Origin of the sequence: Streptomyces sp. WI03-4A (assembly GCF_033792105.1) — a bacterium.
Classification (GTDB): Bacteria; Actinomycetota; Actinomycetes; order Streptomycetales; family Streptomycetaceae; genus Streptomyces; species Streptomyces collinus_A.
This window is the reverse complement of sequence record NZ_JARAUO010000012.1, coordinates 1-111,988: the sequence shown is the minus strand read 5'-3', so window position 1 is coordinate 111,988 and position 111,988 is coordinate 1. Positions and strand designations below refer to the sequence as shown.

The window sequence follows — 111,988 nt, the reverse complement described above, 5'->3', positions numbered from 1 at the left end:
TCGGCTACGGCCATCCGCCGTGGATCTCCCTCTGCCTGGCCTTCTCGTTCGCCACCTACGGGCTGATGAAGAAGAAGGTCGCCCTCGGCGGCGTCGAATCGCTGGCCGCCGAGACCGCCGTCCAGTTCGTGCCCGCGCTCGGCTACCTGCTGTGGCTGTCCGCGCACGGCGGCTCCACCTTCACCTCCGAGGGCGCCGGCCACGGGGCCCTGCTGGCCGCGACCGGCCTCGTCACCGCGCTGCCGCTGGTCTGCTTCGGCGCCGCGGCGATCCGGGTGCCCCTGTCCACGCTGGGGCTGCTGCAGTACCTGGCGCCCGTCTTCCAGTTCGTGCTCGGCATCGTCTACTTCCACGAGTCGATGCCGCTCGCGCGCTGGGCCGGTTTCGCGCTGGTGTGGCTGGCGCTGAGCCTGCTCACGGCCGACGCGCTGCGCTCCGCGCGCAGGACGAGGGTGGTCGTGGTGTCGCCGCGCGTGGAGACGACGCCCGACTCCGCGCCGGTGGAGGCCTGACGGGGGCCGGCTGTCAGGGGTGGCCGTTATAACTGGGCCCATGCCGACGCAGACACCCGAACCGCTGCACTGGAAGCTCGTCATCGACGCGGCCGACCCGCACGCGCAGGCCGACTTCTGGGCCGCGGCGCTGCGCTACGAGGCCGAGGACAACAGCGCGCTCGTCGAACGGCTGCTGTCGTTCGGCGCGCTGCCCGAAGCGGCCACCGTCGACCACCACGGCCGCCCCGCCTTCCGGGACCTGATCGCGGTGCGCCACCCCGACGACCCGGTCGACCCGGACTCGGGCACCGGGCTGGGGCGGCGGCTGCTCTTCCAGCGCGTCCCGGAGGCGAAGACCGTCAAGAACCGGCTCCACCTCGACCTGCACCCCGGCGCCGGCCGCCGCGCGGAGGAGGTGGCACGGCTGGAGGCCCTCGGGGCGCGCGTGCTGCGCGAGGTGAAGGAGCCGGGCGGCGAGTGGGTGCTGATGGCCGACCCGGAGGGCAACGAGTTCTGCGTCCACTGACCCGCGGGTGAGCCGGCGCCCGCGCCGGGCCGGGCCGGTCAGGCCCGTTCGGCGCGGGCCGCGCGGTCGGTCAGGCGGACCATGCGGGCCCGCGCGGACCGCAGCGGGTCCGGGTCCTCGGCCGCGGGTCCCGGCTCCGCTTCGAGTTCGGTCCACAGCTCGATCAGCTCGCGGCCGAGCCGCAGGCCCTCCTGCGGATCGCGCACGGCCCGCCAGGCGGTGGCCGCGCTCTGCACGTTGCCGTAGGCCGCCTCCGCGTCCCCGGCCCGCCGGCGCAGCCGGGCGAGGTCCAGGCAGCGGTGGAAGGAGCGGACCGGGTCGCCCGCGAGGTAGGCGATGTAGGCGGTGAGTTCGCCCAGGTGCAGCACCTCGGGGTGGTGCGGGCCCAGCACACCGGAGGCCTCGGTGACCGTGCGGTCGGCGAGTTCCGCCGCGGCCTCGATACGGCCGTCCCGCACGGCCTCGTTGATGCGCGCCAGGGGCTCGGCGAGCAGTTCCGCGCCCTCGGCGGTCTCGGTCACGGGCTCGTCGCCGAGCACCTCCTCGGCGACGGCGTCGAAGCCGCGCGCGGGGGTGGGCGTTGCGGAACCGGCCGGCGCGGGCGCGGGGTCGAGCAGCGGCGCGGGAACCGGAGCGGCCACGGGCACCCGGCGAAGCTCCGGGGCGGGCCGGGGCGGGGCGGCGGGCTGATGGGCGGAGTCGGTGGCGGGCTCGGGCCAGGACACGGCAGCGGGCGCGGACCGCACGTCGACCGCGGGCTCGGGCCAGGCCGGGGGCGGGCCGAACTGTCCGGTGGGCTCCGGGGGCGAGCCCGTGGCGGAGGAGGCGACCCCGGTGCCCGTGGTGGAGGCGGCAGCCCCGGTGCTCGCGGTGGAGGTGCCGGGGGCGACGCGTACGGGGGCGCCCGCCATCCGGCTGGAGCCGTCCGCGAAGACCTCCAGCGGGACCACGCAACCGGCGCGGTCGTCGTGGATCGTGGCCCGTATCGGGGCGCCCAGGCTGATGGCCAGGCGCTGCAGGTGGTTCAGCACGGCCTGCTGGATGTCCTCGCCCGGAGCCGCGGCCAGCACCGTCCCGCCCACCGACGCGCCGCCCTCGCCGGACACCCGGACGTGCACCGCCGACGGGTGTCCCGCGGGCTGCTGCGCCCGCCTCTTCTCGAAGCTGAGTCGAGACATCGGTTCCCTCACTCCCCCGGCGTCACGATCCGGTCGTACGCGTCCTGCTGACCAGTGTGTCGGCTCGGCCCGGCTCCCGCGTCACCACGACGTCACAGCCTCGCACCAGCCGTACCCCCTGAACCCGCTTTGAGACCTCCTCGGGAGCTTGAGAGGCCTCGAAAACCCCTTGAGGAAAAGTGCTTGCGTATGCATAAGATGCACACGCCTACTTTCGCGGTACGACATCGCTCACTCTGGGGGTCCCATGAGCCGCCGCTTCCTGTTCGTCCTGGGCAGCGCCCGCCTCGACGGCAACACCGAACTGCTGGCCCGCGCGGCCGCCGAGCAACTGCCCGCCGACGTCGAACAGCGCTGGATCAGCCTCGCCGACCACCCGCTGCCCGACTTCGAGGATCTGCGGCACGACAGCGACCGCGTGCGCCCGTCCTCGGACACCGCCACCGGTCTGCTGCTTGACGAGACGCTCGCGGCGACCGACCTGGTGATCGCCTCGCCGCTGTACTGGTACTCGGTGTCCAGCCTCACCAAGCGCTACCTGGACTACTGGTCGGGCTGGCTGCGCACCCCGGGTCTGGACTTCCGGGCCGGCATGGCCGGCCACACCCTGTGGGGCGTCGCCGCGCTCGCGGACCGGGAACCGTCGGTCGCCGACCCGCTGGTGGGCACGCTCAACAACTCCGCCGCCTACCTGGGGATGCGCTTCGGCGGGGTGCTGCTGGGCAACGGCAGCGCGCCCGGGGACGTCGCCAAGGACACCGAGGCGCTGGCCCGCGCCAAGACCTTCTTCGCCCGCGAGGCACCGCTCGCCCGCTTCCCCCACCAGGACGCCTGAGCCCGGCTAGACGCTGATGTCCTTCGTCGTGAACCGCGCCCAGGCCGCGGAGCCGAACACGGCCGCGTACAGCGCCTGGAGGCCGAGGTTGCGCACCAGGCCGTCCCAGTAGACGGGGTCGCGCATCAGGTCGGCGAAGGACAGCCAGTAGTGCGGGAAGAGGTACGGCTGCAGGGCGTGCAACTGGGGTATCTGGTCCAGGATCTGGGCGGTGATGAGCAGCCCGACGGTCGTCGCCATCGCCGCGATGCCGCTGTTGGTCAGGGTCGACACGAACAGGCCGAGGGCGGCCACGCCGACCAGCGAGGCGGCGACCACGAGGGCGATCAGCAGCGCCCGGCCGAGTCCCTCGGCGAAGGTGATCCGGGTGCCGGAGATGGTCGTGAGGTCGCCGAGCGGGAACAACAGCGCCCCGACGGCCAGCGCGGAGACGGCCACGACCAGGGTGGCCAGAAGGCAGAAGGCCATGACCGTCGTGTACTTGGTGAGCAGCAGCCGGGTGCGGCCGGCCGGGGCGACGAGCAGGTAGCGCAGGGTGCCGCCCCCCGCCTCGCCCGCGATCGCGTCGCCCGCGACGACGCCGACCGCCATGGGCAGGAAGAACGGCAGGGTCGCGGCCAGCGCCGTGAACACCAAAAACAGGCCGTTGTTGGTGATCTGCGCCAGGAACGCCGGTCCCCCGCCGCCGTCCGGACCGGCCGACGAGCCGCCGCGCGTCTCCAGTTTCACCGCGATCCCGACCAGCACCGGCACCGCCGCCAGCACCGCGAGCAGCGCGAGCGTGCGCCGGCGCCGGAGCGTGATGACCAGCTCGCTGCGCAGCAGCCCGAAGGTCCACAAGGGACGGGTCCGGCGCACGGTCGGCGCCTCGGCCCCCGCCGCCTCAGCCCGCGACATCGAAACCCTCCCCCGTCAGCGCCACGAACGCGTCCTCCAGGGAGGCACGTTCGAGCGTCAGGCCGCGCACCCGGACGCCCGCCGTGACCAGCGCCGCGGTCACCTCGGCGAGGTCCCGCTCGGGCGGTTCACCGGTCACCCGGTCGCCGTCCGTGATCACATCGGCGACGCCCTGCTCCTTCAGCACCCGGGCCGCCTCGCCGGGGTCGGGGGTGGTCACCACCAGCCGGCCGCGCGCACCGGCCGCCAGGTCCGCGACCGCGCCCTGCCTGACCAGGCGGCCCCGGGTCATGACCGCCGCGTGCGTGCACACCTGCTCGATCTCGTCGAGGAGGTGGGAGGAGAGGAACACGGTCGTGCCGTCGGAGGCCAGCTCCCTGATCAGGGTCCTGATCTCGCGCATGCCCTGCGGGTCGAGCCCGTTGGTCGGCTCGTCCAGGACCAGCAGCCGGCGCGGCCGGAGCAGGGCGGCGGCCAGCCCCAGGCGCTGCTTCATGCCGAGCGAGTACGCCCGCGCCTTCTTGCCGGCGGCGGCCGTGAGGCCCACCCGGTCCAGGGCGGCCGCGGCACGGGCGCGCCGGGTGCGCGGGTCGGCGGTCGGGTCGGCGGCGTCGTAGCGCAGCAGGTTGTCCCGGCCGGACAGGAAGCCGTACAGCGCCGGTCCCTCGATCAGCGCGCCGACGTGCGGCAGGATCGCGCGGCCGGCCCTGGGGACGGGGCGGCCCAGGACGCGGGCCGTGCCCGAGGTCGGCTCGACCAGGCCCATCAGCATGCGGATGGTGGTCGTCTTTCCGGAGCCGTTGGGTCCGAGGAAGCCGAAGACGCTGCCCGCCGGGACGGTCAGGTCGAGACCGTCGACGGCGAGCTGTCCGCCCCGGTAGCGCTTGGTGAGGCCGCGCGTGGCGATGACCTGCGCCGGCGCCTCCTCCGGCTCGCGCCGTGCGGCGGACGGTTCGTCCATCGGCTCCCCCCCGACTCGTCGTGCCCGCGAAGGGCCGCTTCCCCCCGGTGCGGGATCACTTCCCCGCGTCGGCCGCCTTCACCAGCATCTCCTTGGTGACCGCTCCGGCGTAGACCTTGCCGTCGTCGGTGATCAGGGCGTTGACCAGGCGGGTGGAGAAGACCGTGCCCTTGCCGAACTTGCCCGAGACGTGGTCGCCGAGCGAGCCGAGGAAGCCGCCGAGGGCGCCGTCGGAGGAGCCGGTCGGCAGGCCGCCCTTGGCGCCGGTGTCGAAGGTGGCGATGGACGTCCAGCCCGTGCCGAGGACGGTGGCGCCCTCCATGCCCTTGCCGAAGCCCTGGCCGGCCCCCGCGAGGTCGGGCTTGCCGTCGGTCCGCTTGCCGTGGCCGAACTCGCCGAACTCCCCGTGCCCGGCCTTGTCCCCGGCCTTGCCCTCGGTGACCTTCGCACCCTTGGGCGGGGTGAAGTCGAAGGTGGAGGCGGCCGGCCGGTCGAAGGAGACCTGGGTGAAGCCCGCGTCGAGCACGGCGGCGCCGCCGCTCCTCGGGGTCAGGGTGAACTTCAGCGGCTGGCCCGTCTCGGCGTCCACCGCGATGCTGATCGCGCCGACGGTGGTGCCGGACTGCTTGGGCTTGATCAGCAGCTTGTAGGCGTCGCGTCCGGCGACGTGCGCGGTGCCGTCGACGGTCACAGACGTGGTGTCGTCGACCGACTTCAGGGCTTCGTCGGCGAAGTCCTTCGGCGTGGCCGGCCGCTCGGTCCGGTGCTCCTTGCCGGCTTCGGCGGCGGTGCCGTGGTAGACCTCGTTGCTCTTGCTGTCGTAGCCCCAGACGTCCTTGCCGTCGTGGATGAGGCTGTACTCGGCGCCGCTCTCCAGCAGCGACAGCTTCTGCCGGTCCGGGCCGTCTGCCGCGACCCGCAGCGTGTGCGTGCCGGAGACCAGTTCGGTGAGCTTGGCCCTGGGGTCGGCGGAGGAGCCGTCGCCGCCTCCGGCCGCGCCGGACGTCAGGCTGCTCTCCAGGCCGCCGAGGTTCGGCAGGCCGAGGTCGGTGGTGATCTTCACGGTGCCGGACAGCCGCTGCACGTCCGACTTGGCGATCTTGTCGATGAGCTGCTGGGCGGTGATCTTCGGCAGGTCGGGGTCACCGGAGTCGGCGAGCGCCGGGACCAGCCCGATCGTGGCCGCCGCCACCCCCACCACCGCGACCGGGACCACGTACCGGGCGGCCTTGCGGCGCCCGGTGCGCAGGTCCTCGTCCTGCGCGGTGCCCGTCGTGTCGTCGGATTCGTACGGTGCCATCAGTGCCTTACCTCCGTCGTCGGCGGCGGCTGTCCACGCGCTGGTCCACCTGAGCCGCCATTCTCACCCGAATCGGTGAGGAGTGGTGATTTCCGTGGTTTCCATCTGACCAAATCGGCCGTGAGGAATCGTCAGACCACGGAGCCAACTCGTGTACGCCTGCGGTATGACACGCGAGGGCGGTGCCCCCGCCGACCCGTAGGGGTCGAGCCGGAGACACCGCCCTCGCGGCGGGTACGGGGGCTCAGCCGGCCCGGTGCACGACCGCGTCGCACAGCTCCAGGAGGGCCGCCTTGGCGTCGCACTCCCGCAGCGGGGCCAGCGCGGCGCGCGCCTCCTCCGCGTACCGGACGGTGTCCCGGCGGGCCTGTTCGAGCGCGGGGTGCGCGCGGAGCGCGGCGAGCGCCTCGGCGTGCCGGGCGTCGTCGCTGAGGTCGGAGTCCAGCAGCTCGCAGAGCGCGGCGTCCTCGGGCAGACCCAGCCGGGCGGCGCGCTCGCGCAGCCGGAGCACGGGCAGCGTCGGGATGCCCTCGCGCAGGTCGGTCCCGGGCGTCTTGCCGGACTCGTGGGAGTCGGAGGCGATGTCCAGGACGTCGTCCGCGAGCTGGAAGGCGACACCGAGCCGCTCGCCGTACTGGGTGAGCACGTCGACGACCGTCTCGTCGGCGCCGGACATCATCGCGCCGAACCGGCAGGAGACCGCGACCAGCGAGCCCGTCTTGCCGCCCAGCACGTCCAGGTAGTGCTCGACCGGGTCGCGGCCGTCCGAGGGGCCCGCCGTCTCCAGGATCTGGCCCGTGACCAGCCGCTCGAACGCGAGAGCCTGCACCCGGACCGCCTCGGGGCCGAGGTCGGCGAGGATCTGGGAGGCGCGGGCGAACAGGAAGTCGCCGGTCAGGACCGCGACGGAGTTGCCCCAGCGCGTGTTGGCGCTGTCCACGCCGCGGCGCACGGCCGCCTCGTCCATGACGTCGTCGTGGTACAGCGTCGCCAGGTGGGTGAGCTCCACGACCACGGCCGACGGCACGATGCCGGGCGCGTGCCGGTCACCGAACTGCGCCGCGAGCATCACGAGCAGCGGCCGGAACCGCTTCCCGCCGGCCCTGACAAGGTGCTGCGCGGCCTCCGTGATGAACGGGACCTCGCTCTTGGTGGCTTCGAGCAAGCCTTCCTCGACAGCCGCCAATCCGGCCTGGACATCGGCTTCCAGAGCCTGGTCCCGCACGCTCAGCCCGAACGGCCCGACGACGGTCACGAGGGGTCTCCTGTCTGCTGGTGTCTGCTGCGCGATTACACGGTTTGTCGATAGGTCGCTGCCATCACTCAAGTCAGCGTATCCGGTCCTGTTTCGATCACCGATAGCGCCCACCGGTCCAGCCCGGGCGGTATCGGATCACGGCCGGTATGTTTTCGATCATCCGATAAGAACTGACATCCACGGACTTAACACCTCTTAGTCCATTTTGTCGCGAACCATATGGAGGGAGGATTACTTCTTTCGTGCCATGACCAGCAGATATCCCGAATCCCCCATGTCTGATTTGGTACGCTTTGCCATTTCGTGAGTTGGGTCACGTAGGCCACCTCACCCGAACGATCGCGCCACCACCGGTCCGCCCTTGCCGCAGCGGCCAGTTGAGGGTTGGCAACCGCAAAGGATCAAGCACCCCAAATGGCACAGATCAAGGTCAACTAGCGCTTTATGTGAATCCGACGCTTGTTCCGGACATGTGCTCTCGCATAGCTTCCGGGCCTGTCAGACGAACGCCGAATCCTGCCGCGTCTGACATCACCCATCGACGGACTCATTCGTAGGGCAGGAGCGGGGGACCCAGGTAAGTCGCCGGACCGGACGGCACATGTCGCGCCGGGACGGCTAGGGGTGAAGTCGTGCCTCCCCCCAGGGGCACGGCCGGGCACCTCCCCGCCCGAACCCGACAGCTCACCTCGCAGGCGACGGAGAGGATCTTCGCCATGCCCGCTGCCGCCCAGCGCCGTACCAACCGTCTCTTCCGCACGCTCGCCGTCGCCGGTACCGGTGCCGCCGTTCTCGCGCTCCCCCTCATCGGCGCCACCGCCGCCTCCGCCGCCACTCCCGCCGCCACGACCGTCTCCACCACGCCGGCCGGGTACCCCAACAACCTCGACGGCTGGATCCGCGAGTCCCTCGCGATCATGAAGGAGAAGGCCATCCCGGGTACCTACAACGGCATCTACCGCAACGTGATCCGTGAGTCGTCCGGCAACCCGAACGCCATCAACCTGTGGGACTCCAACGCCGCCGCGGGCATCCCGTCCAAGGGCCTGCTCCAGGTCATCGACCCGACGTTCAACGCGTACCACGTGGCCGGAACGTCCTTCAACATCTACGACCCGGTCGCCAACATCACGGCCGCCTGCAACTACGCGGCCAAGCGCTACGGGTCGATCGACAACGTCTTCGGCGCCTACTGACGGGCACCGGTGACTGATCACCACTGAGGTCCCGGTCAGCCGGCCGGGAACAGTCTTTCGAGGACGACGGCGATGCCGTCGTCCTCGTTCGACGTGGTGACCTCGTCCGCCACGGCCTTCAGCTCGGGATGGGCGTTGGCCATGGCCACCCCCCGCCCGGCCCAGTCGAACATGGGGATGTCGTTGGGCATGTCGCCGAAGGCGAGGGCCCGGTCGGCGGCGAGGCCCAGGCGGTCCGCGGCCAGCGCAAGACCCGTCGCCTTGGTCACACCGCACGGCTGGAGCTCCACCGTCCCCGGCCCCGACATCGTGACCGTGGCGAGCGAGCCCACCGCCGACCGCGCGATCGACGCCAACGCGTCGTCGGACAGCGTCTGGTGGCGCAGCAGCACCTTGCTGATGGGCTCACGCCACAGGTCGTCGCGCCGGCCCACCCGCACCGCGGGCAGGGTCGGGTGCGGCATCAGGTACCCCGGTTCGATCAGGGTGAGCCCGTCCACGCCGTCCTGGTCGACGGCCGCGTAGACCTGCCCCACCTCGGCCTCGATCTTGCCGAGCGCGGTCTCGGCCAGCTCCCGGTCCAGCCGGACCGACCACAGCATGCGGTCCGCCCCGGCGTCGTACACCTGCGCGCCCTGCCCGCACACCGCGAGCCCCGTGCAGCCGAGCGTGTCCAGCAGGGGCCGTACCCGGGGGGCCGGCCGGCCCGTCACCACCAGGTGCCGGGCGCCGGCCCGCGCCACCCGTTCGAGCGCGGCCAGCGACCGGTCGGAGACGGTGTCGTCAGCACGCAGCAGCGTCCCGTCCAGGTCGGTGGCGATCAGTGCGTATGCGGGGGGTACGGCCATGATCAGAGAATACGGATCCGGCGCCCCGCCGACTCACCGCGCTGCGGCCGGACTTGTGTGCTGACCGGCCCAAGTGGTGCCCGCCGCCTGCCCGATGGCCCTGCCCTCCGCGCCCGCCCGGCCGCTGCCGCGCACCGCCACAGGGCGGCGGGCGGCAGCGGCCGGGGAGCCGCAGGAGGCGCCCCCGGACTCAGCCGTGGGCGGCCGCCAGATGCCCGGCCAGCCGGGGCGAGGCGAACTCGGTGCCGCACACGAAGCGCATCACCGGACCGTACGAGGAGGCCGCGGGAAGGCCGGTGAAGTAGAGGCCGGGGACGGAGGAGACGTAACCGGCGCCCAGCCTGGGCGTGCCCCGGCTGACGGCGAGCCGGGTGCGCAGTCCGTGGCCGAGGAAGTCCATCGCCGCGATGTCCACGCGGTAGCCGGTGGCCGCGATGACGTGGTCGGCGCAGAGCCGCTCGGTGCCGCCCGCGTGGGTGCGGACGGTCAGGACGGGACTGCCGTCCTGCGCCTCGGCGGCCAGCACCCGGTCCACCTCCTGGACCTGCACCCTGCCCTCGAAGCGGTCGCGCAGCCACCAGGCGCCGAGCGGGCCGAGGACTCTGCGGACCAGGTAGTGGCGGGTGCGGTCGGGCAGGAAGCGGTAGGGGTGGGGGTAGTAGCTGAGCGCCCACAGGGACCAGGCCCGGCCGAACGGCGACTCGGGGCGCAGCCCCGGCTGGCGCCAGGGCGGTGCGCCGAAGGCCACCCGGCCGCGGCCGCGCGAGACCACGCGCACCCGGGCGCCCGCCTCGGCCGCGAGCACCGCCGTCTCCAGGGCGGACTGGCCGGCGCCGACGACGATCAGCTCCTTGCCGGCGAACCGGGTGAGGTCGTGGTGCTGGGAGCTGTGGGAGACCGGGGCCGTCGGCGCCGGTCCGTCGGCCGCGGCTCCCGCCAGCTCGGCCGGGAGGTGGTCGAGACCGGACAGGCCGGTGGCGACGACGACCGCGCGCGCGGTGAACGTCTCGCCCGAGTCCAGCTTGAGCGCGAACCCGCCGCTGCTGTCACGGTCGACGGAGACGACCCGGACCCGCTCCAGGCCGGGCAGCAGCTTCTGCTGGAACCACTCCCCGTAGGCGATGAAGGTCTCCACGGGGATGATGTCCTCGTCGGTCACCAGCCGGCGGATGCCCGCCGCGTCGCAGTAGTCGGCGAGGGTGTGGCCCGCCTGCGGGCAGTCGAGGCTGGAGGCGGCGGGCGTCGACTTCAGGAGCATGCCCGCGGGCATGTGGTCGCGCCAGCTGACCATGAGGTCGCCGAAGACGCGGACGGGGATACCGCGGGCCCGCAGATGGGCGGCGGTGGACAGGCCGAACGGCCCGGCCCCGATGACTGCAACCGGTCGAATCACGAAGTCCCTCCCCAGAGACACGGTGCGCCACCTTCGTGGCCTTGCCTACTTCGTGGTGGTGATGGTGCTGCCGCCGCGGCGGCTGGTCCGCCACAGCTGGTAGAGGTGCTTCGCGCCCGGGCGCACGAAGCGGGCGAGCATCGTGAGGAACGGCAGCGGGTCATCACCCGCGAACCAGGCCAGCTCCGTGCCGCTCGCCCTCGCCGGTGCGTGCGGCGTCGTGTAGCCGCTGCGGCGGTACGCGAGCAGGGCGGGCAGGTCGATGTTCTCCACGACGTAGCGGTGGCCGGCCCGCTGCTCCCCCTCCGGAACAGGGCGGCCGGTCAGGTGCAGATGCATCGCGCGGACGACGTCCACGCCCGACTCGTTCTCGAAGAGCCGGAACTGGGCGCCCACGCGGGGGTTGAAGTCGAGGAGTTTGTACTGCCCGTCGCGCCGGTCGAAGCGCAGGTCCAGGTCGATGATCCCGCTGAAGCCGATCTGTTTGATGAAACGTGCGGCGAGGTCGGCGAGTTCCGGGTTGTCGACGACGTAGGCGTTCGCCGTCATGCCCGCGTGCGGGGGCCAGGAGCGCACCTTGACGCCGGTGAAGAGGGCGAGCGGGGCGGAGTCGGCGTCGAAGCAGGCGTGCACGATCCAGTCCTCGGCCTCCTCCCTCGGCAGGTACTCCTGGAGGATCACCCCCGGGCGCTCGCCCCAGTCGCGGGCCAGGGTGAGCAGTCCCTCGCGGGTGGCGATCCGCGTCGTGCCGTTGACGGCGGGCCGTCTGCGCCGCACGAACGCCTCTCGGTTCTTGGCCACCACCGGGAAGCGGGCCTCGTCGGCGAAGGCGGCGATCTCCTCGTAGGACTCGGGGAACGCGGCCGACGGGCTCGCGACGCCGTGTTCCACGCACAGTTCGTGCAGGCCCTGCTTGCTGGCCAGCCGGCGCGGCAGCGCGGGGTCGACGCGCGGGAAGAGGAAGGGACCGGCCAGGTCGTCCTGGTGCTCGGCGATCAGGACGGCGGCCTCCTCGTCCGTCGGGATCAGGACGGCCGGGCGGCCGATCCGGCGGCCGATGCGCAACAAGCCCTCGACCAGGTGCCCCGGTTCCTCGGCCCCGGTCGTGGGCCAGACGAACGCGCGGGTGAGATAGCGGGAGGACGCCGCCGGTGTGTACGGGTCCTCGGTGATGGCGTACATGGGCACACCCAGCCGACCCAGACTGCGGATCGCGCCGACCCCGCCGTGGTGCAGCGGGTAGTCACCGAACTTGACGATCAGTCCTGGTACGTCACGGTCGGCCTCGCACGGCACGCTGACGGTGTTTCCGGCCACGGGTCCCCCCACGTGTCCCCCCTACGGAACGGACCCACCCCGTCCGTGTCCCCCAAAGGACGCTAAGCCGGAATTGCCCACTCCGACAAGACCTATCCGGACATTGCGAACTCTTTAGACATCAATCGAGCAACCATTCGAGGTCGGCGCCACGAGAGGGGTGGCACTGCCCAAGACCCGTGCCTCGGCCGTAACGTGTGGCCCGACCATATGGAACGCATCGCCATGCATGGCGCGGATGAGAGTGAGGCAGCACCCCATGCCCCCCTTCGACGTCCCCGAGGGCGACCCCTTCGGTCCGCACAACCTTCCCTATGGCGTGTTCTCGCCCTCCGGCAGCACGGAACGGAGGGTCGGCGTCCGGCTCGGTGAGCACGTCCTCGACGCGGGCGCCGCGGCCGCCGCCCTCGGCTCGCCCTACGTCTCCCTGCTCGCGCAGCCCACCCTCACCCCCCTCCTGGCCGCCGGGCGCACCGCCTGGTCGGACGTGCGGCGGGCGCTGACGGCCTGGGTCACGGTGCCCTCGCACCGGACGACGATCGAACCGCTGTTCCACCACCTGTCGGAGGTGACGCTGCACCTGCCCTTCGAGGTCGCCGACTACGTCGACTTCTACGCCTCCGAGAACCACGCCCGGAACGTCGGCCACATCTTCCGGCCCGACGCCGAGGACTCGCTGACGCCCAACTGGAAGCACCTGCCGATCGGTTACCACGGCCGCTCCGGCACCGTGGTCGTCTCCGGCACCGACGTCGTACGGCCCTCCGGCCAGCGCAAGGGCCCCGGCGACCCGGCGCCCGTCTTCGGCCCGTCGGTCAGGCTGGACATCGAGGCCGAGGTCGGCTTCGTGGTGGGCGTGCCCTCGCGGCTGGGCGACCCGGTGGCGCTCGGCGACTTCCGGGAGCACGTCTTCGGCCTGTGCCTGCTCAACGACTGGTCGGCACGGGACATCCAGGCCTGGGAGTACGTCCCCCTCGGCCCGTTCCTCGGCAAGTCCTTCTCGACCTCGGTGTCGGCGTGGATCACCCCGCTGGAGGCCCTGGACCACGCGCGCGTGGCGCCCCCGGAGCGCACCCACGACCTGCTGCCCTACCTGGACGACTCGGCTCCCGGGATCGAGCCGGGCGGCTACGACCTGCGGATCTCCGTCGCGATCAACGGCCAGGTGGTGTCCGAGCCGCCGTTCTCCACCATGTACTGGACGGCCGCCCAGCAGCTCGCCCACATGACGGTGAACGGGGCCTCGCTGCGCACCGGTGACCTGTACGGCTCGGGCACGGTGAGCGGCCCGCTGGAGAACCAGCGCGGTTCGCTCCTGGAGCTGACCTGGAACGGCCGCGACCCGCTCGAACTCCCGGACGGCAAGCGGGCGTTCCTCGAGGACGGGGACGTCGTCACGATGTCCGCGTGGGCACCGGGCGCGGACGGCACCCGGGTCGGCCTGGGCGAGGTCACCGGACGGGTCGTGTCGAGGTGAGCCCCGCCCCGTAGCGGGCGCCGGCAGGAGGCGGCGGTGCGCGGTGTCGGTACGAGGCGCCGGTACCAGGGGATTCGGTGCCGGACACCTGACTCGTGGCCCCTGTCCCCGTCATACTGGCGGGGACACGCACCACGTGACGCGCCGGCCGGTGTGTCGGCACCGCACCACCCGCCCCGCACGCCTCTCCGACCAGGAACCGGAGCCCCGGCATGACCGTCTGCCTGCTCCTGCTGAGCGTCGTCGCCCTGACGGCCGCCGTGCCGGCACCCCGCGCGCTGACCCGGGCGGCCTGGACCGAGCGGGAACCCGTGGTCGCGCTGTGGGTGTGGCAGTGCCTGGTCGCCACGGTGCTGCTGTGCTGTCTCACCGCGCTGGTGCTGGGCGCGGCGGCCGTCTTCCACACCGTCCGCGACCGCGTGTTCGCCCCCGCGCCGCCGGCGGTGACCGCCGCCTACGACCTCTCCGCGGCCCCGGTCTGGGCCGTCGCCCTGACCGTGCTGCTGGCCTGCGGGGCGGCCTGGACGACGGCGATGCTGACCCGGGAGCTGGCCGAGGTCCGCCGGCGCCGGGGCCGGACCCGGGCGCACCTGCGTGAGCGGGCGCCCGACCTGCCCGGGGGGCTGCCCGCGGCGCGCGGCCCGATGCTGGTGCTGGAGGACGAGTACCCGGACGCGTGGTGGATGCCCGGACACCCCGCGCAGCTCGTGGTGACCACCGGGGCGCTGCACCGCCTCACCGACCACCAGCTGGACGCCGTCCTCACCCACGAGCGCGGCCACGCCCGCGCCCACCACGACTGGCTGCTCCACCTGTCCACCGCGCTCGCCACCGGCTTCCCGCGCGTCCCGCTCTTCGCCCACTTCTGCGACCAGACGCACCGGCTGGTCGAACTGGCCGCCGACGACACGGCCTCCCGCCGCTGCGGTCACCTGACCACCGCCCTGGCCCTGATCGAGCTGAACCAGCACCGGGGCGTCCTGTCCTGCGCCTCCAGCCGGCGCCTCCTCGGCGAGCGGGTGGACCGCCTGCTGCAGCCGCCGCCCCGGCTGCTGCGCCGCCACCGGGCCCTGACGACGACGGTGGCGGCCCTGGTGCCGCTGCTGCCGCTGCTGATCACCTTCGCCCCGGGGCTGACGGCACTGACCTAGCCTGTACGGCCCCGGGCTCGGCCGTGCCGGGGCGCGCCCGGGGGCTACATCCAGTCGTCCGGCTCCGGCTCGTGCGGCTCGTCCTGCGGTTCGGGCCACTCGTCCGCCGGGTCCGGGTCCGCCGCGGACTGCGGCGCGGCGGCGGCCGGTGCCTGGCCGTCCAGCGAGTTCAGCACCGCGAGCACGCCCTCGCCGTACGTCGCCAGCTTCTTCTCGCCGACGCCGTTGACCGTGCCCAGGTCGCGCACCGAGCCGGGGCTGCGGGCGACGATCTCCCGCAGGGTGGCGTCGTGGAAGATGACGTACGCCGGGACGCCCTGCTCCCGGGCCTGTTCGGCACGCCAGGCGCGCAGCGCCTCGAAGGCGGGGAGCAGCTCGTCGGGCAGTTCGGCAGCGGCGGCCTTGGCCTTGCGCTCGCCCCGGCCGGAGGACGAGCCCGACCGGGAGGCGGTCGGCCGCTTCGGCTCCTTGCGCAGCGGCACCTCCCGCTCCCGGCGCAGCACCGCACCGCTGGCCTCGGTGAGGGCCAGCGTGCCGTACTCCCCCTCGACCGCGAGGAGTCCCTGTGCCAGCAGCTGCCGGATGACGCCCCGCCACTCGCCGTCGCTCAGGTCCTGGCCGATGCCGAAGACGGAGAGCTGGTCGTGGTCGAACTGGATCACCTTGGCGGTGCGCTTGCCGAGCAGGATGTCGACGATCTGCACGGCGCCGAACTTCTGCCCGCGCTCCCGCTGCAGCCGTACCACCGTCGACAGCGCCTTCTGCGCGGCGACCGTGCCGTCCCAGGTCTCCGGCGGGGTGAGGCAGGTGTCGCAGTTGCCGCATCCCGCGGCGGTGGCGTCCTGGCCGAAGTAGGCCAGGAGCTGGCCGCGCCGGCATCGGGCGGTCTCGCACAGGGCGAGCATGGCGTCGAGGTGGGAGGCGGCCCGGCGGCGGAACGCCTCGTCGCCCTCGCCGGACTGGATCAGCTTGCGCTGCTGGATCACGTCGTTGAGCCCGTAGGCCATCCAGGCCGTGGAGGGCAGGCCGTCACGCCCCGCGCGGCCTGTCTCCTGGTAGTAGCCCTCGATCGACTTGGGCAGGTCCAGGTGGGCGACGAACCGCACGTCCGGCTTGTCGATGCCCATGCCGAAGGCGATGGTCGCGACCACGACCAGGCCCTCCTCGCGCAGGAACCGCGACTGGTGGGCCGCGCGCGTGCCGGCGTCCAGGCCCGCGTGGTAGGGCACCGCCTCGATGCCGTTGGCGCTCAGGAACTCGGCGGTGCGCTCCACCGAGTTGCGGGAGAGGCAGTAGACGATCCCGGCGTCGCCCGCGTGCTCCTCCCTGAGGAAGGCGAGGAGCTGCTTCCTGGGGTCGGCCTTGGGCACGATCCGGTACTGGATGTTGGGCCGGTCGAAGCTGGCGACGAAGTGGCGGGCGGCCGGCAGGTTCAGCCGCTGGGTGATCTCCTGGTGCGTGGCGTCCGTGGCGGTGGCCGTGAGGGCGATCCGCGGGACGTCCGGCCAGCGCTCGCCGAGCAGGGAAAGAGTGAGGTAGTCGGGGCGGAAGTCGTGGCCCCACTGGGAGACACAGTGCGCCTCGTCGATCGCGAACAGGGAGATCTTGCCGCGCGAGAGCAGGCCGAGCGTGCTCTCCACCCGCAGCCGCTCCGGGGCCAGGTAGAGCAGGTCCAGCTCGCCCGCGAGGAACTCGGCCTCGACCATGCGCCGCTCGTCGAAGTCCTGCGTGGAGTTGATGAAGCCGGCCCGCACGCCGAGCGCGCGCAGGGCGTCCACCTGGTCCTGCATCAGCGCGATCAGCGGGGAGACCACCACGCCCGTGCCCGGTCTGACCAGGGCGGGAATCTGGTAGCACAGCGACTTGCCGCCACCGGTCGGCATGAGGACGACGGCGTCACCGCCCGCCACCACGTGCTCGATGACCGCCTGCTGCTCGCCGCGGAAGGTCTCGTACCCGAAGACCCGGTGCAGCGTGGCCAGCGCCTCGCTCGTGGTCGCGTCCGGTCCTTCGGTCGCCGCCTGCATCTCGCTGATCCCGCCCGTCGTGCTCATCGTCCGGTCCCCCGTGTCCTGTCTTCCCGTCCCCCGTGCGTCGTCGTCCCTCGACCGCTGCCTCCACGATAGGGGTCCGCGCCGACAGTGCCGGAAGTTGTCCACAGATGCGCATGGTTTGTCGTATCGGCCCATCGGGTGCGGTCCGGCGGTCGTCGCTGAACCGATCGGGTGCTTATCGGCAGCCGCCCATGGACCCATCGGGTGCTTCTGGAGGGCCGCCCGCCCCGGCACGGGAAAAGGCTGCTGGAGCGGGCCGGGAGGAGGCCCGCCCGCCGACGGATCACGTCGCGCGCCCCCCGAGGGGTGCGCGACTCCACCCGCGCCTGCCCCTAGGAGCCCCACCTCATGATCGCTCGTTTCGCAGGAGCCGCCCTCACCCTCGTCGCGGCCCTCGCCGTGCCCGCGTCCGCGCCCGCCCACGCCACCGGTCTCGACCCCGCCGTCGAACAGCAGCTCGGGGAGGCGTACGCGGCCACGGCGCGGTACGGCTACACGCCGTTCGCGGCCGCGGACGGCTACCGGGCCCGCGTCTGCCTGGCCCGCGCCCAGGGCGGCATGGGCTTCCACTACTTCAACGAGTCCCGCTTCGGCTCGCTGGACCCGAAGCGGCCCGCCGCGCTGCTCTACGAGGACGCCGGGCACGGCGAGCGCCGGCTCATCGGCGTGGAGTGGGTCATCCCGGTCAAGGGCAAGAACATGAAGCGGCCCCGGCTGTTCGGGCAGGACTTCCAGGGCCCGATGCCCGGCCACTACCCGGGCATGCCCACCCACTACGACCTGCACGTGTGGCTGTACAAGAAGAACCCCAGCGGCCTCTTCGCGCAGTGGAACCCGCGGGTGACGTGCCCCGCCTCGGCCGCCCCGGGCATGTCGGGCATGAAGCAAACGAACGAAGCCGACAAAACGAACGGCATGGACGACATGCAGGGAATGAAGGGCATGAAGGGCATGGCGGGTCGCTGACGTGCGACGGCCCCGGTTCCTCACCGGGAGGAACCGGGGCCGCGGGACAGCACCTCAGCGCACGAAGACTCCCGCCTGGCTCGCCAGGTTCAGGAAGTACTGCGGCGCCACACCGAGCACCACCGTCACCGCCACACCCACGCCGATCGCCGTCATGGTGAGCGGCGACGGCACGGCAACCGTCGGGCCCTCGGGCCGCGGCTCGCTGAAGAACATCAGCACGATCACCCGGATGTAGAAGAACGCGGCGATCGCGGAGGAGATCACACCGATCACGACCAGTGGGGCCGCGCCGCCGTCCGCCGCCGCCTTGAACACGGCGAACTTCCCGGAGAAGCCGGAGGTCAGCGGGATACCGGCGAAGGCCAGCAGGAACACCGCGAACACGGCCGCCACCAGCGGTGAGCGGCGGCCGAGCCCGGCCCACTTGGACAGGTGGGTCGCCTCGCCGCCCGCGTCGCGCACCAGCGTGACCACGGCGAAGGCGCCGATCGTCACGAACGAGTACCCGGCCAGGTAGAAGAGGACGGACGACACGCCGTCCTTCGACGTCGCGATGACACCCGCGAGGATGAAGCCGGCGTGCGCGATGGACGAGTACGCCAGCAGCCGCTTGATGTCGGTCTGCGTGATCGCGACGATCGCACCGCCCAGCATGGTGATGACCGCCACCCCCCACATGACCGGCCGCCAGTCCCAGCGCATGCCCGGCAGGACGACGTACAGCAGGCGGAGCAGCGCGCCGAACGCCGCGACCTTCGTCGCCGCCGCCATGAAGCCGGTCACCGGGGTCGGCGCGCCCTGGTAGACGTCGGGCGTCCACATGTGGAACGGCACCGCGCCCACCTTGAACAGCAGGCCCATGACGACCAGCGCGGTGCCGATGAGCAGCAGCGCGTCGTTGCCCATGGTGTTGGCGAGCGCCGGATCGACGTTGGAGACGGTCCCGTCGACGACCTGCGCGATGCGCCCGTACGACACCGAGCCCGCGTAGCCGTACAGCAGGGCGATGCCGAACAGGGTGAACGCGGAGGCGAACGCGCCGAGCAGGAAGTACTTGACCGCGGCCTCCTGCGACATGAGCCGCTTGCGGCGGGCCAGCGCGCACAGCAGGTACAGCGGCAGGGAGAAGACCTCGAGGGCCACGAACAGCGTCAGCAGGTCGTTGGCCGAGGGGAACACCAGCATGCCGCCGATCGCGAAGAGCAGCAGCGGGAAGACCTCGGTCGTGGTGAACCCGGCCTTCACGGCGGCCTTCTCGCTGTCGCTGCCCGGCACCGACGCGGCCTGCGCGGCGAAGGAGTCGACCCGGTTGCCGTGCGCCTCGGGGTCGAGGCGCCGCTCGGCGAACGTGAACAGGGCGACCAGACCGGCCAGCAGGATCGTGCCCTGCAGGAACAGGGACGGCCCGTCGACCGCGATCGCGCCCATGGCCGCGATGTGCGCCTTGGTGGTGCCGTACCCGTCGGCCGCCAGCGCGACGACCGCGGCGAACGCGGCGCAGAGCGCCACGACGGACACGAACACCTGGGCGTAGTAACGGGATCTCCGCGGGACGAAGGCCTCGACGAGGACCCCGACCAGCGCCGCGCCGATGACGATCAGGGTCGGCGACAGCTGCCCGTACTCGATCTTCGGCGCCGGGATCTTCGAGATCGGGTCGGCCGCGGTTGTCCACAGGCTGTGGACGGCTGTTGCGCTCACTTGGCCGCCTCCACCGAGGGCTTGGGGTCGGTCTTGTGTACGTCGGACATGGTCTGCTTGACCGCCGGGTTGACGATGTCCGTGACGGGCTTCGGGTAGACGCCCAGGAAGATCAGCAGCACGATCAGCGGCGCGACGACCACCAGCTCGCGCGCCCGGAGGTCGGGCATCGCCGAGACCTCGGGCTTCACCGGGCCCGTCATCGTCCGCTGGTACAGCACGAGGGTGTACAGCGCGGCGAGGACGATGCCGAAGGTGGCGATGATGCCGATGGCCGGGTAGCGCGTGAACGTGCCGACCAGGACCAGGAACTCGCTCACGAACGGGGCGAGTCCGGGCAGGGAGAGGGTGGCGAGGCCGCCGATCAGGAAGGTGCCGGCGAGCACCGGGGCGACCTTCTGGACACCGCCGTAGTCGGCGATGAGCCGCGATCCCCGCCGGGAGATCAGGAAGCCCGCGACCAGCATCAGGGCGGCCGTGGAGATGCCGTGGTTGACCATGTAGAGCGTGGCGCCGGACTGGCCCTGGGTGGTCATCGCGAAGATGCCCAGGATGATGAACCCGAAGTGCGAGACCGACGCGTAGGCCACCAGCCGCTTGATGTCCCGCTGGCCGACCGCGAGCAGCGCCCCGTAGATGATGCTGATGAGCGCCAGCACGAGGATGACCGGTGTCGCCCACCGGCTGGCGTCCGGGAACAGCTGGAGGCAGTAGCGGAGCATCGCGAAGGTGCCCACCTTGTCCACGACCGCCGTGATGAGCACGGCGACCGGGGCGGTGGACTCCTGCATCGCGTTGGGCAGCCAGGTGTGCAGCGGCCACAGCGGCGCCTTCACCGCGAAGGCGAAGAAGAAGCCGAGGAACAGCCAGCGTTCGGTGCTCGACGCCATGTGCAGCGAGCCGTTGGCGCGGGCCTGGACGATCTCCGTGAGCGAGAAGTTCCCCGCCACCACGTAGAGGCCGATCACCGCGGCCAGCATGATCAGGCCGCCGACGAGGTTGTAGAGCAGGAACTTCACCGCCGCGTACGACCGCTGCGTCGACGCCGCCTCCTCGCCGTGCTCGTGGGCACGGTCCCCGAAGCCGCCGATCAGGAAGTACATCGGGATGAGCATGGCTTCGAAGAAGATGTAGAAGAGGAAGACGTCGGTGGCCTCGAAGGAGATGATCACCATCGCCTCGACGGCCAGGATCAGCGCGAAGAAGCCCTGGGTGGGCCGCCAGCGCCGGCTGCCGGTCTCCAGCGGATCGGCGTCGTGCCAGCCGGCGAGGATCACGAAGGGGATCAGCAGCGCGGTCAGGGCGATCAGGGTGACGGCGATGCCGTCGACGCCCAGTTCGTACCTGACCCCGAAGTCCGCGATCCACGCGTGGGACTCGGTGAGCTGGTAGCGGGCTCCGCCCGGTTCGAAGCGGACCAGGACGGTGATCGCCAGCGCGAGGGTGGCGAGCGAGACCACCAGCGCCAGCCACTTGGCGGCGGTGCGGCTCTTGGCCGGCACGGCGGCCGTGGCGACCGCTCCGACGGCCGGGAGCGCCGCCGCCGCTGTCAGCAGGGGAAAGGACATCGGTATCAGACCGCCCTCATCAGCAGGGTCGCGGCGACGAGGAGTGCCGCACCGCCGAACATCGAGACCGCGTAGGAGCGGGCGAAGCCGTTCTGGACCCGGCGCAGCCGGCCGGACAGTCCGCCGAAGCCGGCCGCCGTGCCGTTGACGACGCCGTCGACCAGGGTGTGGTCGACGTAGACCAGGGAGCGCGTGAGGTGCTCGCCGCCGCGCACCAGGACGACGTGGTTGAAGTCGTCCTGGAGCAGGTCGCGCCGCGCCGCCCGGGTGAGCAGCGAGCCGCGCGGGGGCACGACCGGGACGGGCTTGCGGCCGTACTGGGCCCAGGCGATGGCGACGCCGACGACCAGGCAGACCAGGGTCGCGCCGGTCACCGTCATGGCGCTGACCGGGGAGTTGCCCTCGCTGTGGCCGGTGACCGGCTCCAGCCAGTGCAGGAAGCGGTCGCCGAGGTGGAAGAGGAAGCCGGCGAAGACCGAGCCGACGGCCAGCACGATCATGGGGATCGTCATGATCTTGGGCGACTCGTGCGGGTGCGGCTCGGCGTGCTCGCCGTGCTGCTCCGCCGCGGGCTCGGCGCTCGGCGCCTGCGGGGAACGGGTGGGCTGGTTCCGCCAGCGCTCCTCGCCGAAGAACGTCATCAGCATCACGCGCGTCATGTAGAAGGCCGTGATGGCCGCGCCCAGCAGGGCCACGCTCCCGAGGATCCAGCCCTGGGTGCCACCCTTGGCGAAGGCCGCCTCGATGATGGCGTCCTTGGAGTAGAAGCCGGACAGGAACGGGAAGCCGATGATGGCGAGGTAGCCGAGGCCGAAGGTGGCGAAGGTGATCGGCATGTACTTGCGCAGGCCGCCGTACTTGCGCATGTCGACCTCGTCGTTCATGCCGTGCATGACGGAACCGGCGCCGAGGAACAGCCCGGCCTTGAAGAAGCCGTGCGTGACCAGGTGCATGATCGCGAAGACGTAGCCGATGGGGCCGAGGCCCGCGGCCAGCACCATGTAGCCGATCTGCGACATGGTCGAGCCGGCCAGCGCCTTCTTGATGTCGTCCTTGGCGCAACCGACGATCGCACCGAACAGCAGCGTGACCGCGCCGACGACGGTGACGGCGAGCTGCGCGTCGGGAGCCGCGTTGAAAATGGCGCCGGACCGGACGATCAGGTAGACGCCGGCGGTCACCATCGTGGCGGCGTGGATCAGGGCCGACACCGGGGTGGGGCCCTCCATGGCGTCCCCGAGCCAGGACTGCAGCGGCACCTGGGCCGACTTGCCGCAGGCGGCCAGGAGCAGCATCAGGCCGATCGCGGTGAGCCTGCCCTCGGAGGCGTCACCGGTGTGGCTGAGGACCGGGCCGAAGGCGAAGGTGCCGAAGGTGGTGAACATCAGCATGATCGCGATGGACAGGCCCATGTCGCCGACCCGGTTGACCAGGAAGGCCTTCTTCGCCGCCGTGGCGGCGCTGGGCTTGTGCTGCCAGAAGCCGATCAGCAGGTAGGAGGCGAGACCGACGCCCTCCCAGCCGACGTACAGCAGCAGGTAGTTGTCGGCGAGGACGAGCAGCAGCATCGCCGCGAGGAACAGGTTCAGGTAGCCGAAGAAGCGGCGGCGCCGCTCGTCGTGCTCCATGTACCCGACCGAGTAGAGGTGGATGAGCGAGCCGACGCCGGTGATCAGCAGGACGAACGTCATCGACAGCTGGTCGAGGCGGAAGGTGACGTCCGCCTGGAAGCTGCCGACCGAGATCCACGTCCACAGGTGCTGGGTCAGCGTGCGGTGTTCGGCGTTCCTGCCGAGCAGGTCGGCGAAGAGGATCAGGCCGAACACGAAGGACGTGGCCGACAGGAGCGTGCCGATCCAGTGGCCGACGGCGTCCAGCCGCCGGCCGCCGGTCAGGAGGACGGCCGCTCCGAGCAGGGGCGCCGCGATGAGCAGCGCGATCAGGTTCTCCACGATTCTTCCGACCCCTTACAGCTTCATCAGGCTGGCGTCGTCGACCGAGGCCGAGTGGCGGGTGCGGAACAGCGACACGATGATCGCGAGGCCCACCACGACCTCCGCGGCGGCGACGACCATCGTGAAGAAGGCGATGATCTGGCCGTCGAGGTTGCCGTGCATCCGGGAGAAGACGACGAACGCGAGGTTGCAGGCGTTGAGCATCAGCTCGACGCACATGAACACGACGATCGCGTTGCGCCTGATCAGCACCCCGGTCGCGCCGACGGTGAACAGCAGGGCCGCGAGATAGAGGTAGTTGACCGGGTTCACTTCGACGCCTCCTCGGACCGCTTGAACGTCGTCGGCACGATCGCGGTCCGCTCCAGGCGCTCCTCGGCGCGCTGTTCCAGGGCCCGCAGGTCGTTGAGCGCCTCGGTGGACACGTCGCGGATCTGGCCGCGCTCGCGCAGCGTCTTGCTGACGGTCAGCTCCGACGGCGTGCCGTCGGGCAGCAGGCCGGCGATGTCCACGGCGTTGTGCCGGGCGTAGACGCCGGGGGCCGGCAGCGGCGGAATGTGCTTGCCCTCGCGGATGCGCTGCTCGGACAGCTCGCGCTGGGTCCTGGCCCGCTCGGTGCGCTCGCGGTGGGTGAGCACCATGGCGCCGACGGCGGCCGTGATCAGCAGGGCGCCGGTGATCTCGAAGGCGAAGACGTACTTGGTGAAGATGAGGGACGCGAGCCCCTCCACGTTGCCGTTCGCGTTCGCCTGGCCGGTGCCGTCGAACTGCGTCAGGGAAGCGTGCCCGATGCCCGCGAACAGCAGGACGCCGAAGCCGACCCCGCACAGCAGGGCCAGCCAGCGCTGGCCCTTGATGGTCTCCTTGAGCGAGTCCGCGGCCGTGACGCCGACGAGCATCACCACGAACAGGAACAGCATCATGATCGCGCCGGTGTAGACGACGATCTGGACGATGCCGAGGAAGTAGGCGCCGTTGGCGAGGTAGAACACCGCCAGGATGATCATGGTTCCGGCGAGGCTGAGCGCGCTGTGCACGGCCTTCTTCATGAAGACGGTGCCGAGGGCGCCCAGCACCGCGACGGTGCCGAGGATCCAGAACTGGAAGGCCTCACCGGTGGACGTGGTGTAGGCGGCGGCGAGTTGCTGCGCGCTCATCGGCCTGTCACCTCCCGCGAGGCGGGTTCCTGCGCGCCGGTGGTGGCCGCGGCCTCCTCGGGCTCCTCGCCCTTGGACACGGCGACCTGCCGCACGGTCCCCGGCGCCGCCTCGCTCACCAGGCCCCGGTAGTAGTCCTGTTCGTCGGTGCCCGGGAAGATCGCGTGGGGCGTGTCGACCATGCCGTCCTCGAGACCGGCGAGCAGCTGCTCCTTGGTGTAGATGAGGTTGGCGCGGCTGGAGTCGGCCAGTTCGAACTCGTTGGTCATCGTCAGCGCGCGCGTGGGGCACGCCTCGATGCACAGCCCGCACAGGATGCAGCGGGCGTAGTTGATCTGGTAGACGCGGCCGTAGCGCTCGCCCGGGGAGTAGCGCTCCTCCTCGGTGTTGTCGGCGCCCTCCACGTAGATGGCGTCGGCGGGGCAGGCCCAGGCGCACAGCTCGCAGCCGACGCACTTCTCCAGGCCGTCCGGATGGCGGTTGAGCTGGTGCCGTCCGTGGAACCGCGGAGCCGTGGTCTTGTGCTGCTCCGGGTACTGCTCGGTCAGCCGCTTCTTGAACATGGCCTTGAAGGTCACGCCGAAGCCGGCCACCGGGTTCTGGAAGCCGGGCTTCGTCTGCCCGGACTCCTTCGGCTCCTCAGCCATCGGACGCCTCCTTTCCATCCGTTGATCCGTCACTGACAGTGTCCGGTCCGCCACTGACAATCAGCTCGCCGTCGCGGCGCGAGCGGCGCCTGGGCACCGGGGGCAACTCCTGTCCGGGCAGCGGCGGTACGGGGAACCCGCCCGCCATCGGGTCGAACCCGGCCGGTCCGGCGGCGGCCGGCTGCTCGGCCCCCTTGCCGCCCTTCTCGCCCCTGTCGCGGAAGATGTCGGCGACGAAGGAGAGCAGCAGCAGGGCGAGGACGCCCCCGCCGACGTAGAGGGCGATGTCGGCGAAGTCGTAGTGCTCGTTGCGCAGCACCCGTACGGTCGCGACGAGCATCAGCCAGACCACCGAGACCGGGATGAGGACCTTCCAGCCGAGCTTCATCAGCTGGTCGTAGCGGACGCGTGGGAGCGTGCCGCGCAGCCAGATGAAGAAGAACAGCAGCAGCTGGACCTTGATGACGAACCAGAGCAGCGGCCACCAGCCGTGGTTCGCGCCCGCCCAGACGCCGCTGATGGGCCAGGGGGCGCGCCAGCCGCCGAGGAACAGGGTGGTCGACACGGCCGAGACGGTCACCATGTTCACGTACTCGGCGAGCATGAACATCGCGAACTTGATGGACGAGTACTCGGTGTTGAAGCCGCCGACGAGGTCGCCCTCGGACTCCGGCATGTCGAAGGGGGCGCGGTTGGTCTCGCCGACCATCGTGACGATGTAGAGGATGAACGAGACCGGCAGCAGCAGGATGTACCAGCGGTCCTGCTGCTGCTGCACGATCGTGGACGTCGACATCGACCCGGAGTAAAGGAACACCGAGGCGAACGCGGCGCCCATGGCGATCTCGTAGGAGATCATCTGGGCGCACGAACGCAGCCCGCCGAGCAGCGGGTAGGTGGAGCCGGAGCTCCAGCCCGCCAGCACGATGCCGTAGATGCCGACCGAGGCGACCGCGAGGATGTAGAGCATCGCGATCGGCAGGTCGGTGAGCTGCATCGAGGTCCGGGTGCCGAAGACCGAGATCTCGTTGTCGGCCGGCCCGAAGGGGATCACCGCGATCGCCATGAAGGCCGGGATGGCCGCGACGATCGGCGCGAGGACGTAGACCACCTTGTCCGCGCGCTTGACGATGAGGTCTTCCTTGAGCATCAGCTTCACGCCGTCGGCGAGCGACTGGAGCATGCCCCAGGGGCCGTGCCGGTTGGGGCCGATGCGCAGCTGCATCCAGGCGACGACCTTGCGCTCCCAGACGATCGAGAAGAGCACGGTCACCATCAGGAAGGCGAAGCAGAAGACCGCCTTGACCACGACCAGCCACCAGGGGTCGCGGCCGAACATCGAGAGGTCTTCAGCGGCGAGGTACGGGCTCATGCCTCCACCTCCTCGGGGGCTTCTTCGGCACGTGCCGCCGGGCCGATGCGGACGAGGGAGCCGGGAGTGGCCCCGGTGTCGGAGGCGATGCCGCCGCCGACGGAGTTCAGCGGGAGCCAGACCACCCGGTCGGGCATGTCGGTGATCCGCAGCGGGAGTCCGACCGTGCCCCGGGGGCCGGTGACGGTCAGGACCTCGCCGTCCGCGACGCCCGCCTCGGCGGCCGTGGCGGACGACAGCCGGGCGTGGGCGGCGTGCCGGGTACCGGCGAGCGCCTCGTCGCCCTCCTGCAGGACGCCCTGGTCGAGCAGCAGCCGGTGGCCGGCGAGCACGGCCTCACCGGCGGCCGGACGCGGCAGCGCCCTGGCGAACTCCCTGGGCTCGGAGGCCCGCGGGCCGTCCCAGGCGCCGAGCCGGTCGATCTCCGCGCGCGTGGTGCGCAGATCGGGCAGGCCCAGGTGGACGTCCATGGCGTCGGCCAGCATCTGCAGCACCCGCGTGTCGGTCGGAGCGAGGCGGCGGGTCATCTGCTCGGGCTTCAGGGCGGCGTCGAAGAAGCGCACCCTGCCCTCCCAGTTCAGGAAGGTGCCGGGCTTCTCGGCGACCGCGGCGACCGGCAGGACGACGTCGGCGCGTTCGGTGACCTCGCTGGGCCGCAGTTCCAGCGACACCAGGAAGCCGACGCTGTCGAGCGCCTCACGCGCGCGTGCCGGGTCGGGCAGGTCGGCCGGCTCCACGCCGGCGACCACGAGGGCCGAGAGTTCGCCGGTGGCGGCGGCCTCGATGATCTGGTGGGTGTCGCGGCCGTAGCGCGCGGGCAGTTCGGCCAGCCCCCAGACGGCGGCGACCTCCTCCCGCGCGCGCGGGTCGGTCGCCGGGCGGCCGCCCGGCAGCAGCGACGGCAGCGCGCCCACCTCGACGGCGCCGCGCTCACCGGCCCGCCGAGGGATCCACACGAGCCGGGCGCCGGTCGCGACGGCGGCGCGTACGGCGGCGGTGAGCCCGCCGGCGACCGCGGCGAGCCGCTCCCCCACCACGATCACGGCACCCTCGGCGCGCAGCGCCTGCGCGGCGGCCGTGCCGGAGTCCTCCAGGCCGACGCCGCTCGCGAGGGCGTCCAGCCACTCGGTCTCGGTGCCGGGAGCGGCCGGCAGCAGGGTGCCGCCCGCCTTCTCCAGGCCTCGGGTGGCATGCGTGGCGAGGGCGTAGACCCGCTGCTTGTGCCGCCGCCAGGCCTTGCGCAGCCGCAGGAAGACGCCGGGCGCCTCCTCCTCCGACTCGAACCCGACGAGCAGGACGGCGGGCGCCTTCTCCAGGGAGGTGTACGTGACACCCGTGCCGTCGAGGTCACGGCCCCGGCCGGCCACCCGGGACGCCAGGAAGTCGGCCTCCTCGCCGCTGTGCACGCGCGCGCGGAAGTCGATGTCGTTGGTGTCGAGCGCCACGCGCGCGAACTTGCTGTACGCGTAGGCGTCCTCGACGGTCAGCCGGCCGCCGGTGAGGACACCGGCCCGGGACCGGGCGGCGGTCAGTCCGCGCGCGGCCACCTCCAGCGCCTCGGGCCAGGAGGCGGCCTCCAGGACGCCCTCGGCGTTGCGCACCAGGGGGACGTCGAGGCGGTCCTTGAGCTGTGCGTACCGGAACGCGAAGCGTCCCTTGTCGCACATCCACTCCTCGTTGACCTCGGGGTCGTTGGCCGCGAGCCGCCGCATGACCTTGCCACGCCGGTGGTCGGTGCGGGTGGCGCAGCCGCCGGAGCAGTGCTCGCACACCGACGGCGAGGAGACCAGGTCGAAGGGGCGGGAGCGGAAGCGGTAGGCGGCCGAGGTGAGGGCGCCGACCGGGCAGATCTGGATGGTGTTCCCGGAGAAGTACGACTCGAACGGGTCGCCTTCGCCGGTGCCGACCTGCTGGAGCGCGCCCCGCTCGACCAGCTCGATCATCGGGTCGCCCGCGACCTGGTTGGAGAACCGGGTGCAGCGGGCGCACAGCACGCACCGCTCGCGGTCGAGCAGCACCTGCGTAGAGATGGGGACCGGCTTCTCGTAGGTCCGCTTGCGGCCGTCGAAGCGGGACTCCGCCTGGCCGTGCGACATGGCCTGGTTCTGCAGCGGGCACTCGCCGCCCTTGTCGCAGACCGGGCAGTCCAGCGGGTGGTTGATGAGCAGCAGCTCCATCACGCCGTGCTGGGCCTTCTCGGCCACGGGGGACGTGAGGTGGGTCTTCACCACCATCCCGTCCGTGCAGGTGATGGTGCAGGACGCCATCGGCTTGCGCTGGCCCTCGACCTCGACGATGCACTGGCGGCAGGCGCCGGCCGGGTCCAGGAGGGGGTGGTCGCAGAAGCGCGGGATCTCGATGCCGAGCTGCTCGGCGGCCCGGATGACCAGGGTGCCCTTGGGCACGCTGATCTCGGCGCCGTCGATCGTCAGCGTGACGAGGTCTTCCGGCGGGACCGCCGCCTCTCCTCCTCCGGAGGGAGCGCTGGTGGTCACAGTCATGCGTTCACCTCCGTGCGGTGGTCGGCCCAGGCCGTGGACTTGGCCGGGTCGAAGGGGCAGCCACGGCCCGTGATGTGCTGCTCGTACTCCTCGCGGAAGTACTTCAGCGAGGAGAAGATCGGCGAGGCGGCGCCGTCGCCGAGGGCGCAGAACGACTTGCCGTTGATGTTGTCGGCGATGTCGTTCAGCTTGTCGAGGTCACTCATGACGCCCTTGCCGGCCTCGATGTCGCGCAGCAACTGCACGAGCCAGTAGGTGCCCTCGCGGCAGGGCGTGCACTTGCCGCAGGACTCGTGGGCGTAGAACTCGGTCCAGCGGGTGACGGCGCGCACGACGCAGGTCGTCTCGTCGAAGCACTGCAGGGCCTTGGTGCCGAGCATGGAGCCGGCGGCGCCGACGCCCTCGTAGTCCAGCGGGACGTCGAGGTGCTCGTCGGTGAACATCGGGGTCGAGGAGCCGCCCGGGGTCCAGAACTTGAGGCGGTGCCCGGTGCGCATCCCGCCGCTCATGTCGAGGAGCTGGCGGAGGGTGATGCCGAGCGGGGCCTCGTACTGGCCGGGGCTGGCGACGTGGCCGCTGAGCGAGTAGAGCGTGAAGCCCGGGGACTTCTCGCTGCCCATGGACCTGAACCAGTCTTTCCCGTTCTTCAGGATGGCGGGAACCGACGCGATCGACTCGACGTTGTTCACCACAGTCGGGCAGGCATAGAGCCCTTCGACGGCAGGGAAGGGAGGACGCAGCCGCGGCTGGCCACGGCGGCCTTCGAGCGAGTCGAGCAGTGCGGTCTCCTCACCGCAGATGTACGCGCCGGCGCCGGCGTGCACGGTGAGTTCCAGGTCGAGTCCGCTGCCCAGGATGTTCTCGCCGAGGTAGCCCGCCGCGTAGGCCTCGCGCACCGCCTCGTGCAGCCGCCGCAGGACGGGGACGACCTCGCCCCGCAGATAGATGAAGGCATGCGACGACCTGATGGCGTAACACGCGATGACGATGCCCTCGATGAGGCTGTGCGGGTTCGCGAAGAGGAGCGGGATGTCCTTGCAGGTCCCGGGCTCCGACTCGTCGGCGTTGACAACAAGATAGTGCGGCTTTCCGTCTCCCTGCGGGATGAACTGCCACTTCATCCCGGTCGGGAACCCCGCGCCGCCGCGGCCGCGCAGCCCGGACTCCTTGACGTAGGCGATCAGGTCGTCCGGGGACATGGCGAGCGCCTTGCGGAGCCCCTCGTACCCCTCGTGCCTGCGGTAGACGTCCAGGCTCCAGGACCGGTCCTCGTCCCAGAAGGCCGACAGCACGGGTGCGAGCAGCTTCTCCGGGCTCGTGTCCTTGACCTCGGGTACCACGGTCATCACTCCCCCTCCTCGGCGGCGGGCCCGGCCGGGTGGGCGGGGTCGGAGGCCGATGTGTCCTGCGGCGCGTCATGGGAGCTGAGGTGCTCGGCCGGGGACGGCTCGTGCGCCTTGCCCTGCGGCTCCTCGTGCGGGCCTCCGCGCGGGTGAACCACGCGCGCGGGTGCGGTCTCTCCCCTTGCCAGGCGGAGGCCCACCAGCGACGCCGGTCCCGCGCCGCCGCTCTCCTCGACGGCGCCGGGCCGCTCGTCGGGGAAGCCGGCCAGGATCCGCGCGGTCTCCTTGAAGGTGCACAGCCGCGCCCCGCGCGTGGGCTGGACGGGCCGTCCCTCGCGCAGGTCGTCGACCAGGCGCTTGGCGCTGCCGGGGGTCTGGTTGTCGAAGAACTCCCAGTTGACCATCACGACCGGCGCGAAGTCGCAGGCCGCGTTGCACTCGATGTGCTCCAGGGTGACCTTGCCGTCGGCGGTGGTCTCGCCGTTGCCGACGCCCAGGTGCTCCTGGAGGGTCTCGAAGATCGCGTCGCCACCCATCACCGCGCACAGGGTGTTGGTGCACACGCCGACCTGGTAGTCGCCGGACGGCCTGCGCCGGTACATGGTGTAGAAGGTGGCGACGGCGGTGACCTCGGCGGTGGTCAGGCCGAGCATCTCCGCGCAGAACCGCATGCCGGTGCGCGTGACGTGGCCCTCCTCCGACTGCACGAGGTGGAGCAGCGGCAGCAGGGCCGACCGGGAGTCCGGGTAGCGCGCGATGACCTCGCGCGCGTCCGTCTCCAGCCGGGTCCGGACGTCGTCCGGGTACGCGGGTGCGGGCAGTCCGGGCATGCCCAGGCTGACGCCCCGCTCCGAGGAACTGGTGGTCACCGGTCGACGCCTCCCATCACGGGGTCGATGGACGCGACGGCGACGATGACGTCGGCGACCTGGCCGCCCTCGCACATCGCCGCCATGGCCTGCAGGTTGGTGAAGGACGGGTCGCGGAAGTGGACCCGGAAGGGGCGGGTGCCGCCGTCGGAGACGGCATGGACCCCGAGCTCGCCCTTGGGCGACTCGACGGCCGCGTAGGCCTGTCCCGGCGGTACCCGGAAGCCCTCGGTGACCAGCTTGAAGTGGTGGATCAGGGCCTCCATGGAGGTGCCCATGATCTTCTTGATGTGGTCGAGGGAGTTGCCGAGCCCGTCCGGTCCCAGGGCGAGCTGGGCCGGCCAGGCGATCTTCTTGTCGGCGACCATGACCGGGCCGGGCTGGAGCCGGTCGAGGCACTGCTCGACGATCCCGAGCGACTGGCGCATCTCCTCCAGGCGGATCAGGAAGCGCCCGTAGGAGTCGCAGCTGTCGGCGGTCGGGACGTCGAAGTCGTACGTCTCGTAGTCGCAGTACGGCTGCGTCTTGCGCAGGTCGTGCGGCAGGCCGGTGGAGCGCAGGATCGGGCCGGTGGCGCCGAGGGCCATGCAGCCGGCCAGGTCGAGGTAGCCGACGTCCTGCATACGGGCCTTGAAGATGGGGTTCCCGGTGGCGAGCTTGTCGTACTCCGGGAGGTTCTTCTTCATCTTCTTCACGAACTCGCGGATCTGGTCCACCGCGCCGGGCGGCAGGTCCTGGGCGAGTCCGCCGGGCCGGATGTACGCGTGGTTCATCCTGAGGCCCGTGATGAGCTCGTAGATGTCGAGAATCATTTCACGATCACGGAATCCGTAGATCATGATCGTGGTGGCGCCCAGCTCCATGCCGCCGGTGGCGATGCACACCAGGTGCGAGGAGAGCCGGTTCAGCTCCATCAGGAGCACCCGGATGATCTTGGCGCGCTCGGTGATCTGGTCCTCGATGCCGAGGAGCTTCTCGACGGCGAGACAGTAGGCGGTCTCGTTGAAGAAGGACGTCAGGTAGTCCATGCGCGTCACGAACGTGGTGCCCTGCGTCCACGTGCGGAACTCGAGGTTCTTCTCGATGCCGGTGTGCAGGTAGCCGATGCCGCAGCGGGCCTCGGTGACCGTCTCGCCCTCGATCTCCAGGATCAGGCGGAGCACTCCATGGGTGGACGGGTGCTGGGGACCCATGTTGACGACGATGCGCTCGTCGTCGGCGCGGGCCGCGGACTGGACGACCTCGTCCCAGTCGCCACCGGTGACCGTGTAGACGGTGCCCTCGGTGGTCTCGCGCGCCGATGCTGACTCTGTGCTCACGAGTACGACCTCCGCTGGTCCGGAGCCGGGATCTGGGCGCCCTTGTACTCGACGGGGATGCCGCCGAGGGGGTAGTCCTTGCGCTGCGGGTGGCCCTGCCAGTCGTCCGGCATCATGATCCGCGTCAGGGCCGGATGACCGTCGAAGACGATTCCGAAGAAGTCGTACGTCTCGCGCTCGTGCCAGTCGTTCGTCGGGTAGACGGGGACCAGCGACGGGATGCGCGGGTCGCTGTCCGGGGCGCTGACCTCGAGCCGTACGAGCCGGTTGTGGGTGATCGAGCGCAGGTGGTAGACGGCGTGCAGCTCGCGACCCTTGTCGTGCGGGTAGTGGACGCCACTGACGCCCGTGCACAGCTCGAAGCGCAGGGCGGGGTCGTCGCGCAGGGTGCGGGCGACGCGGACCAGGTGCTCGCGCTCGATGTGGAAGGTGATCTCGCCGCGGTCGACGACCGTCTTCTCGATGGCGTTGCCGGGGAGCAGTCCCTGCTCCTCCAGGGCGCCCTCCAGCTCGTCGGCGACCTCGTCGAACCAGCCGCCGTAGGGCCGGGCCGCGGGTCCGGGGAGGCGGACCGAGCGGACCAGTCCGCCGTAGCCGGAGGTGTCGCCGCCGTTGTCGGCGCCGAACATGCCGCGCTGGACGCGGATCTCCTCGCCGCCCTGGCCGCGCTGGCCGGGGAGGTTGGAGGCGGCGAGGTCCTTCTCGGGGTTCACCCCGTCCGCGGACCCGCCCGCGCCGTTGGTGCCGTTCGCGTCGCTCACCGCAGCAGCCCCTTCATCTCGATCGTGGGCAGGGCCTTGAGCGCCGCCTCCTCCGCCTCGCGGGCCGCTTCCTCGGCGTTCACGCCGAGCTTGGAGGACTGGATCTTCTGGTGGAGCTTGAGGATCGCGTCCATCAGCATCTCGGGCCGGGGCGGGCAGCCGGGCAGATAGATGTCGACCGGGACGATGTGGTCGACGCCCTGGACGATCGCGTAGTTGTTGAACATGCCGCCCGAGGAGGCGCAGACGCCCATGGAGATCACCCACTTCGGGGCCGGCATCTGGTCGTAGACCTGCCTGAGCACCGGCGCCATCTTCTGGCTGACCCGGCCGGCGACGATCATCAGGTCCGCCTGGCGCGGCGAGCCGCGGAAGACCTCCATGCCGAAGCGCGCGAGGTCGTAGCGTCCGGCGCCGGTGGTCATCATCTCGATGGCGCAGCAGGCCAGGCCGAACGTGGCCGGGAAGACGGACGCCTTGCGCACCCAGCCCGCGGCCTGCTCGACGGTGGTGAGCAGGAAGCCGCTCGGCAGCTTTTCTTCGAGTCCCATGTCTCTAAAGGCCCCTCAGTCCCATTCCAGGCCGCCGCGCCGCCATACGTACGCGTACGCGACGAAGACGGTGAGCACGAAGAGCAGCATCTCCACGAGCCCGAAAACACCCAGGGCGTCGAAGGTGACGGCCCAGGGGTAGAGGAAGACGATCTCGATGTCGAAGACGATGAAGAGCATCGCCGTCAGGTAGTACTTGATGGGGAAGCGCCCGCCGCCGGCCGGCGTGGGGGTCGGCTCGATGCCGCACTCGTAGGCCTCGAGTTTGGCCCGGTTGTACCGCTTCGGACCGATCAGCGTGGCCATGACCACGGAGAAGATCGCAAAGCCTGCCCCGAGGGCTCCCAGTACGAGGATGGGCGCATACGCGTTCACCGCTCCTCGCTCCTCTCAGTCGGCGCTGACTGCTGGCGGTTGCACTGGGCTCACGTCCGCCCCACCGGCCCCTCGCACCACGCCCGTTCCGGGCGAAGATCGAGAACATGTGAAGCAGGTCACAAGCCCAACTGCCTCGCATCTTATGCCTGCCGCTCTGTGATCTGCGACACGGGGTATTACACAAGCTTTGTGATCTCCACCACCTGACGAAGGATCATGAAGTCGGATGATGGGTGATCTTCGTACGCGAAGCGTTCAGCTGATCACCAGAAGTGACATTTTCGCTCGTCATCGCAGGCCAGAGGGGGCGTCTCCATATCAAGAGAGTTCCGTTGCATGCAAATTGGTGTTGGGCGGTGCCTCCTGATAGAGAGCCGCGTTCACACGTCAGGGGGAGGTTCGGGGCGCGATGTGGACGGGGTGCGGACGCGTGCACGCGTTCACGAACTGCCGGGCGCGCGAGACGCAGTCCTCCGGGGGACCGTTCCGTGACCTCCGCCACATCCATGAGAGTCGTCTGAGAACGGGGCTTGGCCATCCACCCCAACCGATGGTAGGCGCGGGGCAATTCGGACTTAATGATCAAAGACCGTGATCAAGGGCTTGATCGCGTGGGTCCGCAATGTCCGTTACGGCGTCAATAAAGAGCGACACGCCCGGGTTTTCTGGCCTCGATTGAGTAACTGTGGCGCACCACACGTTTCTTGAAGATATGAAGGAGCCCCTGGTACCGGTTGTTCCCATGTCCCACACCGCTCACATACGCAGCCACCGGAAGCCCCGCCGCAGCGCGTCCACCATCGCGATGCGGGCGGGAGTTGCCGGTGGCGTTCTCGGCACCCTGGCAGTAGCCGGGGCGGCCGGCTCGGCGAACGCCGCCGAGCCCGTGACGCAGACCCTCGAACTGCCCACCCTGACGGCCGACCTGGCCGCTCAGGTCGCCCAGTCCGCTGACGCCACGCAGCAGGCCGCCGCCAACTACCAGCTGCAGGCCGAGCGTGACGCGGCCGCCGCAAATGCCGCCAAGCAGGCCAAGTCGGACCTGGCGGACGCGAAGCAGAAGGCGGCGGAGGCCAAGAAGAAGGCCCAGGAGGCCGCCCGGAAGGCCGCCGCGGCGCGCGCCTCGCGCAACGCGGAGCGGACGACGCTCTCCACCACGGCGGGCACCGACGTCTCGACCTCCACGTCCACCAGCACGTCCACGGCCACCGGTTCGGCCGCCGCCGTCGTGAACTTCGTGAAGGCGCAGATCGGCAAGGCGTACGTCTCCGGCGCCACCGGTCCCTCGGCCTACGACTGCTCCGGTCTGGTGCAGACGGCCTTCAAGCAGGTGGGCATCAGCCTGCCGCGCGTCTCCCAGGACCAGTCGACCGCCGGCACCCAGGTCTCGCTGAGCAACCTGCAGCCGGGCGACATCCTGTACTGGGGCAGCGCCGGCAGCGCGTACCACGTGGCGGTGTACGTGGGCGACGGCATGTTCGTCGGCGCGCAGAACCCGTCCAGCGGCGTCGGGGAGCACCCGCTGTCGTACGACCCGCCGACCGGCGCCGTGCGGGTGCTCTGAGCATCCGGGACGCCGTCTCACGCACGTAGGGCCGCAGCCGCTCGGGGGCAGCGGCCCTTCGGCGTACCCGCGCCGCCCTCACCGAGGGGCGCCCGCGGCGCGTCCCGGCCGGTTCCGGCACCTCCCGGCCGGTTCCGGCGGGTCCCACGTGTCCGGCGTGCCCCTGTGACGGCCGGGCCCGTTCTGTTGTCATGAGACCCACATCCTCACGACGCAGGGAGACACAGCGATGCCGAGCGTGTTCGTCCAGGGCGCCCCCGCCGACCACTACCCCCGCCACGCCCCCGAGGCCGGACGCGGCGCGGTGCGCCGCATCACCGAGGTCGGCGAGGAGGTCCTGCACCGGCCCTGCCGGGACGTGACCGAGTTCGGGCCCGATCTCGCCGCACTGATCGACGACATGTTCCGCACCATGTACGTGGCCGAGGGCGCGGGACTGGCGGCCAATCAGGTGGGGGTGGATCTGCGGTTGTTCGTGTACGACTGCCCCGACGACGACGGTGTCCGTCATGTCGGGCATATCGTCAATCCGGTGCTGGAGGCCGCCTCCGCCGGGCGGCGGCTGATCGACGAGGGCGAGGGGTGCCTGTCCGTGCCGGGTGCCGTGATGAGCGTGGCGCGGCCGGAACGCGCCGTGGTGCGCGGGCAGGACAGGGACGGCAGCCCGCTGTTGATCGAGGGCACGGGGTACTTCGCGCGCTGCCTGGTCCACGAGACCGACCACACCGAGGGCCACATCTACCTGGACCGGCTCTCGAAACGGGAGAAGAAGGACGCGCTGCGGCAGATGGCGGACCGGCGGGACGAGGTGTTCGCACGCCGGGCCGCCAGGGCCGAGCAGCTGAGCCGGGCCTAGGGCCCGCAAAGGCTCTCGCGGGGCCCCGCGAGGGCCCCGCGACAGCTCAGGCCTTCGGGGCCACCCTGCTCAGGCCGTTGATGATGCGGTCCATGGCGTCGCCGCCGGTGGGGTCGGTGAGGTTCGCCAGCAGCTTGAGGGTGAACTTCATCAGCATCGGGTGGGTGAGGCCGCGCTGGGCGGCGATCTGCATGACCTTCGGGTTGCCGATGAGCTTCACGAAGGCGCGGCCCAGGCTGTAGTAGCCGCCGTAGGTGTCCTTGAGGACGCGCGGGTAGCGCTGGAGGGCGATCTCGCGCTGGGCGGGCGTGGCCCGCGCGTGGGCCTGGACGATGACGTCGGCGGCGAGCTGGCCGGACTCCATGGCGTAGGCGATGCCCTCGCCGTTGAAGGGGTTCACCAGGCCGCCGGCGTCGCCGACGAGCAGCAGGCCCTTGGTGTAGTGGGGCTGGCGGTTGAAGGCCATGGGCAGGGCGGCGCCGCGGATCGGGCCGGTCATGTTCTCGGGGGTGTACCCCCAGTCCTCGGGCATGGAGGCGCACCAGGCCTTGAGGATCTCGCGCCAGTCGAGCTCCTTGAAGGCGGCCGAGGTGTTGAGCACGCCGAGGCCGACGTTGGAGGTGCCGTCGCCCATGCCGAAGATCCAGCCGTAGCCGGGCAGCAGGCGGTCCTCGGCGCCGCGGCGGTCCCACAGCTCCAGCCAGGACTCCAGGTAGTCGTCCTCGTGCCGGGGGCTCTCGAAGTACGTGCGGACCGCGACGCCCATCGGACGGTCCTCGCGGCGGTGCAGGCCCATCGCGAGGGACAGCCGGGTGGAGTTGCCGTCGGCGGCGACGACGAGCGGCGCGTGGAAGGTGACCTCGCGCTTCTCCTCGCCGAGCTTCGCGGTCACGCCGGTGATGCGGCCGGTGCGGTCGTCGACGACGGGGCCGGAGACGTTGCAGCGCTCGTACAGCCGGGCGCCGGCCTTCTGGGCGTTGCGGGCGAGCTGCTCGTCGAAGTCGTCGCGCTTGCGGACGAGGCCGTAGTTCGGGAAGGAGGCGAGATCGGGCCAGTCGAGCTGGAGGCGGACGCCCCCGCCGATGATCCGCAGGCCCTTGTTGCGCAGCCAGCCGGCTTCCTCGGAGATGTCGATGCCCATCGCCACGAGCTGCTTGACCGCGCGCGGGGTCAGGCCGTCGCCGCAGACCTTCTCCCGCGGGAACTCGGTCTTCTCCAGCAGCAGGACGTCGAGTCCGGCCTTGGCCAGGTGGTAAGCGGTGGTGGAGCCGGCTGGCCCCGCGCCCACGACGATCACATCGGCGCTGTTGTCGGAGAGGGGCTCGGTCACGGCGGGATCTCCCCCAGGTTCGAAATCTGCGTGCCGACCGGCACTGGACACGGGCAGTCTATTCAGCAGAATTGATCACCCGGCTGAAGGGCTGCCCCGTGAACCGAGCTCTCCCCGCAGTACGGCTGCGTGTGCCCACCGACGAGGACGCGTTCGCCTGGCACCGGGTCTTCGCGGACCCCGAGGTCATGGAGTTCCACGGCGGCCGCGCGGCCGAACTCTCGGTGTACGAGGAGCTGACCGCGCGGCAGCGCCGGCACGATGCGGAGCGGGGGTTCTGCCTGTGGTCGGTGCTGGACGGCTCGGGGGACGTCGTCGGCTTCACCGGCGCGCAGCCGTGGCCGCACGCGTGGGGTCCGGCGGGCGAGATCGAGATCGGCTGGCGGCTCGGCCGGGCGCACTGGGGCCTGGGATACGCCTCGGCGGCGGCCGAGGAGACCCTCGGCCGGCTGCGGAAGGCGGGGGTGCCGCACGTGGTGGCGATGGTCGACGCGCGCAACGCCCGCTCCATCGCGGTCACCCGGCGTCTCGGCATGCGGCTCGTGGAGCAGTTCACGACCCCGGCCTCGGAGCGGGAGGGGCACTGCTACCGGCTCGACCTGTGACCGGAACCTACGATCACCATTTTGGTGACTGAAAGTGACCAAGTGTTACAGATAGCCACCTGACGCTTCCGGGTGGCACCGCCACGGAGTTACCCTGCCAGTACCGCTGGGGGTGACATCTTGCGTATAACACCCAAATCACCTGAGACGCGCGTTCCTCGTCTGGTCGGTCTCATGGCCATGGACGCGCGCGAAACGGCCCGGGCGCGGGGCCTGTTCCTCAACGCGCCGGACCGCCCCGACTTCGCGCACACGGTCGTCGACTACGTCGTACGCCAGTATCCGCAGCCCGGCGCCGAGGTGCCGCCGGACTCGATGGTCTACGTGTGGTTCGACTTCGGTGAGGGCGAGGGCGGCGGAGGCGTGCGCGAGCCACGCATCCCACGGCCGCCCTCCGGAGGGGTCCAGCGGGAGCTCGGCGAGCCCGGGGACGCCTTCGAGATGATCAACCGCTGAGCGCGCCGCCGCGCCGCCTGCGGCCCGGCGGGGTTCAGCTCTCCTTGAAGCCCCGGTGCAGCGCGACCACGCCGCCGGTCAGGTTGCGCCAGGCCGGCTTCGACCAGCCCGCCTTGCGCAGCCGTTCGGCGAGGCCGGGCTGGTCGGGCCAGGCCCGGATGGACTCGGCGAGGTAGACGTACGCGTCCGGGTTCGAGGACACCGCGCGCGCGACCGGCGGCAGCGCGCGCATCAGGTACTCGGTGTAGACGGTGCGGAAGGGCGCCCAGGTCGGGTGCGAGAACTCGCAGATCACCACGCGGCCGCCGGGTCGGGTCACCCGGTACATCTCGCGCAGGGCCGCGTCGGTGTCCTGCACGTTGCGCAGCCCGAAGGAGATGGTGACGGCGTCGAAGGTGTCGTCACGGAACGGCAGCCGCGTCGCGTCGCCCGCCGTGAACGGCAGCCAGGTGTTGCGCTTCTTGCCGACCTGGAGCATCCCGAGGGAGAAGTCACAGGGCACCACGTACGCGCCCGCCTGCGCGAAGGGCAGCGAGGAGGTCGCGGTGCCGGCCGCGAGGTCGAGGATCTTCTGCGCGGGGCGCGCGTCGACCGCCTTCGCCACCTCCTTGCGCCAGCGCCGGTCCTGGCCGAGCGACAGCACGTCGTTGGTCAGGTCGTACCGTTCCGCCACGTCGTCGAACATCGAGGCGACTTCGTGCGGCTGCTTGTTCAGGGAAGCGCGGGTCACCCGCCCATTGTTGCAGCACGGTCCCACGGGACCAGTCGCGGCTTCTTCCTGGCCTGCTGGAGTCCGCGAACAGGTACGACGTCCAGGTCGCCACGGTCGACCTCATGACCATGAACCACGGCGAGTCCTACGACGGGGACATGGGCGACTACGCCGTCACCGCTGCCCGGGCCGCGCACGCCCAGCTCAAGAAGGTGTTCGGTCTGGTTCGGGGGCCTTCGCGCGGGCGCTGTCGGGCTGAGCCGGGGTCAGCGGGCGCGGTAGACCAGCCGTCCGCCGATCACGGTCGCCACGCAGGTCCCGGCGCCGCGCCGGACCAGTTCGGCACGGTCGCCGACGTCGAACACGGCGAACCGGGCCGGGCCGCCCGGCACCAGGCCGGGCAGCAGGATCAGCGGTGCCGGGGACAACGCCGCCGGGCCGGGCAGCCGGTCCGGCCGCCGTCCCACCGCGAGGCCCGCCCTGCGCACCGCGTCGAGCGCGGCCCGCGACCGCAGTTCCCCGGCCACCGCCACCGTGCCGTGCGCCAGCATCCGCTGCACCCCGCGCCGCGCGCTCGCGCCGAGGCGCGCGGGATCGGCGCGGAAGATCTCCCGCGCCCGCTCCCCGCCGATGGGCTCGGTGCCGAGCGCGTCGGCCTCGCGCGGGTCGGGGTGGTAGGTGGCTTCCAGCAGCTCCGGGCCGTACGGGTTCAGCAGGCCCGGGGTCAGGATCCCGGGCCAGCGCCGCACCCGGGCCCCGGGGTGGCCGTCGGCCAGTTCCTGGAACGGGCCGACGGCGGCGACGGACGCGCCGTCGGCCAGCACCGCCGCGTCGGGCGACTGCTCGGCGACGTGAAGGGTCAGCACAAGAGGCCCGATTCGCTCTAGTTGGAGGCCAGCAGCTTCAGCTCGGGGTGGGCGGTGCCGCCCTCGATCGCCGTGGAGGAGATGTGGGAGACCACCCGGTCGTCGACCGGGTCGTTCGCCGGGTCGTCGTGCACCACCAGGTGCTCGTAGGTCGTGGCGCGCTGCGCCGGGACGCGGCCCGCCTTGCGGATGAGGTCGATGATCTCGAGCCGGTTGGAGCGGTGCTTGGCGCCGGCCGAGGAGACCACGTTCTCCTCCAGCATGATCGAGCCGAGGTCGTCCGCGCCGTAGTGCAGGGAGAGCTGGCCGACCTCCTTGCCGGTGGTCAGCCACGAGCCCTGGATGTGCTGGACGTTGTCGAGGAAGAGGCGGGCGATCGCGATCATCCGCAGGTACTCGAAGAGGGTCGCCTGGGTGCGGCCCTTCAGGTGGTTGTTCTCGGGCTGGTAGGTGTACGGGATGAAGGCGCGGAAGCCGCCCGTGCGGTCCTGCACGTCCCGGATCATGCGCAGGTGCTCGATGCGCTCGGCGTTCGTCTCGCCCGTGCCCATCAGCATGGTGGACGTCGACTCCACGCCCAGCCCGTGCGCCGTCTCCATGATCTCCAGCCAGCGCTCGCCGCTCTCCTTCAGCGGGGCGATGGCCTTGCGCGGCCGCTCCGGGAGGAGTTCGGCGCCGGCGCCGGCGAAGGAGTCCAGGCCCGCCTCGTGGATGCGGGTGATGGCCTCTTCCACCGAGACGCCGCTGATCCGGGCCATGTGCTCGACCTCGGAGGCGCCCAGCGAGTGGATCACGAGCTGCGGGAAGGCGTCCTTGATGGCCTTGAAGTGCGACTCGTAGTACTCGACGCCGTAGTCCGGGTGGTGACCGCCCTGGAACATGATCTGGGTGCCGCCCAGTTCGACCGTCTCGGCGCAGCGGCGCAGGATGTCGTCGAGGTCGCGGGTCCAGCCCTTGGCGGTGTCCTTGGGGGCCGCGTAGAACGCGCAGAACTTGCACGCCGTGACGCACACGTTCGTGTAGTTGATGTTGCGCTCGATGATGTACGTCGCGATGTGCTCGATGCCGGCGTACTTGCGGCGGCGTACGGCGTCAGCGGCGGCGCCCAGCGCGTGCAGGGGCGCGTCGCGGTAGAGGACCAGCGCTTCCTCGGGTGTGATGCGTCCGCCCCCTGCCGCTCGGTCGAGTACGGCTGTGACATCAACGGAAGCGAGGTCGGCCTTCTCGGTCACCGGGCGTCCCTTTCGTCAAGGGTTGTGGACGGACCGAACCAGCCTACGCCAGCCCCTTCGTCCGCCCGCCGTCAGGCCGCGTACGCGCCGATCAGCAGGCCCGCGACGGCTCCGGCGAGGAGGAACGGCCCGAACGGGATCGCCGTCTTGCGGTCCGCCCGCCGGGCGAGGACCAGTGCGCCGCCGTAGAGCGCGCCGAGCGCGAAGCCGGCGAAGGTGCCGAGCAGGACGGTCGGCCAGCCGTACCAGCCGAGGACGGCGCCCGCGCCGAGGGCCAGCTTCACGTCGCCGAAGCCCATGCCCGCCGAGTTGACGAGGAACAGCACGAAGTAGCCGCCGCCGAGCGCGAGGGCGCCGTACAGCGCGGTGGGCCAGTGCCCGGCGTGCTCGGGCAGCAGCGCGGCCAGCCCGAGCAGCGCGAGCGCGGCGGCCGCGAGCGGCAGGGTCAGCGGGTCGGGCAACCGCCGGACCCGCAGGTCCACGGCGGCCAGCAGCACCCACACCGGGGTGAGCAGCAGCCAGACGGCCAGCTCGGGCCGGGTGCCGGTGGCCGCGGCGAGCGCCGCGCAGACCACGGCGGTGGCGACGGCGAGCCGGGCGGCGGAGGGTGTCACCGGTCGCGGTGCGGGGCCGCACTCCCCGCACACCGCCCGGCCGAGCCAGCCGTGTACGGGGTGGCCCGCCGGGCACCGGTCCCGCCAGGGCTCCTCGTCCGGGGCGGCGAAGCGGTAGGCGGCCCGCGGGAGCAGGGCGCCCGCCGCCGAGCCCCACAGCACGGCGACGAGGACCAGCACGCCGGTGCTCGCCTCGGCTGCGCCGGTCAGCGCGGTGCTGATCAGTGCGGTGCTCGGTGCGGTGCTCATGGGCCCGGGATCAGCCCGCCTTCGACATGCGGGCGACCGGATTGCCCTCGGCCGCGCTGTCCGAGGTGTACTTCAGGTCGTCGCCCACCGGCGTCAACCGCACCGGGTGAGGAGTGGGGTTGCAGCCCGCGTGGTTGTCCGGCGCGCCCGTCGAGGTCGCCTCGATGCCCGTGTCCGTCACCTTCTTCAGGGTGAGGATGTCGGTGCAGACGCCGCCGAGCTGGTCGGTCTGTTGGAGCCGTCCCAGTTCCTGGCCGGGTCCCGCCCGGTGGACGGTGAGCCGGAAGGTGCCCATGGGCAGGCTGCCGCCGAGCCCGGTGGCCTCGCCCTCCCAGGTGCCGATGTAGCGCGCGGGGACGGCGCCGCCCGAAGGGCCTCCGCGGCTGCGGCTGGGGGACGGCGTCTGGGCTCCCTGGGTGCCACCCGGCTCCCGGGTCTGGCCGTCGGCGGGCTGCGACGACGAGTGGGAGGCGGAGGGTGCGCTGCCCGCCGAGTCGTGGTCACCGCGGGCCCACGGCTGCAGCAGCGCCCCGAGTCCCACGGTCACCGCGGCCAGGGCGCCGGCCACGGCCAGCGCGACGGTGCAGCTCACCCGCCGTCCGCGCCCGAACTCCCCCGGCGCCGAGGCGGCCGCGACGCTGACGGTGACCTTGCCGGGCCCGGGCACCGCGTCCCGCGGCCCGGGCACCACGGTCGGCTCCCCGCCCGCGGGGCCCGTCCCCGGGGAGGGAGCTCCGGCCGGCGGCGGCGTCATCAGCGGAGCCGGCCCGAACACCCCGTCCGCCCCGGACTCGCCCGGACCGCCTCCCGGCCGCCCGCCGTCCGGCACCGGCCCGGCGGGCCCACCCACCGAGGGGCTCTCCACAGCGGAGCCGCCCCCGGCGAACCCGGAGTTCGCGGCTCCGCTCTCGGCAAGGTCGCCCACCGCGGCCCCGCCCTTGGCGAAGCCGGGGACTGCGGCCCCGCCGTCGGAGTGGCCGACCACCGAGAACTCGCCCCCGGACAGACCGGGCACCGCGGCGCCGGCCGCCGAAGCGCCTGCGTTCGAGGCGCCGCCCATCGAAGGCCCAGCCCCCGGGAACCCGCCCGCCGAAGTGCCTGCCCCCGGCGGCGTCACCCCCGCGGCCCCTCCCGCCGGCAAGCCCCCCGCCAGGGAGCCGCCCCCCGGGAACCCGGCCGCCGAAGCACCCGCCCCCGGCGGCGTCACCCCCGCAGCCCCACCCGCCGGGGAGCCGCCTGCCAGCACACCGTCCGCCGGCGCCCCCGTCGGGTAAGTCCCGGTGATCGAGGGGCTGCTGAAGCGGACCGGGCCCGATGGGATCGGGTCCGTCGTGTCGAGGTTGAGGAGGTGTACGGCGCCGCGGCTGACCTGTTCCACCAGGGGGCCCGGGAGCCAGCCGCTGGCGACCAGCCGGGCGGCGCCCTCGGGGGCGAGCCGGCGGGCCAGCTCCGCGGGGGCCGGGCGGGCCGCCGGGTCCTTCGCCAGGCAGGCGGCCGCAGCCTGGCGCAACTCGCCGGTCAGCGACCCCAGTTCCGGTTCCTCGTGGACCACCTTGTAGAGCAGCGCCGCCGAGGAGTCGCCGGGGAAGGGGGGCTCGCCGGTCGCCGCGTAGGCCAGCACCGCGCCGAGCGAGAAGACGTCGGCCGCGCCGGTGACCCCCTTGCCGAGGATCTGTTCGGGGGCCATGTAGCCGGGGGAGCCGACCGAGACGCCGGTCGCGGTCAGGGACGCCGTGCCGGCGGTGGCCCGCGCGATGCCGAAGTCGATGAGGAGCGGGCCGTCCAGGGTCAGCAGCACGTTGGAGGGCTTCACGTCCCGGTGGACCAGGCCCAGTTCGTGCACCGCCGCCAGGGCCTCGGCGAGGCCGGCGCCCAGGGCCCGTACGGTGTGCGCGGGCAGCGCGCCGCCCTCGGTGACGGCAGCGGCGAGGGAGGGACCGGCCGCGTAGGCGGTGGCGACCCAGGGCACGGCGGCCTCGGGGTCGGCGTCGAGGACGGACGCCGTCCAGGCGCCGCCGACCCGGCGGGCGGCCTCCACCTCACGTCGGAAGCGGGCCCGGAACTCCTCGTCGAGCGCGAAGTGCGGGTGCACGATCTTCACGGCGACCGTGCGGCCGCCCGCGCTGCGGCCCAGGTAGACCCGGCCCATGCCGCCGGAGCCGAGCCGGCCGAGCAGCCGGTAGGGCCCGACGGCGGCCGGTTCGTCGGCTCCGAGCGGCTGCATGGCGTCCACCTCTCCCCCGTAACGCCTTTGCGCAACGCCTCACTGCTGTCCGCAGCGTAGTGCCGCGGGGTTCACGGCTGCAGCAGGTCCACCCGTACGTCCCCCGGGAAGCCGGCCGTCGGGCCGACCCGGCGGGCGAACTCCGCGACCGCCTCCAGCTGCGGCCCGCCGAAGCTGAAGTCGAGGGTGGTGAAGTACTGCTCCAGGGTGGCCTCGTCGAAGGACTCCCAGCGGGCGGCCTGCTCGGCGACCTTGCCGACCTCCTCGAGGGAGAGGTTGCGGGAGGCGAGGAAGGCCTCGTGGACCTTGCGGGTGATGAACGGCTCGCGCTCCGCGTAGTCGCGCCGGGCCGCCCAGACCGCGAAGACGAACGGCAGGCCCGTCCACTCCTTCCACAGCGCGCCCAGGTCGTGGACGGCGAGCCCGTAGCGGGGTCCGTCGATCAGGTTGGCGCGCAGGGCGGCGTCGCCGATGAGGACGGCGGCGTCCGCCTCCTGCATCATCAGGCTGAGGTCGGGCGGGCAGGTGTAGTAGTCGGGCCGCACGCCGAACCGCTCGGCCAGCAGGAGCTGGGCCAGCCGGACCGAGGTCCGGGAGGTCGAGCCGAGGGCGACCCGGGCGCCGTCCAGCCGGTCGAGGGGCACCTGCGAGACGATCACGCACGACATCACGTCGCCGTCGCAGCCGACGGCGATGTCCGGGAAGGCGACGAGGTCGTCGGCGTTGCGCAGGAACTCCACGAGGGTGACCGGACCGATGTCCAGGTCGCCGCGCACGAGCTGCTCGCTGAGCTTCTCCGGGGTGTCCTTCGTCAGCTCGAAGTCGAGGAGCGTGCCGGTTCTCGCGAGCCCCCAGTAGAGGGGCAGGCAGTTCAGGAACTGGATGTGGCCGACGCGCGGCCGGGTGCGAGAATTGTCCACATCGCGAGACTAGACCCCGTCCTGTACGGTGCTCAGACCGACCCCACCGTCAGCACATCCACCCGAGGGTTCAAACCTTCGGGTGAAGTGATCTTGACCTCTATTGCATTCGGCTGCCCACATGCTAGGCTCGCCGCAAGTTGCAGTTTGGTTTCCCTTGCAGTACAGAGCCTGCGGAGCATGTGACCGCGGGCTCTCGTCGTTTTCAGACGAATGCAGTTGTGCAGCACCGTTTCGCACGTGCAGGTTCTGGAGCAGGGCAACCCTTTTGGGCCCAAGGAGGGCTTATGGCTACCGGAACCGTTAAGTGGTTCAACGCCGAAAAGGGCTTTGGCTTCATCGCCCAGGAGGGCGGCGGCCCCGACGTCTTCGTTCACTACTCCGCGATCAACGCCACCGGCTTCCGCTCCCTCGAGGAGAACCAGCAGGTGAGCTTCGACGTGACGCAGGGCCCGAAGGGCCCGCAGGCGGAGAACGTCACCCCCGTCTGATCACTGCCTGATCGCAGAACCTGAGTGCAGTACCCAAGGAGCCCCGCGCCGTACGGCGACGGGGCTCCTGCCTTTTCCGGGCCGTCGTCCCGGTGAATTCCCGGCGAATTCTCCGGGTGCGCCATCGTGGACAATCGCCGGCGTCGAGTTTCCCTTCTCCGCCGTCCGTTCGCCACGGTGCGCTGTCACAGCCGGCCACTACGGTCGCTGTCCATGACTGACGCCCACCCCCCTTCCGGCCCGCCCGCCCATGACTTCATCGCCGCCACCCGCGTCTTCTGGGACACCGTCGCCGACGACTACGCCGACCGCTTCCGGGACGAGTTCGTGGGCCGGCCCCTGGAGCTGGCTCTGCTCGCCACGTACGCCGAACTCGTCGGTCCCGGCGGCCGGGTGGCCGACCTCGGCTGCGGTCCCGGGCGGGTGACGGGACGCCTCGCCGCGCTCGGCCTGGACGTGTTCGGGCTCGACCTGTCGGAGTCCATGCTCGCGATCGCCCGGCGCGAGAACCCGGGGCTGCGCTTCGAGCTCGGCTCCATGCTGGAGCTCGACCTCCCGGACGGCGCGCTGTCCGGGGTCGTCTCCTGGTACTCCAGCATCCACACCCCCGCCGAGCGACTGCCCGCGCTCTTCGCCGAGTTCCACCGGGTGCTGGCGCCCGGCGGCCACCTCCTGCTCGGGTTCCAGGCCGGGGACCACACCCGCCGCCACGACCGGCCCTGGGGTCACCCGGTGGTGCTGGACTTCCACCGGCGCCGCCCCGAGCACGTCGCGGAGCTGCTCACGGACGCCGGTTTCGGCGTCCTCTCCCGGACCGTGCGCGAACCCTCGGAATCCCTCGGTGAGCAGGTGGCCCAGGCCTTCCTGTTCGCCCGGAGACCCCGCCCCGAGGAGGCCCAGAACCAGTTGAAACCAGGAGTACCGGGAGCCTGACCCGGGCCGGGAACCGGCGGGGACGGCATGGGGATCGCCTCCCAAGAGCATCGGTGACGGCGCTGGGGAGAGGCCCGGCGACCGGATCACGAGTCCGTCTCTTCCTGGGGGTTTCACCTATGCGCACCATCACACTGCGTACGAAGACGGTTCTGGCCACGCTCGCCGGCGCAGGAGTCCTGACGCTCGGCACCGCGGCGGCCGTCCCGGCGACCGGTGTGCAGGACGCCCTGGTGCACATCGCCTCGGGAGCGACGGGAAGCCACTCGCACTCCGTGTCCTTCCTGGCGGACGACCGGGAGCCCACGCTGATCCACGCCTGATCCCGCGGCCGCTCGCACGGCACGCGCACGACGTCGACGGCACCGGCCTGGCACCCGCCCGGTCGGTGCCGTTGCGCACCGGGACCGGACCGGTACCGAATCTGATCGGCCTGGACCGGTATCGACCCGGACCGGGCCGGCCTGGGCCGAGCCGCACCGGGCCGATACCGTCGGCGCGCGGCAGGACCGCGGACGGACGGCGGCGGCACCCGGCGTCACAGGCGGCGGCCCTCCGGGGTCACCCCCATCGCGTCGTACATCTTGTCCGCCGCCGACTGGTGGCGCGACGCCGTCGATTCGTCGCCCAGCGCCTGCGCCGCCTCGGCCATGCCGTGCAGGGCGCGGGCCGTCTCGAAGCGGTAGCCGAGCCGTGAGGCCAGCTCGTGGGCGTGCCGGTGGAGTTCCATCGCCCGGGCAGGGGCGCCGCCGCGCAGGTGGACCAGACCGACCACGTTGACCACGGCCGCCTGGCGCAGCACCGTGCCCTCCGCGGAGACCAGGTCGAGGGCGCGCTCGGCGTGTTCGGCGGCCGCGTCCCGCTCGCCGAGGCGCTGGCAGATCCGGGCCCAGTGCGCCAGCACGAAGGCGACGTTGCCGGGCTGTCGGGAGTCGTCGCACAGTTCGAGGGCCTGGGAGAGGCAGGCGCGCGCCCGCTCGTCCTCCCCGGTGCCGAGGTGGGCCAGCGCCAGGTAGGTCAGTGAGTGGATCTCGTTGCCGCGCTCGCCGATGCGCCGGTTCAGTTCGGTGGCCCGGGCCGCGTACCGGGCGCCCTCGGCGTAGTGCCCCGCCCAGGTCTGCACGGTGCTGAGGTTGGCCAGCGCCTGGGCCTCCATCCGGACCGCGCCCAGTTCCTCGTGCAGGGCGATGCCCTGGGCGAGGTAGGTGCGGGCCGCGTCGAAGTTGCCGAGCGCGCCGTGCAGCAGGCCGAGCACGTCGAGGCAGCTCGCCTCGGTGCGCCGGTCGTGTCCTGCGGCCACCTCAAGGCCCTCCTGGGCGGTGGTGATGCCGTCCTGGAAGTCGCCGAGCCACCAGTGGGCCACGGCCAGGTTGGACAGGCTCAGGCTCAGCAGCCCCGGGTCGTCGAGCTGCCGGCAGGCGGTGACCGCGATCCGGTTGACGACCCGGAACTCCTCGTAGTGGCCGCGCAGATGGAGGTAGAACAGCACGTTGCGGGCGAGCAGGGCGGCCGTGCTGTGCAGCCGCTGCGCGCCGGCCTGCGCGACGACAGCGAGCAGCGCCTCGTGCTCCCGGTCGAACCAGCGCAGCGCCTGGTCCCGGCCCTCGATCCGGGGCAGCTCGGGTGTGCCCTCGGCCGGTGGCTCGCCGAACCGGTTGCGGCCGGGGAAGAGCACGTCGCAGGAGCGGTCGGTGGCGAGCATGTAGTACACGACCAGCCGCTCGACCGCGCCCTCCTCGTCGTCCTGCGCCTCCCGCACGCTCATCGCGTACGTCCGCACCAGGTCGTGGAATCCGTACAGGCCCGCCTCGTGCTGCTCCAGCAGGTGCGCGTCGAGCAGGTGCTCCAGGACGTCCTCGGCGTCGTGGACGTCGGTGCCGAGCAGCGCGGCGGCCGAGTGGACGTCGATGGCGCTGCCCGGGTGCAGTCCGAGCAGCCGGAACGCGACGCGCCGGTCCGCCTCCATCGCCTGGTACGACAGCCGGAGCGTGGCCTCGACGCTGCGTTCGCCGGCGCTCAGTTCGCGCAGCCGCCGGGTCTCGTCGGCGAGCCGGTCGACCAGGTACCGGACGGTCCAGCGGGGCCGGTTGCGCAGCCGGGCGGTGGTGATGCGCAGGGCGAGGGGCAGGCCGCAGCACAGCCGGGCCAGTTCGCCGACGGCGTCGGGCTCGGCGGCGGTGCGCTGGGTGCCGAGCATGCGGGTGAGCAGCGTGGTGCTGTCGTCGGCCGAGAGCAGGCCGAGGGAGAGCCATTCGGCACCGTCGAGTTCGAGCATGCGGACCCGGCTGGTGAGGATGGCCAGGCAATCCTCGGAGGCGGGCAGCAGGGGGCGCACCTGGGCGGCGTCGGCGGCGTTGTCGAGCAGGAGCAGCATCTTGCGCTGGGCGGAAACGGTTCGCCACAGGAGGGTGCGGCGCTCCAGGTCGTCCGGGATCCGGTCGTCCGGGATGCCGACGGTGCGCAGCAGGGAGTGCAGGACGGCGCCCGGTTCCTGGGCCTTCTCGCCCGGGCTGAACCCTCGCAGGTCGACGAAGAGCTGACCGTCCGGGTAGTCCGCGGCGAGCAGGTGGGCCGCGTGCACGGCGAGCGCGGTCTTGCCGCTGCCGCCCATGCCGTCCACGCCGACGATCCGGGTGCCCTGCCCGGCCGGGTCCTGGCCCACCTCGAGCAGCCGGGCCAGTTCCTCGTCCCGGCCGGTGAAGTCCGGCAGGTCGTAGGGCAGGGTGCAGGGCGCGGGCTCGGACCGGTCCGGCTGGGTGAGCGGGGCGGGGACGAGGAGGGCGGCACGGTCGGACACGGACTGCGGGACGCGGGGTGCCACCTCGGGGCTGTCGCGCAGGATGGCTTCGTACAGCCGGGTCAGCTCGGCGCCCGGGTCGATGCCGAGCTCCTCGACGAGCAGTTCACGCACCCGGCCGAACTCCTCCAGGGCGTCCGCCTGCCGGCCCGCCCGGTACAGGGCGAGCATCAGCCGTCCGCGCAGGGTCTCCCGCAGCGGGTGGGCGTTGACCAACTCGCGTAGAGGGCCGATGAGCTGGCCCGACTCCCCCAATTCCAGCTGGAGTTCGAAGTACTGCTCGGCGACCGCCATGTGGCGTTCCTCGAGCGCTGCGGAGGCCGCGGAGATCACCGCGCCGCCCGCGCCGGACAGCACCGGGCCGCGCCACAGGTCCAGGCAGGCCCGCAGGTGGCCGACCGCCTCGGCGGGCCGCCCGGCGGCCACCGCCTGCCGGGCCTCGGCCGCGCGGCGGCCGAACTCGTCCAGGTCCAGCTCGTTGTCGCCGAGGACGGCCCGGTACCCGGCGCCGTCGGTGACGATCAGCGAGGCGCCGCCGGGGATGCGGGTGCGCAGCGCGGCGACGGCCTTGCGGATCTGGTGGCCCGCGGTCTGCGGCGGCTCGTCGTCCCAGGCGGCGGCCACCAGGCGGGGCACCGGCACCATGCGTCCCGGTTCGAGTAAGAGCGTGACGAGCACCCGTTCCTGGGTGGGGCTGCCGAGCCTCAGCCGCCGTTCGCCGTGCCAGCCTTCCAACGAGCCGAGGATGTTGAAGCGCACGACAGGCCGACCGGATGCCGCCGACTCCACGAACCCGTCCCCCCCGCCCCATTGCGTGACCCAGCCCGAGTTGTTCGGGACAATCCTAGGTTGTACCCCGAACGAGCGACGACGGAAGGCAACTTCGCGTTACTCGCGGTGCGTCTCGGTCCGAGCCAAAGGCTAACCATCTTCAGGCGAGTTGGAGGAGAGGGGAACGCACATCGCCGGTCAGGGCCGGGTCGTGGCAGAGAATGGCGCTTTCGACCTGCCGCAGGGCCGGGGATGGCTGGATTCCGAGCTCGTCGTCGAGGTGGCGGCGCATCCGGCGGAAGACGTCGAGGGCGTCCGCCTGCCGGCCCGAGCAGTACAGGGCGACCATCAGCTGCTCGCAGAAGCGCTCGCGCAGCGGGTGGTTGGTGTGGGCCTCGGTCAGCTCGGCGAGCACCGCCGCGTGCCGCCCGAGCCGCAGTTCTGCGTCGAAGCGCAGTTCCATGGCGCGCATCCGGTACTCCTCGTAGCGGGCGCCGGCGAGCTGGCACAGCGTCCCGCCGGTGAACCCGCCGAAGACCGGCCCGCGCCACAGGGCCAGGACGTCGCCGAGCAGCCGCGCGGTGCGCTCCGCGTCGCCCGGGGCGGCCGACTCGGCCTGCCGTACGGTCCTGACGAACTCGGCGGCGTCGAGCTCGCCGTCGGCCACGGCGAGCCGGTAGCCGGACGGGTGGATGGTCACCCGGGGCCCGGACCGGCCCGGCTCCAGGTCGCGCAGCTTGCGGCGCAGCCTGCTGACGTGGGCCTGCAGGGCGTTGGACTGGTTGTCGGGGACGCAGTCGCCCCACATCTCCTCGACCAGGCTCTCCCCGGACACCGGCTGACCCTCGCTGACCAGCAGCGTCTGCACCAGAACGCGCTGCAGATCGCCGGAGATCTCCGCCGGGCCGGACACGGTACGGATCTGCAGTGCCCCGAGGATCGAGAACTTCAGCATCCTGGCTCCGCCTCCCGTTGACGTCGCTGGCGTCGTCGTCCTTCTTCCGGCGACGTAGCAACGGTGCGGTCGACCCGTACCGGATCGTTCCCGATCCGTTCCCGGTCGCGGGTCAGCGTTCGTCGCCGACCACCAGGTCTTTCAGCGAGGCCACCCGCCGGGCGGCGCCCTCGGGGGAGTCGGCGTGCACGACGAGGTGCCCTGGGCGCAGCGCCTCGGGCGGCGTGACGTGCCGGACGTGCGGCAGTCCCCCGACGTCGGTGGTCTTCATCCGCCACGGCGGGCTCAGCAGGGCCGCTGCGGCGAACCGGTTCGGGCGCACGGCGTCGACCAGCCGCCCGGCGAGCACCTCGATGGCCGCGGCCGCCAGGTCGAACCCGCCGGCCACCTTGACCAGTTCGGGCACCGGGTCGTCGCCGAGTCCCGCCCGGCTGCCGGTGATCACCGGGCCGCGCGGGGTGACGGCGACGCTGGTGTGCGCCGGGCCGTACTGGTATCCGGTGAGGTCCAGCAGCGCGGTCACCACGGCACGCACCTCGGCGGCCGTGTCGTCGGTGAGCGGGGCCGGGTGCAGCAGGCCGTAGGGGGTGACCGCGGTGATGCCGGCCGTCTGGTGCATGCCGTGCACGCTGAGCGTCTCCACGGTCAGCCGCAGGTCGCCGGACGCCACCTGGGTGCCGCCGGGCGAGAGCCGGTTGTCGCGGACCAGGCGCTGTACGGCGGCGGGGTCGGACAGCACTCTGAGGGCGCGTGCGGGGTTGACGCACAGTCCGGCCTCGGCGGCTTCCCGGAGCGGCGCGCGCAGCGCCGCCTCGTCGGTGGCGTCGACCCGGACGGAGCGCACTTGGACGCCGGCGAGCGCGGCCTCGCGGACGAGGCGCTGGTCCGGGTTGAGCAGGAAGATCCGGCGGACGTCGTTGTCTTCTTTCATACCTCTGCTCGGGATCACGGAGTCGGCGAGGGTGGAAAGGCAGGCTACGAGCGGACGTTACCGATCCGGTCCCGGCCGGATCCCGGGGTGGTGTGTTCGCCCAAGTCGCGCACTTCTTCCGCTTCGGTGACAAGCCGGTGGACGGGCATGCATCCCTCCTACGCTACCCGTTCACCGGCACTTGCCGCGGGTGGATTCCATGCCGCAGGCAGATTCACGGCAATTGCAGATCAGCCGGTTTCCACGTTGTCCCGGCCGGTCCACCGGCCGTCGCATACGCCGGCGGGAGGTCCGCTCAGCGTGCGTAGAGCCCGGCCACCTCGGGTGCGAAGTCGCGCATGATCCGCTCCCGGCGCAGCTTCATCGACGGGGTCAGGTGGCCGGCCTCCTCGGTGAAGTCCACCGGCAGGACGGTGAACCGGCGGATGGACTCGGGCCGGGAGACGAGTCTGTTGGCCTCGTCCATCGCCCGTTGCAGCACGGCCGTCAGTTCGGGGTCGTCCTTCAGGAGTTCGGGCGGCACCGGGTGCTTGCCGTTCATCAGGCGCCAGTGGGTGATGCCGTCCGGGTCGAGGGTGACGAGCGCGGCCACGTAGGGGCGACCGTCGCCGACGAGCATGCACTGGGAGATCAGCGGGTGCTGGCGCAGCCAGTTCTCCAGCGGCGCGGGGGCCACCGACTTGCCGCCCGCCGTGATCAGCAGTTCCTTCTTGCGTCCGGTGATGGTCAGGTAGCCCTCGTCGTCCAGCTCGCCGAGGTCGCCGGTGGCCAGCCAGCCGTCCCGGGTGGCGGGGACGACGCCGCCGGCCCCCGGGTCCCAGTAGCCGCGCAGCACGTGGTCGCCGGCGAGCAGGATCTCGCCGTCCGCGGCGATCCGCACCCGGGTGCCGGGCAGCGGCCAGCCGACCGTGCCCAGACGGGGCTTGAGCGGCGGGGTGACGGTGGAGGCGCCGGTGGTCTCGGTCAGGCCGTACCCCTCGAAGATCTCGATGCCCGCCCCGGCGTAGAAGGCGGCGAGGCGGCGGCCGAGCGGCGAGCCGCCGCAGATGGCGTATTTGACCCGGCCGCCCATGGCGGTGCGGATGCGCCGGTAGACGAGCGGGTCGTAGAAGGAACGGGCGGTGCGCAGCGCCCGGTTGGGGCCGCCGCCGGTGCCGGTCTGGCGGGCCTCCAGCGCCTCCCCGTACCGCACGGCGACCGAGGCGGCCCGGTCGAACGTGGCCGCCCGGCCGCCGGACTCGGCCTTGGCCCGTGCCGAGTTGAAGATCTTCTCCAGCATGTACGGGATGGTCAGCAGGCAGGTCGGCCGGAAGGCGGCGAGGTCGGGCAGCAGGTCCTCGGCCTTCAGGCTCGGGGCGTGGCCGAGGCGCACCCCGGCCCGGACGCAGGCGATCGCCACCATCCGCCCGAAGACGTGGGACATGGGCAGGAAGAGCAGGACCGACACCTCCTCGCCCGCCTTCGCCTTGAAGATCGGGTAGAGGAGTTCGATGGCGTTGTCGACCTCGGCGAAGAAGTTGCCGTGCGAGAGGGCGCAGCCCTTGGGGCGGCCGGTGGTGCCGGAGGTGTAGATGAGCGTGGCGAGGGTGTCGGGGCCCAGCATGCCGCGCCGGACGGCCACTTCGCCGTCGGGCACCTGCGTGCCCAGCTCCGCCAGCCGGTCGACGTGGCCCTTCTCCATGACCCACAGGTGTCCGAGGTCCGGTATGCGTCCGAGTTCGGGGCCGATCGCGGCGGCCTGGCCGGCGGTCTCGGTGACCAGGGCGACGGCGCCGGAGTCGTGCAGGATCCAGCGGGTCTGGTAGACGGAGGAGGTGGGGTAGACGGGGACGGTGACCAGGCCGGCCGCCCAGGCGGCGAAGTCGAGCAGGGTCCACTCGTACGTCGTGCGGGCCATGACGGCGATCCGGTCGCCGGGCGTCAGGCCCTCCGCGATCAGTCCCTTCGCGACGGCGAGCACCTGCGCGGCGAACTCGGCCGTGGTCACGTCCGTCCAGTGGCCGTCGCCCGACCTGCGGCTGAGCACGACCGCGCCGGGGTCCGCCTCGGCGTTGTCGAAGGGCAGGTCGGCGAGCGAGCCGTGCTTCACCGGTGCCGCGAAGGGCGGCACGTACGCCTCCCGCACGGCTCCGTCCAGGCGGCGGGTCTCCGGCTCCACGAGGACGGGCCGGCCGTCGTAGTCGGTGGCCGGGACTGTGGTGCCGGAGGAGACGGGGGCGTTCGGGTACGGGGTGGACAAGGGCGGCTCCTCGGGCGTGCAGCGGTGGACTGCTTGCTGCATGACGTACGTGCCTCGGGCCCCGAGGCGTTCAGCGACGGTGCGCCGTGTGAGGGGGTTACCGCCGGTTCAGGCAGGTGGATCGTACGAGGCGGCTGTGGGGGGCCTGTGCTGGTTCCGGAATGATCCGGAGCCGGACATGTGCAGCCTCCAGGGGGTGTGTGAGGGATGCTCAGGTTCGCTCCGGGATCGCCGACGCGACCTTACCTCCGGTAACCTTACTCCAGAGTAAGGAATTCGCACCGAGTCGCGTGGGAGTCGCACATGGCCGACCGCTACCCGAGCTCCACCGGCCCGGCCCCGGGCGGTGAGGCTCCCGCCGCCGTGTCCCTGGCCTCAGCCCCCGCGCTGGCCCCGCTGCTGGCCCGCGGCGCCCTGCGTTCCCCCTTCAAGCGCCCCGCCCCGGACGCGGGCTTCCCGCGCACCCGTGTGGTGCTGCCCGGCCTGCGCGTGGACCTGGCCCGGCTGGCGGCCTACGAGCGGGTGTGCGGCTTCGCGCCCGGCGCGGCCGACGGCGAGGACGCGCTGCCCGTCACCTATCCGCACGTCCTGGGCTTCCCGCTGGCCATGCGGCTGATGAGCCGGCGGGACTTCCCGCTGCCGCTGCTGGGCCTGGTGCACACCTCGATCGAGATCACGCACCGCGCCGCCGTACCGGCCGGCGGCACCCACGAAGTCGCCGTGCACGTCGAGGCACTGGCCCCGCACCGGCGCGGGACCGAGGCCACCGTGGTCACGGAACTGCGGACCGGCGGTGCCCCCGTGTGGGAGTCCCGCAGCACCTACCTGGCCCGGCACCGCACCGCCCACGGCACCAACGGGACCGGACCGCAGCGCTCACCGGCCCCGTTGCCCGCGGTGGCCGAGTGGCGGATCGGTGCGGACGTCGGCCGCCGCTACGGGGCGGCCTCCGGCGACCGCAACCCCATCCACCTGCACCCCTTCACCGCGCGCCTCTTCGGCTTCCCGCGCGCCGTCGCGCACGGCATGTGGACCGTCGCCCGCTGCCTGGCCGCCCACGGCACCGGCGAGCCCGCCACGGTCCGGGCCGAGTTCCGGGCGCCCGTGCTGCTGCCGGGAACGGTCGGCTACGGGGCGGACGGCACCGGCCGCTTCGAACTCCGGGCCCCGGACGGCAGACTCCACCTGACCGGCGAGGTACGGCCCCTGGCCGACGGCGGGAACGCGTAGCCGCGAGTCGGGCCGGCCGGTCGGGAAGGGGCCGGGCGGCGGGGGTCCTAGGACTCGCCCGGCGGCGGGGTCCACATCTGGCCGCCCATCAGGTTGCCCAGGCCCGCCCAGGCGAAGTTCATCAGAGTCGCCGCCGCCTGCCGGGCCGTGACGCCCGGGGTCGCGTTCGCCCAGGTCGCGAGGGACTCGGCGGCGCCCACCAGGGACTCGGCGAGCCCGGCGACCTCACGTTCGGGCATCCGGGGGTCCCGGTGCGCGTCGCGTGCCGCGGCGGCGATGAGCTGGGTGACGAACGCGACGATGTCCTCGCGCATCGCGGCGACCTCGGCGGCGAACACCTCCCCGTGGGTACGGGCCTGGAGGTGCAGCACGGACCAGCCGTGGGGGTGCTCGGCGGTGTACGCGAAGAAGGCCTGAAGGCCGTCCCACAGCTGGCGGTCGGCCGGCAGGTCACGGCGCACCCCGGTGCGGACCGCCTCGGTGAGGGCGGCCGCCTCGCGGCGGATGCAGGCCGTGAAGAGGTCTTCCTTGGAGTTCAGGTACAGGTACACCAACGGCTTGGACACGCCCGCGAGTTCGGCGATCTCGTCCATCGAGGCGGCCATGTAGCCGCGCTGTCCGATGATCCGTACGGCAGCGTCGAGCATCTGCTGCTCACGGACCGCCCTCGGCATCCGCTTCGTCTTCACCGCACCCATGGGCCCAGCCTATGGGCCCCGGCGGGTCAGGAAGGCTGGCTCTGCGCCCGGGAGCCGTCCTCGGCCACGTCCTCCTGGCTGCGGTTGGCCTCCAGGTTGGCCTTCATCCGGTCCATCTTGCCGACGATCCGCACGGAGGCCCGGTCCCGCTCCTTGCGCAGCACCACGAAGCTGATCGGCGCCGAGAGCACCATCGCCAGCAGCAGCACCCACAGGAAGTTGGAGTCGCCGAAGCCGCGCGGGAAGATGCCCGAGTAGACGGCCCCCCAGACGACCACGAGGCAGCCGGCGAAGATGCCGAGGCGCATCAGCGTGTAGCGGAGCATCTCAATCCAGTCTTCCGATGATGAAATGGGGCACCGTCCAGTGAAGCACGGTGCGGCCCCGATCTTGGGAGGGGGGTCCGGTCGGCGTCAGGCCAGCGGCAGCAGCATGTGGACGTCGTCCCGGTCGTCGCCGGGGGCGACCCGGATGGCGCCGGGCACCCGGCCGACCTCCTTGTAGCCGCAGGACGCGTAGAACCGTTCGAGGCCGAGGCCGCCCCGGCAGGTCAGCCGGATCGCGTCGATGCCCTCGAAGCCGCGGGCCGCGTCGGCGGCGGCCGCCAGCAGCTCCCTGCCGTAGCCGCGGCCCTGGTGCCGGGGGTGCACCATCACCGTGTACAGCCACGCCCAGTGGGTCATCAGCCGGTGCGTGTTGAAGGAGAAGAAGGCGGTCGCGGCCACCTGCCCCGACTCGTCGTGCCCGACCAGCAGCCGGTGGCGCCCCTCGACCATGGCGACGAGGTGCCGGACCAGCTCGGGCCGTATCTCGTCACGGGTCACCGGCGGTACGAACCCCACGGCCCCGCCCGCGTTCGAGACGTCCGTCCACAGGTCGAGGACGCCGTCGCGCAGGGCGGGGGTGATCGCCGGGTCCAGGGTGAAAGTAAGGGGCATGCGGCGATGGTATCCATTACGAGAGCGTGCGTGCAGCCACTTTCAGGTCCGCCACGAGCCCCTGGTAGGCCCCCTCGCGGTCGTCGGCGCGCAGCACCGAGGACGGGTGCACCGTCGGCAGCAGCCGCTCCGGCCGCCCGTGGATCTCCCGCTCCAGCAGCGTGCCGCGCGCCTCGCCGACCCGGAACGACGACCCGAGCAGCGCCTTGCCCGCGGTGGCGCCGAGCACCACGATCAGCTCGGGCTCGACGAGGGCCAGCTCGGCCGCCAGCCAGGGCCCGCACGCGGCCGTCTCGCGCAGGCTCGGCGCCTTGTGGATCCGGCGCTTGCCCGGCTCGGCCCGGGTGAACTTGAAGTGCTTCACGGCGTTGGTGACGTACGCCTCGGCGGGGTCGATCCCGGCCTCCGCCAGCGCCCGGTCCAGGAGCCGTCCGGCCGGTCCGACGAACGGCCTGCCCTGCCGGTCCTCCTGGTCGCCCGGCTGTTCCCCGACGAGCATGACCCGGGCGTCCCGGGTCCCCTGCCCGAACACGGTCTGGGTGGCGTCCCGGTGCAGGGGGCAGCCGCGGCAGCCGGCCGCGGCCCTGCGCAGGGCCGCGAGGCCGCCGCGCGTGGGCACGAAGGGCTCGGCGGTGTAGGCGTCCTCGGGCGCCGTCGGTTCCCCGGTGACGGGCATGCCGGACGGGTACCCGTCCGGCACCGCGGCGTCACGTCACACGCGCATCGGCTGCGGCGACTCCCGGCGCAGCGGGTCCGGGCCGTCGTACTCGCGGATGATCTCGTACCGGGTGTTGCGCTCCACCGGGCGGAAGCCCGCGTCGCGGATCAGGTCGAGCAGGTCCTCGCGGGTGAGCTTGTTCGGGGTGCCGTAGTTGTCCGCGTCGTGAGTGATCTTGTACTCGACCACCGAGCCGTCCATGTCGTCGGCGCCGTGCTGGAGGGCGAGCTGGGCCGTCTGCACACCGTGCATGACCCAGAAGACCTTCACGTGCGGGACGTTGTCGAACAGCAGCCGGGAGACCGCGAAGGTCTTGAGGGCCTCCGCGCCGGTCGCCATCTGGGTGCGGGCCTGGAGGCGGTTGCGGATCTTGCCGTCCTTCATGTCCACGAAGTCGTGCTGGTAGCGCAGCGGGATGAAGACCTGGAAGCCGCCGGTCTCGTCCTGCAGCTCACGCAGCCGCAGCACGTGGTCGACCCGGTGGCGGGGCTCCTCGATGTGGCCGTAGAGCATCGTCGCCGGGGTCTTCAGCCCCTTCTCGTGCGCCAGCCGGTGGATGCGGGACCAGTCCTCCCAGTGGGTGCGGTGGTCCACGATGTGCTGCCGGACCTCCCAGTCGAAGATCTCGGCGCCGCCGCCGGTCAGCGACTCCAGACCGGCGTCGATCAGCTCGTCGAGGATCTCGGAGGCGGACAGCCCGGAGATGGTCTCGAAGTGGTGGATCTCGGTGGCCGTGAACGCCTTCAGCGAGACGTCAGGCAGGGCGGCCTTCAGCTCCCGCAGCGAGCGCGGGTAGTACCGCCACGGCAGGTTCGGGTGCAGGCCGTTGACGATGTGCAGCTCGGTGAGGTTCTCCGACTCCATCGCCTTGGCGAGCTTGACGGCCTCCTCGATGCGCATCGTGTACGCGTCCTTCTCCCCCGGCTTGCGCTGGAAGGAGCAGTAGGCGCAGGAGGCCGTGCACACGTTGGTCATGTTCAGGTGCCGGTTGACGTTGAAGTGCACGACGTCACCGTTCTTGCGGGTCCGCACCTCGTGCGCGAGGCCGCCCAGCCAGGCCAGGTCGTCCGACTCGTACAGCGCGATGCCGTCCTCGCGGGTCAGCCGCTCTCCGGAGCGGACCTTCTCCTCCAGCTCGCGCTTGAGCCCGACGTCCATGCCAACACCTTTCTACGACAGCCCGACCAACGGTATCCCTAGACCTCTTCGGGCAGCTCCCCGACCCGGTTCTCCCACTTCGTGGACAGCACGATGGTGGTACGGGTGCGCGAGACGCCCTTGGTCCCGCTGAGCCGCCGGATGATCCGCTCCAGGCCGTCCACGTCCGTCGCCCGGATCTTGAGCATGTACGAGTCGTCGCCGGCGATGAACCAGCAGTCCTCGATCTCGGGCAGGTCCCGCAGCCGCTGCGCCACGTCCTCGTGGTCGGCGGCGTCGGACAGCGAGATGCCGATCAGCGCGGTCACGCCGAGGCCGAGGGAGGCCGAGTCCACGGTGGCCCGGTAGCCGGTGATGACCCCGGCCGCCTCCAGCCGGTTGATGCGGTCGGTGACGCTGGGCCCCGACAGACCGACGAGGCGCCCCAGCTCCGCGTAGGAGGCCCGCCCGTTCTCCCTCAGGGCCTGGATGAGCTGCCTGTCCACCGCGTCCATGCGATCGAAGCCTTCCGCTGAAGAGTTCCGAGGAGTGAAGAGTGATGAGAGGTACTGCGCCTTGCCCGGACCCGGCCCGGCCGGCCGGGGGTCAGCGGCCCGCCGTGCCGCCGCCCAGTTCGCCCTTCCAGCGCCGGTACAGGCCGTGCCCGACGCCCGCCGCGTCGAGCACCCGGCCGGCGACGAAGTCCACCAGGTCCTGGATGTGGGTCGCGCCCGCGTAGAAGGCGGGCGAGGCCGGGACCACGCTCGCCCCGGCGTCGTCGAGGGCCACCAGGTGCCGCAGGGTCTGCCCGTTCAGCGGGGTCTCCCGTACGGCCACGACCAGCGGGCGGCGCTCCTTCAGTGTGACGCTCGCCGCGCGCTGGAGCAGGTCCTTCGACAGGCCGAGGGCGACACCGGCGACACAGGCGGTGGAGGCCGGAACCACGAGCATCCCCCGCGCCGGGTACGACCCGGAGGACGGCCCGGCCGCGAGGTCGCCCGGGTTCCAGTACCGCACCCCGCTGACGTCCACGTCGAACGTGCCGGGCTTGCCGTCGGCCCCACGGCTGAGCCATTCCCGCAGGTCGTCCTGCCAGTGCGCGTCCCGGAACGAGATCCCCGTCTCGTCCATCAGCGTCAGCCGCGAGGCCCGGCTGACCACCAGGTCGACCGCTTCCCCCGCGTCCAGCAGCGCCCGCAGCACGGCAGCCGCATACGGCGTCCCGGAAGCTCCGGACACCCCCACGATCCAAGGCGCGCGCTGCGATTCTCCTGCGTTCACACCTTGAGCGTACCGGCGGGCCGCCCGGCCCTCAGGCCGGGTAGCCCACCGCGCCGCCGCCGGGCGGCGGGCGGGGCCGGTCAGACGGTCAGACCGCGCACCAGGAGGTCCAGCAGCGCGCACACGAACAGGGCAATCCCGATGAAGCCGTTGACCGAGAAGAACGCCCGGTTCAGCCGGGACAGGTCGTGCGGGCGGACGATGCGGTGCTCGTAGACGAAGGCGCCCGCCACGATCACCAGGCCCAGCCAGAAGAACGCGCCGGCGTGGGTGGCCAGGGCGTACCAGACGAAGAGCGCGGTGGTGACGGTGTGGCAGAGCCGGGCGCCCCAGATCGCGGCCGGGATGCCGAAGCGGGCCGGCACCGACCTGACGCCGATCTCGCGGTCGGTCTCGACGTCCTGGCAGGCGTAGATGAGGTCGAAGCCGCCGATCCAGACGCCGACCGCGAGGCCGAGGATCACCGCGTCCCAGGACCAGGAACCGGAGACGGCGAGCCAGCCGCCGACAGGGCCCATGGCCTGGGCGAGTCCGAGGATGGCCTGCGGGAAGTCGGTGAACCGTTTCCCGTAGGGGTAGACCACCATCGGGATCACCGCGATCGGCGCGAGGGCCAGGCACAGGGGGTTCAGCAGGGCCGCCGACCCGAGGAAGACCACCAGGGCGACGAGGGCGCCGGTCCAGGCGTGCCGGACGGACATCGCGCCCGTCACCAGTTCCCGGTGCGCCGTGCGCGGGTTACGGGCGTCGATCTCGCGGTCGATGATCCGGTTGACCGCCATGGCGAAGGTGCGCAGCCCGACCATGCAGACCGTGACCAGCAGCAGCCGGCCCCAGTGGATGTTCCGGTCCAGTTCGAACATCGCGGTCAGCGCGGCGATGTAGGCGAAGGGGAGCGCGAAGACCGAGTGCTCGATCATCACCAGGCGCAGGAACGCCTTGGTGCGTCCCGGCCGCGGGAGTGCCGCGGAGGCGCTGCTCACAGGCCGTACTCCTTCCAGCGGCGGTCCACCAGGGCCGCCGTGTCGGGGTCGGAGAGGACCATGTCCGGCCAGCCTCCGTCCCGGGTGTAGCCCTCCTCGGGCCACTTCTTCGTGGCGTCGATCCCCGCCTTGCCGCCCCAGAACTGCTGGTAGGAGGCGTGGTCGAGGTGGTCGACGGGACCTTCCACGACCGTCAGGTCGCGGGCGTAGTCCGTGTTGCCGAGGGCCCGCCAGGCGACCTCGTGCAGATCGTGGACGTCGCAGTCGGCGTCCACGACCACGATCAGTTTCGTCAGGGACATCATGTGCGCGCCCCAGATCGCGTGCATCACCTTCTGGGCGTGCTTCGGGTACTTCTTGTCGATCGAGACGATCGCGCAGTTGTGGAAGCCGCCGGCCTCGGGCAGGTGGTAGTCCACGATGTCCGGGACGATGATCTTCAGCAGGGGCAGGAAGAACCGCTCCGTGGCGCGGCCGAGCGGGCCGTCCTCCGTGGGCGGGCGGCCGACCACGATCGACTGGAGCAGCGGCCGCTTCCGCATGGTCACGCAGTCGATGGTCAGCGCCGGGAAGGGCTCCTGCGGGGTGTAGAAGCCGGTGTGGTCGCCGAAGGGGCCCTCGGGCAGCATCTCGCCCGGCTCCAGCCAGCCCTCCAGGACGACCTCGGCGTTCGCCGGGACCTGGAGCGGGACCGTCTTGCAGTCGACCATCTCGATCCGCTTGCCCGCGAGGAAGCCGGCGAAGAGGTACTCGTCGATGTCACCGGGGAGCGGGGCGGTGGAGGCGTAGGTCACGGCGGGCGGGCAGCCGAAGGCGATCGCGACCGGCAGGCGCTCGCCCCGGCGCGCCGCCACCTGGTAGTGGTTGCGGCTGTCCTTGTGGATCTGCCAGTGCATCCCGATGGTGCGCTTGTCGTGCCGCTGCAGCCGGTACAGGCCGAGGTTGCGCACCCCGCTCTCGGGGTCCTTGGTGTGGGTGAGCCCGAGGTTGAAGAAGGAGCCGCCGTCCTGGGGCCAGGTGAACAGCGCCGGGAGCCGGTCGAGGTCGACCTCGTCGCCGTGCAGGACGACCTCCTGCACGGGCGCGTTGTCGGGCTTCACCTTCTTCGGCGGCACGTGCGCCATCGCGCCGAGCTTGCCGAAGGCCTCGCGCACGCCCACGAAGCCGTGCGGCAGTTCGGGTCGCAGCAGCCCGCCGATCTTCTCGGAGATCTCGCCGTACGACTTCAGGCCCAGCGCCTTCAGCAGCCGCCGGTCGGTCCCGAAGACGTTCATCGCGAGGGGCATCGCGGAGCCCTTCACGTTCTCGAAGAGCAGCGCCGGTCCCTGGGCCTTCTGCACCCGGTCGACGATCTCACCGACCTCCAGGTACGGGTCGACCTCGGCCTTGATGCGCTTGAGGTCGCCCTCGCGCTCCAGCGCCCGCAGCAGGGAGCGAAGATCGTCGTAAGCCATGTGTCCCAGTATCGGCCACGGGCTAACCTGGCCCGGTCACCGGGGCCGTCCCACCACTCGGGGAGATCGCACGACATGCTCAGGTATCTGCCGTTCCTGCTGGTCCTGGCGCTGTGGATCTACGCCTTCGTGGACTGTCTGAACACTCCCGAGGAGGAGGTGCGCCACCTGCCGAAGGTGGTGTGGGTGGTCATCGTGCTGCTTTTCGGCGAGGTGCTGGTGGGCCCGGCCGCCTGGCTGCTCACCGGCAAGGTGCGGCGCTCCCCCGCGAACGGCGGCGCGGCTCCCGCCGGGTGGCGGCGCGGCGACGCCCGCTGGGTGGCCCCCGACGACAACCCCGAGTTCCTGAGGTCCCTCGACGAGGACGACCGCGGGAAGGGCTGAGGCGTGGAACTCCGGCTGCTCGTCACCTTCGAGAAGGTCGCCGCGGTGGGGAGCTTCACCCGGGCCGCGGCCGAGCTGGCGTACGCGCAGTCCAGCGTGACGAGTCAGGTCCGGGCCCTGGAGTCCTCCCTCGGCGTCGAGCTGTTCGACCGGCTCGGCAGCCGGATCCGGCTCACCGAGGCGGGCGAACGGCTGCTGCCCTACGCCCGGCAGATCATCGAGCTGGCCGAGGAGGCCCGGACGGCGGTCACCGGCGCCGGGGAGCCGGCCGGCACCGTGACGGTCGGCACCATGGAGTCGCTGACCTCCTATCGGCTGCCCCCGCTGCTGGAGTACTTCCACCACCGCCATCCCGGGGTGCGGATCGCGCTGCGCACCACGATCGGCGACGAGACCCGGCAGGCCCTGCGGCAGGGGACGTACGACGTCGGGTTCCTGATGGAGGAGGAGACCGGGCACCCGGGCCTGGAGAGCGTGGTGCTGGCGGTGGAGCCGCTGGCGCTGGTCGCGGCGCCCGGGCACGCGATGGCCGGCCGGCCCCTCGTGACGGCCGACCTGACCGGTCAGCCCCTGTTGGCCACCGAGCCGGGCTGCGCCTACCGGGACCTGTTCGAGCGGGAGCTGACCGCGTCGGAGCCGGTGGACTTCCTGGAGTTCGGCACGATCGAGGCCACCAAGCGCGCCGCGGCGGCCGGCCTCGGGATCGCGCTGCTGCCCGAGGTGACGGTCGCCGCGGAACTCGCCGAGGGCTCCCTGGTCCGGCTGGCCTGGGAGCCGCCGTTCACGCTTCGCACGCAGCTCGCGTGGCGGTCGGGGAGGCGTCTCGCGGCGCATGTCCGGCTGTTCGTGGAGCAGGCGCGGCGGCTGGTGTCCGAGCAAGGGTGACCTTCAGGCTCGCCGTGACGATGAGCGGCACGCCCAGCGCCTGGACCGGCCCGATGTGGTGCCCGTAGACCGCCCAGTCCATCACCATCGCCACCGCCGGGTAGACGAAGGCGAGGACGGCGATCTTCGCGGTCGGCAGCTTGGCGTAGGCGGCGTACATCAGGACGTACATCACGCCGGTGTGCAGCAGGCCGAGCCCGGCCAGCCAGCCCCAGCCGGCGCCCGTGCCGCGCATCGCGCCGAGGTCGGCGAAGGGCAGCAGCAGCGGGATGCCGACGAGGACCTGGACGAGGGCGATCAGGTGCGGGCGCACCCCGGTGATCTGCTTGGTGACCAGGGTGGACAGGCCGTACAGGAGCGCGGCCAGCAGGGCCTGGCCGACACCGGTGAGGTACGCGCCGCCCCCGCCGAGGTCCGCGGGCGTCACCCCGGAGACCAGGACCAGCCCGGCGAAGGCCACCGCCGTCCAGCCGACCTTGGCGGCGGTCAGCCGCTCGCGGAACAGCAGGGCACCGAGCAGCACCACGTAGAAGGGCTGGGTGTGGTAGACGACGGTGGCCACCGAGATCGACGTGTTCTCGTACGACTCGAAGAGCAGCACCCAGTTGAGGACGATGAACACCCCGCCGAGGACGGCGAGCGCGAGCGTGCGCCGGGTGAAGCCGTGGTCGCGCAGCCAGCCCCGGGCGACGACGTAGCCGCCGAGGGCGAGGGCGCCGAACAGGACGCGGAAGAGGACGACGTCGAAGGGCGGGGCGCCGGACTCGACGACGAAGACGCCGAGGGTGCCGGACAGCATCATCGCGGTGGTCAGTTGGGCCGTGCCCTTGTGTTCCGGGGTCATGCGGCCGACGCTACGAAGGAGCGCGGCCGCCGGTCCACGGCCCGGTGGGGCGTCCTGCCGATGGGCGCATCGGCCCCGCCGATGGGTGCTGGTGGGAGACCGCCGGGGAACGGTGAACGCATGGATCAGGAACAGGCACGCGCCTGGCTCGCCACCGCCGTCGCCGAGGCACGCGCCGGGCTCGCCGAGGGCGGCATCCCCATCGGCGCCGCCCTCTACGGCCCCGACGGCACCCTGCTGGGGCGCGGCCACAACCGCCGCGTCCAGGACGACGACCCCTCCGCGCACGCGGAGACGGCCGCCTTCCGGGCGGCGGGACGGCAGCGCACGTACCGCGGCACGACCATGGTGACCACCCTCTCGCCCTGCTGGTACTGCAGCGGCCTGGTCCGCCAGTTCGGCATCTCCCGGGTGGTGGTGGGCGAGGCGGTCACCTTCCACGGCGGCCACGACTGGCTCGCCGGGCTCGGGGTGGAGATCGTGCTCCTGGACGACCCGGACTGCGTGGCGCTGATGCGTGACTTCGTCGCGGCGCACCCCGCGCTGTGGCACGAGGACATCGGCGCCGGGCCCGCGGATCCCGGCAGCCGGCCCGCGTCCCGGCCGGCCGGCTGACGTCCCCCGCCCCTCACCGTCCGTTATTCACTTCCGCGTTCGGCCCGCCACCCGTTCCGTTGAAATGCCCCGGGCGGGCATGTCCCGGCCGCGTCCGACGGCATTCCCTTGAAGGGGGCCCACATTCAGGGGCCCCTCTGCGATCGGAGACGCGTGCGAATCACTGACATCCAGCGCTGCGAGGTCCGGCCGGGGCGGCTCGTCGAGTGGACGCTGAGCCCGGCGACCGTCGCCACGGCGGCGGGCCTGCCGGAGGACTCCCGGCCGCCGGCCTACATCCAGGAGTCGCACATCAGAACGGCCAGGACCGTGCGGGACGGGGGGCTGTTCGTGCCGACCTGGCTGGGCACGGTGTTCGACCTCGCCGGTCCGGTCGACCTCGACGTGCTCCAGGAGGCCCTGCGGGCCTGGACGGTACGGCACGAGACGCTGCGCAGCGGTTTCCGCTGGACCGGCGAGTCGGGCGAGGAGCTGCGCAGGTTCACGCTGGACGCCGCTGACGTGTCCCTGCACCGGGAGCGCGTCGGCGACTTCACCGACCCGGACGCCCTGGTCCGGCACCTGGAGAACCGGTTCGACACCGTCGCGGACGCCCTGCGCTGGCCGAACCTGATCTACGCGGCGGTCGTCCGGGACGACTCCACCAGCGTGTACATGGCGTTCGACCACAGCAACGTGGACGCCTACTCCCTGCACGGCATCGCCGCCGAGATCAGCGAGCTGTACACGGCCGGCCTCGAAGGGCGCGGGCCGGTGGTGCGGACGCCGGCCGCCAGTTACGTCGACTTCTGCGAGCTGGAGCGGGCGGACGCGGACCGCATCGACGACAGCCACGAGACCGTCGCCCGCTGGCGGGAGTTCATCCGGCGGTGCGACGGGACCCTGCCCGGCTTCCCGGTCGACCTCGGCCTCGAGCCCGGCGGCCCGCTGCCCCCGCAGAGGATGATCTGCGAGCCGCTCGCGGACGCCGGCGCGGCCGCCGCGTTCGAGGCGTACTGCCGGCCCTACGGCGGCAGCCTCGTCGGGCTGCTGGCGGCCACGGCCCTGATCGTCCAGGAACTGGGCGGGCAGTCGGTGTACCGGACGGTGGTGCCGTTCCACACCCGGGTGAAGTCCCGGTGGTCCGACTCGGTGGGCTGGTACGTGGGCGGCGCCCCGATCGAGGTCCCCGTCACCGGCAGCCCCGGCCTGCCGGAGGTCCTGCGGACCGTCCGCGCCGCGCTGCAGGCCGCCCGGCCACTGGCCCGGATGCCGCTCGCCCGGGTGCTGAGCCTGCTCGGCACGGACTTCCGGCCGACCTCGCCCGACCTGTACTCCATCGTCTCCTACGTGGACGCCCGCGGGATCCCCGGCGCCGACCGGTGGGACGAGCAGCGGGCCTACGGGCTGCTGCGGGTGTCGTACGGCGACCAGGTGTGCGTGTGGGTCAGCCGGCTGCACGACGGGCTGTGGCTGGCCAGCCGGTACCCGGACACCGACGTGGCGGCCAAGAACATGCGGCTGTACGTGGAACGGCTCAGGGATCTGGTCGCGGCCACGGTTTCTTGACCCAACGGTCGCCACAGACCCTGGTACGAAGCAACTTCCCCTTTCTACACTGCTGTTGAGGGGGGAATGCGGTGCACAGACGGTTGCACGGGCGCGGAGCGCTGTTCGACGTCGATCCGGCCGGTCTCGCGCCCCGGCTCGTGGGCCTGCGCCCCCACCAGCACCGGAGCCATCCGTTCGAGCACCCGGGCGAACTGCCCTTCGTGGTGCTCACCGGGGCCCGGGGGCTGGGCAAGAGCGCGGTGCTCGACGAGTTACGGGACGCCTACCGGGGCCATACGCCGGTCGCCCTGGTCGACTGCGCGGAGGGGCAGTTCGCGGGGCCGCCCGCCGACCGGCCCGCCGAGTCGTGGTCACCGGTGGCGCAGGCGCTGCTGGTGATCGCCGAACAGCTCGCGGAGCCGGTGACGGGAGCGGGCCGGATCACCTTCCCGCGGCTGATGTCGGGCCTGGTGGCGGTGGCCGCGAGCGGCTGGGGCGACGCCGACTCGGAGCGGATCCGGCGGGAGGTCGAGCGGATCCTGCTGCTGAACGAGAGCGGCTCGTGGATCAGCGGTCTCGCCGGGCGCTGGGCGGGGAAGGTGGCGGCGAAGGTGGTGGCGGCGGCCACCGGCACCGGGCCGCTGCTGTCGGGCGCGATCGAGGCGACCCTGGAGTCGGTCGCCGAGGGCTTCACCAGCAGACGGCACCAGAAGGCGTCGGTCTGGTACCGGACCTACCCGAACGCGGGCGGGCACGCCCAGCGCGGACTGATCCTGCTGGCGGGCCACTTCCGGGCGGGCGGCACCTCACGGGAGCACGCCGAGCGGTACCTGGTGCGGGCGCTGCTGGCCGACCTGACCGAGGCGTACGCGGGAGTGCTGCCGCGCATGCAGCGGCTCGGCCGGCCGCTGGTCCTGATCGACGACGCGCAGACCGCACCGGGCCCCGGGCTCGTGGAGGCCGTGCTGCGCGACCGCGCCGAAGGCATCGAGGACCACGTGGTGTTCGTCGCCGCGCGGCGCGGCGAGGGCCACGACGAGCTGCGCAGCGCCGTCCGCCGGGAGCTGCCCGAGGTGGCCAGGCGCAGCGGCTGGGCGCCGGAGGCGGCACCGTCCTCGCGGGCGCTGCTGCTGGCGCTGCCGCCGCTGAGCCCGGACGACACCCTGCACATCGTCGGCGCGGTCTGCGACGGCACACCGGTGCCGCCCCAGCTCCCGCCCGCCACGCACCGGCTGACCGGCGGCAATCCGCTGGGCATCGCGCTGCTCGCGGAGTCCGCCGCCCAGCGCCTGCCCGGGGCGTCCTCGCTGGGCGAGCTGCTCACGGCGGACGTGCGGACCGCCGAGGACCGGCCGGCCGCACCCGCCTACCGGGAGCTGCTGGACCGGCTGGTGCCCGCCGAGCACCTGGACGAGCTGACCGTGCTGGCCGCCGCCCACGACCACGACTCGGCCTGCGCGCTGGCCACGGCCCTGCTCCCGGACACCTTCGGTCCCGCGGACGTACGGGCGCTGCGGACGCGGCTGGCCGAGGAGGGACTGGCGACCGTGCCGGGCCAGTTCGTCGGCGACCCCTTCGTCCGCACCCTGCTGCTGCTGAGGCTGCACCTGCGGGACGCCGACCACGCGTCGTGGCGCACGGCGCACGAGACGCTGATCGCGCACTACCCGGACCCCGGGCAGGCGCGTTACCGGCTGCACCACGAACTCGCCCTGGGCAACGCGGAGTCCGCGGTCGCGCAGCTGCGCGACACGTTCCACACGCTGGACACCCGCGCCTGGCTGGACACCCTGCGCTTCGTCGCGTCCGCGCCCTACTTCCACGCGCACGACGCCGAGGGCCGCGACTTCACCGGCCACGGCGACCGGCGGGCCGCGGTCGCGCTCGGCCGCTCGGACGCCGGGCAGGAGCCGCCCGAGGGCGTCGACGCGGTCCTGCACCTGCGGGTGCGGCGGCTGCTGCACGCGGTGTGGCAGCTCGGCGATCCGCTGGTGCTGCCCGACCCGAAGGTGTGCGACCGGCTCCGCTTCGAGCTGGAGCAGCTCTCCAACCTGCGGCCCGCGGGCAACGCGCTGCTGTGGCGGGCGTCCCGGGACTGGCCGGCGGCGGCGCTCGCGGGCCGCCCGATGCACGGCCCCGGCGGCACCGGTGACGGTGACGACGGCGACGGCCCGGACGACCGCAGCGGGGAGGCGTGATGGCGCGCAGGGGCGTGGGCACATGGGTGCGCGAGAGCGTGTGGGAGATCCCGCTGCGCCGCGCCCTGGCCCTGCTGGTCGCGGTGGCCCTGGTGGCCGGGGTGGTGTTCGCGGTCCGCGCGCTCGCGCACGTGGACCGTACGTGCGCGCCGGGGGTGGAGCGGCCGGAGGGCAGCGAGGAGTGCGTGGGCGTGGCGACGGGCGGCTACGACTTCGGGCACGCCCAGCTGCGGCCCGCGGTCCGGGCCATCGCCCGGGAGAACAGCCGGCTCAAGCCCGGGAGTTACGTCACGGTGGCGCTGATGCTGCCGTACAGCTCCGCCTCGCGGACCAGTCTGAACGACATCCAGCACCAGCTGCAGGGCGCGTATCTGGCCCAGTACCGGGCCAACCACGACTCCAACGGTGAAGGGCCCGCGATCCGTCTGGTGCTGGCCAACCCGGGGGCGACCGGGGACCAGTGGCGGCGGACGGTGGAGCAGCTGACGCGCATGACGAGGAGCGCGGACCGGCTGCGGGCGGTCGCGGGGATCGGGCAGAGCACCGACAACAACAAGAAGGCGGTCCGGGAGCTGACCCGGCGCGGGATCCCGGTGGTCGGCTCCTCCATCACCGCCGACGACCTGGCCAACGGGCAGCACGGCGCCGACCCGTTCCCGGGGCTGGCCCGGGTGTCGCCGACCAACACCGACGAGGCGCGGGCGCTGGCGTCCTTCGCCAAGGTGAGCGCGGGCAAGGCGCTGCTGGTCTACGACAAGCCCGGTGATCCGTACACGCGAACGCTGCAGGAGTCGTTCGCGGCGCTGATCAAGGGCTCGCCGTACGAGCCGCAGCCGTTCACGCCGCCCGCCGACCGCAGTCAGGAGGGCACGACCGCGAACACCTTCCGGCAGATCACGCACCTGGTGTGCGACACCTCCCGGGAGACCGACACGATCCTGTTCGCGGGCCGGCACACCCAGCTCAGGCAGTTCATCAACGCACTGGGCGGGCGCGGCTGCCAGGACCGGAAGTTCACGGTGCTGACCGGCGACGAGGCCTCGTACCTGACCCATGAGCGGGATCTGGACCGCGGCGCCCTGGGCCGCCGGCTCGCCGTGCGCTACACCTCGCTCGCGCACCCGGACGCCTGGACCACGGACCCGGCGCGGACGGGAGGCTCCGCGGCCGACTTCGGGGTGCTGCGCGTGCTGCTGGCGCAGGCCGGACGGGAACCGGTCGGGCCGATCGGCCCGGCCGCGCTGGACGACGGCCAGCTGATCACCGGGTACGACGCCCTCCAGCTCGCGGTGCACGGCATCCGGGAGGCGGTGCCGGACGGCCGGGACGTCCCGGCCCTCGCGGACGTCGGACTGCAGTGGCCGCAGGTCAAGGGCTCGCTGCGGGTGAGTGGGGCGAGCGGCTGGATCTGCCTGGACGCGCACGGGAACCCGTACGACAAGGCCGTGCCGGTCGTGGAGCTGACCCCGCGGGGCGGTTCGCGGTTCGTGCGGATCGCCTGGCCGGAGGGGAAGCCGCCGGCGAAGGAGTGCCTGCCGCCGTCCTAGACAGGCTCAGGTGAGCTGTCCGGGCAACGGCTCGGTCGGCTCACCCGGCCCACCCGGCTCGGGCGGCTCGTGTCGCGGGCCGTCCTGGGAACCCGAGAACTTATCGATCAGTCGTTCGAATCTGGTGCGCCAGCCGGACTCGGACTCCCCCTCGCCCTGGAACTCGTGGGTGAAGCGCAGCACGCCCGCCCCCTCGCCGTCCCGTTCCAGGTGGAACCGGATCCGGCCGCCGCCCTCCACCGTGTACTCGGCGACGCGGTCCACGTCCCAGGCGGTGACCCGCCCGGTGCCCAGGTCGCGCAGGGTGACCAGACCGTCGAGACGGGGCTCCAGGACGTCGACGGCGGTGCACCATCCCCCGAGCCCCCCGGGGGTGGCCACCGCCGCCCAGATGTCTTCCGCGCGCACCGGGATCCGCACCACGAAGTGGAGTATGTGCGTGTTCCCGTGCGTCTGGCTGATGCCCTGTTCGATGGAACCGCTCATGACACCAGTGTCGCCGACCGGCCGATCAGACGCCCGCGTAGGAGTGCTTGCCGGTCACGAAGATGTTGACACCGTAGTAGTTGAACAGCCAGCAGCCGAAGGCGATCATCGCCAGGTAGGCGGCCTTGCGGCCCTTCCAGCCGGCCGTGGCCCGCGCGTGCAGGTAGCAGGCGTAGGCGACCCAGGTGATGAAGGACCAGGTCTCCTTCGGGTCCCAGTTCCAGTAGCGGCCCCAGGCGTCGCCCGCCCAGATCGCGCCCGCGATGATCGTGAACGTCCACAGCGGGAAGACGGCCGCGTTGACGCGGTAGGCGAACTTGTCCAGGGAGGCGGAGGCGGGCAGCCGCTCCAGCACGGAGCTGGCGAACGCGCCCGGCTTGCCGCCGGTCTGCAGCTTGTTCTCGTACGAGTCCTTGAACAGATACAGGATCGTGGCGACCGCGCCGACGTAGAACACCGCGCCGCAGAAGATCGCGGTGGAGACGTGGATGTACAGCCAGTACGAGTGCAGGGCGGGGACCAGCTGGTCGCTGGCGGTGTACAGCACGGTGACCGCGAGACCGAGGTCGAGCAGGACCGTGGTGATCAGGAACAGCCCGAGCCAGCGCACGTTCTTCCGCAGCGCCAGCAGTCCGAGGTACACGCCGACGGCGACCGTGGAGAAGGTGATGTTGAACTCGTACATGTTGCCCCACGGCGCCCGCTGCACGGAGGCCGCGCGGGCGACGACGCCGCACAGCTCCACCACGAACGCGAGCGCGGTGAGGGAGACGGCGATCCGCCCGTAGAGGTCGCCCTGCTCGTCCCCGCCGTGCGCGCCGGGGCCGTCCGGCACGTCCCGGGCGCCGGCCGCGGAGCGCACGACGACCTGGGGCCGCTCCAGCACGGCGGTACCGCCGGCCTTCCGCGCGGTGACGGCCGGGGCACCGGTCTGCCGGGGGTCCGCCGTCAGCGCGGCGGCCGTACGGGCGACCTTGCTGCGGCTGCCGAAGAGCCATTCGGCGATGTACGCGAAGAAGGCCAGGGTGTAGACGGCCATCGACGAGTAGATCAGCGTGTTGCTGATGCTCGCCAGGTGTTCGTTGGTCGCGGCGGCGAGAGTCACTTCTCAGCCCCTTCGGCAGGTACGACGGTGGATTCGTTGACGTCGTCGGGTTCGGGTGCCCCCGGCGCCTGGTCGTAGAGGATTCCGGCGAGGTCGCCCAGTTCCTCGGGCACCTTGGCCGACTCGCTGCGGCCGAGGCCGCCCATCTCCACGACGGTGACGCCGTCGGCGCCGCGCACCGCGCGCACCCAGACGCGACGGCGCTGGATGAACAGGGACGCGGCCAGACCGAAGATCGCCGCGAGGGCGCCGCCCAGCGCCCAGCCGCTGCCCGGCTCCTGGACGATCTCGAAGCCGGCCCACTCCTTGACGTCCTTGTCGAACGTGAGGGATCCGGCGCCGTCCGGGAGCTGGAGGCTGTCGCCCGGCTTCAGCAGCTTCTTCAGCAGCTGGCCCTTGGCGTCCTTGAACGCCTTCATGTGCTGGGTGTCGAGCTGGTACACGTTCTGCGACTGGCCCGCGTCGACACCGAGGTCGCCGTGGTACGCGTTCACCGCGAGCAGCGGGTTCACCAGCGACGGGAACTGGGAGAGCATCGTGCCGCTCTTGGGGTCGAAGGTCGGCACGAAGAAGGCCTGGAACCCGAGCTGGTCCTTCTGGCCCCTGGCGTCGCGGTAGCCGTCCATCACCTTGATCACGCCGTTGGACGTGACGTTGCCGTCGAGCGGCAGCAGCGGCACGGCGTCGTGGTAGACGACCTTGCCCTTGCCGTCGCGGACGGTGATGACGGGCGCGTAGCCGTGGCTCACCAGGTAGACCTTCGAGTCGCCGATCTCCAGCGGCTTGTTGACCTTGACGGTGGCCGGCTTCGCCTTGCCGTACGCGCCCTCGCTGTACTTGATCCTCGCCTCGAAGGTGCGCGGGGTGCCCCGGCTGGGCCCGCTCACCTCGTAGGTGGCCCGGAAGTCCTTCAGGTCGAAGCTGAACGGCACCAGGTCGTCGTTGCGGAACAGGCTGCCGGACTTGAAGTCGTCGTACATCGGCAGCGCGTTGGAGAAGCCGTCGCCCTCCACCATCAGCTTGGTGCCGTCCGACTTGTAGAGCTGGCCGGAGGCGAAGGCGACCAGCAGCACGATCAGCGCGATGTGGAAGACCAGGTTGCCCAGTTCCCGCACGTAGCCCTTCTCGGCGGCGACCGCGTCACCGGCGACGTGGGCCCGGAACCGGCGCCTGCGCAGCAGCGCGAGCGCGGCCTCGCGCACCTGCTCCGGCTCGGCGGTGGTGCGCCAGGTGGTGTAGGCGGGCAGCCGGGTCAGCCGCTTGGGGGCGCCTGGCGGGCGGCCGCGGAGCTGGCCGACGAACTGCCAGGTGCGCGGGACGATGCAGCCGATCAGCGAGACGAACAGCAGGATGTAGATCGCGGAGAACCACACCGAGCTGTAGACGTGGAACAGGCCGAGCTTGTCGTAGACCGGCGCGAGCGTGCTGTGCGCCTTGCGGAACTCGTCGACCTTGTTCAGGTCGGCGCCGGTCTGCGGGATGAGCGAGCCCGGGATCGCGCCGAGGGAGAGCAGCAGGAGCAGCAGCAGCGCGACCCGCATGGAGGTCAGCTGCCGCCAGAACCAGCGGACCCAGCCGATCACGCCGAAGCCCGGCGCGACGGCGGTCTCCTCCCGCGGGGCGGTGGAGAGCTGGGAGCCGGCCGCCCCCAGGTCCTCGTCCCGGCCCTCGGCCCCGCCGGGGGAGGCGCCCGTTTCGGTCTTGCTCATCGAGTCAGATCCCCACATTGAAGCCGTTGGACCAGGTCTGCATCTCCTGCACCAGGCTGTCCCAGGCCCCGGTCAGCAGCAGCACACCGGTCACGATCATCATCGTGCCGCCGATGCGCATCACCCACACATAGTGGCGCTTGACCCACCCGAAGGCGCCGAGGGCCTTGCGGAAGGCCACGGCCGCCAGCACGAACGGCACGCCGAGACCGACACAGTAGGCGACCATCAGCAGGGAGCCGCGCCCGGCGCTCGACTCCTTCATCGCGAGGAAGTTGACCGCCCCGAGGGTCGGGCCGATGCAGGGCGTCCAGCCGATGCCGAACAGGGCGCCGAGCACGGGCGCGCCCAGCAGGCCGGTCGCCGGCCGCCGGTGGAAGCGGAACTCGCGCTGGGTGAGCCAGGGCATGAGCCCCATGAAGAAGGCACCCATGACGATCATGAGCACGCCGAGCGCCATGGACAGCGTGTCCTTGTACTCCTGGAGGGTCGAGCCGAAGAAGCCGAACAGGGCCCCTCCGGAGATGAACACCGCCGAGAAGCCGAGCACGAACAGGGCGGCCCCGGTGACCATGCGCCCCCGCCTGCTCTCCCCCAGATCGGTGCCGGCGACCCCGGTGACGTAGGACAGGTAGCCGGGGACCAGGGGCAGCACGCAGGGCGAGAAGAACGAGACCAGGCCACCGAGCAGGGCGATCGGCAGCGCGATCGGCAGCGCGCCGCTCTTCACGGTCTGGTTCTCCGCCGCCAGCGTCAGGAGTGCGCTCACGTCACTTCTCCGCGAGGACCGGCTTGAGCATCTTCAGCAGCGCCGCGTCGTCGAGCGCCTCCAGCGCCCGCGCGGCGACCTTCCCGTGCTTGTCGAGGATGAGCGTGGAGGGGATGAGCTGGGGGTTGAGCGTGCCCTTCCGGAAGCGGAGCATGAGCTTGCCCGTCGGGTCGTACAGGCTCGGGTAGCCGATCCCGTGCTCCTTCTCGAAGGCGATCGCGGGGGTGGTGCTGGTGTCCCGGGTGTTGATGCCGACGAACTGCACGCCCTTGCCCTCGTACGCCTTGGAGACCTTGGCGAAGTACTGGGCCTCTTCGCGGCAGGGCCCGCACCACGAGCCCCAGACGTTGATGACGACGACCTTGCCCTTGTAGTCGGCGACGTCCAGGGTCTTGCCGTCGATGGTCCTGCCGGACAGGTCCGGGGCCGCGGCCCGCTTGCCCTGCGGGGCGGTGTCGACGCCGTTGTTGCCGGTCACGAAGTTGGTGTTGCCACCGCCGCCGGAGGTGCCGCCGCTGCCGCACGCGGACAGGGACAGGGCCGCTGCGGCGGCCATGGCGCTGAGCAGGACGGCGCGGCTACGGGTACTCATGTGAAAAGTTTCGCATGCCTGTTCCGGGGATCTCGCGCACCCCCCTGCCGGGCGGAAAACCGCATATCAGGCGGTTTTTACACCGGACATTTCACGCATTTCTCACGCGGCGTCGGAGGCGGCGGACTTGGCGTCCCGCAGGAAGGCGCGCCAGCCCCCGGCCGGCCGCTGCCCGACCTCCAGGGTGCGCAGCCGGGCGAGCACCTCGGGCTTCTGGGCGTCCATCCAGTCCACGAACTGCCGGAAGGAGACCAGGCGCACGTCCGCGCCCTTCTCCTTCTCGCGCGCGATGTGCTTGAAGGCCTCCTCGACGGAGTCCATGTAGATGCCGCCGTTCCACTGCTCGAAGTGGTTGCCGATGAAGAACGGTGCCCGGTTTGTCTCGTATGCCCGCTGGAATCCCTGGATGTACGCCTGCGCGGACTGCTTGCGCCAGCCCGGGTAGTTGTAGGCGGGCGCCTTGGTCGAGTTGACCGACTGGTTGGCGAGCATGTTGTAGTCCATGGACAGGACCTCGAAGCTGCGTCCGGGGAAAGGTATCTGCTGCAACGGCAGGTCCCAGATCCCCATCCGCTTCACCGGCCACGTCTGACGGCCGCCCGGCGACGAGGCGTCGTAGCGCCAGCCCAGCTCCCGGGCGGCCGGCAGCAGGTTGTCCTGGCCGAGCAGGCAGGGCGTGCGGCCGCCCACCAGCTCCTTGTCGTAGTCGAACGGCAGTGAGGGCAGCTCGGTCCAGCCGGTGTTCGTGCGCCACTCCTTCACGAACGCCTTGGCCTGGTCTATCTCGCTGCGCCACTGCTTGGGCGTCCAGCGGCCGACCGTGCCGTAGCCGGAGCAGAAGTGGCCGTTGAAGTGGGTGCCTATCTCGTGCCCCTCGAGCCAGGCGCGGCGGACGTTGGCGAGCGTCGCCTTGACGTGCTCGTCGGTGAGGTAGCCGATGTCGGAGGCGCCGCGGGGGTTGTTCGGCGGCTCGTACAGGCGCTTCTTCGACTCGGGCAGCAGGTAGAGACCCGACAGGAAGAAGGTCATGCTCGCGCCGTGCTCCTTGGCGAGGTCCAGGAAGCGCGGGAAGAGCCCGTTGCCGACCTCGCCGGCCCCGTCCCAGGAGAAGATCACGAACTGCGGCGGGGTCTGCCCCGGCTCCAGCGGCTCGGGCCGGGCGGGCTGGTGCGGCTGCCGGCCGGTGAACGAGGTGGAGCCGTCGCCGATCGGCCGGGCGGCGGGACGCGTGGCGCCGCCGCCGTCGTGGCCGGGCCGGCCCTTCGGGGAACCGCCCGGACGCTTGCCGCCGTCCGAGGCCTTGAGACTCCCGCAGCCGGCGAGGCCGGCGGCGGCCGCCGCACCCGTCCCGAGGCCGAGTGCTCCCCGACGGGAGAAATGCCGGGAGTTGGTGCGCATGAAGGTCCCCGATTCGTCGCGCCTGCTGGTCGTCACTCATTCAGAGGCCACGACGAACGGGGAGGTTCCTTCGATTCTTATGTTTTTCGTAACGGACCTGACAAAAGTGTCCTAAGCGGAGCTGACGGACCGTCGACAGCGGCCGTCAGGCTCCGAAGGCCTTGCCCTGGCCCTGCACCGGCCTGGCCCCGGCTCGCAGATGGGGCGGGACCAGGTCGATGGCGGGCTCGCTGTAGCCCACGGAGACGATGCGGTCCCCGAGGTACGTGAAGGACGTCAGCGAGGCGAGCGTGCACTGCCGCTTGCGCGGGTCGTGCCACAGCCGCCGCTTCTCGACGTACGAGCGCACGATCCAGATCGGCAGCTGATGGCTGACCAGCACCGCCTCGTGCCCGCGCGCCTGGTCCTTGGCCGCGTGCAGCGCGCCCATCATCCGGACGACCTGGTCGACGTACGGCTCGCCCCAGGACGGCCGGAACGGGTTGACGAGGTGCTTCCAGTTGTCGGGCTTGCGCAGGGCGCCGTCCCCGACTCCGAAGGTCTTGCCCTGGAAGACGTTGTCGGCCTCGATGAGCCGCGCGTCGGTGGCGAGGTCAAGGCCGTGCGCCTTGGCGATCGGAGTGGCGGTCTCCTGCGCGCGCTCCAGCGGCGAGGCGGCCACGTACGCCACGTCCCGCGCGGACAGGTGCTCGGCGACCCGGTCGGCCATCTGCCGGCCCAGTGGGGAGAGGTGGTAGCCGGGCAGCCGCCCGTACAGGATCCCGTCCGGGTTGGCGACCTCACCGTGCCGCATGAGGTGGACGACGGTGACGTCCTTGCTACCGGGGGTGTCGAGGTTGCTCATGCTGCGGTGGCCTCCGCGGCCGCTCGGGCCGCCGCCGGGAGGGCGTCGGCGATCTTCTGGATGGCCCGCTCGTCGTGGGCCGTGGACACGAACCAGGACTCGAAGGACGACGGCGGCAGGTAGACGCCGTTCGCCAGCAGCGAGTGGAAGAAGGCGGTGAAGCGGAACGACTCCTGGCGCTTGGCGGCCTCGTAGTCGCGCACCTGCCGGTCGGTGAAGAACACCGAGAACATGTTGGAGGCGGTCTGCAGCCGGTGCGCCACGCCCTCCTTGCTCAGCGCCTCGGTGACCAGCGACCGGATCTGCTCGGAGACGGCGTCCACCTTCTCGTAGGCCGCGTCGTCCAGCAGCCGGAGCTGGGCGAGCCCGGCGGCGGTGGCGACCGGGTTCCCGGAGAGGGTGCCGGCCTGGTAGACGGGCCCGGCCGGTGCGAGGTGGGCCATCACGTCGGCCCGCCCGCCGAAGGCGGCCGCGGGGAAGCCGCCGCCCATGACCTTGCCGAAGGTCATCAGGTCGGGCTTGACCCCGTCGACGCCGTACCAGCCGGCGCGGCTGGTACGGAACCCGGTCATGACCTCGTCGGAGATGAACAGGGCGCCGTTCTTGGCGCAGGCGTCCTTCAGTCCCTGGTTGAAGCCGGGGCCGGGCGGGACCACGCCCATGTTGCCCGGCGAGGCCTCGGTGATGACACAGGCGATCTCGCCCGGGTGCCGGTGGAAGGCCTCCTGCACCGCTTCGAGGTCGTTGTACGGCAGCACGATCGTGTCGCCCGCCTGGGCGCCGGTGACGCCGGGCGTGTCGGGCAGCGCGAAGGTAGCGACGCCGCTGCCCGCCGCCGCGAGCAGCGAGTCCACGTGACCGTGGTAGCAGCCGGCGAACTTGATCACCTTAGACCGGCGGGTGAAGCCGCGGGCGAGCCGGATGGCCGACATGGTCGCCTCGGTGCCGCTGCTGACCAGCCGCACCTGCTCCACGGGCGCCACCCGGGCGACGATCTCCTCGGCGAGCGCGACCTCGCCCTCACCGGGGGTGCCGAAGGACGTGCCGCGGGCGACGGCCTCCTGGACGGCGGCGATGACCTCGGGGTGGGAGTGCCCGAGGATCATCGGACCCCAGGAGCAGACCAGGTCGACGTACTCCCGGCCGTCGGCGTCGGTCAGGTACGGACCCTTGCCCGAGACCATGAACCGGGGCGTGCCGCCGACCGCGCGGAAGGCGCGCACCGGCGAGTTCACGCCGCCCGGCGTGACGGCGGACGCACGGTCGAAGAGCGCCTGCGAGACGGGCGCGTCGTAGGGATAGGGCAGATCGCTCATGGCACTCATGACGTGCGACTTCTCCGACTTCTCGGACTCCGGTTGCGTGGTGACCTCCTCAGGGTAGGCCGCGGCTCGCCCGGCCTGCCGCCGACCTCAAGATCACGGCCGCGCCATCTGCGAGACTGAGGACTGATACACACAGCTCATGCGGTACGTAGTGATGAGGGACCGGGAGGAACCCGCGGACCGGATGTTTCGCCTTACGTTTCGGCGGGCGGCCGTGGGGGAGGTCACTGACACGATGATCGGGTTGCGCGGCGGGGGCCACGCGTCCTAGAAAAGCAGTCGGGTGGAGATATGCATCGCGGTGGCGGACTGGGCGAGGGGACTGACGACCTGGGTCCTCGACGTGCCCGGCGGGGAAGGCACCGGCGCGAGGCGGAGGAATCGACCGAGGCACGGCAGACTGACGCTCGTCAGGCACAGGGTGTACCGAGTGAGCCCGGACGGTACGACCGGCAGGTCGACCGGCAGAGCAGGAATGGTGGTCGGGTGGGGGTGACGTACAAATACTTCGGCGCGCCGGACGGCGCGACCGCGGCCCGCGTCCCCATTTCGATGCGTCCCGAAGAACTCGGCGGTGACGAGCTGGGCATGAACGGCATGTTCACCAAGATCAAGCCGGAGACGATGGCCGCGATGGTGCTGACCGGCATCCAGGGCGTGCCGCTGCACAAGGTGCCGCCGCTGGAGCTGGTCGTCCTGCACCCGGACTACGCGGTCGTCAAGCTGCCCACGACGGTCGTCGACCCGCTCCGCGGCATCGGCGAGGAGGCGGTCGGCGCGGCGGCCTTCATCTGGTCGACGGTGCCCGACCGGGGCGGCCCGCGCGACGCCTTCAACGTGTACCAGCTCCTGCACGAGTGGCAGGACTTCAGCCACCGCCTGCACGAGGCGGGGCATCAGCCGTACTGCCTGGTGTGGCCCTGAGCCGGGGCCCCCGGGCGTTCGACCGCTTCGCCCGCGCCGGGGCCGGCCGCACCAGCGAGGGCTCCGGACCGGGGCTCGCCTTCGTGCAGGCGGTGGCCACCGCCCACGGGGGCACCGCGCACGCCGAGGACACGGGGCGCGGAGCGGCGGTCGTCCCCGATCTGCCCTGCTGAACGGTGAACTCCCGGGCCGCCGTCACCGTATCCGTCACAGAGGACACTTCGTGACACATGCGGACGATCCCGGCCGCTCGCGAAGGGCTCCCTCCCCGGGGCCGCCTTCCCGGAGGCCCGGCGGAGACCGGGAGGAGATGAGCCGGATGACGATCCCGGCACACACGACCCGCACCGCGCTGCGGGCGACCGCGGTCGGCTTCGGCGCGGCCCTCGCGCTGACCGCCTGCGCGAACGGGGGCGGAGGGTACGCGCACGGCTCGGCGGGCACGGGGACGAGCGCGGGCACCGCGCGGACGGGCTCCGCGGTCAAGGTGACGGTCACCGAGACGGAGTTCGCGCTGAAGCTCTCCCGCTCGTCGTTCGCACCGGGCACCTACACCTTCGTCGCCGACGACGCGGGCCACATCACGCACGCCCTCTCCGTCGACGGCCCCGGGGTGCGCGACGCCCGGACCCCGGATCTCCAGAAGGGCCAGAAGGCGGCGCTGACGGTGACCCTCAAGAAGGGCACGTACGACCTGTACTGCCCGGTCGACGGCCACCGGCAGCTCGGCATGGAGCAGCACATCCACGTCCGCTGAGACACCCGCGGGCGGGGCGCCGGGTGCCCCGCGCTCGCCCGTCCGGGGCACCCGGCGCCCCGCCCGCGTGTGTCCGCCACCGGGGAGGCCCGAGTGTGCGCACCGTGGGACACCGTGGACCTACTGACCCGGGACGACGGTGAGGGACGATGATCGTGACGGTGGTGTCGATGCCCGGAGGGACCACCGAACGAACAGATCTGGCGGGGGCCCGCGACCGCCTCGCCGCGTCCGACTTCGTGCTCCTCGACGTCCGGCTGCCGGTCGCGACGGACCGGCCGGACGTGCCGGACGCCCGGGACGGGCGGGGCGACCCGGGCGGGGCGGACGTGGCGGACGCCGACGGACGCAGGGTCGTCGAGGCGCTCGGGCTCGCCTCCGAGAGCCCGGCCTGGTTCGGCATGACGGGAGAACCGGTGCGGGCCGACTTCCTCGGCGACCGGGCCGGCTTCGTCGTGCCCGTCGTCGACGCCGGCCGCGTCGTCCACGTCCACGCCATGGCGACGGAACGGCACCTGATCACCGTCCACCGGGGGGCGGTGGGACCGCTGGAGGGCCTTGTCACCCGGCTGGGGCAGGAGCGCCCCGCCGACGCCGTCGCCGTGCTGTTCCTGCTGCTCCAGGAGGCGCTGGACACCTTCCGCCGGGCCGCGGTCGCCGACCTGCTGGCCGTGGAGGACCTGGAGGACGAGATGTTCGAGCGCCGGCGCCCCGAGCAGGTCTACCGCCTGGCCCGGATGCGGCGGCGGGCCGCGCTGCTGCACCACTACCTGCTGCCGTACCTCCAGGCCACGGACGAGATCGTGATGCGCAGGATGCTCAGCCGCGACTTCCCTGAGGAACGCCGGCGGCTCGCGCAGGAGTTCCAGCACACCGGACGGCTGGTGCTCACCGACATCCAGTCGTTGCAGGACGCCACCCGCAGGGCCTTCGCCAGCTACTCCTCCCTGGTGTCGGGCGAGCAGAACGGCGTGATCAACCGGCTGGCCATCGTGTCGACGATCTTCCTGCCGCTGACGTTCCTGACCGGGTACTTCGGCATGAACTTCACGTACCTGACGGACGAGATGGAGAGCAGGGCCGTCTTCTGGCTGTTCGCCGTCGCCCTGCAGCTGCTCGTCCTGGTCGGCGCCCTCTACGTGCTGCACCGCACGCACATCTGGCGGCGGCTGCGGGACGACGAGGGCACGCTGGACCCGTGAGGCCCGTGCCCGCCGGTCACTCGGGGGCGAAGCTGAAGCTGTGCCACAGACCGGTGGACCTGACCACCACGTCCGACGCCTGCATGTCCAGGTAGATGCTCGTCTGCCCCTTGGGCACGGTGCAGTCGGGGGTGGTGTACAGGAGGATGCTGCTCAGCGTGAAGTTGTCGACGTGGGTCACGCCCTGGTCGAACCGGTGGCAGCCCTTGATCGGCGGGTTGGTGAGGGACTGCACCGGTGTGGCGCCGTTGCGCGCCGTGATCGTGCCGGACGCCTGGTCCTGGCAGCCGGTCAGCGCGATTCCGAACAACGCGACACCGGTGAGCGCGGCCAGCGGCCGTGAAACGCGCATCGGTCCTCCTGTGCCGTTCCGGAGAGCTGGCGGGGACGGGGTCCCGTCCTCCCCACTATCCGCCAGAGCGGGCGTGCCCGCCCGGCGGGGACGCCCGGCGCCGCGGGCGGAGCCGGGCGATAGTGGAGGGGTACGCGTGTTCCACCGTCCCCCGGGGAGGCGCCTTGGCCGACGTGGTCGGCGGTTCGCGAGTGGTGGTCGTGATGGGCGTCTCGGCGTCCGGGAAGTCCACGGTCGGAGGACGGCTCGCGCAGCGGCTGGGCGTGCCGTTCCTGGAGGGCGACGACCTCCATTCCGCGGCGAACCGCGCCAAGATGGCGTCCGGGCATCCGCTCGACGACGCCGACCGGCGGCCCTGGCTCGCGGCGCTCACGGAGTGGATCCGGGCCGCCGCGGCGAGCGGGCGCGGCGGGGTGGCCGCCTGCTCCGCGCTCAAGCGCGCCTACCGGGACCAGTTCCGCAGCACGGGAGCGGACGTCTGGTTCCTGTACCTGGCGCTCGATCCCGCGCTGGCCGCGGAGCGCATCGCCCGGCGCACGGGGCACTTCATGCCGCCGGAACTGCTCGGCTCGCAGTACGCCACCCTCGATCCGCTGCACGCCGACGAACCGGGCGCCACCGTCGACGCGTCCGGCGCCCCGGAGCGGGTGATGGCGGACGCGCTGCACGCCGTGTGCGGCCCTGACCGGTAGCCGCGCCCGGCCGGACCGGGAGTCCCGGCGGTCCCGGGCAGCGGCTCGGACGGAGGTCTCGGAGGGAGGTCTCGGATGGATCTGGTCCACTTCCGGATGGTGCTGCCGTCCGCCCTCACCGAGCCGGCCGTCGACCTGCTCTCCTCGCACGATCGCGTGCTGAACCTGGTGGTCCTGCGGGCGTCCCGGGTCGGCGGCGGTGACACGGTCGAGTGCGACGTGGTCAAGGGCGCCGCCAACGGGTTGCTGGACCGGCTGCGCGAGCTGGGTGTCGACCGTACGGGGTCGATCGCCCTGGACGACGTGGACATGATGCTCTCCGGGCACGCCGAGCGGATCGCGGCCCACCAGCCGAGCGCGCTGCTGGAGGCGCCGCTGTGGGCCGCGGTCGAGGCCCGCATCCGGGCCGGAGGGACCTACCCGCCGTCCTTCTACCTGTTCCTGGTCGTCGCCGGGCTCATCGGCTCGGTCGGCATCATGACGAACTCGCAGATCCTGATCGTGGCGGCCATGGTGGTCGGCCCGGAGTACAACGCGATCACCAGCGTCGCCCTCGGCCTCGACCGCCGTAACCGCCGCCGTGTCCGGGACGGGACCGGTGCCCTGACGGCCGGTTTCCTGCTGGCCATCGTCGTGACGCTGGCCTTCTCGCTGGTGGTGCGGGCCGCCGGCTGGCAGTCCGAGGCCTTCGACCTAGGGCTGCGGCCCGTCTCGCATCTCATCGACACCCCGGACTTCTTCTCCGTGGTCGTCGCCGTCCTCGCCGGCGTCGTCGGGATCGTCTCGCTCACCGAGGCCCGCGTCAGCGCGCTCCTGGGCGTGTTCATCTCGGTGACCACGATCCCCGCCGCCTCGGACATGGCCGTCTCGCTCGCCTTCGCCGACTGGCGGCAGGCCGGGGGCTCACTGCTGCAGTTGCTGCTGAACGTGGTCGTCCTCGTGATCACCGGGGTGGTCACCCTGCGTCTGCAGCGGTGGCTGTGGCGCCGCGCGGCCCGACGGGCCGCCGCCCGGCGCCGGGCCTGAGGCGCAGGCGGCCGCGCCCGCGTCCGACGAGCCGGTCGGGTGCCCCCGGCTTACGCTGATCGGGTGGGGGTGCAGGGCAGAGGCCGTACGCCTACGAAGGGGGCACCCCCGTGGACGACTACCCGCTGATCGAGAACCACGGTCTGATCGGTGACCTGCAGACCTCGGCGCTGGTGACCACCGACGGCGTGATCGACTGGTTCTGCTCCCCGCGGTTCGACTCGCCGAGTGTCTTCGGGGCCCTGCTGGACAAGGACCACGGCGGGCACTGCACGGTCCGCCCCGCGCACGAGACCTACGCGACCAAGCAGATGTACCTGCCGGACACGGCGGTCCTGGTCACCCGGTTCATGACCGAGGCGGGCGCCGGCGAGGTGCTCGACTTCATGCCGGTGACCGGGACGACGGTCACCGAGCGCCACCGGCTGGTGCGCATGGTCCGCTGTGTACGCGGCAGCATGTCGTTCGAGGTGGAGATCGCCCCGCGGTTCGACTACGGGCGCGCGGAGCACCAGTTGCGCATCACCGAGCACGGAGCGGTCTTCGTCGCCGCGGACGGCACGGAACTCACCGTGCACCCCATCCGGGAGCCGGAGGACCCGCGGCTCGTGGACGTCCTCCTGGACCGGGACGCCGACCTGCACCTGTCGCTGGCGCTCAAGGCCGGTGAACAGCGCGGCCTGATCCTGGAGATGGGCGCCGGGGGGCCGCCCGCGGAGGTCCGCCTCGACGAGCACCAGCGGTTGTTCGAGGCGACCGTGGGGTTCTGGCGCTCCTGGCTCGCCCAGTCGCGCTACACCGGGCGCTGGCGGGAGATGGTGGAGCGTTCGGCGATCACGCTCAAGCTCATGACCTTCGCCCCCAGCGGCGCCATGGTGGCCGCCCCCACGGCGGCCCTCCCCGAGCAACTGGGCGGCGAGCGCAACTGGGACTACCGCTTCACCTGGATCCGTGACGCCTCCTTCTCCGTGTACGCGCTGCTGGGACTGGGCTTCACCGAGGAGGCCAGGGCGTTCATCCTCTGGCTGAGCGACCGGGTGCGGGAACGGGTCGGCAGCGAGGGCGAGACGGGCCCGCTGAACATCATGTACAAGGTCGACGGCTCCTCCGACCTCGAGGAACTGATCCTCGACCACTGGGAGGGGTACGCGGGCTCCGCGCCGGTGCGGATCGGCAACGGTGCCGCGACCCAGCTCCAGCTGGACATCTACGGCGAGGCGCTGGACAGCATCTACTTCGCGCACCGGCACGGTTTCCAGGTCGGGCACGGGGGCTGGTCCTCGCTGCGCACGGACCTGGACTGGCTCGCGGACCACTGGGACCAGGCGGAGGAGGGCATCTGGGAGACGCGCGGCGGCCGCCAGGACTTCACGTACGGCCGGGTGATGTCGTGGGTGGCGTTCGACCGTGCCGTGCGGCTCGCCGACGAGAAGGGGTGGCCGGCCGCGTCCGGCCGCTGGCGCGCCGAGCGGGACGCCGTCTACGAGCAGGCGATGGCCAAGGGGTGGAGCGAGAACCGGCGGGCCTTCGTCCAGCACTACGGCAGTGACGTCCTGGACTCCTCGCTGCTGCGGATGGCGACCGTCGGGTTCCTCACGCCCGACGACCCGATGTGGGCGTCGACCCTCGACGCCATGGAGGCCGAACTGGTCAGCGACAGCCTGGTCTACCGGTACAACCCCACGGCCTCGCCCGACGGCCTGCGCGGCTCGGAGGGCACGTTCTCGCTGTGCACCTTCATGTACGTCGACGCCCTGGCCCGGGCCGGGCGGACCAACCGGGCACGGCTGGTGTTCGAGAAGATGATGGGGTACGCCAACCACCTGGGCCTCTACTCGGAGGAGATCGACCCGACCGGCCGTCAACTGGGCAACTTCCCGCAGGCGTTCACCCATCTCGCGCTGATCGACGCGGCCATCACCCTGAACGACGCACTCGAGCGGCGCTAGGGGCTTCCGTTCGGATCGCCTTGGACGGGCGGGGGCCGGACCGGGCGTGGTTCAGCCGTGGGCCGGGGTTCGGCCGTCCGCGGGCGCGGGCCCGAGGAGCACGAGGGTGTCGCCCGGTGCCGCGGGGCCCGGCGGGGCTTCGCCGACGGGTTCGAGACGGCCGTCGCTCCCCACGACGAACAGGACGTCGTGGCCCGGTGGGCGGGGCTCCGACGCGGGCCGCGTGTGGAAGCGGGCGCCTCGCTCGTGGCGGGCCGCCAGGGCGGGGCGGACCAGGCCGGGACCGAAGAGGGTGCCGCCGGCGGTGTAGGGGGCGACGACGCCCCGGCCGCCGGGTGACGGGGCGATCCGGTGGACCGGGCCCTCGACGCTGTCCGCCATGACGATCGCGGCGAGCGCGTTGAAGTCGTCGTCGTCCGTGAGCAGATAGACCGCGGTCACCCCCTCCAGCCGTGCCCGCGGGTCGGTGGCCACGGCCATCAGCTCCCCGGCGGCCAGCTCGATCCCGGCCGCCTCGATCCGCCTCCGCTCCTCGGCTCCCCCCGCCCACATCAGGACGTCGAGTCCGGCGGCGCGCAGGGCCCGGGCCAGGTCGACGACCCAGGGCTCGCCGCCCACCAGGAGCGGACGGGCCCGCGCCGGGCGCACGACGCCCAGGCCGCGGGCGACCGGCCGTGCGGTCAGCGCGTAGATCACGACCGTGTCCACGATGACCAGGAACGTGATGGGGAGGATCTTGTCGGCGCCGCGCAGCCCGGCGGCGACGAGCGAGGCGGAGAACGTCGTCGCGGTGGAGGCGGCGACGATGCCGCGCGGGGCCATCCAGCCGACGAAGGCCCGCTCGCGGGGCGTGAGTTCCGGCCCGGTGGTGGACAGCAGGGCCACCAGGGGCCGGACCGCCAGGACCAGCACGGCGACGAGCGCGAGCGTCGGCAGCAGCACCGGGACGAGGGACTTCGGCGTCACCGTCGCCGAGATGGAGACGAACAGCAGGCCGATGATCAGCTGGACGAGCGTCTCGAAGAACGGCCGGCGGGCGGGCATGTCGAGCCCGGGAAGGTTCGCCACGGTCAGCCCGGCGACGATCGCGGCGATGAGCCCGGTGTCGTCGAACAGCACGTCGCAGCCGGCGGCCACCCCGACGACGGTGGCCAGTTGGGCGAGCGTGCCGAGCGTCTCGCCGAGGCGCATCCGGTGCAGCAGGACCCACAGCAGCGCGGCGCCCACCGCACCGCCGGCGAGCCCGACCGCGAGGCCGGCGAGGAACGTCAGGATGCGGAAGTTCCCGCTGCCGCCGCCGGAGACGAGGCCGTGGAAGACGACGGCGCCGAGGATGCCGCCGACGGGGTCGATCAGGGAGCCCTCCCACACCAGCACCCGCCGCAACCGGGCCGGCGGCCTGACGTGCTCCAGCAGCGGCCCCACCACGGTGGGTCCGGACACCACGAGGATCACGCCGATCATCCCGGCCACGCCGGTCGGCACCCCGTACAGGACAGGCCCGAGGCCGAGCAGGGCCCCCCAGGTGAGCAGCACGCCGAACACCATGAGCCGTACGACGACCCCCCGGGTGGTGCCCCGCAGGTGACGCAGGTCCAGGCCGAGCCCGGCGTCGTAGAGGATGATCGCCACCGAGACCGAGACCAGCGGGGAGAAGGCGGGTCCCAGCAGCGCGTCGGGGTTCACGACGTCGGTCAGGGCCCCGGCGGCGAATCCGGCGGGCAGCAGCAGGATCAGCGAGGGGATCCGCAGCCGGCTCGCGAGGATCTGGCACCCGACGGCGAGGGCGAGGGTCAGGGCGGTGCCGAGCAGGATGTCGTTCCGGGTCACCGGGCCCTCACCCCGCGGGGCGCGCCCCGGGGCCGTGCGTCCGCGGGGCGGCCGGCCGCCCGGTCAGGCCTCGTCGCCGGCCGACGTGCGCCGCAGCTCGGCATCGGTGAGACCTTCCAGCTCGCCTCGCGTGTCCAACCAGTACAGAACGGCGACCGCGGGGACGACGAGCACGAGCGCGACGATGATGACGAGCCCCAGCCAGCGCAGTGTGGTGGACGCGCCCGCCCCGGCGGTGATGGTCAGGGAGGTCGGGATGAGGTAGGGGCGCTGGGCCGTGCCCCAGGCGATGACGGCCGACGCGACGACGCCGACCGCGGCGACCCGGGACCACGCGCCGGAGGAGCGGGTCAGCAGCCACGCGGTCGCGGCGGTGGCGACCACGGCCACGACGACGAAGACGAGTCCCGCGCCGTGCGTGAGCCCGTGCCACACGTGCGGCGCGTCGCCGTGGGTGACGAACAGGGTGATGACGGCGAGCACGGCGACGCAGCCGAGGGCGGCCAGGGCCCGGTGGCGGAAGTACCGGTCGAGGTCGGGCGCGTCGAAGCGCCGGGCGTCCGCGGCGAGGAAGACGGCGCCGAGGGTCGCCGAGGACGCGATGGCGAGCAGTCCGAACAGCAGGGAGGTCGGGTTGGCCCAGGCGTCGGTCGACGCCGTCGTCGTGGCCGACACCCGGCCCGAGGCCACTCCCCCGACCGCTGCGCCGAAGAAGAACGGCGTCAGTAGCGAGGCGACGGCGAAGACCGCCCCGTACAGGCGCCGGCCGACCAGCCGCCGGACGGGCCTGCGCAGGGCGAAGCCGGCGCCGCGCAGCACGATGCCCAGGGCGGCGAGGGTCAGCGGCAGCCACATGGTGGTGAACACCTGCTGGAAGAAGACCGGGAAGCCGGTCCACATGACGATCAGCACGAAGATCAGCCAGACGTTGTTGACCTCCCAGACGGGTTCCATCGCGTGGTCGATCAGCTGCCGCGGGCGCTGGCCGCGCTCGGCTCCGCCCGCGGTCAGGTCCCAGAAGCCGGCTCCGTAGTCGGTGCCGCCGCCGCAGGCGTAGGCGGCGATCACGAGCAGCAGGACGACGGCGATGACTCCGGCGATCACAGTCGGCTCCCGGTGGCGCGCGGCCCGTAGGGCGTGTCCGTCTCCGGTGTCTCGTGCGGCGGCCGCCCCCCGCCCTGCTCGTCGGCGAGCCGCCAGCGCGAGCGCATCTTGAGCAGCACCGCGAGGAACGACCCGAAGACGAAGACGTACACGAGGACGACCACGCCGAAGGTGATCCACAGGCTGGTGGAGCGGGTCGCCGTCACCGCCTCCGCGACCCGCATGTTCTGGTAGACGATCCAGGGCTGGCGGCCCACTTCGGTGGTGATCCAGCCGCATTCGACGGCGACGACGGAGGCGACGCCCGCGCACGCCGCGGCGCGGTAGAACCACGGTGAGGCGGGCAGCCGGCGGCGCCACAGCCACAGGACGCCGTACCAGAGCGCGAGCAGCACCAGCGCGGAGCCGATGAAGACCATGGTGTCGAAGGTGAAGTGGGCGATGGTGGCCTGGGTGGCCGTCGGCCGGTCGCTCGCCGGGACCGAGGTGAGCCCGGTGACCTTGGTGTCCGGGCGGAAGCCCGCCAGGATCGAGTCGAGCTGGGGGATCTTGATACCGCCGGAGACGGTCCCGTCGGGATGCAGCCGCCCGTACAGGTACTCCGGGACATGGGTGTCGGTGTTCCAGACGATCTCCATGGCGGCGAACTTCACCGGCTGCTTGTGGAACACCTGCCGGGCGATGGAGTCGCCCAGCATGAACTGGATCGGGGTGCAGACGGCGGCGAGGGTGAACGGGATCGTGAAGCCGAGCCGGTGGTACCGGTCCCGGCGGCCGCGCAGCCACCCGGTGGCGTAGACGCCGGCCACGACGTAGCCGGCGGTCACGAACATCGCCATGACGAAGTGCCAGTACTCCGGGCCGAACATGGGGGTGAAGATCGCCTTGCGGACGTCCACGTTCACCGGGTTGCCGGCGGCGTCCAGGGTGAAGCCGCGCGGTGTGTTCATCCACGAGTTGGCCGCCAGGATGCCGAAGGCGCCGAGCAGGGCGACGAACGGCAGCGGCAGCCCGAGCAGGAAGTGGGTGCGGGAGGGCAGCCGCCGCCAGCCGTACAGGTAGACGGCGATGAGCACGGCCTCCAGGAAGAAGGCCCACGCCTCGACCCCGAACCCGAGCCCGAAGACGTCGCCCCAGCGGCCCATCATGCCCGGCCACAGCAGCCCGAACTCGAAGGACAGCACGGTGCCGGTGACGACCCCGATGGCGAACTGGACGGCCATCACCGCCGACCACCGCCGGGCCAGCAACAGCGCCTCCGCGTCCCCGCGGCGCAGCGCGTATCCGTGCGTGATCAGAGTGATCAGCGGCAGGGCCACGCCCAGCGGCACGATGATGATGTGGGAGGCCAGCGTGAACGCCATCATGGATCTGGCCGGGAGCATCTGCGGCGGCACGTCCGCCGCAGCCAGGATCAGGGTGTGCATACGGGTCTCCCCCGGGGGCCGACGCGGATGGGAGGGATCAGCCGCCGGTGGCGAAGCCGGGGAAGAGGGTCATACCGCCGTCTACGTAGAGGGTGGCGCCCACCACGTAGTCCATGAGGTCGGAGACGAGGCCGACGACGGCGTTGGCGATGTCGTCGGGCTCGCCGACCCGGGCGTAGGGGATCAGCGTCAGGAGGTCGCGCTCCGCGTCGGGGGTCTCCCAGGCGCTGCGGTTGATGGGGGTCTTGATGGCTCCGGGCGCGACCGCGTTCACCCGGATCTTGTGCGGGGCGAGTTCCTGGGCGAGGGTCTGCATCATCATCTGCACGCCGCCCTTGGACGACGCGTAGTTGACGTGCCCCGCCCACGGGATGAGCTGGTGCACCGAACTCATGCAGATGATCTTCCCGGCCGCGCGCGACACCTCCGGGACCACGCCACGGCGCAGGAACTCCTTGGTCGCCTCACGGGCGCACAGGAACTGCCCGGTGAGGTTGACGTCCAGGACCTTCTGCCACTGGGCGAGGGTCATGTCGGTGAACCGGGAGTCGCGCTGCAGTCCGGCGTTGGCGACGAGGATGTCGATCGTGCCGAACTCCTCGACCATCCGGTTCGTCATGGCGACGACCTGGTCCTCGCTGGACACGTCCGCCTCGTAGGCGGCGGCCCGCACGCCGAGCGCGGTGATCTCCTCGACGACCTGCTCGGCCTCCTCCTTGCCGGCGACGTAGTTCACCACCACGTCGGCCCCGGCCCGGCCCAGAGCGACCGCGGTCGCCCGGCCGATCCCGGAGTTCGCGCCGGTCACCAGTGCTTTCTGGCCCTTGAGCAGATGGGCGGGAATCACGCCCCGGGGTGCGCCCTCGGTGGAACTCACGATGCCTGCTCCTCCACTGCGTGCCCGGTACGACCGGGCCGTGACTCGGCGGTTGGTGGTGGTGTCAGCCAAACACCGTGGAGGGAAGGCGGCATGCCGGGGCGGCCCGGGTTGCGCTGCCCGGCTGACCGGCTTCGCCCGGTCGGCCTCCGGAGGTCAGCCCAGCCGCTCCAGCAGGTGGTCGCCCACTCGCAGGGCGTTCGCCATGGCCGTCAGGGACGGGTTGACCGCGCCGATGCTCGGGAAGAAGCTCGTGTCCACGACGTACAGGTTGTCCAGGTCGTGTGCCTTGCAGTTGACGTCCAGGGCGGAGGTCGCGGGGTCGGTGCCGAAGCGCACCGTGCCCGCCTGGTGGGCGGTGGCGCCGATCGGCATGCCCTTGTGCAGGTAGATGCTGTGGGACAGCAGCTTGTGCTCGTGCATGCCCAGGTGGCCGAGCATGTGCTGGAGCTTGTGCCGCAGGAGGGTCAGGCCCTCGACGTTGTTGTCCTCGTCGAGGGTGAGCCGGATCCGGCCGTCGCCCTCCAAAGTCACCCGGTTGTCCGGCTGCGGCAGGTCCTCCCCGCAGAGCCAGAAGTCGACGGCGTGGTGGGCGAGCACCTCGAAGGGCATGTCGGGCGACACCGCTCCGGCCCAGCGCGGGGCCTCGCCGTGGATCTGGTCGGCGTCCGACTTGCCGAGCATCTGGATGCCGCCCAGCGGGTACTCCCAGTCGTCCGCGCCCAGGTACCAGTCGTGCAGCGCGAGCGTCTTCTGGAACCGGGTGTCGTTGGGCTCCTTCGAGACGGCCATCAGCGCCAGGTTGTTGTGGCGCATGTAGTACCGGCCGACCACGTCCGAGCTGTTCGCCAGTCCCCGCGGGTGCCGGTCGTCGGCCGAGGCCAGCAGCAGCGCGGCGGAGTTGACCGCTCCGCAGGCCACGACGACGACGTCCGCGGAGAAGCGGGCCTCCTCCTCGTCGGGGAGCTGGGCGACGACGGTGGTGACGCTGCGTCCGGTGGGGTCGGTCTCCAGCCGGGTCACCCGGGCGTTGGTGACCAGGTCGACGTTGGGGTTGCGCAGGGCCGGCTCCACGCAGATGACCTGTGCGTCGGACTTGGCCCGGACCAGGCAGGGGAAGCCGTCGACCCGGTCGCAGCGGATGCAGGCGCTGGCGTGGGTGGCGCGGCCGTACTCGTCCTGGGTGAGGTCGACCCCGATCGGCAGGTGGAAGGGGTGCAGGCCCCGCTTCTCCAGGTCGTGGCTCAACTGCTGGATGCGCGGCTCGTGTTCCACGGGCGGGTAGGCGTACTGCGCGCTGCTCGGCCCTTCCCAGGGGTCCTCGCCGTGCCTGCCGTGCACCAGGTAGAGGTGCTCGGCCTCGGTGTAGTACGGCTCCAGGTCGTCGTAACCGATGGGCCAGGCGGGCGAGAGGCCGCCGTGGTGGCGCAGTTCGCCGAAGTCCTCCGGGCGCAGCCGGAACAGGGCGGCGCCGTAGAACTTGGTGTTGCCGCCGACGTAGTAGTTCACCTCGGGCGGGAACTCGTCGCCGTGCCGGTCCAGCCAGAACTCCGGGGCCCGGTACTTGGCCTTGACGAACACCGCCGTGGAGTCCCAGTTGTCGCGCTCGCGCGGCAGGTAGTCACCTCGTTCCAGGACGAGCACCCGTTTGCCGGAGGGGGCGAGGCGGTGGGCGAGCGTGCCGCCGCCGGCTCCGGTGCCGATGACGATGACGTCGTAAGAGGGCAGGGCATCCACGGCGACCACCGTCCTTGTCCGTGCGTCCGTGCGGTCCGTGGCCGTTGGGCCTTCCTCTCGAACGTACGCTCCGTACGGGTGCACGGCACCCGGAGCGGGTCGCCCCCGGGCCAGGTCAGGCCAGGTCAGAAGACGGCGATCGGGTTCACCGGGGAGCCGGTGGCCGACGGCAGCCGCAGCGGGGCCACCACGCACAGGAAGTGCCAGCGGTCCTGCCGCGCGCACTCCGCGGCGAGCTCCTCCAGGTCCAGGTAGTCCATCAGATGCAGTCCCAGGGCGTTGACGGCGAGCACGTGGACGGGGAACGCGACCCCGTCCACCGGGCTGGGCGCGGTGTCGCTGTTGCCGTCCGAGCCCAGAGCGGCGACCCGCCGCTCGGCCGGGAACCGCATCGCCGTGGGATGCAGCCCCGCACGCGCCTCGGTGACGTCCCAGGGTCCGAGGGTCCGGCGCCGCAGCCGGTGGCCCACCCGTACGAACAGCAGGTCGCCCGGGCCGACCGTGGTCCGCTGGGCGGCCTCGGCCGCGGCCAGGTTCTCGGCGGACACGGCGTCGCCGGGTTCGAGCCACCGCACCCCCTTCAGGCGGGGCACGTCCAGCAGGACACCGCGTCCGACGATGCCGTCACGCACCAGGTCGAGCGTGAGCGCGTCCGCGCCCCGCGGTGTCACGGTGCTCGCGGGGACGCCCCCGTACAGCTCACCGTCGAAGATCACGTGGCACAGCGCGTCCAGGTGGCTGTCGACGTCCCCGTGCACGTTCATCGCGAACCGGTCCCGGGCGAACCGCAGTCCGTGCCCGTCCGGCTCCGGTCGGGTCGGCGCGGTCATCCGATGGGTGGCGGGCTCCGGGCTGTCCGGAGCGGGCCGGGTGTCGACCGGCGCAGCCAGCGACACGGTGCGTCCGAGGCGGACCTCCGCGGCGGCGGCCGCCACCCGCTCGGGCGTCAGCTCCGCCAGCGCGCCGGGCCGGTCCCCGGTGCCACCCGGGGCTCGGTCCCGCAGCCGGCGGTACAGCTCCCGGAACGCCGCCTCGGACAGGGCGGCCGGGCCGGGGGCGTCGGGCGACGGGTGCGCATTCGGGTGCGAGGTCATCAGGGGTACCCTCTCGTCCGCCCCGGGGACGTCGGTGGGGGCTCGGGGACGTCGGGGGTGCCCGGGGGGCGTCGTCCCGGCTCCGGCCATTGCAGCACCGGGCCGGGGACCCCGCACTCCGGACGCCCCGGGCACTCCCGCTCCCGCCGTTGCCGCCGTAAGGACGCACGGCCGTTCGGGTGTCTGCGCGGCCCGGGCGTCCCACCCGGCGTGCGGGGCGCGGACGTGCCGCCTTCACTGGGTGGGACGAATCGGTCCCAGGTCAGGAGGCACGGTATGGCAGGGCACTGGACAAGGGGTGCGGCGGGCGCGGTGCTGGCCATGATCGTCGCGGGCGCGGCGGCCGGGTGCTCCGACGACTCCGGCAACGCGTCGGGCACCGCCAGCAAGGCGGCCACGGCGGCCGCGTCCGCCGCCTCCTCCCTCGCCTCGCGGGGCACCGACGCGCTGGCCTCGGCCTCGGCGGAGGCCAAGCGCAAGCTCGACGAGGCCAAGGGCGGGGTGAACGCCAAGGGCGAGGTGACGCTCGGCACCGCGACGATCGGCGGCGACGGCAAGGCCACCGCCAAGGTGACCGCCAAGAACACCGCGGCGTCCGCCAAGTCCTTCGCCGTCCAGGTCAACTTCACCGACAGCAGCGGCAATCTGCTGGACGTGACCGTGGTGACCCTCAAGAACGTGGCCGCGGGCACGACCGCCGACGCCACGGTCACCAGCAACCGCAAGCTCACCGGCCAGGTCAAGGCGGTCGTCGGCAACGCCCTGCGCTACTGACCACGGCCCCACCGCCCCTCTGCCCGGCTCCCCGCCCCCCGTCGCTCACGACGGACGGGACGGGGAGCCGGGCTGTTGCGGGGAAGGGCCGTGGCCGTCGCGGTCAGGCGTCGTCGCGGAGCAGGCGGTACGCCGCTCCCGCCAGCGCCAGGGACGTCCAGGCGAGGAAGACCAGGAGGCCCGTGCCCGGTGAGAGGGTGGTGGCGTCCTGGGTCAGGGCGAACATCGCCCGGCCGGAACTGCTGGGCAGGTAGGGGCTGATGGCGTCCTGCCAGGAGCTGGGCAGCAGGGACATCAGGCCGGGGACCAGCATCAGGGTGGCGACCAGCACGGAGATGCCGCCCGCCACCGAGCGCAGCAGCCCGCCCAGCGCGATGCCGATCACGCCGACCAGGCCGAGGTAGAGCCCGGCGCCCAGCAGACTGCGGACGGCTCCCGCGTGCCCGAGCCCCATCGCGGCGGGCGTGCCGGCCAGGATGCGGCTGCCGATCAGGAAGGCGACGAAGGCCCCGGCGGTGCCGAGGGCCAGGGCGACCACCCCGTACACGGCCGACTTGGACCACAGGACGGGCAGCCGGCGCGGTACGGCGGCCAGGGTGGAGCGGATGGTGCCGCTGGAGTACTCCCCGGCCATGACCAGGACGCCGAGGACACCCAGTGCGAGCTGGGCGAAGTTGGCGCCGAAGAGGGACAGGCTGACCGCGGTGGACCGGGCGAAGTCCTGGTCCATGCGGGGGGAGCCGACCAGCGACTTGTAGCGGCTCGCGGCGATCAGCCCGAAGACGACGAGGAACAGCAGGCCGAGGCCGAGGGTGATCCAGGTCGAGCGCAGCGTCCAGAGCTTGGCCCACTCGGAGGCCAGCACCCGGCGTCCGGTCACACGGTAGTCGGGCCGGGTGGACGTGGTGCGGGGCTTCTCGGCGGTCGCGGTGAGGGTGCTCATGCCGTCCTCCCGGCGGTCTCGGCGTTTTCGGCGGCTCGGGCGGTCTCGGCGAGGCCCGGGAGGTCCGGGTCCTCGGGGAGGCCGCCGGCGCCGGGAATCCCGCCGCCCGTCGAGCCGTGGTACTCCACCGCGTCCCGGGTCAGGTCCATGAACGCCTCCTCCAGGGAGACCGTGCGCGGGGTCAGCTCGAACAGCGGGATGCCGTGCTCGGCCGCCTTCAGCCCGATCTCGCGCGCGCCCATCCCGGTCACCTGGAGCTCCTCGGAGCCGGCCCGGCCGGTGACGTCGACGCCCGGACCGGCGAGCACGTCGCGCAGCCGGGCCGGGTCCTGGGTGGCCACCTTCACCGTGTCGCCGCCCGCCTCACGGACCAGCTCGGACACGGTGGTGTCGGCCAGCAGCCGCCCGCGGCCCACCACGATCAGGTGATCCGCGACCAGCGCCACCTCGCCCATCAGATGGGAGGAGACGAACACGGTGCGGCCCTCGGCGGCGAGCGAGGTCAGCAGGCGGCGGATCCAGAGGACGCCCTCCGGGTCGAGGCCGTTGACCGGCTCGTCCAGCATCACCGTCTGCGGGTCGCCCAGCAGCGCCGCGGCGATGCCGAGCCGCTGGCCCATGCCGAGGGAGAAGGAGCCGGCCCGCTTGCGGGCCACGCTGCCCAGGCCGGCCAGTTCGACGACCTCGTCGACCCGGCGGCGCGGGATGCCGTGGGTGAGCGCGAGCGCCCTGAGGTGGTGGTAGGCCGAGCGGCCCGGGTGGACGGACTTCGCCTCCAGCAGCGCGCCGACCTCCTGGAGCGGCGCACGGTGGCGGGCGTAGTGGCGGCCGTTGACGGTGACGGTGCCGCCCGTCGGCGCGTCGAGTCCGACGATCATCCGCATCGTCGTCGACTTGCCCGCGCCGTTGGGCCCCAGGAAGCCGGTCACGGTGCCCGGCTTCACCACGAAGTCCAGCCCGTCCACGGCCGTCTTCTCCCCGTACCTCTTGGTCAGCTGTCGTGCGTCGATCATGGGCGCTCTCTCTGTCGGACCGGGCGTCCGTCGCGTCTGACGCCTCACCCGTAACGCTATGACCGCAATCGCCCCTATTTCGCAGTGTGGGGCCCGATGCACGCCCAAGCGGGTGGTCCTTGCCGCTCCGCGCGGCCCGCGCGCGCCGCGTTCGCGTCCTCGGCCATCATGGAGCGGCCCCGCCGGTGCGGGCCCGCCGGGAGGGCCGGTCCGGCCGCGACCCTACGTGATGTAGGTTCCCAACCGGCACGGGCCACATGTCGGTTATCCGGGGGAGACCATGCAGGAGACGCAAGCGGAGCCGCATCCGGCGGTACAGGTCGACGTGCGCGGGCTCGCCCCGACGCTGTCCGTGCTGGTGGTCAGCCTGGTCGTCGCCGCCGTCGGCGTGTACGAGCTGTGCGGTTTCGGGCTGCACAGCCTGGACCGGCGCCCGCACCTGTTCAGCGACGGCCTCGCGACCGGCGGGGTGATCGTCGCAGCGGTGGCGGCCGGGGCGGCGGTGGGCAACCTGGCGTGGACGCTGGCGGCTGCCCGGCGCGGCCGGGGCGCGGGATGAGACCCTGTGCACCGTCTGTGCGGGCGGCCCCACCCGCGCTACCCTACAAGCTGTAGGGTCAGTGTCGCCCCGTCCCCTCCCCCAAGGTGCCCGTCACCATGCCCGCACGACAGTCGAGCCCGATCCCTCCTCAGGTACCCGCTCAGCGCAGTCCACGCCCCGGCATCCCGTTCCTGCCGGGCGGTGACGACCGGCTCAGGAAACGGGCGGCGGCCGCCACCGTCTGGTACCTGCGGCTGCAGGTCGTGCTCAACGTCGCCGCCGTCCTCTCGCTGCCCTTCCGCGAGGAGGTGCACGAGCACAACGTGGGTGACTTCTTCACCCCGTACCTGGCCACCGCCGGCCTGGTGTCGGCCGCGCTGGCCCTGTTCCTCGCGGTGGTGATGCGCCGCCGCAAGCGCGCCGCGTGGGTCTTCAACCTGATCCTGGCCGGACCCCTGCTCTGCCTCTACGTCGTCGCCCTCACCCGCGACCCCTACCGGGACCACCTCTTCAACTGGCTCTCGACCGCCCTGACCGGCCTGTTCGTGGCCGCCCTGCTGCTCGCCCGGCGCGAGTTCGACGCCGTCGGCGACCGCTCCAACCCGCGCCTCGCCCTCCTCGTGGGCACGGCCGGCGCGCTGGTCAGCGCCTCGATCGGCACCCTGCTGGTGCACGCGACCAATACACGGCCGGGCGCCGCCGTCAAGGACGAGATCGCCTACACCCTGCTGCGCGGCATCAGCGTCGGCCCGCTCGCCGACCGGGTCGACGCCGTGCACGCGCCCCGCTGGGCGGACGTCGTCGTCAACGTCCTGATCGCCGCCACCTTCCTGCTGGTGCTCTACGCCTGCTTCCGCGCCCCGCGCGGCGAGTGCCTGCTCGCGCCGGACGACGAGCGCCGGCTGCGGGAACTGCTGGACCGGCACGGCGACCGCGACTCCCTCGGCTACTTCGCGCTGCGCCGCGACAAGGCCGTCATGTTCTCCCCCAGCGGCAAGGCCGCCGTCACCTACCGGGTCGTCGGCGGCGTCAGCCTGGCCTCCGGCGACCCCATCGGCGACCCCGAGGCGTGGCCCGGCGCCATCGACGCCTGGCTCGCCGAGGCCCGCAGGCACGCCTGGGCCCCGGCCGTCATGGGCGCGAGCGAGGAGGCGGGCACGGTCTACGCCCGGCACGGCCTGGACGCCCTGGAACTGGGCGACGAGGCGATCGTGGACCTTCCCGACTTCACCCTGGAGGGCCGGGCCATGCGGGTCGTCCGCCAGGCCCACAACCGCGTGCGCCGGGCCGGCTACACCGTCCGCATCCGCCGCCACGAGGACATCCCGGACGAGGAGATGGCCCTGCTCGTCGACCGCGCCGACCGGTGGCGGGACGGCGCCACCGAGCGCGGCTTCTCCATGGCCCTGGGCCGGCTCGGCGACCCGGCCGACGGCCGCTGCGTGATGCTGGAGTGCCGGGACGCCGAGGGCGCGCCACGCGCCCTGCTCAGCTTCGTGCCCTGGGGCGAGGCCGGGCTCTCGCTCGACCTGATGCGCCGCGACCGCGACGGCGAGAACGGCCTGATGGAGTACATGGTCGTGGAACTGCTGCTGCGCGCCGAGGAGCTGGGGGTGCGCCGGGTGTCGCTGAACTTCGCGATGTTCCGCTCGGTCTTCGAGCGGGGTTCCCGGCTGGGCGCGGGCCCCGTCCTGCGCCTGTGGCGCTCGGTCCTCACCTTCTTCTCACGCTGGTGGCAGATCGAGTCGCTGTACCGCGCGAACGCCAAGTACCGCCCGGTATGGGAGCCGCGCTTCCTGCTCTTCGCCAAGAGCAGCGACATCCCGCGGATCGGCCTGGCCAGCGCCCGGGCGGAGGGCTTCCTGGCCCCGCCGAGCCTGCCGGCCCTCACCCGCCGCAGGCAGCCGGCCTGCGCGGAACCCGCCGCCACCGAGCCGTCCGGGACCCCCTGACCCCCCAGGGCCGCCGGCCCCCGCCCGCCGCGGAGGAAGCCGCCACCGAGCCGTCCAGGGCACGCCGGCCCCGCCGGCCGGGGAGGGAGGTCCCTCAGCCCGCTCCGCGCCCGCCGCCGCTCCCGCCGCCGACGATCCCGCCGCCCACGGTGAACCCGATGACCGCGCCGCCGCCCTCCCGGCGGAACGCGAACGGGGCCCCGCCGTGGGCCATGGCGACCTCGCGGACGATGGACAGACCGAGGCCCGAGCCGGGCAGGGACCGCGCGTCGGCGGCGCGGTAGAAGCGGTCGAAGATCCGGATCAGGTCGCCCTCGGCGATACCGGGGCCGCGGTCGAGCACCTCGACCCGCACGGCGCCCGGCCGGGCCGGGCCGGTGATGTTGATCTCGATGGGGGCCGTGCCGTCGCGGTCGAACTTCGCCGCGTTCTCCACGAGGTTGGACAGTGCCCGTTGCAGCATCCCGGGCCGCCCGTCGGTGCGCGTGTCACCGCTCACCCGCAGCACGACCTCCCGGCCGGTGCGGCGCTTGGCCAGCCCCAGCACGTCCTCGGCGATGTCCGCGAGGTCCACCTGCTGCGGCGGCTCGCTGTCGGACTGCCCGGCGGCGAGATCCACCAGCTCGTTGACCAGGTCGGTCAGCTCGCGCGCCTCTTGGCTGAGGTCGGCGACGAGGTCCTCCCGGGTCGCCGGGGGGAGCTCGTCGATCCGGCGCAGCAGCGAGATGTTCGTCCGCAGCGAGGTCAGCGGGGTGCGCAGTTCGTGCCCGGCGTCCTGGACCAGCCGCCGCTGGTCCTCCTCCGACTGGGCGAGCCGGCCCAGCATCCGGTCGAAGGCGCGGCCGAGCCGGCCCACCTCGTCCAGGCCGGTGACGGGCACCTCGATGCCGAGCTGGCGGGTGCGGGCCACGTCCTCGGCGGCGGAGGTGAGGATCACCAGGCGCCGGGTGATCCGGCGGGCGAGCCACCAGCCGAAGAGCCCGGCGGCCACCACGACCGCCGACATCAGGATCAGCGTCCGCTGCTGGAGCGCCCGCAGCAGGTCCTCGGTGTCGCTGAACTCCTGGGCGACCTGCACCGCGCCCTTGCCGTCGCCGAGCGAGACGGTGGCGATGCGGAACAGGTCGTCGCCGACCCGGACGTCCTTGTGCTGGACCAGCCGGCCGGCCGCTCCCGCGGCGGCCACCGCCCGGTCCCGGGCGGTGACGGGCAGCACCGGGCTGCCGTGGTCGACGATCTGTCCCCGGGCCCCGAGCACCTGCACGTCGGTCCGGGCCGGCCGGACGACGTCGTGGCCCGGGCGGGAGGAGGAGAAGTCCTCGGGGACCATCTCGTGCTGCCGCACCTCGTCCCGCACGTCCTGCACGACCTGCGTGAACACCGACTGCTGGTCGACCCGGACCAGCCGCGCCGCCGAGCCGTAGGACAGGATGCCGACGAGGATGGTCACGGCGGCGGTGACGGCCGCGAAGGACACCGCGAAGGTCGTGCGCAGCGAGACCAGCCGGGGCCGCGGCCCGGCCGGCGGCCACCGGCGCATCGGCTAGTCCTCCCGCAGCACGTAGCCCACGCCCCGCACGGTGTGGATCAGCTGCGGCGCGCCGGGTTCGTCGAGCTTGCGGCGAAGGTAGCCGACGTACACGGCGAGGTTCTTGGAGCCGGGGCCGAAGTCGTAGCCCCAGATGCGGTCGTAGATGGTGGAGTGGTCGAGGACGATCCCGGCGTTGCGCACCAGCAGTTCCAGCAGCTCGAACTCGGTGCGGGTCAGTTCCAGCTCACGCCGGTCCCGCCAGGCCCGGCGGGCCTGGAGGTCCATCCGGATGCCCGCGGCCTCCACCTGCCGGTCGGAGGTCTGCGCCTCCCGGCCGGACTCGGCTCCGGTGCCCGTGCCGCCGCCGCCCGCCGGTACCGGGCTGGTGCGCCGCAGCAGGGCCCGCAGCCGTGCGAAGACCTCCTCGACGTCGAACGGCTTGACCACGTAGTCGTCGGCGCCGGCGTCCAGGCCGGCGATCCGGTCGGCGGTCTCCACCAGTGCCGTCAGCATGAGGATCGGGGTGCGGTCACCCTCGGCCCGCAGCACCCGGCAGACCTGGAGTCCGTCGATGCCGGGCATCATCACGTCGAGCACCAGGACGTCCGGCGGGGTCTTGTGGGCCTGCGCCAGCGCCTCCACGCCGTCGGCGACCGCCGTCACCGCGTAGCCCTCCAGCGTCAGGGCACGCTCGAGGGCATGACGGATGGCACGGTCGTCTTCGGCGAGCAGCACAGTCTGGGACACGTGCCCAGTCTGCCAAGGCATGTGCCGGTTCGGCCGGGCCGGGCGGGCGTACCATCACCCTTTTTACCCGCCTCTCACCGTGACGGGGGCAACCCCCCGGGGGTGGCCCCCCCTCTCCTCACCCGGCGCTCAGGGCCGCCAGCCGCTCGGCGAACGGCACCACGACGGGCTCCTCGGGCGCCGCGGGCTCCACCGGCGCGGCCGGCACCGCCGCCCCCGCCGGCCGGACGGCCGACGGCAGCAGCGCGGCCAGCTCCCCCGCCGCCCGCTCGACCCGCTCGGGCAGCCCCTCGGCGCCCCAGTCCTCGGAGGCCGCGTAGACGGCGGTCGGGACGACCACGGCCCGCAGGTAGGCGAAGAGCGGCCGCAGCGCGTGCTCCAGGACCAGCGAGTGCCGGGCCGTGCCCCCGGTGGCGGCGATCAGCACCGGCTTGCCGGCCAGCGCGTCCTTGTCGAGGACGTCGAAGAACGACTTGAACAGCCCGCTGTAGGAGGCGCTGAACACGGGCGTGACCACGATCAGCCCGTCGGCCCCCGCCACCGCCTCCTGGGCGGCGGCGAGGTTCGTGCCGGCGAAGCCGTTGGTGAAGTTGTGCGCGATCTCGACCGCGAGGTCGCGCAGTTCGATCACCTGGGTGTCGACCGGGGTGTGCCGGTCCACGGCCGTGGCCAGCCGGTCGCCCAGCAGCCGGGTGGCGGACGGGGCGCTCAGCCCCGCCGAGACGACGACGAGCCTCATACGGTGGTCACCTCCTGGGCGGCCTTGAGGGAAGCGTGGGTGGGCGCCTCCGGCACGTTGGCCGGACGGCCGTTCGCGAACTCCTTGCGCAGGACCGGTACGACCTCCTCGCCCAGCAGGTCGAGCTGCTCCAGCACGGTCTTCAGCGGCAGGCCGGCGTGGTCCATCAGGAAGAGCTGGCGCTGGTAGTCGCCGGCGTACTCCCGGGAGGCCAGGGTCCGCTCGATCACCTGCTGCGGGGAGCCGACGGTCAGCGGGGTCTGCTCGGTGAACTCCTCCAGCGAGGGCCCGTGCCCGTAGACCGGCGCGTTGTCGAAGTACGGCCGGAACTCGCGCACGGCGTCCTGGGAGTTCCTCCGCATGAACACCTGGCCGCCGAGTCCGACGATCGCCTCCTCGGGCGTGCCGTGCCCGTAGTGCGCGAACCGCTTCCGGTAGAACTCGACCATCCGCTTGGTGTGGTCGGCGGGCCAGAAGATGTGGTTGTGGAAGAAGCCGTCACCGTAGTACGCGGCCTGCTCGGCGATCTCCGGGGAGCGGATGGAGCCGTGCCAGACGAACGGCGGTACGCCGTCCATCGGCCGCGGGGTGGAGGTGAAGCCCTGCAGCGGCGTGCGGAACTTGCCCTCCCAGTCGACGACGTCCTCGCGCCACAGGCGGCGCAGCAGGGCGTAGTTCTCGATGGCGAGGTTGATGCCCTCGCGGATGTCCTGGCCGAACCACGGGTAGACCGGCCCGGTGTTGCCGCGGCCCATCATCAGGTCGACCCGGCCGTCCGCCAGGTGCTGGAGCATCGCGTAGTCCTCCGCGATCTTCACCGGGTCGTTGGTGGTGATCAGGGTGGTGGACGTGGAGAGGATCAGGTTCTCCGTCCGCGCGGCTATGTGCCCGAGCATCGTCGTCGGGGACGAGGGCACGAACGGCGGGTTGTGGTGCTCGCCGGTGGCGAAGACGTCGAGCCCGACCTCCTCGGCCTTGAGCGCGATGGCGACCATGGCCTTGATCCGCTCGCGCTCGGTCGGCGTACGCCCCGTGGTGGGGTCCGGCGTGACGTCGCCGACCGTGAAGATCCCGAACTGCATGGTCACCCTCCAGGTTGTTGACGGTTCAACTATACCCCTGGAACCGAGCGCCCGTCCGGGCTATTCCCCCGGTCCGCGGCGCCCCTACGGCACCAGCACCAGCCGCCCCCGCACGCCGCCCTCCCCCAGCCGGGCGTGCGCCTTCGCGGACTCGGCCAGCGGGTAGGTCTCGGCCACCCGGAGGCTCAGCACCCCCGCGTCCACCAGGCCGGCCAGCTCCGCCAGCCGCGCTCCGTCGGGCCGCACCTGCACCGCCGTGGTCCGCACCCCGCGCACCCCGGCGGGCTCCCCGCCGGGCCGGGCGCTGACGAACGCACCCCCGTCACGCACCCACTCCAGCGCCGGCTCGCCGAGCATCGCCGCGTCCAGCACCGCGTCCACGCTCCCCGGCGCCACGTCGCCGGCCGTGAAGCCCGTGGCCCCCAGCGACCGCACCAGCTCCTCGTCGGCCGCCCGGGCGTGCCCGGTCACCGCGATCCCCCGGTGCACGGCGAGCTGCACCGCGAACCCGCCGACCGCGCCCGCCGCGCCGGTCACCAGCAGCGAGGAGCCCGCGGGCAGGTCCAGCAGGTCCAGGGCCTGCGCGGCGGTCAGCCCGTTCAGGGGCAGGGTGCCCGCGTGCACCGCGTCCACCGAGGCGGGTGCCGCGGCCACCGCGTCCGCGTCCACGACCACGTACTCGGCGTGCGCGCCCAGCGGGTCGGTCACCCCCGGCACCAGCGCGACGACCTGCTCACCCACCCACCGGCCGGCTTCCACGCCCACCGCGTCCACCGTCCCGGCGACGTCCCAGCCCAGCCCGACCGTCCCGCCGGTCCCGCCGAAGAGGCCGGACCGCACCGCCAGGTCGACCGGGTTCAGCGCACCGGCCGCCACCTTGATCCGCACCTGCCGCGCCCCCGGCTCCGGCACCGCCACCTCGGCGATCTCCACGGCCTCCGGACCGCCGAACGTCGTCACCACAGCAGCACGCATGTCAACTCTCCTACGAGAAAAGGGATTTGAGGATTCACGGCGCTTTCCCCGCCGCACCACCAACCCTAGGAGAGGTACTATCCATCGGTAAGTAGTTACCTGAGAGTGCGTAGGTGCCCCGGAGGAGAGCCCATGGCGACCACGACCGCGGCGCAGCGGCGCGAACAGGCCCGTCACGACTACGACGCCTTCCTGCGCGACTGCCCCACCAACCAGCTCCTCGGCCGGCTCAGCGACAAGTGGGTCGGCCTCGTGGTCGCCGCGCTGGTCCCCGGCCCCATGCGCTACAGCGACATCGGCCGCAGGATCGCCGGCGTCAGCCCCAAGATGCTCACCCAGACCCTGCGCGCCCTGGAACGGGACGGCATCGTCAGCCGCACGGTCACCCCGTCCGTACCGGTCCGGGTCGACTACGAGCTCACCCCGCTCGGCCGCAGCCTGGCCGGCCTGCTCACCGCGGTGAAGAACTGGGCGGAGACCCACTTCGACGACGTACGGGCGGCCCGCGAGCGGTACGACGAGGAGAACGCGAACGCCGCCGACGTCGCCTGACGTCCCTCCGGTTCGGGCCCTAGGTCGGACACGGCCTAGGCCCCCGGCCGCGCCCGCAGCCGGGCGATCTGCTCCCCGCCGAACTCGACCGTCCGCTCCATGTGCCGGACGATGACCGCCAGTTCGGTGTCGTCCAGGTCGTCGAAGATCCGCGACCAGTCACCGGCCAGCGAGTCCCACAGCCGCCCGAACTCGGCGATCCGCTCCGGCACGGTCGCCACCAGCACCCGCCGCCGGTCCACCTCGTCCCGCCGCCGCACCACGTACCCCGCCCGCTCCAGGCGGTCCACCAGCCGGGTCGCCGACCCCGTCGTCAGTCCCGTCAGCTCCGCGACCCGGCCCGTGGTGACCGGCCCCTCCTCCAGCGTCAGCAGGTTCAGACACTGCAGATCGGTGGGGTGCAGCCCGATCCGGTCGGCCACGGCCTGGTTGAAGAGCGCGTACGACGCCATGTACCGCCGGGACACCACGGCCAGCTCCGCCAGCAGCCCGGACCGCCCGGTACCGTTCCCGGCCATGCCGCACTCCCCTTCGTCCGCGTGAAGCAGCGATCGTACGACGCTCCCGCGCCGGGGGACCGGCCCCGGGCCCGTGTCCCCGCGTGCGAAGCTGCCCGCATGCCGATCCTGCGTTCCGCCGCCCTGTTCGTCGTCGCCGCGCTCTTCGAGATCGGCGGCGCCTGGCTGGTCTGGCAGGGCGTGCGTGAGCACCGGGGCTGGCTGTGGATCACCGGCGGGGTCGTCGCCCTCGGCGCCTACGGCTTCGTGGCCACCTTCCAGCCGGACGCCCACTTCGGCCGCGTCCTCGCCGCCTACGGCGGGATCTTCGTGGCCGGGTCCCTCCTGTGGGGCATGGTCGCCGACGGCTACCGCCCCGACCGCTGGGACGTCACCGGAGCGCTGATCTGCCTCGCCGGCATGGCGGTGATCATGTGGGCGCCGAGGAACGGCGCCTGACCCTCGCCTAGGCTGGGAGGAGCGCCGACCGCAGAGGCTCCGCCTCTCCCTCTCTCCCCAGGAGCAGCCCATGGCCACCGCCGCCCCGTCCGCCGCCTCCCGCATCGCCGTCGTCACGGGTGCGAGCAGCGGCATCGGCGCCGCGACGGCCCGCCGGCTCGCGGCGGCCGGGTACCGCGTCGTGCTCACCGCCCGCCGCAAGGACCGCATCGAGGCGCTGGCCGAGGAGCTCACCGCGGCCGGCCACTCGGCGACCGCCTACCAGCTCGACGTGACGGACCGGGCGGCGGTGGACGAGTTCGCGACGGCCTTCCAGGCGATCGGCGTCCTGGTCAACAACGCGGGCGGAGCCCTCGGCGCGGACCCCGTGGCCACCGGCGACCCGGCCCACTGGCGCACGATGTACGAGACGAACGTCATCGGCACGCTGAACGTCACCCAGGCGCTGCTGCCCAAGCTGGAGGCGAGCGGCGACGGGGTCGTCGTGGTGGTGTCCTCCACCGCGGGCCTCGGCACCTACGAGGGCGGCGCGGGCTACGTGGCCGCCAAGCACGGCGAGCACGTCCTCGCCGAGACCCTCCGTCTGGAGATCGTCGGCCGCCCGGTCCGGGTGATCGAGATAGCGCCCGGCATGGTCAAGACCGACGAGTTCGCGCTGACCCGCTTCGGCGGCGACTCCGAGAAGGCCGAGAAGGTCTACGCGGGCGTGGCCGAGCCGCTCACCGCCGACGACGTCGCGGAGACCATCACCTGGACGGTCACCCGCCCCAGTCACGTCAACGTGGACCTGCTCGTCCTGCGCCCGCGCGCCCAGGCGTCCAACACCAAGGTGCACCGGGACCTGTGACGCCGGCCCGCGCGGTGCGGCACGCCGGGTAGGACCGCTCAGCGCCTGCGGCAGCCAGGATCGTCGACGATGACGGCGTTGGCGGGGACGATCTCGGGATCGTCCTCGTCGTCGCTCACCCACTTCGTCGTCGCGTACGCCCGCCGGCCGTCCCCCACGCACTTGGTGGCGAGGTTCCCGAAGCCGTCCGGGAAGTTGTACACCTCGGCCGGGGAGTCCTCCCCGGCCCGGCCCCGCACCGGTGCGTCGGCCTTGCCCCGCTCGTCGTAGTGCTTCTCGGAACAGCCCGAGACGACGAGCACGGCCAGTGCCGCCCCGAGCAGGCCCCGGGTCAGCCGGCGCACGCCTTGTCCTCCACGATCTGGACGTTGGACGGGCCGCTGGCGTTGGTCGTCACATAGGCCCGGAAGCCGTGGCCCACGCACTTGGTGGCCAGGTTCCCGAAGCCGTCGGGCATGTTGAACACCTCGGCCGGGGTGTCGTCCCCGGTCCGGCCCCGCACCGGGGCGTCCCCCTTGCCCCGCTTGTCGTTGTAGCTGTCGGAGCAGCCGGTGAGCAGGCCGCCCCCGGCCAGCAGGAGCACGGCCGCCCACGTCCCGGCAGCCACACGCGTACGCTTCGTCAACCCGGCCCCCGTAGCGAGAAGTTGAATGGGACAGCGACGGACACAGCGGTAGACGGCGCGGCGGGCCGGAACGGTTCCGGCCCCGCCGTGCGGGACAAGGCGCGGGCGCCGCGCGTCAGCCCTTCACGCAGACGACCTGCTTCAGCTTGGCCACGACCTCCACCAGGTCCCGCTGCTGGTCGATGACCTGGTCGATGGACTTGTACGCGCCCGGGATCTCGTCCACGACGCCGGAGTCCTTGCGGCACTCCACGCCCCGCGTCTGGTCCTCCAGGTCCTTCGTGGAGAAGCGCCGCTTGGCCGCGTTCCGGCTCATGCGCCGGCCCGCGCCGTGCGAGGCGGAGTTGAAGGACGCGTCGTTGCCGAGGCCCTTCACGATGTACGAACCGGTGCCCATCGAGCCCGGGATGATCCCGTACTCGCCGGAGCCGGCCCGGATCGCTCCCTTGCGGGTGACGAGCAGGTCCATCCCCTCGTAGCGCTCCTCCGCCACGTAGTTGTGGTGGCAGGAGATCTCCGGCTCGAAGGTCGGCCGGGCCTTCCTGAACTCCTTGCGGATCACGTCCTTCAGGAGCGCCATCATGAGCGTGCGGTTGTGCTTGGCGTACTCCTGCGCCCAGAACAGGTCGTTGCGGTAGGCCGCCATCTGCGGGGTGTCCGAGACGAAGACGGCGAGGTCGCGGTCGACCAGGCCCTGGTTGTGCGGGAGCTTCTGGGCCACGCCGATGTGGTGCTCGGCGAGTTCCTTGCCGATGTTGCGGGACCCGGAGTGCAGCATCAGCCAGACCGAACCGTCCGTGTCGGTGCACACCTCGATGAAGTGGTTACCGCTTCCGAGCGTTCCCATCTGCTTCGTGGCGCGCTCCTGGCGGAACTTGACCGCTTCCGCGACGCCGTCGAACCGCCCCCAGAAGTCGTCCCACCCGGCGGTCGCCAGGCCGTGGAACTCGCCCGGCTCGACCGGGTCCTCGTGCATCCCCCGGCCCACCGGGATCGCCTGCTCGATCTTCGAGCGCAGCCGGGACAGGTCGCCGGGCAGGTCGTTCGCCGTCAGCGACGTCCGCACCGCGGACATGCCGCAGCCGATGTCCACGCCCACCGCGGCAGGGCACACCGCTCCGCGCATCGCGATGACCGAGCCGACCGTCGCGCCCTTCCCGTAGTGCACGTCCGGCATCACGGCCAGGCCCTTGATCCAGGGCAGGGTGGCCACGTTCTGGAGCTGGCGCAGGGCCACGTCCTCCACCGACGCGGGATCGGTCCACATCCGGATCGGGACCTTCGCGCCGGGCATCTCCACGTACGACATGTCTTCCTCATTCCCCCGAGAACAGTGACAGAAAGATGACAAAAGGCTTAGAAGCAAAAAAACGCAAAAGTGGTGCCTAAGTCGACTGAAAGGGACAAGGGAACGGCATCCACGGCGGTGCGTGCGATACACATTGTCTCCAGGGGGCGCCCCACCCCGGCAAGCGAATAACCAGCGGGGACACTGGAGCGCCGAACGAGCGCAGACCGTCGAGAGGAGCCCGACCGTGCAGCGGAAGGCGTACGTAACCGGCACCGCCGCCCTCCTCGCGGCACTGCTGGCCGGCTGCACGAGCGGTTCCGGGAGCGGCGGCCGGACGGACGACGCCAACCCGGGCGACGCCGGCGCCGCGACGGTGGCCGCCCAGCCCGGCAAGTACCACAGCCTGCCCGAGCCCTGCGGCGCCGTCGACCACGACACCCTCGACGCCATGCTGCCCGGCATCAAGCAGATCACCGACCCCGACCAGCGGGACAAGGCGTACCGGGGCGAGGCCACGCTCACCTACAACACCGAGCGCAAGGTGGGCTGCCACTGGAAGGTGGAGTCCAGCGACGCCACCGACCGGCTCTCGGTCGACCTGGAGCGCGTGGTGTCGTACGACAACACGGTCAGCGACGACGACCAGGCGCAAAAGCTGTTCCAGGGCATGGAGACGGCCGCCGACCTGCCCGAGCCGAGCGCCTCCACCTCGGCCGACTCGACCGGATCGCCCGACTCGCCCGATTCTTCCGCTCCTTCGGGTTCTTCTGGTTCCTCCGGTTCCGGCCCCTCGCCCGCGGGCGCCACGACCACCCCGACCCCCAAGGCGAGCGCGAGCGGCGGGACTCCGGCCTCCTCGGACGGTTCCGGGACTCCGTCGGACTCCTCCTCCGGCACCGCCGCGGCCGACCTCCAGCCCCGCGTGCTGACCGATCTCGGTGACGAGGCGTATCTGGACGACGCGCTGAACACCTCCGGTTCGACGGCCGAACAGCGGACCGTGACTGTGGTGTTCCGCACGTCCAACGTCGTCGTCACCCTCGAGTACGAGGAGCAGCCGACGGCCACCGGAACGGTCCCCGACAGCAAGGAAATGCAGGACAGGGCCCGTGATCTGGCCTCCCAACTGGCCGACGCGCTCAACGGTTGAGCCCCCCGGGGCGCCCTGCCGGCCGGGCCCGCGAAGGACGCGAACGGAAACCGCACAGCTCCTTCACCGCGTACGGTGGCCCCGCAGGAACCCGCACGAACACCGAGCGTCATGAGTGAAGGAACCATGCAGCGAGCAGCCCAGCGAGACGTCCTTGCCCAGCCTCACCAGCGAGCCAAGCGCCTTCGCCGTGCCCTTGTCTGCGCGGCGGCCGTTCCCGCGGTGCTGATCACCGCGGCCTGCTCCTCGGATTCCGGCGACTCCCAGGACAAGGGCGGCGCCGGCGCGCAGCAGACCCCGAGCGGCACCGCGTCGAAGCAGCCGTCGGCGAGCGCCTCCCCGACCGTGCAGGCGGCCGCGTACCGCAAGCTTCCGGAGCCCTGCCACGCGCTGGCGAAGAAGACCCTGTCCGACCTGGTGCCCAAGGGCGCGAGCTCGGGCAAGGAGGGTACCTCCGACGACACGGCGACCCGTTCCTCCTGCTCCTGGAGCAGCCTGGACAACAACGGCGTCAAGGGCTCCCAGTTCCGCTGGCTGAACGTCTCCCTGCTGCGCTTCGACTCGGACACCAACCGCGGCTCGGCCGACAAGCAGGCGCACGCGTACTTCACCCAGCAGGTCGGGGACGCGCAGAGCGTGTCCGGGGCCAAGGACACCAAGGCGCAGCCGGTGGCGGGCACGGGTACCGAGGCGACCCTGGTGCGCTACGACCTGAAGAAGAAGGAAGGCGCCTTCAAGCAGCAGACGGTGGTCGTCCGGGTCGAGAACGTGGTCATCACGCTCGACTACAACGGCGCCGGTCTCGCCGGTGAGAAGACCCCGAGCTCCGACGACCTGAGCAAGGCGGCGGAGAAGGCCGCGAAGGAGGTCGTGGCGGCCGTCACGACGGCCAACGGCCAGGGTTCCGGAGGCGGTTCGTCCGCCAAGCCTTCCGCCTCGCCCTCGAAGCAGGGGTCGAAGACGGCGTCGAAGTCCCCGTCCGCCGCGGCGTCGAAGTCCGCCTCTTCCAGCGCGTCCCCCTCGAAGTCGGCCGCCAAGAAGAGCTGACCGGCCGCACGTGCGACGCACACGTGTGCCACTCTGTTGCGCGCAACAACACGCAAGGGGAGGGGAGTGCGAGTGGCCGCGCCACTTCAGCTGACCCGGATGCACCGCGTCCTCATCGGCGTGGTCGTCTCCGGCGCCATGATCATCGCGGGTATCGGCTTCGCCGGTTCCTACGCGGCGGTCCGCGAACTGGCGATCAAGAAGGGCTTCGGGAACTTCGCCTACGTCTTCCCGATCGGCATCGACGCGGGCATCTGCGTCCTGCTCGCCCTTGATCTGCTGCTGACCTGGATCCGCATCCCCTTCCCGCTGCTGCGGCAGACGGCCTGGCTGCTGACGGCGGCCACGATCGCCTTCAACGGCGCCGCCGCCTGGCCGGACCCGCTGGGCGTGGGCATGCACGCGGTGATCCCGGTCCTGTTCGTGGTCGCCGTCGAGGCGGCCCGGCACGCCATCGGCCGGATCGCGGACATCACGGCCGACAAGCACATGGAGGGCGTCCGCCTCACCCGCTGGCTGCTCTCCCCGGTCCCCACCTTCCTGCTCTGGCGCCGGATGAAGCTGTGGGAGCTGCGCTCGTACGACCAGGTGATCAAGCTGGAGCAGGAGCGTCTGGTCTACCAGGCCCGCCTGCACGCCCGGTTCGGCCGGGCCTGGCGCCGCAAGGCCCCGGTGGAGTCCCTGATGCCGCTGCGGCTGGCGCGCTACGGCGTCCCGCTGGCGGAGACGGCCCCGGCGGGCCTGGCGGCGGCCGGCATCGAGCCCGCGGTGATCCCCGCGCAACGGCAGCCCGAACTCGCCCCGGCCGCGGACCGGGGCGCCTCGACCGCCGCGGCCGCCCGGTCCGCCGAGCCCGTGCCG

106 protein-coding genes, 2 pseudogenes and 1 riboswitch (1 of these 109 cut by a window edge) are annotated in these 111,988 nt (G+C 72.1%); of the genes and pseudogenes, 38 read left to right on the top strand and 70 right to left on the bottom strand.

The window, feature by feature from the left end:
• Positions 1-512, top strand: the 3' portion of a protein-coding gene (gene rarD / locus PV343_RS15595; RefSeq protein WP_319147508.1) for an EamA family transporter RarD. The gene continues 442 nt to the left of window position 1, outside the view; only the last 512 of its 954 coding nucleotides appear in the window; the start codon falls outside the window, past its left edge; the stop codon is at positions 510-512.
• Positions 513-552: 40 nt separating this feature from the next.
• Entirely contained in the window at positions 553-1,020 is a 468-nt protein-coding gene (locus PV343_RS15590; protein ID WP_319147507.1) for a VOC family protein, read from the top strand.
• Positions 1,021-1,058: 38 nt separating this feature from the next.
• Here the strand turns inward: PV343_RS15590 and PV343_RS15585 are convergent, their stop codons facing one another.
• A complete protein-coding gene (locus tag PV343_RS15585) occupies positions 1,059-2,198 on the bottom strand; it encodes a hypothetical protein (RefSeq protein ID WP_319147506.1) in 1,140 nt (379 codons plus the stop codon).
• 247 nt (positions 2,199-2,445) lie between these two features.
• Here PV343_RS15585 and PV343_RS15580 point away from each other — a divergent pair, with 247 nt between their 5' ends.
• Positions 2,446-3,033 (top strand): flavodoxin family protein, encoded by a 588-nt coding sequence (locus PV343_RS15580; protein ID WP_319147505.1) that lies wholly within the window; start codon positions 2,446-2,448, stop codon positions 3,031-3,033.
• Between the two features lie 6 nt (positions 3,034-3,039).
• On the opposite strand, the gene PV343_RS15575 is transcribed toward PV343_RS15580, so the two are convergent.
• From PV343_RS15575 to PV343_RS15560, 4 genes are all read right to left on the bottom strand, one after another.
• Positions 3,040-3,930, bottom strand: coding sequence for an ABC transporter permease (locus tag PV343_RS15575; protein ID WP_319147504.1), 891 nt, complete (start codon positions 3,928-3,930; stop codon positions 3,040-3,042).
• Entirely contained in the window at positions 3,917-4,891 is a 975-nt protein-coding gene (locus PV343_RS15570; protein ID WP_319147503.1) for an ABC transporter ATP-binding protein, read from the bottom strand. Before PV343_RS15570 ends, PV343_RS15575 begins: the two co-directional genes overlap by 14 nt.
• Before the next feature lie 55 nt (positions 4,892-4,946).
• Entirely contained in the window at positions 4,947-6,191 is a 1,245-nt protein-coding gene (locus PV343_RS15565) for a DUF2092 domain-containing protein (protein ID WP_319147502.1), read from the bottom strand.
• Positions 6,192-6,435: 244 nt separating this feature from the next.
• Positions 6,436-7,446 (bottom strand): polyprenyl synthetase family protein, encoded by a 1,011-nt coding sequence (locus PV343_RS15560; RefSeq protein WP_319147501.1) that lies wholly within the window; start codon positions 7,444-7,446, stop codon positions 6,436-6,438.
• Positions 7,447-7,946: 500 nt separating this feature from the next.
• A riboswitch (cyclic di-AMP (ydaO/yuaA leader) is annotated at positions 7,947-8,160 on the top strand.
• Positions 8,161-8,165: 5 nt separating this feature from the next.
• Here PV343_RS15560 and PV343_RS15555 point away from each other — a divergent pair.
• On the top strand, positions 8,166-8,645 hold the full coding sequence (locus tag PV343_RS15555) for a transglycosylase SLT domain-containing protein (RefSeq protein ID WP_319147500.1): 480 nt from the start codon (positions 8,166-8,168) through the stop codon (positions 8,643-8,645).
• A gap of 35 nt (positions 8,646-8,680) precedes the next feature.
• Here PV343_RS15555 and PV343_RS15550 read toward each other — a convergent pair whose 3' ends face one another.
• The 3 genes from PV343_RS15550 to PV343_RS15540 all read right to left on the bottom strand — a co-directional run bounded on the left by PV343_RS15550 (position 8,681) and on the right by PV343_RS15540 (position 12,182).
• A complete protein-coding gene (locus tag PV343_RS15550) occupies positions 8,681-9,493 on the bottom strand; it encodes an HAD family hydrolase (protein ID WP_319147499.1) in 813 nt (270 codons plus the stop codon).
• A 190-nt stretch (positions 9,494-9,683) separates the two neighbouring features.
• Positions 9,684-10,886: an FAD-dependent oxidoreductase gene (locus PV343_RS15545; protein ID WP_319147498.1), complete on the bottom strand. Its 1,203-nt coding sequence runs from the start codon at positions 10,884-10,886 to the stop codon at positions 9,684-9,686.
• A 45-nt stretch (positions 10,887-10,931) separates the two neighbouring features.
• Positions 10,932-12,182 (bottom strand): ATP-grasp domain-containing protein, encoded by a 1,251-nt coding sequence (locus PV343_RS15540; RefSeq protein ID WP_387954410.1) that lies wholly within the window; start codon positions 12,180-12,182, stop codon positions 10,932-10,934.
• A gap of 280 nt (positions 12,183-12,462) precedes the next feature.
• On the opposite strand from PV343_RS15540, the gene fahA reads away from it, so the two are divergent.
• Both fahA and PV343_RS15530 read left to right on the top strand, forming a co-directional pair.
• The gene (gene fahA, locus PV343_RS15535) at positions 12,463-13,680 is read left to right on the top strand and encodes a fumarylacetoacetase (protein WP_319147496.1); all 1,218 of its coding nucleotides are present in this window, start codon (positions 12,463-12,465) and stop codon (positions 13,678-13,680) included.
• Between the two features lie 212 nt (positions 13,681-13,892).
• Positions 13,893-14,831 (top strand): M56 family metallopeptidase, encoded by a 939-nt coding sequence (locus PV343_RS15530; protein ID WP_319147495.1) that lies wholly within the window; start codon positions 13,893-13,895, stop codon positions 14,829-14,831.
• A gap of 44 nt (positions 14,832-14,875) precedes the next feature.
• On the opposite strand, the gene recQ is transcribed toward PV343_RS15530, so the two are convergent.
• Positions 14,876-16,885, bottom strand: coding sequence for a DNA helicase RecQ (recQ, locus tag PV343_RS15525; RefSeq protein ID WP_388238252.1), 2,010 nt, complete (start codon positions 16,883-16,885; stop codon positions 14,876-14,878).
• Positions 16,886-17,233: 348 nt separating this feature from the next.
• On the opposite strand from recQ, the gene PV343_RS15520 reads away from it, so the two are divergent.
• Positions 17,234-17,851, top strand: a complete 618-nt coding sequence (locus PV343_RS15520; protein WP_319147494.1) for a hypothetical protein — start codon at positions 17,234-17,236, stop codon at positions 17,849-17,851.
• Between the two features lie 54 nt (positions 17,852-17,905).
• On the opposite strand, the gene nuoN is transcribed toward PV343_RS15520, so the two are convergent.
• Genes nuoN through PV343_RS15450 form a run of 14 tightly spaced genes read right to left on the bottom strand, consistent with a single transcriptional unit; the run spans position 17,906 to position 33,973 of the window.
• Positions 17,906-19,555: an NADH-quinone oxidoreductase subunit NuoN gene (nuoN, locus tag PV343_RS15515; protein WP_319147493.1), complete on the bottom strand. Its 1,650-nt coding sequence runs from the start codon at positions 19,553-19,555 to the stop codon at positions 17,906-17,908.
• Positions 19,552-21,123: an NADH-quinone oxidoreductase subunit M gene (locus tag PV343_RS15510; RefSeq protein WP_319147492.1), complete on the bottom strand. Its 1,572-nt coding sequence runs from the start codon at positions 21,121-21,123 to the stop codon at positions 19,552-19,554. The genes nuoN and PV343_RS15510 overlap by 4 nt, the downstream gene beginning before the upstream one ends.
• Positions 21,124-21,128: 5 nt before the next feature.
• The gene (gene nuoL / locus PV343_RS15505) at positions 21,129-23,075 is read right to left on the bottom strand and encodes an NADH-quinone oxidoreductase subunit L (protein WP_319147491.1); all 1,947 of its coding nucleotides are present in this window, start codon (positions 23,073-23,075) and stop codon (positions 21,129-21,131) included.
• Between the two features lie 15 nt (positions 23,076-23,090).
• Complete coding sequence (nuoK, locus tag PV343_RS15500) at positions 23,091-23,390, bottom strand: NADH-quinone oxidoreductase subunit NuoK (protein WP_020941573.1); 300 nt, start codon at positions 23,388-23,390, stop codon at positions 23,091-23,093.
• A complete protein-coding gene (locus PV343_RS15495) occupies positions 23,387-24,235 on the bottom strand; it encodes an NADH-quinone oxidoreductase subunit J (RefSeq protein WP_319147490.1) in 849 nt (282 codons plus the stop codon). Before PV343_RS15495 ends, nuoK begins: the two co-directional genes overlap by 4 nt.
• On the bottom strand, positions 24,232-24,882 hold the full coding sequence (gene nuoI, locus PV343_RS15490) for an NADH-quinone oxidoreductase subunit NuoI (protein WP_319147489.1): 651 nt from the start codon (positions 24,880-24,882) through the stop codon (positions 24,232-24,234). Before nuoI ends, PV343_RS15495 begins: the two co-directional genes overlap by 4 nt.
• The gene (gene nuoH, locus PV343_RS15485; protein ID WP_319147488.1) at positions 24,875-26,254 is read right to left on the bottom strand and encodes an NADH-quinone oxidoreductase subunit NuoH; all 1,380 of its coding nucleotides are present in this window, start codon (positions 26,252-26,254) and stop codon (positions 24,875-24,877) included. Before nuoH ends, nuoI begins: the two co-directional genes overlap by 8 nt.
• Positions 26,251-28,755 carry an NADH-quinone oxidoreductase subunit G gene (locus PV343_RS15480; RefSeq protein ID WP_319147487.1) on the bottom strand — a complete coding sequence of 835 codons (2,505 nt, stop codon included), beginning with the start codon at positions 28,753-28,755 and terminating at the stop codon, positions 26,251-26,253. The genes nuoH and PV343_RS15480 overlap by 4 nt, the downstream gene beginning before the upstream one ends.
• Positions 28,752-30,101: an NADH-quinone oxidoreductase subunit NuoF gene (nuoF, locus tag PV343_RS15475; protein WP_387954336.1), complete on the bottom strand. Its 1,350-nt coding sequence runs from the start codon at positions 30,099-30,101 to the stop codon at positions 28,752-28,754. The genes PV343_RS15480 and nuoF overlap by 4 nt, the downstream gene beginning before the upstream one ends.
• On the bottom strand, positions 30,101-30,967 hold the full coding sequence (gene nuoE, locus PV343_RS15470) for an NADH-quinone oxidoreductase subunit NuoE (RefSeq protein ID WP_319147485.1): 867 nt from the start codon (positions 30,965-30,967) through the stop codon (positions 30,101-30,103). The genes nuoF and nuoE overlap by 1 nt, the downstream gene beginning before the upstream one ends.
• Positions 30,964-32,286 carry an NADH-quinone oxidoreductase subunit D gene (locus tag PV343_RS15465; RefSeq protein WP_319147484.1) on the bottom strand — a complete coding sequence of 441 codons (1,323 nt, stop codon included), beginning with the start codon at positions 32,284-32,286 and terminating at the stop codon, positions 30,964-30,966. Before PV343_RS15465 ends, nuoE begins: the two co-directional genes overlap by 4 nt.
• Positions 32,283-33,047, bottom strand: coding sequence for an NADH-quinone oxidoreductase subunit C (locus PV343_RS15460; protein ID WP_319147483.1), 765 nt, complete (start codon positions 33,045-33,047; stop codon positions 32,283-32,285). Before PV343_RS15460 ends, PV343_RS15465 begins: the two co-directional genes overlap by 4 nt.
• Positions 33,044-33,598 (bottom strand): NuoB/complex I 20 kDa subunit family protein, encoded by a 555-nt coding sequence (locus tag PV343_RS15455; RefSeq protein ID WP_020941564.1) that lies wholly within the window; start codon positions 33,596-33,598, stop codon positions 33,044-33,046. The genes PV343_RS15460 and PV343_RS15455 overlap by 4 nt, the downstream gene beginning before the upstream one ends.
• 15 nt (positions 33,599-33,613) lie before the next feature.
• Entirely contained in the window at positions 33,614-33,973 is a 360-nt protein-coding gene (locus PV343_RS15450) for an NADH-quinone oxidoreductase subunit A (protein WP_007383963.1), read from the bottom strand.
• 745 nt (positions 33,974-34,718) lie between these two features.
• Between PV343_RS15450 and PV343_RS15445 the strand changes: the two genes are divergently transcribed.
• Both PV343_RS15445 and def read left to right on the top strand, forming a co-directional pair.
• On the top strand, positions 34,719-35,540 hold the full coding sequence (locus tag PV343_RS15445) for a C40 family peptidase (protein WP_319147482.1): 822 nt from the start codon (positions 34,719-34,721) through the stop codon (positions 35,538-35,540).
• A gap of 229 nt (positions 35,541-35,769) precedes the next feature.
• Entirely contained in the window at positions 35,770-36,396 is a 627-nt protein-coding gene (gene def / locus PV343_RS15440; RefSeq protein ID WP_319147481.1) for a peptide deformylase, read from the top strand.
• Between the two features lie 46 nt (positions 36,397-36,442).
• On the opposite strand, the gene PV343_RS15435 is transcribed toward def, so the two are convergent.
• Positions 36,443-37,726 (bottom strand): geranylgeranyl reductase family protein, encoded by a 1,284-nt coding sequence (locus PV343_RS15435; protein WP_319147480.1) that lies wholly within the window; start codon positions 37,724-37,726, stop codon positions 36,443-36,445.
• A gap of 98 nt (positions 37,727-37,824) precedes the next feature.
• Between PV343_RS15435 and PV343_RS15430 the strand changes: the two genes are divergently transcribed.
• Complete coding sequence (locus tag PV343_RS15430) at positions 37,825-38,331, top strand: GNAT family N-acetyltransferase (protein ID WP_319147479.1); 507 nt, start codon at positions 37,825-37,827, stop codon at positions 38,329-38,331.
• A 120-nt stretch (positions 38,332-38,451) separates the two neighbouring features.
• A complete protein-coding gene (locus PV343_RS15425; protein ID WP_078614771.1) occupies positions 38,452-38,787 on the top strand; it encodes a PASTA domain-containing protein in 336 nt (111 codons plus the stop codon).
• Positions 38,788-38,821: 34 nt separating this feature from the next.
• Here the strand turns inward: PV343_RS15425 and PV343_RS15420 are convergent, their stop codons facing one another.
• Complete coding sequence (locus PV343_RS15420; RefSeq protein ID WP_319147478.1) at positions 38,822-39,517, bottom strand: demethylmenaquinone methyltransferase; 696 nt, start codon at positions 39,515-39,517, stop codon at positions 38,822-38,824.
• A gap of 53 nt (positions 39,518-39,570) precedes the next feature.
• Here PV343_RS15420 and PV343_RS15415 point away from each other — a divergent pair.
• A pseudogene (locus PV343_RS15415) lies at positions 39,571-39,723 on the top strand (hydrolase); the annotation flags it as partial.
• A 42-nt stretch (positions 39,724-39,765) separates the two neighbouring features.
• On the opposite strand, the gene PV343_RS15410 reads toward PV343_RS15415, so the two are convergent.
• The 5 genes from PV343_RS15410 to PV343_RS15390 form a co-directional block, all read right to left on the bottom strand.
• Positions 39,766-40,365, bottom strand: a complete 600-nt coding sequence (locus PV343_RS15410) for a hypothetical protein (RefSeq protein ID WP_319147477.1) — start codon at positions 40,363-40,365, stop codon at positions 39,766-39,768.
• 17 nt (positions 40,366-40,382) lie between these two features.
• Positions 40,383-41,597 (bottom strand): cyclic dehypoxanthinyl futalosine synthase, encoded by a 1,215-nt coding sequence (gene mqnC / locus PV343_RS15405; protein WP_319147476.1) that lies wholly within the window; start codon positions 41,595-41,597, stop codon positions 40,383-40,385.
• A gap of 71 nt (positions 41,598-41,668) precedes the next feature.
• Entirely contained in the window at positions 41,669-42,460 is a 792-nt protein-coding gene (locus PV343_RS15400; RefSeq protein WP_319147475.1) for a prepilin peptidase, read from the bottom strand.
• Between the two features lie 10 nt (positions 42,461-42,470).
• The gene (locus tag PV343_RS15395; protein WP_319147474.1) at positions 42,471-44,684 is read right to left on the bottom strand and encodes a serine/threonine-protein kinase; all 2,214 of its coding nucleotides are present in this window, start codon (positions 44,682-44,684) and stop codon (positions 42,471-42,473) included.
• Positions 44,685-44,755: 71 nt separating this feature from the next.
• Positions 44,756-45,604 (bottom strand): menaquinone biosynthetic enzyme MqnA/MqnD family protein, encoded by an 849-nt coding sequence (locus PV343_RS15390; protein WP_319147473.1) that lies wholly within the window; start codon positions 45,602-45,604, stop codon positions 44,756-44,758.
• Between the two features lie 287 nt (positions 45,605-45,891).
• Here PV343_RS15390 and PV343_RS15385 point away from each other — a divergent pair, with 287 nt between their 5' ends.
• The 3 genes from PV343_RS15385 (at position 45,892) to PV343_RS15375 (ending at position 47,351) form a co-directional block, all read left to right on the top strand.
• The gene (locus tag PV343_RS15385) at positions 45,892-46,095 is read left to right on the top strand and encodes a cold-shock protein (RefSeq protein WP_004984723.1); all 204 of its coding nucleotides are present in this window, start codon (positions 45,892-45,894) and stop codon (positions 46,093-46,095) included.
• A 213-nt stretch (positions 46,096-46,308) separates the two neighbouring features.
• Positions 46,309-47,028, top strand: a complete 720-nt coding sequence (locus PV343_RS15380; RefSeq protein ID WP_319147472.1) for a class I SAM-dependent methyltransferase — start codon at positions 46,309-46,311, stop codon at positions 47,026-47,028.
• 119 nt (positions 47,029-47,147) lie between these two features.
• Positions 47,148-47,351: a hypothetical protein gene (locus PV343_RS15375; RefSeq protein WP_319147471.1), complete on the top strand. Its 204-nt coding sequence runs from the start codon at positions 47,148-47,150 to the stop codon at positions 47,349-47,351.
• A 215-nt stretch (positions 47,352-47,566) separates the two neighbouring features.
• Here PV343_RS15375 and PV343_RS15370 read toward each other — a convergent pair whose 3' ends face one another.
• From PV343_RS15370 to PV343_RS15355, 4 genes are all read right to left on the bottom strand, one after another.
• A complete protein-coding gene (locus tag PV343_RS15370; RefSeq protein ID WP_319147470.1) occupies positions 47,567-50,584 on the bottom strand; it encodes an AfsR/SARP family transcriptional regulator in 3,018 nt (1,005 codons plus the stop codon).
• Between the two features lie 172 nt (positions 50,585-50,756).
• The gene (locus PV343_RS15365; RefSeq protein WP_319147469.1) at positions 50,757-51,551 is read right to left on the bottom strand and encodes an AfsR/SARP family transcriptional regulator; all 795 of its coding nucleotides are present in this window, start codon (positions 51,549-51,551) and stop codon (positions 50,757-50,759) included.
• Between the two features lie 112 nt (positions 51,552-51,663).
• Positions 51,664-52,482: a hypothetical protein gene (locus PV343_RS15360; protein WP_319147468.1), complete on the bottom strand. Its 819-nt coding sequence runs from the start codon at positions 52,480-52,482 to the stop codon at positions 51,664-51,666.
• A gap of 295 nt (positions 52,483-52,777) precedes the next feature.
• Entirely contained in the window at positions 52,778-54,721 is a 1,944-nt protein-coding gene (locus PV343_RS15355) for an AMP-dependent synthetase/ligase (protein ID WP_319147467.1), read from the bottom strand.
• Positions 54,722-55,024: 303 nt separating this feature from the next.
• Here PV343_RS15355 and PV343_RS15350 point away from each other — a divergent pair, with 303 nt between their 5' ends.
• Positions 55,025-55,951 (top strand): MaoC family dehydratase, encoded by a 927-nt coding sequence (locus tag PV343_RS15350; RefSeq protein WP_319147466.1) that lies wholly within the window; start codon positions 55,025-55,027, stop codon positions 55,949-55,951.
• A gap of 47 nt (positions 55,952-55,998) precedes the next feature.
• Here the strand turns inward: PV343_RS15350 and PV343_RS15345 are convergent, their stop codons facing one another.
• From PV343_RS15345 to PV343_RS15305, 9 genes are all read right to left on the bottom strand, one after another.
• Complete coding sequence (locus tag PV343_RS15345; RefSeq protein WP_319147465.1) at positions 55,999-56,649, bottom strand: TetR/AcrR family transcriptional regulator; 651 nt, start codon at positions 56,647-56,649, stop codon at positions 55,999-56,001.
• 26 nt (positions 56,650-56,675) lie between these two features.
• Complete coding sequence (locus PV343_RS15340; protein WP_319147464.1) at positions 56,676-56,975, bottom strand: DUF4229 domain-containing protein; 300 nt, start codon at positions 56,973-56,975, stop codon at positions 56,676-56,678.
• 87 nt (positions 56,976-57,062) lie between these two features.
• Positions 57,063-57,587 carry a GNAT family N-acetyltransferase gene (locus PV343_RS15335; protein WP_319147463.1) on the bottom strand — a complete coding sequence of 175 codons (525 nt, stop codon included), beginning with the start codon at positions 57,585-57,587 and terminating at the stop codon, positions 57,063-57,065.
• 16 nt (positions 57,588-57,603) lie between these two features.
• The gene (locus PV343_RS15330) at positions 57,604-58,263 is read right to left on the bottom strand and encodes a UdgX family uracil-DNA binding protein (RefSeq protein ID WP_319147462.1); all 660 of its coding nucleotides are present in this window, start codon (positions 58,261-58,263) and stop codon (positions 57,604-57,606) included.
• A 36-nt stretch (positions 58,264-58,299) separates the two neighbouring features.
• Positions 58,300-59,463 (bottom strand): aminofutalosine synthase MqnE, encoded by a 1,164-nt coding sequence (gene mqnE, locus PV343_RS15325; protein ID WP_319147461.1) that lies wholly within the window; start codon positions 59,461-59,463, stop codon positions 58,300-58,302.
• Between the two features lie 38 nt (positions 59,464-59,501).
• Positions 59,502-59,957: an Lrp/AsnC family transcriptional regulator gene (locus PV343_RS15320; protein ID WP_317444786.1), complete on the bottom strand. Its 456-nt coding sequence runs from the start codon at positions 59,955-59,957 to the stop codon at positions 59,502-59,504.
• Between the two features lie 91 nt (positions 59,958-60,048).
• Complete coding sequence (locus tag PV343_RS15315; RefSeq protein ID WP_319147460.1) at positions 60,049-60,723, bottom strand: UbiX family flavin prenyltransferase; 675 nt, start codon at positions 60,721-60,723, stop codon at positions 60,049-60,051.
• Between the two features lie 80 nt (positions 60,724-60,803).
• Positions 60,804-61,706 (bottom strand): menaquinone biosynthesis prenyltransferase MqnP, encoded by a 903-nt coding sequence (mqnP, locus tag PV343_RS15310; RefSeq protein WP_319147459.1) that lies wholly within the window; start codon positions 61,704-61,706, stop codon positions 60,804-60,806.
• On the bottom strand, positions 61,703-63,160 hold the full coding sequence (locus PV343_RS15305; protein ID WP_319147458.1) for a menaquinone biosynthesis decarboxylase: 1,458 nt from the start codon (positions 63,158-63,160) through the stop codon (positions 61,703-61,705). Before PV343_RS15305 ends, mqnP begins: the two co-directional genes overlap by 4 nt.
• A gap of 75 nt (positions 63,161-63,235) precedes the next feature.
• Between PV343_RS15305 and PV343_RS15300 the strand changes: the two are divergent.
• Positions 63,236-63,532 (top strand): annotated as a pseudogene (locus PV343_RS15300) (PLDc N-terminal domain-containing protein); the annotation flags it as partial.
• 15 nt (positions 63,533-63,547) lie between these two features.
• A complete protein-coding gene (locus PV343_RS15295) occupies positions 63,548-64,429 on the top strand; it encodes a LysR family transcriptional regulator (protein WP_319147457.1) in 882 nt (293 codons plus the stop codon).
• Here the strand turns inward: PV343_RS15295 and PV343_RS15290 are convergent.
• A complete protein-coding gene (locus tag PV343_RS15290) occupies positions 64,326-65,273 on the bottom strand; it encodes a DMT family transporter (RefSeq protein ID WP_319147456.1) in 948 nt (315 codons plus the stop codon). The genes PV343_RS15295 and PV343_RS15290 overlap by 104 nt on opposite strands.
• A 120-nt stretch (positions 65,274-65,393) precedes the next feature.
• On the opposite strand from PV343_RS15290, the gene PV343_RS15285 reads away from it, so the two are divergent.
• The 4 genes from PV343_RS15285 (at position 65,394) to PV343_RS15270 (ending at position 71,163) form a co-directional block, all read left to right on the top strand.
• Positions 65,394-65,888 (top strand): nucleoside deaminase, encoded by a 495-nt coding sequence (locus PV343_RS15285; RefSeq protein ID WP_319147455.1) that lies wholly within the window; start codon positions 65,394-65,396, stop codon positions 65,886-65,888.
• A gap of 153 nt (positions 65,889-66,041) precedes the next feature.
• Positions 66,042-67,436 (top strand): condensation domain-containing protein, encoded by a 1,395-nt coding sequence (locus PV343_RS15280; RefSeq protein ID WP_319147454.1) that lies wholly within the window; start codon positions 66,042-66,044, stop codon positions 67,434-67,436.
• Between the two features lie 71 nt (positions 67,437-67,507).
• Complete coding sequence (locus PV343_RS15275; RefSeq protein ID WP_319147453.1) at positions 67,508-69,616, top strand: hypothetical protein; 2,109 nt, start codon at positions 67,508-67,510, stop codon at positions 69,614-69,616.
• On the top strand, positions 69,616-71,163 hold the full coding sequence (locus PV343_RS15270) for an ABC transporter substrate-binding protein (protein WP_319147452.1): 1,548 nt from the start codon (positions 69,616-69,618) through the stop codon (positions 71,161-71,163). Before PV343_RS15275 ends, PV343_RS15270 begins: the two co-directional genes overlap by 1 nt.
• A 6-nt stretch (positions 71,164-71,169) precedes the next feature.
• On the opposite strand, the gene PV343_RS15265 is transcribed toward PV343_RS15270, so the two are convergent.
• The 8 genes from PV343_RS15265 to hemL form a co-directional block, all read right to left on the bottom strand.
• Positions 71,170-71,649 carry an SRPBCC family protein gene (locus tag PV343_RS15265; protein WP_319147451.1) on the bottom strand — a complete coding sequence of 160 codons (480 nt, stop codon included), beginning with the start codon at positions 71,647-71,649 and terminating at the stop codon, positions 71,170-71,172.
• A 25-nt stretch (positions 71,650-71,674) separates the two neighbouring features.
• Positions 71,675-72,754 carry a c-type cytochrome biogenesis protein CcsB gene (ccsB, locus tag PV343_RS15260; RefSeq protein WP_319147450.1) on the bottom strand — a complete coding sequence of 360 codons (1,080 nt, stop codon included), beginning with the start codon at positions 72,752-72,754 and terminating at the stop codon, positions 71,675-71,677.
• Entirely contained in the window at positions 72,751-74,463 is a 1,713-nt protein-coding gene (locus tag PV343_RS15255) for a cytochrome c biogenesis protein ResB (RefSeq protein WP_319147449.1), read from the bottom strand. Before PV343_RS15255 ends, ccsB begins: the two co-directional genes overlap by 4 nt.
• Positions 74,464-74,467: 4 nt before the next feature.
• A complete protein-coding gene (locus PV343_RS15250; protein ID WP_319147448.1) occupies positions 74,468-75,232 on the bottom strand; it encodes a cytochrome c biogenesis CcdA family protein in 765 nt (254 codons plus the stop codon).
• Between the two features lies 1 nt (position 75,233).
• Positions 75,234-75,824: a TlpA disulfide reductase family protein gene (locus tag PV343_RS15245; protein WP_319147447.1), complete on the bottom strand. Its 591-nt coding sequence runs from the start codon at positions 75,822-75,824 to the stop codon at positions 75,234-75,236.
• A gap of 102 nt (positions 75,825-75,926) precedes the next feature.
• A complete protein-coding gene (locus tag PV343_RS15240; RefSeq protein WP_319147446.1) occupies positions 75,927-77,222 on the bottom strand; it encodes a hypothetical protein in 1,296 nt (431 codons plus the stop codon).
• A 145-nt stretch (positions 77,223-77,367) separates the two neighbouring features.
• Positions 77,368-78,066 (bottom strand): histidine phosphatase family protein, encoded by a 699-nt coding sequence (locus PV343_RS15235; RefSeq protein ID WP_319147445.1) that lies wholly within the window; start codon positions 78,064-78,066, stop codon positions 77,368-77,370.
• A complete protein-coding gene (hemL, locus tag PV343_RS15230) occupies positions 78,063-79,382 on the bottom strand; it encodes a glutamate-1-semialdehyde 2,1-aminomutase (protein ID WP_319147546.1) in 1,320 nt (439 codons plus the stop codon). The genes PV343_RS15235 and hemL overlap by 4 nt, the downstream gene beginning before the upstream one ends.
• A gap of 300 nt (positions 79,383-79,682) precedes the next feature.
• Here hemL and PV343_RS15225 point away from each other — a divergent pair, with 300 nt between their 5' ends.
• The 4 genes from PV343_RS15225 (at position 79,683) to PV343_RS15210 (ending at position 82,274) form a co-directional block, all read left to right on the top strand.
• Complete coding sequence (locus PV343_RS15225; protein WP_193384482.1) at positions 79,683-80,315, top strand: hypothetical protein; 633 nt, start codon at positions 79,683-79,685, stop codon at positions 80,313-80,315.
• On the top strand, positions 80,306-80,488 hold the full coding sequence (locus PV343_RS15220; protein ID WP_319147444.1) for a hypothetical protein: 183 nt from the start codon (positions 80,306-80,308) through the stop codon (positions 80,486-80,488). The genes PV343_RS15225 and PV343_RS15220 overlap by 10 nt, the downstream gene beginning before the upstream one ends.
• A 146-nt stretch (positions 80,489-80,634) precedes the next feature.
• The gene (locus tag PV343_RS15215) at positions 80,635-81,072 is read left to right on the top strand and encodes a copper-binding protein (protein ID WP_319147443.1); all 438 of its coding nucleotides are present in this window, start codon (positions 80,635-80,637) and stop codon (positions 81,070-81,072) included.
• 170 nt (positions 81,073-81,242) lie between these two features.
• Complete coding sequence (locus tag PV343_RS15210) at positions 81,243-82,274, top strand: CorA family divalent cation transporter (protein WP_319147442.1); 1,032 nt, start codon at positions 81,243-81,245, stop codon at positions 82,272-82,274.
• A 16-nt stretch (positions 82,275-82,290) separates the two neighbouring features.
• Here PV343_RS15210 and PV343_RS15205 read toward each other — a convergent pair whose 3' ends face one another.
• Positions 82,291-82,626 (bottom strand): hypothetical protein, encoded by a 336-nt coding sequence (locus PV343_RS15205; protein WP_319147441.1) that lies wholly within the window; start codon positions 82,624-82,626, stop codon positions 82,291-82,293.
• A 173-nt stretch (positions 82,627-82,799) separates the two neighbouring features.
• On the opposite strand from PV343_RS15205, the gene PV343_RS15200 reads away from it, so the two are divergent.
• The 3 genes from PV343_RS15200 to PV343_RS15190 all read left to right on the top strand — a co-directional run bounded on the left by PV343_RS15200 (position 82,800) and on the right by PV343_RS15190 (position 86,293).
• Positions 82,800-83,318, top strand: a complete 519-nt coding sequence (locus PV343_RS15200; protein ID WP_319147545.1) for a gluconokinase — start codon at positions 82,800-82,802, stop codon at positions 83,316-83,318.
• A gap of 75 nt (positions 83,319-83,393) precedes the next feature.
• Positions 83,394-84,344, top strand: coding sequence for a DUF389 domain-containing protein (locus tag PV343_RS15195; protein WP_319147440.1), 951 nt, complete (start codon positions 83,394-83,396; stop codon positions 84,342-84,344).
• Positions 84,345-84,454: 110 nt separating this feature from the next.
• The gene (locus tag PV343_RS15190; protein WP_319147439.1) at positions 84,455-86,293 is read left to right on the top strand and encodes a glycoside hydrolase family 15 protein; all 1,839 of its coding nucleotides are present in this window, start codon (positions 84,455-84,457) and stop codon (positions 86,291-86,293) included.
• A gap of 51 nt (positions 86,294-86,344) precedes the next feature.
• Here the strand turns inward: PV343_RS15190 and PV343_RS15185 are convergent, their stop codons facing one another.
• The 6 genes from PV343_RS15185 to PV343_RS15160 all read right to left on the bottom strand — a co-directional run bounded on the left by PV343_RS15185 (position 86,345) and on the right by PV343_RS15160 (position 94,362).
• Positions 86,345-88,123 (bottom strand): cation:proton antiporter, encoded by a 1,779-nt coding sequence (locus PV343_RS15185; protein WP_319147438.1) that lies wholly within the window; start codon positions 88,121-88,123, stop codon positions 86,345-86,347.
• A gap of 63 nt (positions 88,124-88,186) precedes the next feature.
• The gene (locus tag PV343_RS15180; protein WP_319147437.1) at positions 88,187-89,227 is read right to left on the bottom strand and encodes a cytochrome d ubiquinol oxidase subunit II; all 1,041 of its coding nucleotides are present in this window, start codon (positions 89,225-89,227) and stop codon (positions 88,187-88,189) included.
• Positions 89,224-90,654 (bottom strand): cytochrome ubiquinol oxidase subunit I, encoded by a 1,431-nt coding sequence (locus PV343_RS15175; RefSeq protein WP_319147436.1) that lies wholly within the window; start codon positions 90,652-90,654, stop codon positions 89,224-89,226. The genes PV343_RS15180 and PV343_RS15175 overlap by 4 nt, the downstream gene beginning before the upstream one ends.
• Positions 90,655-90,691: 37 nt before the next feature.
• Positions 90,692-91,531, bottom strand: a complete 840-nt coding sequence (locus PV343_RS15170) for an SDR family oxidoreductase (RefSeq protein WP_319147435.1) — start codon at positions 91,529-91,531, stop codon at positions 90,692-90,694.
• 156 nt (positions 91,532-91,687) lie between these two features.
• Positions 91,688-93,277 carry a GMC family oxidoreductase gene (locus PV343_RS15165; protein WP_319147434.1) on the bottom strand — a complete coding sequence of 530 codons (1,590 nt, stop codon included), beginning with the start codon at positions 93,275-93,277 and terminating at the stop codon, positions 91,688-91,690.
• 116 nt (positions 93,278-93,393) lie between these two features.
• Positions 93,394-94,362: a cyclase family protein gene (locus PV343_RS15160; RefSeq protein WP_319147433.1), complete on the bottom strand. Its 969-nt coding sequence runs from the start codon at positions 94,360-94,362 to the stop codon at positions 93,394-93,396.
• Positions 94,363-94,638: 276 nt separating this feature from the next.
• Between PV343_RS15160 and PV343_RS15155 the strand changes: the two genes are divergently transcribed.
• Positions 94,639-95,136 carry a hypothetical protein gene (locus tag PV343_RS15155; RefSeq protein WP_319147432.1) on the top strand — a complete coding sequence of 166 codons (498 nt, stop codon included), beginning with the start codon at positions 94,639-94,641 and terminating at the stop codon, positions 95,134-95,136.
• A gap of 103 nt (positions 95,137-95,239) precedes the next feature.
• Here PV343_RS15155 and PV343_RS15150 read toward each other — a convergent pair whose 3' ends face one another.
• Together PV343_RS15150 and PV343_RS15145 are read right to left on the bottom strand one after the other, a co-directional pair.
• Positions 95,240-96,079: an ABC transporter permease subunit gene (locus tag PV343_RS15150; protein ID WP_319147431.1), complete on the bottom strand. Its 840-nt coding sequence runs from the start codon at positions 96,077-96,079 to the stop codon at positions 95,240-95,242.
• Entirely contained in the window at positions 96,076-97,092 is a 1,017-nt protein-coding gene (locus tag PV343_RS15145; RefSeq protein WP_319147430.1) for an ATP-binding cassette domain-containing protein, read from the bottom strand. Before PV343_RS15145 ends, PV343_RS15150 begins: the two co-directional genes overlap by 4 nt.
• Positions 97,093-97,372: 280 nt before the next feature.
• Between PV343_RS15145 and PV343_RS15140 the strand changes: the two genes are divergently transcribed.
• Positions 97,373-97,651, top strand: a complete 279-nt coding sequence (locus PV343_RS15140; protein ID WP_319147429.1) for a hypothetical protein — start codon at positions 97,373-97,375, stop codon at positions 97,649-97,651.
• A gap of 98 nt (positions 97,652-97,749) precedes the next feature.
• Complete coding sequence (locus PV343_RS15135) at positions 97,750-99,585, top strand: phosphatidylglycerol lysyltransferase domain-containing protein (protein ID WP_319147428.1); 1,836 nt, start codon at positions 97,750-97,752, stop codon at positions 99,583-99,585.
• Positions 99,586-99,679: 94 nt separating this feature from the next.
• On the opposite strand, the gene PV343_RS15130 is transcribed toward PV343_RS15135, so the two are convergent.
• The 5 genes from PV343_RS15130 to PV343_RS15110 form a co-directional block, all read right to left on the bottom strand.
• Complete coding sequence (locus PV343_RS15130; RefSeq protein WP_319147427.1) at positions 99,680-101,125, bottom strand: HAMP domain-containing sensor histidine kinase; 1,446 nt, start codon at positions 101,123-101,125, stop codon at positions 99,680-99,682.
• Between the two features lie 3 nt (positions 101,126-101,128).
• On the bottom strand, positions 101,129-101,863 hold the full coding sequence (locus PV343_RS15125) for a response regulator transcription factor (protein ID WP_319147426.1): 735 nt from the start codon (positions 101,861-101,863) through the stop codon (positions 101,129-101,131).
• A gap of 118 nt (positions 101,864-101,981) precedes the next feature.
• Complete coding sequence (locus tag PV343_RS15120) at positions 101,982-102,602, bottom strand: CE1759 family FMN reductase (RefSeq protein WP_319147425.1); 621 nt, start codon at positions 102,600-102,602, stop codon at positions 101,982-101,984.
• Positions 102,599-103,684, bottom strand: coding sequence for an LLM class flavin-dependent oxidoreductase (locus PV343_RS15115; RefSeq protein ID WP_319147424.1), 1,086 nt, complete (start codon positions 103,682-103,684; stop codon positions 102,599-102,601). Before PV343_RS15115 ends, PV343_RS15120 begins: the two co-directional genes overlap by 4 nt.
• 84 nt (positions 103,685-103,768) lie before the next feature.
• Positions 103,769-104,659 carry an NADP-dependent oxidoreductase gene (locus PV343_RS15110; protein ID WP_319147423.1) on the bottom strand — a complete coding sequence of 297 codons (891 nt, stop codon included), beginning with the start codon at positions 104,657-104,659 and terminating at the stop codon, positions 103,769-103,771.
• Between the two features lie 132 nt (positions 104,660-104,791).
• On the opposite strand from PV343_RS15110, the gene PV343_RS15105 reads away from it, so the two are divergent.
• Entirely contained in the window at positions 104,792-105,211 is a 420-nt protein-coding gene (locus PV343_RS15105) for a winged helix-turn-helix transcriptional regulator (RefSeq protein WP_319147422.1), read from the top strand.
• A gap of 35 nt (positions 105,212-105,246) precedes the next feature.
• Here PV343_RS15105 and PV343_RS15100 read toward each other — a convergent pair whose 3' ends face one another.
• Positions 105,247-105,729, bottom strand: coding sequence for a MarR family winged helix-turn-helix transcriptional regulator (locus PV343_RS15100; protein WP_319147421.1), 483 nt, complete (start codon positions 105,727-105,729; stop codon positions 105,247-105,249).
• Between the two features lie 99 nt (positions 105,730-105,828).
• On the opposite strand from PV343_RS15100, the gene PV343_RS15095 reads away from it, so the two are divergent.
• Positions 105,829-106,167 (top strand): YnfA family protein, encoded by a 339-nt coding sequence (locus PV343_RS15095; protein ID WP_319147420.1) that lies wholly within the window; start codon positions 105,829-105,831, stop codon positions 106,165-106,167.
• A gap of 70 nt (positions 106,168-106,237) precedes the next feature.
• Positions 106,238-107,014, top strand: a complete 777-nt coding sequence (locus PV343_RS15090) for an SDR family NAD(P)-dependent oxidoreductase (RefSeq protein WP_319147419.1) — start codon at positions 106,238-106,240, stop codon at positions 107,012-107,014.
• A gap of 38 nt (positions 107,015-107,052) precedes the next feature.
• Here the strand turns inward: PV343_RS15090 and PV343_RS15085 are convergent, their stop codons facing one another.
• From PV343_RS15085 to PV343_RS15075, 3 genes are all read right to left on the bottom strand, one after another.
• The gene (locus PV343_RS15085) at positions 107,053-107,358 is read right to left on the bottom strand and encodes a hypothetical protein (protein ID WP_319147418.1); all 306 of its coding nucleotides are present in this window, start codon (positions 107,356-107,358) and stop codon (positions 107,053-107,055) included.
• Positions 107,346-107,621: a hypothetical protein gene (locus tag PV343_RS15080; RefSeq protein WP_319147417.1), complete on the bottom strand. Its 276-nt coding sequence runs from the start codon at positions 107,619-107,621 to the stop codon at positions 107,346-107,348. Before PV343_RS15080 ends, PV343_RS15085 begins: the two co-directional genes overlap by 13 nt.
• A 133-nt stretch (positions 107,622-107,754) precedes the next feature.
• Positions 107,755-108,948 (bottom strand): RtcB family protein, encoded by a 1,194-nt coding sequence (locus tag PV343_RS15075; protein ID WP_319147416.1) that lies wholly within the window; start codon positions 108,946-108,948, stop codon positions 107,755-107,757.
• 226 nt (positions 108,949-109,174) lie between these two features.
• Here PV343_RS15075 and PV343_RS15070 point away from each other — a divergent pair, with 226 nt between their 5' ends.
• The 3 genes from PV343_RS15070 to PV343_RS15060 form a co-directional block, all read left to right on the top strand.
• Positions 109,175-110,080: a DUF3558 domain-containing protein gene (locus PV343_RS15070; protein ID WP_319147415.1), complete on the top strand. Its 906-nt coding sequence runs from the start codon at positions 109,175-109,177 to the stop codon at positions 110,078-110,080.
• A 111-nt stretch (positions 110,081-110,191) separates the two neighbouring features.
• Positions 110,192-111,127 (top strand): DUF3558 domain-containing protein, encoded by a 936-nt coding sequence (locus PV343_RS15065; RefSeq protein ID WP_319147414.1) that lies wholly within the window; start codon positions 110,192-110,194, stop codon positions 111,125-111,127.
• A gap of 72 nt (positions 111,128-111,199) precedes the next feature.
• On the top strand, positions 111,200-111,988 hold a 789-nt coding region (locus PV343_RS15060; protein ID WP_319147413.1), incomplete at its 3' end, for a DUF2637 domain-containing protein.

Excerpts from the sequence above, each read along its gene's own strand:
- PV343_RS15155 (WP_319147432.1), top strand. The coding sequence starts at position 94,639 with ATGGCAGGGCACTGGACAAGGGGTGCGGCGGGCGCGGTGCTGGCCATG.
- PV343_RS15335 (WP_319147463.1), bottom strand. The coding sequence starts at position 57,587 with ATGCCCCTTACTTTCACCCTGGACCCGGCGATCACCCCCGCCCTGCGC.
- PV343_RS15565 (WP_319147502.1), bottom strand. The coding sequence starts at position 6,191 with ATGGCACCGTACGAATCCGACGACACGACGGGCACCGCGCAGGACGAG.
- PV343_RS15195 (WP_319147440.1), top strand. The coding sequence starts at position 83,394 with ATGGATCTGGTCCACTTCCGGATGGTGCTGCCGTCCGCCCTCACCGAG.
- PV343_RS15150 (WP_319147431.1), bottom strand. The coding sequence starts at position 96,079 with ATGAGCACCCTCACCGCGACCGCCGAGAAGCCCCGCACCACGTCCACC.
- PV343_RS15340 (WP_319147464.1), bottom strand. The coding sequence starts at position 56,975 with ATGCTCCGCTACACGCTGATGCGCCTCGGCATCTTCGCCGGCTGCCTC.
- PV343_RS15090 (WP_319147419.1), top strand. The coding sequence starts at position 106,238 with ATGGCCACCGCCGCCCCGTCCGCCGCCTCCCGCATCGCCGTCGTCACG.
- PV343_RS15530 (WP_319147495.1), top strand. The coding sequence starts at position 13,893 with ATGACCGTCTGCCTGCTCCTGCTGAGCGTCGTCGCCCTGACGGCCGCC.
- PV343_RS15075 (WP_319147416.1), bottom strand. The coding sequence starts at position 108,948 with ATGTCGTACGTGGAGATGCCCGGCGCGAAGGTCCCGATCCGGATGTGG.
- PV343_RS15480 (WP_319147487.1), bottom strand. The coding sequence starts at position 28,755 with ATGACTGTGACCACCAGCGCTCCCTCCGGAGGAGGAGAGGCGGCGGTC.
- PV343_RS15570 (WP_319147503.1), bottom strand. The coding sequence starts at position 4,891 with ATGGACGAACCGTCCGCCGCACGGCGCGAGCCGGAGGAGGCGCCGGCG.
- PV343_RS15400 (WP_319147475.1), bottom strand. The coding sequence starts at position 42,460 with ATGAGCACCGCACCGAGCACCGCACTGATCAGCACCGCGCTGACCGGC.
- PV343_RS15345 (WP_319147465.1), bottom strand. The coding sequence starts at position 56,649 with ATGGGTGCGGTGAAGACGAAGCGGATGCCGAGGGCGGTCCGTGAGCAG.
- nuoI (WP_319147489.1), bottom strand. The coding sequence starts at position 24,882 with ATGGCTGAGGAGCCGAAGGAGTCCGGGCAGACGAAGCCCGGCTTCCAG.
- PV343_RS15290 (WP_319147456.1), bottom strand. The coding sequence starts at position 65,273 with ATGACCCCGGAACACAAGGGCACGGCCCAACTGACCACCGCGATGATG.
- PV343_RS15580 (WP_319147505.1), top strand. The coding sequence starts at position 2,446 with ATGAGCCGCCGCTTCCTGTTCGTCCTGGGCAGCGCCCGCCTCGACGGC.
- hemL (WP_319147546.1), bottom strand. The coding sequence starts at position 79,382 with ATGAGCGATCTGCCCTATCCCTACGACGCGCCCGTCTCGCAGGCGCTC.
- PV343_RS15585 (WP_319147506.1), bottom strand. The coding sequence starts at position 2,198 with ATGTCTCGACTCAGCTTCGAGAAGAGGCGGGCGCAGCAGCCCGCGGGA.
- PV343_RS15305 (WP_319147458.1), bottom strand. The coding sequence starts at position 63,160 with ATGGCTTACGACGATCTTCGCTCCCTGCTGCGGGCGCTGGAGCGCGAG.
- PV343_RS15350 (WP_319147466.1), top strand. The coding sequence starts at position 55,025 with ATGGCCGACCGCTACCCGAGCTCCACCGGCCCGGCCCCGGGCGGTGAG.
- PV343_RS15375 (WP_319147471.1), top strand. The coding sequence starts at position 47,148 with ATGCGCACCATCACACTGCGTACGAAGACGGTTCTGGCCACGCTCGCC.
- def (WP_319147481.1), top strand. The coding sequence starts at position 35,770 with ATGCCGAGCGTGTTCGTCCAGGGCGCCCCCGCCGACCACTACCCCCGC.
- PV343_RS15265 (WP_319147451.1), bottom strand. The coding sequence starts at position 71,649 with ATGAGCGGTTCCATCGAACAGGGCATCAGCCAGACGCACGGGAACACG.
- PV343_RS15365 (WP_319147469.1), bottom strand. The coding sequence starts at position 51,551 with ATGCTGAAGTTCTCGATCCTCGGGGCACTGCAGATCCGTACCGTGTCC.
- PV343_RS15385 (WP_004984723.1), top strand. The coding sequence starts at position 45,892 with ATGGCTACCGGAACCGTTAAGTGGTTCAACGCCGAAAAGGGCTTTGGC.
- PV343_RS15205 (WP_319147441.1), bottom strand. The coding sequence starts at position 82,626 with ATGCGCGTTTCACGGCCGCTGGCCGCGCTCACCGGTGTCGCGTTGTTC.
- PV343_RS15135 (WP_319147428.1), top strand. The coding sequence starts at position 97,750 with ATGCCCGCACGACAGTCGAGCCCGATCCCTCCTCAGGTACCCGCTCAG.
- PV343_RS15330 (WP_319147462.1), bottom strand. The coding sequence starts at position 58,263 with ATGCCCGTCACCGGGGAACCGACGGCGCCCGAGGACGCCTACACCGCC.
- PV343_RS15270 (WP_319147452.1), top strand. The coding sequence starts at position 69,616 with ATGGCGCGCAGGGGCGTGGGCACATGGGTGCGCGAGAGCGTGTGGGAG.
- PV343_RS15495 (WP_319147490.1), bottom strand. The coding sequence starts at position 24,235 with ATGAGCGCGCAGCAACTCGCCGCCGCCTACACCACGTCCACCGGTGAG.
- PV343_RS15225 (WP_193384482.1), top strand. The coding sequence starts at position 79,683 with ATGCATCGCGGTGGCGGACTGGGCGAGGGGACTGACGACCTGGGTCCT.
- PV343_RS15555 (WP_319147500.1), top strand. The coding sequence starts at position 8,166 with ATGCCCGCTGCCGCCCAGCGCCGTACCAACCGTCTCTTCCGCACGCTC.
- PV343_RS15360 (WP_319147468.1), bottom strand. The coding sequence starts at position 52,482 with ATGAAAGAAGACAACGACGTCCGCCGGATCTTCCTGCTCAACCCGGAC.
- PV343_RS15235 (WP_319147445.1), bottom strand. The coding sequence starts at position 78,066 with ATGAGCAACCTCGACACCCCCGGTAGCAAGGACGTCACCGTCGTCCAC.
- fahA (WP_319147496.1), top strand. The coding sequence starts at position 12,463 with ATGCCCCCCTTCGACGTCCCCGAGGGCGACCCCTTCGGTCCGCACAAC.
- PV343_RS15140 (WP_319147429.1), top strand. The coding sequence starts at position 97,373 with ATGCAGGAGACGCAAGCGGAGCCGCATCCGGCGGTACAGGTCGACGTG.
- PV343_RS15395 (WP_319147474.1), bottom strand. The coding sequence starts at position 44,684 with ATGCAGCCGCTCGGAGCCGACGAACCGGCCGCCGTCGGGCCCTACCGG.
- PV343_RS15320 (WP_317444786.1), bottom strand. The coding sequence starts at position 59,957 with ATGGACGCGGTGGACAGGCAGCTCATCCAGGCCCTGAGGGAGAACGGG.
- mqnE (WP_319147461.1), bottom strand. The coding sequence starts at position 59,463 with ATGGACGTCGGGCTCAAGCGCGAGCTGGAGGAGAAGGTCCGCTCCGGA.
- PV343_RS15100 (WP_319147421.1), bottom strand. The coding sequence starts at position 105,729 with ATGGCCGGGAACGGTACCGGGCGGTCCGGGCTGCTGGCGGAGCTGGCC.
- PV343_RS15210 (WP_319147442.1), top strand. The coding sequence starts at position 81,243 with ATGCCCGGAGGGACCACCGAACGAACAGATCTGGCGGGGGCCCGCGAC.
- PV343_RS15175 (WP_319147436.1), bottom strand. The coding sequence starts at position 90,654 with ATGCACACCCTGATCCTGGCTGCGGCGGACGTGCCGCCGCAGATGCTC.
- PV343_RS15550 (WP_319147499.1), bottom strand. The coding sequence starts at position 9,493 with ATGGCCGTACCCCCCGCATACGCACTGATCGCCACCGACCTGGACGGG.
- PV343_RS15285 (WP_319147455.1), top strand. The coding sequence starts at position 65,394 with ATGGATCAGGAACAGGCACGCGCCTGGCTCGCCACCGCCGTCGCCGAG.
- PV343_RS15120 (WP_319147425.1), bottom strand. The coding sequence starts at position 102,602 with ATGAGGCTCGTCGTCGTCTCGGCGGGGCTGAGCGCCCCGTCCGCCACC.
- PV343_RS15095 (WP_319147420.1), top strand. The coding sequence starts at position 105,829 with ATGCCGATCCTGCGTTCCGCCGCCCTGTTCGTCGTCGCCGCGCTCTTC.
- PV343_RS15110 (WP_319147423.1), bottom strand. The coding sequence starts at position 104,659 with ATGCGTGCTGCTGTGGTGACGACGTTCGGCGGTCCGGAGGCCGTGGAG.
- recQ (WP_388238252.1), bottom strand. The coding sequence starts at position 16,885 with ATGAGCACGACGGGCGGGATCAGCGAGATGCAGGCGGCGACCGAAGGA.
- nuoH (WP_319147488.1), bottom strand. The coding sequence starts at position 26,254 with ATGAGCCCGTACCTCGCCGCTGAAGACCTCTCGATGTTCGGCCGCGAC.
- PV343_RS15130 (WP_319147427.1), bottom strand. The coding sequence starts at position 101,125 with ATGCGCCGGTGGCCGCCGGCCGGGCCGCGGCCCCGGCTGGTCTCGCTG.
- PV343_RS15380 (WP_319147472.1), top strand. The coding sequence starts at position 46,309 with ATGACTGACGCCCACCCCCCTTCCGGCCCGCCCGCCCATGACTTCATC.
- PV343_RS15510 (WP_319147492.1), bottom strand. The coding sequence starts at position 21,123 with ATGTCCTTTCCCCTGCTGACAGCGGCGGCGGCGCTCCCGGCCGTCGGA.
- PV343_RS15245 (WP_319147447.1), bottom strand. The coding sequence starts at position 75,824 with ATGAGTACCCGTAGCCGCGCCGTCCTGCTCAGCGCCATGGCCGCCGCA.
- PV343_RS15240 (WP_319147446.1), bottom strand. The coding sequence starts at position 77,222 with ATGCGCACCAACTCCCGGCATTTCTCCCGTCGGGGAGCACTCGGCCTC.
- PV343_RS15520 (WP_319147494.1), top strand. The coding sequence starts at position 17,234 with ATGATCGCTCGTTTCGCAGGAGCCGCCCTCACCCTCGTCGCGGCCCTC.
- PV343_RS15145 (WP_319147430.1), bottom strand. The coding sequence starts at position 97,092 with ATGATCGACGCACGACAGCTGACCAAGAGGTACGGGGAGAAGACGGCC.
- PV343_RS15105 (WP_319147422.1), top strand. The coding sequence starts at position 104,792 with ATGGCGACCACGACCGCGGCGCAGCGGCGCGAACAGGCCCGTCACGAC.
- nuoF (WP_387954336.1), bottom strand. The coding sequence starts at position 30,101 with ATGACCGTGGTACCCGAGGTCAAGGACACGAGCCCGGAGAAGCTGCTC.
- PV343_RS15445 (WP_319147482.1), top strand. The coding sequence starts at position 34,719 with ATGTCCCACACCGCTCACATACGCAGCCACCGGAAGCCCCGCCGCAGC.
- PV343_RS15575 (WP_319147504.1), bottom strand. The coding sequence starts at position 3,930 with ATGTCGCGGGCTGAGGCGGCGGGGGCCGAGGCGCCGACCGTGCGCCGG.
- PV343_RS15590 (WP_319147507.1), top strand. The coding sequence starts at position 553 with ATGCCGACGCAGACACCCGAACCGCTGCACTGGAAGCTCGTCATCGAC.
- PV343_RS15455 (WP_020941564.1), bottom strand. The coding sequence starts at position 33,598 with ATGGGACTCGAAGAAAAGCTGCCGAGCGGCTTCCTGCTCACCACCGTC.
- PV343_RS15065 (WP_319147414.1), top strand. The coding sequence starts at position 110,192 with ATGAGTGAAGGAACCATGCAGCGAGCAGCCCAGCGAGACGTCCTTGCC.
- PV343_RS15115 (WP_319147424.1), bottom strand. The coding sequence starts at position 103,684 with ATGCAGTTCGGGATCTTCACGGTCGGCGACGTCACGCCGGACCCCACC.
- PV343_RS15255 (WP_319147449.1), bottom strand. The coding sequence starts at position 74,463 with ATGAGCAAGACCGAAACGGGCGCCTCCCCCGGCGGGGCCGAGGGCCGG.
- PV343_RS15160 (WP_319147433.1), bottom strand. The coding sequence starts at position 94,362 with ATGACCTCGCACCCGAATGCGCACCCGTCGCCCGACGCCCCCGGCCCG.
- PV343_RS15215 (WP_319147443.1), top strand. The coding sequence starts at position 80,635 with ATGACGATCCCGGCACACACGACCCGCACCGCGCTGCGGGCGACCGCG.